Source organism: Microbacterium sp. A93 (genome assembly GCF_051842835.1).
This window is the reverse complement of sequence record NZ_JBPXMT010000005.1, coordinates 55,549-169,553: the sequence shown is the minus strand read 5'-3', so window position 1 is coordinate 169,553 and position 114,005 is coordinate 55,549. Positions and strand designations below refer to the sequence as shown.

The window sequence follows — 114,005 nt, the reverse complement described above, 5'->3', positions numbered from 1 at the left end:
GGCCGGGAGGTGCGTCGCTCAACGGGCACATGGACGCCCAACATTCATGCGCTTCTTGGTGAACTTCATCAAGCGGGCATTGACGGCGTCCCGCAAGTGCTGGGGATGACTGCTGACGGACGCGAGCGCCTGTCCTTCGTGGAAGGTTCCGTCGCGCACTATCCGCTCCCGGAGTGGCTCTGGGAAGACAGCATCCTGGTGAGCGCCGCGAGGCTGATGCGACGGATTCATGACGCGAGTGTTGAGAGCGCACGCACCACGACGGGGTGGCGGATGCCTGCGCGAGAACCGATCGAAGTCGTGTGTCACAACGACTTCGCGCCCTACAACCTCGTCTTCGAAGATCGGGCGCTCGTCGGTGTGATCGATTTCGACATGGCGGCACCTGGACCGCGTCTGTGGGACCTTGCGTACCTCGCCTATCGGCTGATCCCCTACGTAGAGGACGCTGAGGCACCGATCGATGTGCAAACAGCCGAACCTGCGCGTCTGGCGACGTTGTTATCGGCATACGGCACGGATGCTTCAGCGGAATCCTTATGGGCGATGATCGCGCTTCGACTCGACGCACTCGCACGTCACTCGCGGGCGGAATCAGACAACAGGCCAGAGCTCTTGACGCACGCCGCCATGTACGAGCGCGACGCGGCGCGGATGCGTGCTCGCGCTGGTGGCCGGCAAGTTCCTGCAGCGTAACGAAAATACTTTGAAAAAGTCTGCTGATCAGCCATAAAACAGGGCAGTAATGTCGGTGGCCCCCTGTTGGATAGAGGTATGAACAGCATCGTCGCTCGACTTCGAGGTCTCGAGGAGACCCTCGATTCGGTGGCGCGTGATGCGTTCGATGCGGAGGAGATCCCGCGCCTTTCTGATCAGGATGCCGCGGAGCTTCTCGCCCTGACCGGTCGGATTCAGCGCCGGCTGGAAGGGGTGCAGATCGATGCGACAGTCCTGGTGCGGGACCGGTCGGAGGGTCTCAGAGACGAGCGGATGACGACCAAGTTCGGGTGCTCCCGCCCTGCTGATCTGGTGCGCACGCTGACCGGCAGCGACACCCGCGGCGCGACCAGGCTCGTGAAGGCTGCGGGACTGGTGCGCAGAGATCTCGGCTTCAGCGACGGCGCCTTCTTGCCCGCCCGCTATCAGGCGCTGCGCGAGGTCATGGTCAGCGGGGTGCTCGGGGTGGCAGGGCTTCTGGCCGCGACTGATCCGCTTGAGCAGTCAGCGCGTCGTATCAGCGATGAGGATCGCATCGAGGCAGATCGGCAGCTCGCCGACTTCGCTCGGGGAGCCGATCCTGACGGCGATCCTGGCTGCGACGAGGCCGCGCCGCGGCCCCTCCCGCTCCCGGAAGACCTGAGTGTGTTGGCCAAGGTGATGGTGGCATATCTCGACCCCGACGGCGCGGAGCCAGCGGAGGAAGCGGCGTTGCGCGGCCGGTACTTCTCGATCGGCAAGGTCCGGGACGGGGCGATCCCAGTGCGAGGCAATCTGCTTCCCGAAGTGGCCGGACAACTGGGCCTGCTCATGGACAGCCTTCTGAACCCCCGGGTGAATGGCGCCGAGGCACCTGAGGAGGCGCCCGCCGACAAGGCCGAACGCGGCGGGGTGCATTTCGAACCGTCTGCGGAGGAAGAAGCCGGAGTCGAAGAAGACCTGGCTGCCGCAGACACCCGAACCCCTGGCCAGAAGCGGCATGACGCGCTGGCCGCGATCCTGACCACTGCGGCTGGATCAGATCTGTTCCCGCATCTGGGTGGCGCAGCGCCCACACTTGTCGTGGCTGCGACGGCTGCCGACCTCGCGGCGGGCCACGGATGGGGGAGCGTCGCGCACACCGGTGACCTGGTCCCGATTTCAGCCGCGCTGCAAGCCGGGTGTGCAGGCGGAATCCAGCGCATCCTGTTCGACGAGAACGGCTGCATCGTCTCGATCGGCACCAGCTCCCGCATCTTCAACGTGCTGCAACGTCGCGCGATCATGGCCCGCGACGGCGGATGCATCATCCCAGGCTGCACGATCCCGGCGACCTGGTGCGAAGTGCATCACGTGCAGGAGCATGCCGTCGGTGGCCCGACGCATACTGACAATGGCGTTCTGCTCTGCTGGTTTCACCATCGAACGCTGCATCTGACCGAGTGGGTGATCCGCCTGAATCGGGGCGTTCCCGAGGTGCGCGGACCCGCCTGGTGGGATCCTCATCAGCACTGGCATCGGGCTCGAAGCCCGCACCGGCGAGAACCCGTTCCCGGGTGATGGTCGCCAGCTACACCCAAGTCGGCAGCCAGTTGTGCACGAGCCAGAAGTCGTATGGCACGTTCATGCCGGTCCACACCGGGTAGAAGAACGCAGAGACGAGCACGGTGATGACGAGGAAGACGATGACCGTGCGCTCGCCGGACTGCCGTCGATGCAGCGGATCCCCGCGTCGCCCCGCAATCTCGCGCAGCGCCAGTACCAGCGCGAGTACGAGGAACGGCATCATCACCACCGTGTAGAACTGGAAGATCGTACGTTCGGGGTACAGCAGCCACGGCACATAGGTGACGGCCAGTCCGACGAGAGGCATCGCGTAGGTCCACGGCATCGGCTGCCGCCGGATGAGCCCGCGCACGAGCCGGTACAGCAGGAAGATCGCTGCGGCGACGCCTGCGTACCAGATCAGCGGATTCGGGATCGTCGAGACCACCGAGATGCAATGGTCGGTGCCGCAGCTCTGGTCGTCTCCCACCCACACCGCCGTGGGGCGGATGAGGAAGGGCCACTGCCATGCCGCGCTGGCATAGGGATGCCCGGTGCTGAGGCCGACGTGGAAACCGTAGATCGACTCGTGGTACTTCCACAGGGCGATGAACGGGTTGTCTGAGCTTTGTCTGTCGTAGCCGCCTGCCGTCACGAGCCAGCCGGTCCAAGAGACCAGGTAGGTGAGAAATGCCGCGGGCACCAGCAGCAGGAACGAGACCGGACCCTGTCGGATCACGGCATCCATCGGCCAGTAGAGCACTCCGGCGCGGCGACGGGCCAGTGCATCGGCGATCACGAGGTACAGGCCGAAGCCGGCGAGTGCGTACAGTCCCGACCACTTCACAGCAGACGCTGCGCCCAGCGCGACGCCGGCGGCAATCACCCACGGCCGCCGCCAGATGATGCGGCCCCACAGCGGTTCCGATCCATCAGTGGCGGCATATTCCACCAGCGAAATACTTCGCCTGCGGTCGTAGAGGATGAACAGGAACCCGAGCAGGATGAAGAACGTTAGCGTGCCATCGAGCAGGGCGATGCGGCTCATGACGATGCTGAGCCCGTCGATCGCCAGCAGGAGCCCGGCGACAGTGGCTGCGACGGTCGAGCGGGTCAGCTCTTTGGCAACGATGTAGACCAGCAGCACGGTCATGGTGCCGATGAGTGCGGTGGTCAGCCGCCAGGCCGCGCTGTTGCCTGCTCCGAACATGCCCATGCCGAGCGCGATGATCCACTTGCCGAGCGGTGGATGCACGACGTAGCTGCCGGTCTGACCGAGCGTGCTCGTGTCTCCGGTGAGGAAGTCTTCGTTCGCGCCATCACCCCAGGTGCCCTCGAACCCGAGCGTCCACAACGACCACGCATCCTTCACGTAGTAGGTCTCGTCGAATGCGAGCACGTTCGGATGCGCGAGGTTCGACAGCCGCAGCACAGCGGCGAGCGCCGTGACGACGAGCGGTGCGAACCAGCGGATGACGCCGCGCCACTCCGGGTCGCGCAGCAAACGATCACGCAACTGGCCCCAGCGCGTCAGACGATCCGCAGGCGGCGGGAGCAGAGGAACGGGCGCGGTCACGGCACAAGCCTAGGACTTCCCGCTTAGGCTGAATGCGTGATCATCCTCGCTGCGACTCCGATCGGAAATCTCGGCGACGCCTCCCGCCGCCTCATCGAGGTGCTCGAGAATGCCGAGATTGTCGCGGCAGAAGACACCCGGACGACCGCTCACCTGCTTCGTGCGCTGCAGATCGAGAATCGTCCGCGACTGATCGCGCTGCACGATCACAACGAGAAGCACAAGGCGGCGGAGCTTGCGGCGCTTGCCGCGGACCAAGACATCGTCGTCGTCAGCGACGCCGGGATGCCAGCGGTCAGTGACCCAGGATATGGACTGGTCGCAGAGGCAGTTGCGCAGGGCGTCACCGTCACCGCGATCCCCGGACCCAGTGCGGTGCTCATGGCGCTCGCGATCTCAGGTTTGCCGACGGATCGATTCACCTTCGAAGGTTTCCTGCCGCGGAAGCCGGGGGATCGGCGCACCGCACTCAAGAAGCTCGCGACCGAGCAGCGAACGATGATCTTCTTCGAGTCCGCGGCACGACTGACCTCCTCGCTCACAGACATGGGCACGGCCTTCGGCGAGACCCGGCGCATCGCCGTCTGTCGCGAGCTGACCAAGTTCTACGAAGAGGTTCGCCGTGGCACGGCATCCGAACTCGTCGAGTGGGCAGCGAACGGCGTCAAAGGTGAGATCGTCGTCGTCGTCGAAGGCGCGGCCCCCGTCGCGATATCCGCGGAAGACGCCGTCGCCCAGGTGCAGTCACTCGTCGAATCAGGCATGCGTCTGAAGGAAGCCTGCGCCGAGGTCGCCGCCGCGACCGGCCTGAGCTCTCGCGACCTCTACCAGCAGGCGCTGGCTGCCCGGAAGCAGTGACTGACGACGCGGCCCTCGCAGTACCGCATCAATCTCGCAGAGTTTCCGAGAATTCCGGCGAGATAGGTGTCGTTCTGCGAAATTCATGCGACGCAGACGCCGCCGCTGAGCATCCAACGAGCGCCCTGCTCGGAGATGTGCGCTTCGCTCGGAGGAATCCTCGGAATTTCTCCGAAGATCGCGTACATCTCCGAGGAAACAGCACGTGCCGCAGCCCGTGATCACCGGGGCGTAACCACCCCGCGCATCCGGCCTAGAATTGACCGCATGCCCGCAGGCGAATCTTTCTACATCACCACGCCCATCTACTACCCCTCTGATGTCCCGCACATCGGACACGGGTACACGTCAGTGGCGGTCGACACGCTCGCGCGTTGGCACCGCCAGGGCGGCGATGACACCTGGATGCTCACCGGCACCGATGAGCACGGTCAGAAGATGCTCCGCGCTGCTGCGGCGAACAACGTCACCCCGCAGGAATGGGTCGACAAGCTCGTCACCGAGGCGTGGTTCCCGCTGCTGGAGACTCTCAACGTCGCTAACGACGACTTCATCCGCACCACGCAGGAGCGTCACGAGACGAACGTGCAGGTGTTCTTCCAGCGACTGTACGACGCCGGATACATCTACGCGGGCGAGTACGAAGCGCTCTACTGCGTGGGCTGTGAGGAGTTCAAGCCGGATTCCGAGATCGTCGATGGCACCGGGCCCTTCGAGGGCCTGAAAGTCTGCGCGATCCACTCCAAGCCGCTTGAGCTGCTGCAGGAGAAGAACTACTTCTTCAAGCTCAGCGAGTTCCAGGACCGCCTGCTGGAGCTCTACAAGACCGAGCCCGACTTCGTGCGCCCGCACTCCGCCCGCAACGAGGTCGTTTCTTTCGTGTCGCAGGGCCTGAAGGACCTCTCGATCTCGCGCTCGACCTTCGACTGGGGCATCCCGTTGCCGTGGGACGAGTCGCACGTCATCTATGTGTGGGTCGACGCGCTGCTCAACTACGCCACCGCTGTCGGCTACGGCTCCGATGAGGAGTTGTTCGCCACGCGCTGGCCGGCCTACCACGTGGTGGGCAAGGATATTCTGCGCTTCCACGCCGTTATCTGGCCGGCACTGCTGATGGCCGCAGGCCTCGAGGTGCCCAAGGGTGTCTTCGCGCACGGCTGGCTGCTTGTCGGCGGCGAAAAGATGTCGAAGTCGAAGCTCACCGGCATCGCGCCGACCGAGATCACCGATGTCTTCGGCTCTGACGCGTACCGTTACTACTTCCTCTCTGCGATCGCGTTCGGCCAGGACGGCTCGTTCAGCTGGGAAGACCTCTCGGCCCGCTACCAGGCTGAGCTCGCGAACGGCTTCGGTAACCTCGCCTCGCGCACGATCGCGATGATCGAGAAGTACTTCGACGGCGTCGTTCCGGAGGCTGCCGAGTACACCGAGCAGGACCTCGTGATTCAGAAGATCGTGGCGGATGCTGCGACTGCGGCCGATGGATGGATCGACCAGTTCCGCATCGATGAGGCCATCTCGTCGATCTGGACGATCGTCGATGCCTTGAACGGCTACATCACCGAGAACGAGCCGTGGGCGCTTGCCCGCGACGAGGACAAGCGTGCGCGCCTGGGCACAGTGCTCTACACGTGCGCCGAGGGCCTCCGTGCGCTCAGCGTGCTGCTGTCGCCGGTCATGCCGCAGTCGACCGAGAAGCTCTGGTCGGCGCTCGGCGCTGCCGAGGCTCTCGGCGTGCTGCAGGCACAGCCCGTCCGCGAGGCCGGCACCTGGGGCATCCTCCCCGCCGGCACGAAGGTCGCAGCCCTCGCGCCCTTGTTCCCGCGCGTAGAGTCCCAGCCCTGATCGCGAGACTTCACGTATGACCTCTGAACAGCCCGAAACGGTGACATACGTGAAGGCTCGCAGCCAGGACGGGCGCAAGGAACTCAGGTACCCGGCGGCGCCGGAACCACTCACAGTGCCGATGTACGACAACCATGCCCACCTCGAGATCACCGACGGGGTCGAGCCGCTCAGCCTCTCCGAGCAGCTCGATCGTGCGCAGGCCGTCGGCGTGATCGGTGTTGTGCAGGCATCCGGTGACATCGAATCGTCGCGATGGGCGGTGGATGCCGCGGCATCCGATCTGCGCGTGCTCGCCGCCGTCGCGATCCATCCGAACGACGCCCCGACATACGCCGAAGCCGGTCAGCTCGACCACGCGATCAGTGTGATCGACGAGCTGGCGGCGCATCCCAGGGCGCGCGCGATCGGCGAGACCGGGCTGGACTTCTTCCGTACTGAGGAGCACCGGCGCGGCCCGCAGTTCGAGAGCTTCGAGGCGCACATCGCACTCGCGAAGAAGCACGGCATCGCGATGCAGATCCACGATCGTGACGCGCACGATGCAGTGCTCGAGACCCTGACTCGCGTCGGCGCCCCGGAGACGACCGTGTTCCACTGCTTCTCCGGTGATGACGCGATGGCGAAGATCTGCGCGGATGCCGGGTACTACCTGTCGTTCGCCGGCAATGTCACGTTCAAGAACGCGCAGAACCTGCGTGATGCGTTGAAGGTCACCCCGCTCAATCGCATCCTCGTCGAGACGGATGCCCCGTTCCTGACGCCGGTGCCGCTGCGCGGTCGTCCGAACGCGCCCTACCTGATCCCGCACACCCTGCGATTCATGGCCGCGGAGTTGGAGCTCGACGTCGACGAGCTTGCCACCCAGATCGCTCGGAACACCCTCGAGGTCTACGGCTCCTTCTCTGATTGAGCATTCTTTCGGATGTGGTCTCGGGCGCGTGTACTGGTGAGTACATCGATGGGAGTGCATCATTACGCGAATCGGCGCTCAGCTCGTTCCCGCTGAAGGCGAAGCCGCGCTGCAGCGCCTCATTGATGAAGGCGTCGAGATGCCGCCTGCCGCTGGTGATCGCCGAACCAGGATCGCCGGTTGAGCCTCAGCTGACGACATCCTCGTCGAGCACGGGTTTGGCGTTCACGATGTGCGAGATCGGCTTCCAGACGATGAGTAGCGTGATCGCCGAGCCCACGAAGGCGAACCACCACGGGGCGGTGAGCCCCCACACCTGCGCGATCACCCCGCCGAGTGCCTGCCCGATCACCATGCCGCCGAACACACCGACCATGTTCACCGAGGCCACCCGGCCCTGCAGCGCGTGCGGCACGAGCCGCTGGCGCACGGTCGTGGAGATCGTGCCCCAGACGAACGCATAACTGCCGAACACGAACATGATCACGAGCGCCACCCACGCGTGCGTGGTCAGCGCGAATGCGAGATGCATGAGCACCTCCAGCGACAGTGCGACCCGCATGAGCGTGGCGAAAGAGACGTGCCGCTCCAGCCATCCGAATGTCAGCGTGGCGAGGATGCCGCCGGCTGCGGATGCTGTGGTGAGGGTGCCGTATCCGACGGCGCCCATGTGCAGATGCTCGGTCGCGTAGAGGACGAGTACGCCCCAGGGCGCGGCCCACGTGATGTTGAAGGTGAGGATGATCAGCACGAGCATCCGCACGGGCGGGTTCCGCCACATCCATCGCACGCCCTCGGCGATGTCGGTATGCACCGGCGACGGCTTGTCCACATCGCGCGGCGGCACCGGCGTATGCGCCATCCGCGAGATCAGCACGATCGCCAGTGAGACGCACACGACCTCGACGAGGAACGGCCATGCGGATCCGGCGGCGAACAGGAAGGCTCCGATCGGTGGACCGGCGAACTGGTTGGCGACCAGGTATCCGGCCTGCAGTCGCGCGTTGCCGATGCCGAGGTCAGCGGGTTTCACGAGCATGGGCAGCAGTGTGCTGCCCGCGGTATCGACGAATACCTCTGCCGTGCCATAGAGGAACGCGACGGCGAGCACGATCCAGATGTTCGCCGTGTCGGTGAAAAGGAACGCGCACAGCGCGACCAGCACGATCGCACGCGCAGCGTTCGTGAACATCACCATCCGGCGCCTGTCGAACCGGTCGGCGATGGCGCCGGCGTGAAGTCCGAAGATCAGCCACGGCAGGAACTGCAGCACGGCTCCTGAGGCGACCAGGATCGGAGACGATGTCATCGAGGCGATCAGCAGGGGAGCGGCTGCCAGGGCGATCCCGTCGCCGACATTGCTCGTCCACGACGATGCGAGCAACCACCGGAAATCACGACCCATGCGACGGGGTGCGATGAGCTCTCCGAGAGTGGGCATTCGAACAGAGTACTCGCGTGGGGGACAATGGCAGGATGACTGTCACGCTGCTCGGCGCCACCGAGATTCGCCGCCTTGCTGCCGAACTCGATGTCACCCCTACTAAGAAGCTCGGCCAGAACTTCGTCGTCGACGCCAACTCGGTGCGCAAGATCGTTCAGGTGGGTGCGGTCAAGGCGGGTGAGCGCGTCGTCGAAGTGGGCCCTGGGCTCGGTTCCCTCACGCTTGCGATTCTGGAGACCGGAGCATCCGTCACCGCCGTCGAGATCGATCATCGGCTCGCCGCACGCCTGCCGGAGACGGCCGTGGCGCACGGAGTGCCCGCGGATGCACTGACCGTGGTGGATGCGGACGCGCTGCGCATCACCGAGCTCCCCGGAGACCCGACCGTACTGATCGCGAATCTGCCGTACAACGTCTCGGTGCCGGTATTGCTGCACTTCATGGAGACCTTCCCGAATTTGCAGCGCGGCGTCGTGATGGTGCAGGCAGAGGTCGGCGAACGGCTCGCAGCCCCTTCCGGAAGTAAGATCTACGGCACACCGAGCGTGAAGGCTGCCTGGTACGGCAAATGGCGACTCGCCGGCACCGTTTCTCGGCAGGTGTTCTGGCCGGTGCCGAACGTCGACAGCGTGCTGGTCGCGTTCCAACGATCTGACGAAGTGCGCGGCGATGAGGAGCTACGCAAAAAGACCTTCCGCATCGTCGACGCGGCCTTCCAACAGCGCCGCAAGATGCTGCGGCAGGCGCTCTCCGCCGTCCTCGGCGGCACCGCTGCCGAGGCATCCGCAATTCTGGAGAAAGCAGGCGTCGCACCGACCGCCCGCGGTGAGCAGTTGACCATTGATGACTTCGTGCGCATCGCTGAGGCGCTGGACGGCTAACCTGGAGGCGTGACTGAAACGCCGCGCTTCCCCACCAACATCGCCGAACTCCACCGCCCGTACGTGGCGAAGGAGGATCGCTATCAGCAGTTCGAGTACCGCCAGGTCGGTACGTCCGGGCTCTACCTGCCGCCGATCTCACTCGGGCTGTGGTGGAACTTCGGAGATAACATCCCGATGGACAACCAGCGCGCACTGCTGCGCCACGCGTTCGATCGCGGCATCACGCACTTCGACCTCGCCAACAACTACGGCCCGCCCTACGGCTCGGCCGAGAAGAACTTCGGTCGTGTCTTCGCCGAGGACTTCCGTCCGTACCGCGACGAGCTGATCATCTCGTCGAAGGCCGGCTATGACATGTGGCCCGGTCCCTACGGCAACTTCGGGAGCCGCAAGTACCTCCTCGCGAGCGCCGAGAAGTCGCTGACGTCGATGAACCTCGACTACGTCGACATCTTCTACTCGCACCGTGTCGACCCCGTCACGCCGATTGAGGAGACCGTCGGGGCGCTCGACACCCTGGTACGCCAGGGCAAGGCGCTCTACGTCGGAATCTCCTCGTACAGCGCTGAGCGCACCGCGAAGGCCGCAGCCGTCGCGAAGGAACTCGGCACCCCGCTGGTGATCCACCAGCCCTCGTACTCGATCCTCAACCGCTGGACCGAGGCCGAGCTCAACGACACACTCCGTACCGAGGGTCTCGGGGCCATCGCCTTCACGCCGCTCGCACAGGGACTGCTCACCGACAAGTACCTCGGGGACGGCACGGCGGATCGGGCCCAGAAGCGCCGATCGATCTCTGAGAAGCCCCTTTCGGCTGAGGGCCTCACCATCCTCCGCGGACTGAACGAGATCGCCAAGGAACGCGGGCAGACGCTTGCACAGATGTCGCTGCAGTGGACGCTGCGCGATCCGGTGGTCGTCTCGGCCCTGATCGGTGCTTCGCGCCCCGAACAGATCGATGAGAACATCGCAGCGATCAACGGCCCGGCGTTCTCGGACGACGAGCTGGCACGCATCGACGCGCTCTCCAACGGCATCGACGTCGACCTTTGGGCTTCTTCGTCCACTCTGTGAGACATCCATGAGCCTTGCCGCGGTTCCCGAAGCAGTGCACGTGCGTGCGCCGGGGAAGATCAACGTGTACTTGGGGGTGGGTGGCCGTCATGACGACGGCTACCACTCGCTGGCGACGGTGTTCCAGGCGGTGTCGCTCTACGAGGACGTCATCGCCTATCCTGACGACGGCTTCTCGTTGAGTGTGTCTGGAATCGACGATCCCAGCACCGTACCGGTGGATGACCGGAACCTCGCGATGCGCGCGGCGAAGATGCTCGCAGCGGCGACCGGATACACCGGTGGTGTGCACCTCGAACTGCGAAAGAGCGTGCCGGTCGCCGGCGGAATGGGCGGCGGTTCAGCGGATGCTGCGGCCGCTCTCGTCGCGTGCGATGCGCTGTGGAACACCGGGCTCTCGCCCCAGCGTCTGCACGAGCTTGCCGCTCGACTGGGGGCCGACGTGCCCTTCGCGTTGCACGGCGGCACTGCGGTGGGCACCGGGCGTGGAGACCAGCTGAACCCTGCCCTCGCGCGAGGGCGGTTCGACTGGGTGCTCGTGACCAGCGAGGCGGGGCTGTCGACACCCGCGATCTACGCGCGCCTCGATGAGCACCGTGCCCAAAACGGCGCCCTCGCCGATGACCCGCCGCTGTCACTCGATGTGCCGATTCCGGTGTTGCAGGCGTTGCGTGCGGGAGATCCGCACTCGCTGGCCGCGTGCATGTACAACGACCTTGAGGTTCCAGCACTGCTCGAGCGACCCAGTCTCGATGAGGTCATCAAGGCAGGGCTCGAGGCCGGCGCGCTCAGCGGCATCGTCTCCGGCTCCGGCCCGACGATCGCCTTCCTCTGTGAGTCGCCGGAGAGCGCACGATACGTGCAGGGTGAGTTACAGGCCTCCGGCCGTGTGGCTCTGCACGTGCACGGACCGGTGGCTGGCGCACGCATCATCTCGGCCTGAGGCCACTTCGGCCTGAATTCGAACATCGTGCTCACGCTCGACCTTGCCGGTCGGCCGGTGGCGCTGGCGACGCCGGAGGCCGGAGCGCATACGACGCTCCGGCCTCCGGGTACTACGCTCTACGATCTGCGCTCAGCGCACTGTTCCCGCGCGGCGCTTGTTGTAGATGTCGAAGGCGACCGCCAGTAGCAGGACGAGACCCTTCACGATCTGCTGGCTGGACTGCGGGACACCCATTAGCTGCATGCCGTTCGTCATGACAGCCATGACTAGGCCGCCGACGAGCGCTCCTCCGACGCGTCCGACGCCGCCCATCGTGGAGGCACCGCCGATGAAGCATGCCGCGATCACGTCGAGCTCGAACATGTTCCCCATACCGGGCTGCGCGCCGTTCGATCGCGATGAGAACACCGCTGCCGCGATGCCGGTCAAGAAGCCCATGTTGACGAAGATCCAGAAGTTCACGCTTCGCACATTGACACCCGAGAGGCGGGCAGCCGACAGGTTGCCACCCACTGCGTAAACGTGACGGCCGAACACCGTGCGGTTCGCGATCACCTGATACACCAGGATGAGCACGGCGACGATGATCAGGACGATCGGGAAGCCACGGTTGTATGCGAGGGCCCACGCTAGGGCCAGCAGCACGGCGGAGATCACGACGAGCTTCAGCACGAAGAGTGGCATCGACTCCACGGTCTGGTTATACCCCTGACGCGTGCGACGGTTGCGCAGCGAGGAGACAACGATACCGATCACAGCAAGGACACCGATGACGAGAGTGAAAATGTCTACGGTCAGGGGCACGGCCTTCAGGCCCTCGCCCTGGCCCACCGTAATTGACCCGAAGGTGCCGTCCAAGAATCCGCTGGCGACGTCACGGTAGGCAGTCGGGAACGGCGACAGCGACACATTATCGAGTACCAGCCAGGTGAGACCCCGGAACAGCAGCATGCCAGCCAAGGTGACGATGAACGCCGGAATTCCGGCGTACGCGACCCAGAATCCCTGCCATACGCCCACCAAGATACCCGTGACGATGGCTGCGATCACGCCGACCCACCACGGCATGCCCATGCGGATGACGAGAACGGCCGAGACGGCGGACGCGAACGCGAGGACCGAACCGACCGAGAGGTCGATATGACCGCCGACGATCACCAGGATCATGCCCAGCGCCATAATCAGGATGTGCGCGTTCTGCAGCACTATGTTCGTGACGTTTTCCGGGCTGAGCAGCGTTCCTCCGGTGAGGATCGTGAACAGCAGGATGATCGCGACGAATGCGATATAGATGCCGGACGTGCGCAAGTTGTGGGTCAGTAGGTCTTTGACCTCGGTGAAGACGTTATTCATGCCGCGGCCTCCTTCGTGGCAGAGTTTTCAATTGTCATCAGGGACATGAGCGCTTCCTGCGTCGCATCGGCGACGGGAAGCTGCCCGGTGATTCGCCCGTAGGCGAGGGTATAGATGCGGTCGGACAGCCCGAGCAGTTCGGGCAGTTCGCTGGACACCAGGATGACCGCCTTGCCCGCAGCCGCGAGCGCACCGATGATCTCGTAGATCTCGTACTTGGCACCGACGTCGATGCCTCGGGTCGGCTCGTCGAGGATCAAGACTTCAGGGTCCGTGTACAGCCATTTCGCCAGCACGACTTTCTGCTGGTTGCCGCCGGAGAGATTTCCGACGGTCTGAGCGACGGTTCGCGACTTGATGTTGAGATCTTTGCGGTACTTTTCCGCGACTTCCACCTCGCGGTTTCGGTCGATGAACGGCCCCGCGGATGTCAGCTTGCCCAGGGCAGCGGCGGAGATGTTCGTCTTGATGTCGGTGATCAGGTTGAGGCCGTATTCCTTCCGGTCCTCCGACACATACGCGATCCGATTGGCGATCGCATCTTTCACCGTACGCGTGGAAATTTCCTCGCCATGCAGGAAGACCTTGCCTGAGGCATCTCGTCCGTAGCTGCGTCCGAAGACGCTCATCATGAACTCGGTGCGGCCAGCGCCCATGAGCCCGGCGATGCCGATGATCTCTCCGGCGCGCACAGAGAGCGAGGCATCGTCCACGACGACGCGGCCCTGCTGCGTCGGGTGCAGCACGCGCCAGTTCTCGATACGGAAGATCTCCGCGCCGATGTTCGGCGTGCGTTCGGGGAACCGGCGATCCAGCGATCGGCCGACCATGCCCCGGATGATGCGATCCTGGGTGGCGTCGGGGCCGTGCATGTCGACGACTTCAATTGCCTGCCCGTCGCGGATGATCGTCGTCGAATCGGCGATATCGACGATCTCGCCGAGTTTGTGACTGATGATGATGCAGGTGATGCCCTGCTCACGAAGGCCACGGAGCAGGTTGAGTAGGTGCTCGGAATCGGAGTCGTTGAGTGCGGCGGTCGGCTCGTCGAGGATGAGCAGGCGGACGTTCTTCGTCAGCGCCTTGGCGATCTCGACGAGCTGCTGCTTGCCGACGCCGAGCTGGCCGACCGGCGTCGTCGGATTTTCGTGGAGTCCGACGCGCGCCATGAGGGTTGTTGCTCGCGCGTTGGCCTCGTGCCAGTCGATGAGCCCGCGCTGGACGATCTCGTTGCCGAGGAAGATGTTCTCGGCGATCGAGAGGTACGGAACAAGGGCGAGCTCTTGGTGGATGATGACGATGCCGGTGTGCTCGGAGTCCTTGATCGCGTTGAACCGCTGCGGTTCCCCGTCGAAGATGATCGAGCCGTCGAATGAACTGTGCGGGTACACGCCGGACAGCACTTTCATGAGGGTGGATTTTCCGGCGCCGTTCTCGCCGCAGATCGCATGGATCTCGCCGCGGGCGACGGTGAGCGTGACATCGTCGAGCACCTTGACGCCGGGGAAATTTTTGGTGATGTTGCGCATCTCGAGGATAGCGTCGGACATCGCAGCTCCTGTCTGTGAGTGGGTGACAGCAGTTGTGACGTCCGTCTGCCGAGCCGGGCTCGGCAGACGGACGTCACAATGCGGATCAGTCGGCGACGCCTGCGGCGATCTCTTCCGCGGTCCAGTACTCGGAGTCGACTAGCAGCGAGGTGATGTTGTCCGCCACGACGATGTCCGATTCGAGCAGGTAGGCCGGGACGACCTTCACTCCGTTGTCGTACGTCTCAGTGTCGTTCGCCTCCGGGGTCTCGTTCTTCGCGAACGCGTCGGCGGCCGCCACTGCCTGAGTGGCGAGTTTGCGCGTGTCCTTGAAAATGGTCGCGTACTGCACGCCGTCGGCGATCATCTTCACCGACGCGATCTCGGCGTCCTGACCGGAGACGATCGGCAGGCCGTCTTCGATGGTCGAGCCGTAGCCGGCGTTCTCAAGAGCCGTGATGATGCCGCGCGAGATGCCGTCGTATGGAGCCAGCACGCCGTCGAGCGGCTTGGCGCCACCGTCATACGTGCTGGTGAGAAGGTCCTCCATGCGCCTCTGCGCGGTGGCCTGGTCCCAGCGCAGCGTCGAGACGGTATCCATCTCGATCTGCCCGGACGTGACGGTGATCCGGCCGTCATCGAAGTACGGCTGCAGCGTGTCGATCGCACCCTGGTAGAAGAACTTCGTGTTGTTGTCGTCGGGCGATCCGGCGAATAGCTCAACGGCCTTGGGGTCGGTCGCGCCGGTCTCCTCGTTGTTCTCGTCAAGGAACCCGAGTCCGCGCAGCAGTGACTGCGCCTGCTGCACTCCGACGGTGTAGTTGTCGAATGTGACGTAGTAGTCGACGTCTTCGGTGCCGTTGATCAGTCGGTCGTATGCGATGACCGGAATGCCCTTGCTGGCAGCGTTCTCAAGCTGAGTCGCCAGAGCGGTCCCGTCGATGGACGCGACGATGAGGATGTCGGCGCCGTTCGTGATCATCTGGTCAAGTTGCTGCTGCTGACGCGGGATGTCGTCGTTCGCGAACTGGAGGTCGACGTCGTAGCCGGCCTCTTCGAGCTGCGACTTGACAGCATCGCCGTCGGCGATCCAGCGTTCCGAGGTTTCGGTTGGCATGGCGACGCCGACCGTGATGTCACTTTCCTCGGCGCTACCTTCTGACTCGGAAGCAGGGCTGCTTGCGCAGGCTGCGAGTCCGAAGGCGAGGGCGAAAGCACCGGTAGTTGCTACTGCACGCAGGACGCTTTTTCTCATTGCAATCTCTCTTCCTTGAAAGGTTGGTGGTCCGTGCTGCCGGACCACCTTGTCGGCTGCGGTGAGGCGCTCATGCGCTTTCCGCTCCCGAAGCATTGCATATTGACGTGCCTGTGGACAAATTATTTTTTTCGATACCATGGGAGAACCCGATCGACGCGGAGAGGTGGTGCGATGCCCGAAACAGTGCTGCGCATGGCGAGAGTCACGAAGCGCTTTCGAGGAGTTGTGGCGCTGAACGACGTGTCCCTCGAAGTGCGCCGCGGCGAAGTCCACGCGATCTGCGGCGAGAACGGCGCGGGAAAATCGACGCTCATGGAGATCCTCAGCGGGGTGCATCCGCACGGAACGTTCGAGGGGACGATCAGGTTCGAGGGACGCGACATGCGGTTCCGTTCCCTCGCAGACAGCGAGGACGAGGGCATCGTCATCGTGCACCAGGAACTGGCGGTCGTTCCACAACTCTCCATCGCCGAGAACATCTTCCTCGGGCACGAGGTCGCCCGGTTCGGCCTTGTCGATGAGGCAACCACCTATATTCGCGCGGCTGAGCTCATGGCCAGGGTTGGGCTCCACGAGAGCCCGGCGACGCGGATATCCGAACTGGGGATAGGCAAGCAGCAGCTGGTCGAGATCGCGAAAGCGCTGGCCAAGGATGTCAAACTGTTGATCCTCGACGAACCGACCGCTGCGCTCGGACGCGACGATTCCGATCGGCTGATGGCGCTGATCGACCGGATCCGCTCACAGGGGATCACCTGCGTGCTGATCTCGCACAAACTGAGTGAGGTCTTGGCAATCGCCGATCGGATCACAGTGCTTCGCGACGGCGCGACGATCGAGACGATGCGTAGCGATGACCCGGACACCGACGAGGGCCGGATCATTCGAGCGATGGTCGGTCGCCCACTCGACGATCTCTTCCCGCCGCGCGAACCGGACATCGGCAATGAGCTGTTCCGCGTCGAGAACTGGACAGTTCACCACCCCGGCGATGCCCAGCGTGTCGTGATCGACGATGTGAGCTTCCACGTGATGGCGGGTGAGATCGTGGGAATCGCCGGTCTCATGGGTGCCGGGCGGACCGAGCTTGCGAGGAGCATCTTCGGTCGGTCGTACGGCTCTGTGATTACCGGGTCGGCATTCAAACACGGTGAGGAGATCGAGCTGCGGACGATCCGGGAGGCGATCGGTCACGGCATCGCCTACGCGCCGGAGGATCGCCGACATGACGGACTCAACCTGCTCGCCTCGGTGCAGACGAACATCTCATCGGTGGCACTGGGGCGCCTCGCTCACCGGGGGCTGGTCGATGGCGTCCGCGATCGCAAGGTGGCAGAGGCGTATCGCTACAAGATGAACATCAAGACGCCGAGCGTGAGCGCACCAGCCGCGACGCTCTCCGGTGGTAATCAGCAGAAGACCGTGCTGTCGAAATGGATCTTCAGCAACCCCGAGGTGCTCATCCTCGATGAGCCCACCCGGGGCATCGATGTCGGTGCCAGGTATGAGATCTACGGGCTGATCAACGAGCTCGCGGCCCAGGGTAAGGCGATCATCGTGATCTCCTCTGAGCTTCCGGAGGTGATCGGGCTCTCCGACCGGGTTTACACCCTCGCGCACGGGCGCATCACCGCCGAAGTGGCCAGAGCGGATGCCACACAGGAGCTGCTCATGCGACACATGATGGTCAAGTTCTGATGGCTCCGAGGCAACACATGGTAGAGCGTGACTTTTCCGTACCTTCCGCAGTCGCCCGTCCGGCCGCGCGCACGACGAATGAGGACGTGCGACAGCAGAACCTGTCCTCGGTGCTGCAGCTGGTGCACGGGTCCGGCGCCATGTCTCGATCGGAGATCGGCGCGCTGACAGGGCTGAATCGTTCGACGGTGACGGGTCTGGTCCAGGAGCTCCTCGATCTGCAGGTCGTGTGCGAAACATCGGTGAAGCCCACCGGCCGCGCCGGCCGTCCGTCACTGGGTGTCGCGGCCGACGACCGCGTCGTCGCGCTGAGCGTGACTGCCGACCCACACGCCGTTTCCGTGGCTTTGGTCGGCCTGGGCGGGACCGTGCACTCGCGGGTCCGCCACGACCTCGCCAAGCCCCCGAGCCCGAGGCGTTTCGCGCAGCTCGCTTCGTCGCTGATCGACGGTATGCGCGCAGACATCGATCGCCACTACCGACTCGTTGGAGCGGGTGTCGCAGTTCCCGGCCTCGTCGACCACAGGGGTGCGGTGCTGCTGTCGCCCTCGCTCGGCTGGCGCCGGGAGAACCTGGCGCATCGTCTCGCGGATGCACTCGGGATGGAGGTGACCGTCGGCAACGATACAAGCGTCGGCGCGATGGCGGAGACGAGGTTCGGCGTCGGGCGCGACGTCGACAACGTTCTCTACCTGAGCGGTTCCATGAACGGCATCGGTGGCGCTCTGGTCCTCGATGGCGCTCTGGTGCGCGGCACCTCCGGGTTCGCAGGAGAGTTTGGCCACACGGTCATCAACACGTCCGGAGCGCTCTGCTCCTGCGGCCGCCGCGGGTGTCTCCAGATCGAAGTGCATCCGGTGAAGGTGCTTGCACTGCTGGGCAGACGAGGCCTAGACGAGGACGAACTCGACATCGAACTCGGACTCGTGCGCGACCCCGTGATCCTCGCCGAGGTGGCCAGACAGGTCGATGTGCTTTCGGTCGCGCTGACCAACTTCGTCAACGCATTCGCGCCCCAGATGGTTGTGCTGTCCGGCTACCTCGGCGTGCTGCTGGCGACGAGCCGTGAACGCCTGTCGGCCGCTGTGCGGCTCCATCCCGTGGGCGCGGAGGGTCGCACCGTCCGTCTCGAGCGCGCGCGCATGAGGTCGCACCTGATGCAGATCGCACCGGCTGAGCTCGCCTTCGAATCGCTGCTCAACGATCCGGTGTCCAAGGGCTTCGAGGATATGACCCCGCTGGAGTGACGCCGTACCCGCTCGAGCCTTGTGCTTGGGCGGCTTCTCCCATGTATGACGACTACCCTTGAGACGACATGGCACATCTTCTCGGGGCCGAGGCCCTCCACCTGGAATACCCGACCAAGGTCGTTTTCGACTCCATCACCCTCGGGATCGAGGAGGGGGATCGGATCGGCATCGTCGGACGCAACGGCGACGGCAAATCCAGCCTGCTGGCAATGCTCGCTGGCCGCAAGGAGCCGGACGGCGGACGCGTGACAATGCGCGCGGGCACCACCGTCGGCGTGCTGGATCAGGCAGACACACTCGATGACTCCCTCACGATCGCCCAGAGCGTCGTTGGCGACGTTCCGGAGTACGAATGGGCTGGTGACTCGCGCGTGCGCGACGTCATTCAAGGGTTGCTCGCCGACCTCGACTGGAACGCGCCTGTGCTGGGTCTTAGCGGTGGCCAGCGTCGCCGCGTCGCCCTCGCCACCCTCCTCGTCAAGGACTGGGACATCATCGCGCTCGACGAGCCGACCAACCACCTCGACGTCGAGGCGATCACCTGGCTCGCAGGACATCTGAATAAGCGCTGGGCAGTGAACTCTGGCGCCTTCCTCGTCGTCACACACGACCGGTGGTTCCTCGATGAGGTGTGCACCGAGACGTGGGAGGTGCACGACCGTATCGTCGAGCCTTTCGAGGGCGGCTACGCCGCGTACATCCTGCAGCGCGTCGAGCGTGACCGGATGTCGTCGGTTGTTGAAGCCAAGCGTCAGAACCTCGCCCGCAAGGAGCTCGCGTGGCTGCGCCGGGGCGCACCCGCACGTACAGCCAAGCCCAAGTTCCGCATCGATGCCGCGAACTCGCTCATCGAGGACGTCCCCGAGATCCGCGATGCCGTCTCGCTGCAGTCGCTCGCCGTCTCGCGGCTGGGCAAGGATGTCGTCGACCTGTTGGATGCCGGTGTCACCTACCCCTCGACAGGCTCGGGGATCGGCGAGGGCGAGCGTGAGGTGCTCCGCGATGTGGAGTGGCGGATCGCTCCGGGAGAGCGCACCGGGATTCTGGGCGTCAACGGCGCCGGAAAGTCGACGCTCCTCGGACTCGTCGCCGGCACTATTGAGCCCACCAGCGGTCGAGTGAAGCGAGGCACGACCGTCAAGGTGAAGACGCTGACTCAGCGAACCGATGAACTGACCGCGGTCTGGAACGACCCGGTGCGCAAGGTCGTCGCGAGCCTGCGCACGGAATACACGTTCGGCGCAGGCTCCAAGTCGCAGTCACTCACTCCCAGCCAACTGCTGGAGCGTCTCGGCTTTTCGTCCGCTCAGCTCTCGACTCCGGTGAAGGATCTCTCCGGTGGCCAGCAACGCCGACTGCAATTGCTGCTCGTGCTGCTCGAGCAGCCGAACGTGCTGATTCTCGATGAGCCGACCAACGACATGGACACTGACATGCTCGCTGCGATCGAGGACCTCCTCGATTCATGGCCGGGCACGCTCCTCGTGGTGAGCCACGACCGGTACTTCATCGAGCGGGTCACCGACCAGCAGTTCGCCGTCATAGGCGGAAAGCTCCGTCACCTGCCAGGGGGAGTGGACGAGTACCTTCGCCTGCGCACCGCCGAGCAGAATTCCCCGAAGTCGGCATCTGCCTCGGCATCCACCCGGGCATCCGGTCTGGAAGGCGCAGCCCTCCGCACTGCTCAGAAAGAGGTCGCGGCCGCCGAGCGGAAGATCCAGAAGCTGACGCAGCAGATCGACAAGGCCAAGCATGCTCTCGTCGAGCACGATCAGTCCGACTACGAGGGTCTCGCCGACAAGATGAAGCGAATCAGCACGCTGGAGGCAGAGGTCGAGACGTACGAGGCGCGCTGGTTGGAGCTCAGCGACCAGCTCGGCTGAGCTCGCGCGGAATCGCAGCGGTGATGAGGGCTGCGACGATCGCACTCACGCAGCCGATGAGCAGCGAAACCACGAATCCTGCGTGTGCGGGGAGCGCGTGCTCGCCGTAGGAAAAAACCATCGACGCCAGGACGACGCCGATGACGGCGGATGAAACAGACGTGCCGAGCGACCGCATGAGTGAGTTGAAGCCGTTGGCGGCCGCCTTGTCACTGGCGGGCACCGAGCCCATGATGAGGGCAGGCATCGCGCCGTACGCGAAGCCGATGCCGCATCCGGTGATCGTGCTGCTAGAGGCCATCAGAATGAGCGTCCACAAGATTGTTGTGCTGTTGGCCGGGCCAGGCTCACGAGCACCGATCGTGGCGAGAACGAGAGTCGCCAGGCCGTAGCCGGCAGCAATCACGATGCACGCCATGATGAGGGTGGTCCGCGGTCCGCGAGTGCGACTGATCGAGGCGCCGAGCTTGGACACAGCCATCATGCCGAGGCCCATCGGTGCGAGCCAGAGGCCCATCTGCACCATATTCTGCCCGAGGCCGTAGCCGATCTCGGTGGGCAACTGCATCACCTGAGGCACGATCAGGTTCATGGCGTACATCGCGAAGCCGATGAGGATCGACGCCATGTTCGTCAGCAGCACGACGGGCGCGACGGTGGTGCGAAGATTCACCAGCGGTGCGCGTCGACCGAGTTCGTATTTGCCCCACAGCATCAGTACGACGATGGCGACGACGAAGCAACCGAGAGTCAGACCGCTCGTCCAGCCCCACTCCGAACCCTTGGAGATGGCCAGCAGCAGCGCTGTGAGTCCAATCGCAAGACCGATTGCACCGACGTAGTCGAACCTGCTCTCGTTTCGAATCGCATTGCGGGCGGGAACCACTTTGATGAGAGCGACCGCCACGAGGACCGCCGCGAGACCCGTCGCCCAAAAGAGCACTCGCCAGCTCGCGAACTGGCTCACTCCCGCGGCGATCGGCAGACCGAGGGCACCGCCGATGCCCATCGAGGAGCTCATCAGAGCGATCGCGGCCCCGACCTTCTCCTTCGGGAGGATGTCATGCAGGAGAGAGATGCCGAGCGGAATGAGACCGCTGGCGAGACCCTGCAGCCCGCGCCCCACGATCATCGTCACGACGTCGCCCGCGATCGCGCAAATGACCGATCCGATGATGAACGGGATGATGGCGATCAGCATCATCCGCTTCTTGCCGTACATGTCGGCGAGACGCCCGGCGATCGGCGTCGAGATCGCGCCGGTCAACAGCGTGATGGTGATGATCCAGGAAGTGTTCGTTGCATTCGTGGCGAAGATTTGGGGCAGAGTGCCGAGGATTGGTATCACCAGGGTCTGCGCGAGCGACACCACGATGCCGGCCGCGGCGAGCACCGCGATGACAAGGCCGGGGCGAACGAGTGGAGCGCCCTGCGTGGGCGTGCTGTCGGTGCGGGGAATCGTGGTCACTTATGTATCTTACACATGTTGTGCATGTGGCATATTCATGTGGCATGATGGCGAAATGACCGCGGATCCGATCAATGTCATCGAGTACGAGTCGATGGTTTTCGAACGTCACCTCTCCTCCTTGCCGGGGCGCACCCGCCGCAGTGGAGGCGTGCTCGATCAAAGCGCATACACTCTGCTCAATCTGTTGCAGGCTGGTGGGCCGCAGAGTATCGGCGAACTCAGCGCGGTGACTGGGCTGGATGCCTCGACCCTCAACCGCCAGACGGCCGCACTGCTGCGAGACGATCTCGCGGAGCGCATCGCCGACCCGGATGGCGGGCTCGCGAGGAAGTTCCGGGCCACGGCGCACGGCGAGCTGTCAGCTCAGGAGGAACGCGCCGCCAGCCGCGCGGGCCTGGGCCGTCTGATGGAGGACTGGGCCAGCGAGGATCGTGAGGCCTTCGCCGAACTGCTTGGGCGTTTCAATCGTTCGATCGAGGAGCGGACCGGCCGCGACTGGCCTCGGCCGACGGCCAGCGACTGACTCCGCGCCCTCGTCGCCCACGTCAGGGCCTGATGATGACGCCGGTGCCCTCCGGCAGTTCGGAGAGCCTCGTGATGGCCGTCTCGTCGAGGCGGATGCATCCGTTCGAGATGGCCCCGGTGCGGTTGTCGTGATAATGAAACGCGGTCACTGCGACGTTCTCGCCGCCGAACCCATCGAGAACGGGCGACTGCAGGGACAGATAGACGATCGGGTGACCACGCGTGTAGCCGAATGAGGTGACCTCGGTCAGGTGGATGAACGCACGCCCGAGCGGCGTGGGGGAGACATCGGCGCCGAACGCGAAGTCTGTCGCGATACGTTCGGGAACGCCTGCGCGGACGATATCGACCGTGCGTGCGGACAGGCTGACCTCGACCGTTGTGTCCGTGGCCACCAGTTCGACGTCGGCGGTGCGCAGCCATCCGGTCAGCTGTGCCGGATTTCCCTGGGACGGGATGCTCTGGCGCCCGGTCAGGAGCACGCGTACCCAGTTCTCCTCGTGCTCCACCACGGCGACCGTTGTGCCGCCGTATCGGTGCTCGCGCGGTAGCGCTGCCACCGGCTCTCCGAGTGGATCGGCCCAGACGGGCGCGGCGTCGGTGATGGCGCGGGCGGTGTATCCGGAGAACGGCGCATCCGGGTCGGCGTCGACCGGGAGCTGCGGCAGCACGGCGAACACATTCGCCTCTGGGAGTGTGAGCGCGTCGTAGACGCCGGTGTTCGCCGGGAAGCCGGTGGGGGTCGGAGTGGGAGTGGGTGTGGGCGTTGGATCCGGGGTGGCGCTCGGCGCGCTGGTCACGGCAGGCGCGGCATCGGCGCGAGGCCAGACCACTGCGAGGACCACGACCAGCGCGACGATCAGCGCTCCGATGACGCCAACGAGGGCCCACTCACGCGGCCCGAGCCGCCTCACGGTGCGTACTTCAGCGTGCGTCGGCTCAGGAACTCGCGCTGCTTGCCCGTCAGCGGATCGATGAAACGCAGCTCTCTGGCGAGCAGCTGGAGCGGCCGCTCGTGGTCGTCTGGCTTCTCATCGGTGAGTATCGGGTAGAGGTTGTCGTGCAGAATACCGGCGCCCACCGAGGCGAGATGCACGCGCAACTGGTGCATCTTGCCGGTGTGCGGTCGCAACAGTGTGTGGATGACCTGATCGTCGGCGTCGATCAGCTCGATGAGCGTCTCGGAGTTCGGCTCTCGTGACGGGTCGACCTCGACGCAGAGCTGACCGCGCAACTTCTCGATATGGGTGCGCACGGTCAAGGGGAACGGGTTCTCCCAATGTTCGGGCCGTGTGGACACTGCCTCGTAGACCTTCGTAATCTGCCGCTTCTGGAACATCACCTGGTAAGCACCGCGCGTCTGCACGCGGGCCGAGAACATCAGCAGCCCGGCGGTGGCGCGGTCAAGCCGATGGATCGGCGCGAGATCTGAGTTGTCGAGTTGTCTCCGCAGGCGCACGAGCGCTGAGTTCTGCACATACTTCCCGGCGGGGGTGCTCGGCAGAAAATGTGGTTTGTCGATGACAACGAGGTCATCGTCCTGGTACAGGATCTCGGAGTAGAACGGGATCTCGGTCTCGGCCGGCGGCTCCCGGTAATACCAAACGAACTCTTCAGCCTCCAGCGGTGTGTATCGGGTCAGGGCCGAGCCGTCAGCGGCGACAATTTCACCGCGATCGAAGCGTTCGCGTAGCCATTCCGGATCGAGATGGAAGAAGCGTTCGACCATGTAGGCGCTCGCTGTCGGCCAGGGGCCAGTGCGCGGCAGATGCAGTCGAGTGGCGCCGACGCCGTCGCGGACGGGAAGCGGGGAGGCCATCGCCATCAGGAGTGCACCGCCATCAGGAGTCGTAGCTCAGGCTGAGTTTGCGCAGCAGAGTCGCCATGCGGTCTCGATCGGTGCGCGACAGTGCCTGCAGCAGTTCGGCCTCGACGTCGACAAGGCGGGTGATCGCGGCATCGACCCGAATGCGGCCATCGTCGGTCAGCGTGACCTGAACGCTGCGGCCATCTCCTGGATCGGCCTCTCGGCGCACGAAGCGGCGTCCCACCAGCCGATCAATCCGGTTGGTCATGGTGCCGCTGGAGACGAGAGTCTGCTGCAGAAGCTGCTTGGGGGAGAGCTGGAACGGAGTGCCCGCCCGGCGAAGAGCAGAAAGTACATCCCATTCCCAGGTCTCGATGTCACTGCGCCGGAAGACATCACGTCGTGCGCGGTCGAGATGCTTGGAAAGGCGATCCATCCGGGAGAGCACCTCGAGCGGGGAGAAATCAAGGTCGGGGCGCTGGGTATTCCACGCGCCGACGATCCGGTCGACTTCATCTGCCTCGCTCATCTGTCCATTATCGCCTCAGACGAACATCACTCGTGGCGACGGTGGACCCCTCAGGCATGGCAGAATTGTCTCGCGGCCTCATCGCCGCGGTCCGCCGTAGTGTAATGGCAGCACGACAGCCTTTGGAGCTGTTAAGTCTAGGTTCGAATCCTGGCGGCGGAGCATGACGGAGAACAAGCTCGCGATCATCGTGCTCGCCGCGGGGCAGGGCACCCGCATGAAGTCGCGATTGCCGAAGGTGCTCCACTCGATCAGCGGACGTTCGCTTGTCGGACATGTGCTGACTACGGCATCCCGTCTCGGCGCGGAGCGCATCGAGGTCGTGGTCCGTCATGAGCGTGACCGTGTCGTTGCAGTGCTCGCCGAGCACTACCCGGACGCCATCATTGTCGACCAGGACGAGATTCCTGGTACCGGGCGCGCAGTGCAGATCGCTGTCGACGCGCTGCCAGCGGACTTCACCGGCGACGTGCTCGTGCTCTCCGGCGATGTGCCGCTGCTGGAAGCAGAGACTCTGCAGGCGCTGGTCGACGCGCACCGAGGAGCCTCCGCTGCGGCCACAGTGCTCAGCGCGCTGTTGGACGATCCGACCGGCTACGGCCGCATCATCCGCGACGCCGGCGGCACCGTGGCGCGCATCGTGGAACAGAAGGATGCCACAGCAGAAGAGGCCGCAGTCTCCGAGATCAACTCCGGCGTCTATGTGTTCCGAGCCTCCGCACTGCGCACCTTCCTGGCGAAGGTCGACCAGAACAACGCGCAGGGCGAGATGTACCTCACCGACGTGATCGGGCTGCTGCGCCAAGCGCAGGAGATCGTCGCGGCCGAGGTCGCCGGGGACTCCGCCGCGACCTTCGGCGTCAACGATCGGATCCAGTTGGCCGAGGCAGGCCGCGTGCTCAACAATCGCATCGTGCGCCACTGGCAGCGCGAGGGTGTCACCATCATCGACCCCGCGACCACCTGGATCGATGACGACGCGAAGCTCGCGGCTGACGTCACCATCCTGCCGAACACGATCATCTCCGGCGCAACCGTCATCGACTCCGGCGCCGTGATCGGTCCAGACACATCGTTGGTCGACTGCGAGGTCGGTGCGGATGCCGTCATCCGTCGTACCGATGCGACGCTCGCCGTCATCGGCGCCGGTGCGAGTGTCGGTCCCTTCGCTTACATCCGCCCTGGCACGGTACTGGGCGCGAACGGCAAGATCGGCACCTTCGTAGAGACGAAGAATTCGCAGATCGGTGAGGGCAGCAAGGTTCCGCACCTTTCCTACGTTGGCGACACCACGATCGGTGATCGCGTCAATCTCGGCGCCGGTGCCATCACCGCCAACTATGACGACATCGTCAAGCACCGCACCGAGATCGGTGACGAGGTGCACACGGGCTCGCATAACGTCTTCGTCGCGCCCGTTAGGATTGGTGCTGGTGCGAAGACCGGAGCGGGAGCGGTCGTCCGAAAGGACGTCCCTGCTGGTGCCCTGGCCTTGAGCGTGGCCCCTCAACGCAATGTCGAGGGGTGGGTCGAGAAGAATCGTGCCGGGACCGGCGCTGCACACGCGGCATCCCGAGCGAATAAAACCGCAGAGTAAGGCAGGTCATGGGGCACAAGAAGAAGACCGTTGCATTAGATCGAGACAACGGTGTGGCCCCCGGGCTCATCTCGAAGACCAAGAAGCGGCTCGTCGTCGCAGGCGGTCGTTCACACCCAGAGCTGACTGCAGCGGTCGCCGAGGGACTCGGCATCCAGCCGGTACCCGTCGAACACCGCACATTCGCGTCTGGCGAGATCTATGCCCGCTTCGAAGTCTCGATCCGCGGATGCGACCTGTTCCTGATTCAGACCTTCGGTACGCCGGTCAATGAGTGGCTCATGGAGACGCTCATCATGATCGATGCCGCCAAGCGTGCATCGGCGAAGCGCATCACGGTCGTCGCCCCGTACTACCCGTACTCGCGCCAGGACAAGAAGGGTCGCGGCCGTGAGCCGATCAGCGCCCGCCTCGTCTCGGACCTGCTCAAGACGGCTGGCGCCGACCGCATCATGAGCGTCGACCTGCACGCCGCGCAGATCCAGGGCTTCTTCGATGGCCCCGTCGACCACCTGTTCGCAAAGCCGGTGCTGTTGGAGTACTTCAAGACGAACCTCACTGCAGAAGACCGTGAGACCCTCACGATCGTCTCGCCCGACATGGGGCGCGTACGCGTGGCTGACACCTGGTCGGACAGTCTGGGTGCCCCGCTGGCGATCATTCACAAGCGCCGCGACCCGAAGGTCGCCAACCAGGTCTCCGTACACGAGATCGTCGGTGCCGTCGAAGGCCGCACCTGCCTGCTTGTTGACGACATGATCGACACCGGTGGCACCATCGTCAAGGCTGCGCAGGCATTGAAGTCCGCAGGCGCGCGCCGCGTGATCGTCGCTGCCACACACGCGATCTTCAGCGACCCGGCAAGTGAGCGTCTTCAGGATATTTCGATCGACGAGGTCGTCGTCACCGACACGATCCCGCTGAGCGAATCACGTCGCTGGGATGGGCTCACTGTTTTGCCGATCGCCCCGCTGCTGGCACGCGCTGTCCACGAGGTGTTCCAGGACGGTTCAGTCACCAGCATGTTCGGTGGCGACGCGTAACGCACGACCACAGCAAGCGCATAGCGGGTCGTCCTACTCTCGAATTCATGATCAGCTCGACCGTCCCGTCATCCGTTCGCAAGGGCGCCGCCGTCGCAGGTGTCGCCGGGCTTCTGGTGTTGGCCGGATGCTCTGGTACTGCTGACGCAGACGTGAAGGGCACGGCTGAGGCTCAGGGCGCGACGGCGACCGAGGCGGATTCCGGCGCGCAGGAATCGTCCGGCTCCGGTGAGTACGTCGATGGCACGTACACCGCCAAAGGCGCGTACCAGACGCCCGAGACGGTGGAGCAGATCTCGGTCATGCTGCGCCTCGAAGACGGCGTGATCACCGATGTCACGGTGACCGGTGACCCGCAGGCCCGCGAGAGCGAGCAGTATCAGGGCGTCTTCATCACCGGGATCGCCGAGGAAGTAGTCGGGGTTGCGATCCACGAGCTGAATGTCAGTCGCGTCGCGGGTTCATCGCTCACCAGCGGTGGGTTCAACTCTGCGGTGGACGACATCAAAGAGCAGGCCGCGGTCTAGTCCACGATGTCCGTCTGGAGCTTCGACGCAATCGGTACGAGGTGGGAGATCGAGACCGAGAACCCGCTGCCCAAGGCGCAGCGCACGAAGATCGACGCCCTCATCGACGACTTCGACCTGACCTGGTCCCGTTTTCGTGAAGACTCGCTGGTGACACGGCTCTCTGAAGCGGGCGGTATCGCTGCGGTGACGACGGATGCTGCGGCAATGCTTGACGTGTACCGCGAGCTGTCCGAAGCCACCGATGGAGCCGTGAATCCGCTGGTCGGGGAGAGCCTCAACGCGCTCGGCTACGACGCCGGATACTCCCTCGCCGCCGGTGCTCCGCGAGCGGCGCCATCCGATTGGCAGAGCATCCTCACCTGGACCCCATCGGAGCTGTCCCTGGCATCCGCTGGCGTGATCGACGTGGGCGCACTCGGAAAGGGGCGACTCGTTGATCTCGTGATCGATGCGCTCTCCGAGATCGAAGGTGACCTCATCGTCGACGCCGGTGGCGATCTGGCCGTGCGGGGCGCCGAGGTGCGGATTGGCCTGGAGCATCCGTTCGATGTGACCAAAGCCATCGGCATCGCGGCGATTCGCGATCGGGCGCTGTCCGCATCCGCCATCAATCGGCGCGCGTGGGGCGACGGCCTGCACCACGTGCTGGATGCGCGAACCGGACTGCCAGTGCGAACATGGGCGGCGACCTGGGCTATTGCCACCAACGCGATGCGAGCGGATGCCGCAGCCACAGCGCTGTTCTTCGCTGGGGGCGCAGAACTTGCCGATCGCTGGGGCGTGGAGTGGGTGCGAATGAGTACCGACGGACGCGCAGAACGCTCTGTGAATGCCCCGGTTGAGCTGTTCACGGCCTCAGCGGGCCACAGATAGGGAAGAGTTAATCTGTGACGTCTTCATTCACTGCCATCCGTCAACGGGTGCTCGCAGTTCTCGGCGCTGTGTCAATGTACCGGCTGGTCTTCTTCGCTCTGACGGCGCTGGCGCTCATCGCGCTGGTGCTCTCCGTGTTCGGCGTGATCGTGTCGCCCACGCCCCTGGAACTCGTCGTCTCGTTCGTCGTGCTCGCCGTCGTCATCTCGGCCGTCGATGCGGGCGCGCAGCGGATTCTGCACTTGCCATGGCGGGTGGAGTCTTCGCTGGTCACCGCGCTGATTCTGCTGTTCGTGATGAGGCCGGGGGTCGAGCCGGCGAGCATCCTCGGCCTTGCGCTAGCGGGTGCTCTCGCGAGCCTGTCCAAGTACGTCATTGCCTGGCGAGGCCGGCACATCCTGAATCCGGCGGCGTTCGGCGCAGCCGTGGTCACTATCGTCGGCTCGTTCGGTGCATTCGAATGGCTCGGCACCTCCGCATCCTGGTGGGTCGGAAACGGCGCCCTCGCGATCCCGGTCGCCGTCTTCGGGCTGGTCCTGCTGTGGCGCACCGAGAAGGTGCGTGTGGTGCTGGTCTTCCTGCTGATCGCGGTCGGCACTGCGGTCGTGCGTCAAGCGGTGCAGGCAGAGCAGTTCGGGATCGACTTCGATCTCGCATCCGCGATTGGGTTCGCCGTGCTGCAGTCGCCGTACCTCTTCCTCGGCGTGTTCATGGTTTCTGAGCCGCTGACGAGTCCGCCCCGGCGCTGGCAGCAGTTCTCGGTCGCGGCGCTGGTCGGCGTGCTCGCCGGCTGGCCGATCCTCGTCGGAGGGCTCTTCACTCTGGGACAGGAGCGGGCGCTGCTGATCGGAAACCTGCTCGCTGTCGCGTTCGCTCTACGCGGTTCGGTGCGACTCACTCTTCACAAGCGTGAGTTCATCACCCCGACGGCGCAGGAGCTGACGTTCCGGGCCAAGGGGAAGCTGAAGTTCGTGCCGGGGCAGTACCTCGAGCTCGATGTGCCGCACCGCCATCCGGATGCACGTGGCACACGCCGCGAGTTCAGCATCGTCTCCGCGCCGGCCGACCTCCCGACGCTGCGGATCGCGTACAAAAGCGGCGATCAGAAGCATCCGTCGTCGTATAAGAGGGCGCTGGCGAGTGCCGAGCCGGGTGCCACCCTTGCCGTCACCGGAACGTGGGGCGATTTCGTGTTGCCGCACAGCGATGTGCCGGTGCTCATGGTCGCCGCGGGCATAGGCGTCACACCATTCGTCTCGCAGTTGCGGCAAATGCAGGCCGATGGCGTGCAGCGTGATGTCGTGCTCGTCTATGTCGCAGCCGAGGCCGCAGAGCTCGCGTTCCGCGCAGAACTCGAGGCGACCGGCGTGCCTGTTGTCATATTCACGAGGGATGCTCCGGCTGATCTTCCCGCGCACTGGACCTGGGCGCAGGGAGTGCGCCTGGACGCGGAGGGACTGGAGCGGGTGGTTCCGGATATCTCGACTCGGCACACCTTCATCTCGGGCCCGCCGCGGCTACTCGCCGATCTCGCCCCGGCGCTGAAGAAAGCACGCACCCTGACGACGGACGCCTTCGCCGGGTACTGACCGGTGCCCCGGCGGACGCTCGCCCCGGCACACTTGCAGGGCGATCGAACGGATGTATGGCGAAACGCCGACGGATGCCTCGACATCCGTGCCTCGGCCCTGCAAGTGTGCACGGCGACTTGTCCTGCACATCTGCGAGACCTCGCGATTTCATCCACAATCGCCGTCGGGGCAAGTTCTCGAGCCTCGGGATGGGACAGGATCGGCGGATGCTGCAACCATCCCAACTCATCACACACGCGGGCGGAATCGCCCGAGGAACTCGTCTTCAGGAGTTCGGATTCTCCCGAAGGATGCTGTCGAACTCAGTGAAGGACGGAAGCATCCTGCGGGTGCGTCCAGGCGTCTTCGCCGTGCCCTCCACCGATGCGGAACTGATCGATGCTGCCGCGCACGGCGGCGCCGTGACCTGTGCGCGCGCACTGCGCCGGCATAGCATTTGGACGTTGAATGACGATGCCACCGTGCACGTCTGGTTGGGCGGCACCGGAAGAGTCCATCATCCGAGGAGCTGCTCATACGTCGGACACTTCTTCGCTGGGAGGATGAGCCTCGGGCTGGCGCCGCTGGAGGTCGTGCTCGTGCATGTCTATCACTGTCATGGTGACGAGGCGTTCTTCGCGGCGCTCGAATCGGCGCTTCGGCCGCGGAAGATCACCTCTTCTGCGAGGACCCGTGTGCGCGCGCGACTACCGGTGAACGCGCGCTGGCTTGTCGATCTTGCCCGCAGCGACGCGGACAGCGGTCTCGAATCACTTCTGCGGCTGCGCCTCCATCTGCTTGGCATCCTTCTTGACTGTCAAGTCGTGATTCCCACGGTCGGCACGGTCGACTTCGTCATCGGCGAGCACCTGATTTTGGAGACCGACGGCAAAGAGAACCATGACGACGAGTCACACCGACACAAGGATCTTGTGAGGGATGCCGCGGCATCCCTTCTCGGATATGAGACGCTCCGTTTCGACTACGCGCTCGTCGTCTACGACTGGCCCATGGTCGAGGCTGCAATCATCGCGGCGCTAGCGCGGATGGCATGGCGCGTCTGAGCTGCACACCTGCAGGGCGATCGAACGGATGTATGGCGAAACGCCGACGGATGCCACTGCATCCGTGCCTCGGCCCTGCAAGTGTGAGCCGGGATGGGTCACACCACGGGCGTCCGGGGGAACCTGACCGCGAATGTCGTATTGCCGGGCTCTGACTCCACCGAGATCTCTCCGTCGTGACCTTCGACGATGGCCTTGACGATCGCAAGCCCCAGACCGGTGCCACCGGTCTGGCGGGCGCGTGAACTGTCTCCTCGCGCGAAGCGAGCGAACATTTCATCACGCACCTGCGGGTCGATGCCTGGACCATCATCATGCACGCGGATCACGGCCTGATCATTCTCCACAGCGACGCCCAGGGTGATCTGGGTGCCTGCCGGTGTGTGAGTGCGTGCGTTCGCGAGCAGGTTCGCGACCACCTGATGCAGTCGCCCCGCATCGCCGAGCATGGTCACCGGCTCCTCTGGAACATCGATGCTCCAGTGATGCTCTGGAGCAGTGGGGCGCGCGTCGGCCAGCCCCTCCAGTGCCAGTTGGGTGAGATCGACTGTGCCGTGCACGAGTTCCTGACCCTCATCCAGGCGAGCCAGCAACAGCAGATCCTCGACCAGTCGGGTCATCCGCAGTGACTGTGCCTGGATGCGCTCCAGCGCCGTCTGAGCTGTGTCCGGCAGTGTCCGATCCCGCAGCGAGAGCTCGGAATACCCGCGAATGGACGCCAGGGGAGTACGTAGCTCATGGCTGGCATCCGCGACGAACCGTCGCATCCGCTCCTCGTTGTTCTGCCGCGATGCGAGGGAATCGTTGACGTGATCGAGCAGCTTGTTCAACGATGCGCCTACGAGGCCGGTCTCGGTTCGGGGATCGGCCTCGTAGGTCGGTACGCGCTCGGTAATGGTGACCTCGCCACGATCCAATGGCTGATTGGCCACGCGCATTGCCGTCGCCGCCACCGCTCGCAGGGGTCGCAGACTCATCCGAATCGTGATCGTTGTGGTGAGCGCAAGCAGGATGAGTCCGCCGAGGGTGGCGAGCGTGATGACGGTGAGCAACTGCGCCATGGTGCTCTGTACCTCATCGCGAGGCAGGCCGGTGACGATTCCGATGCCGCCTGATTCTCTGACGGTGACGGAGAAGGAACCGAGACCGTCCAACATCACAGAGGTGTTCGGCGATGTCTTGACAGCGTCGGTGAGGGCTTCGAACTGGGCGTCCGAGAGAACGGTCGTCCCTTCGGACGTGACCAGAGCGCCGCTGGCGCCGTCCTCAAATGCGATTGCCAGGAGTAGGCCGGGATAGTGCTGACCGGCGAGCACATTCTGTGCGGTGAGCGGCCGGCCGGCGACAGTCAAGATTTGCGCCTGTTTGACGAGAACTGTTGTCTGGCTCGCAATCCGATTCAGTTGATCCTGCAGCCGCCCTTCCAGTGCCTGGCCGAGCGTCGCGCTCGTGATCACCGCGACGATGATGAGGATGAGCGACACGAATCCGATGACGGCGGCCATCAGCCGCGTCTGCAGGGTCAGCGGGTGCCGCGTCATCCCCGTTGAGCTCACTGCGGGGCCTTGATCATGTACCCGACGCCGCGAACAGTGTGCAGCAGCGGCGTGCGCCCGGCATCGATCTTCTTACGGAGGTAGGAGATATACAGCTCCACGACCGAGGACTTGCCACCGAAGTCGTAGCTCCACACCCGGTCGAGAATCTGCGCCTTCGAGAGCACTCGGCGCTCATTGCGCATGAGATAGCGGAGCAGTTCGAACTCGGTGGCGGTCAGTTCGATCTCGGTGCCGTCGCGCTCGACTTCGTGGCTGTCCTCATTCAGTGTGAGATCGCCGACGCGAAGAATCGACTGGCCCTCGTCGCTCGTCGCAAGCCCGGTGCGACGGATGATCGCACGCAGACGCGCGATGACCTCCTCCAGGCTGAACGGCTTCGTCACATAGTCGTCACCACCGGCGGTGAGGCCCGCGATGCGGTCACCGACGGCATCCTTCGCGGTGAGGAACAGGACGGGTACGAAGTTGCCCGTTTCGCGCAGGCGTCGCAGGACACTCATGCCGTCGAGGTCGGGCATCATGATGTCGAGCACCAGCGCGTCAGGCTCGAATTCGCGTGCGACCTGGAGTGCCTCCAGACCGGAGGATGCCGTGCGCACTTCCCAGCCCTCCATGCGCAACGCCATGGCGAGCAGATCGGTGAGCATCTGCTCATCGTCCACGGCGAGGATACGCAGAGGAGAACCATCGGGACGGCGCAGTTCGGGCTGGTCGTTGCTCATGGAACCATTCTGGGCAATCTCCTATGTGATTGCTATGGAAACGGCTATGCGTGATCTGTGAGTTTCGCGGTCAGTGACAGTCAGCCGATGATCGGGACCTCGTTGTCCCAGATCGAGCTCATCTCGGCGAGCGTGCGATCCATGATGGCGACCATCGACGAGGCAGCCTTGTCGGCGTTTCCGGTTTGGATGGCGGTGGCGATGTCCACATGCATCTGCAGTGCTTCGGATGCCGGGAACTGTGGCATCAGGCTGTACTGGGAGCGACCGGTGAGTACCTCGGCGACGAGATGATGCAGCTGAGCGAACATCTCGTTGCCGCTCATCGTGAGAATGAGGGAGTGAAACTCCTTGTCGAGGGTCAAGAACGCGGGCGCATCGCCAGCCTTCCCGGCAGCCCAGAGCCTTCCGGCGAGGCCCACGAGATCGCTGGCCTGATTCAGTGGGGCGCGCATCGCTGCCATTCGGGCGGCGGCAGGTTCGATCGCTCCACGTAGTTCAGTGAGCGATCGCAGCTGCGCGACACGACTGGGGCTCGCGAGTCGCCAGCGGATGACCTGCAGGTCGTACACGTTCCATCGGGTCAGTGGCAGCACCCGCACGCCCACCCGCCGCTTCGGTGTCGTCAGACCCAGCGCCTCGAGCGCCCGCAGTGCCTCGCGAACCACAGAGCGAGAGACCTGGAAGCGGGCCTCGATCGACTCGGTCGTGAATGTCGTCTCCGGCCCGATCGCACCCGCGCAGATTTCGCGCCCGAGGGTGTCAAGTACGAGATTGCGGAGGTCACCCTTCACCACTGAAGGTGCGGCGTCGGTGGTGAGTACGATTTCGGTGTTCATGACTAGAGCATATCTTTTTGGTTACACGGGTTGATAGGTATGACTTGTGAGGGTTATCTTGACCACTAAGCAGATGTAACGGAACACCTGCACCAGGAGCAGTCGCGATGACGCGCGGCTCAGGATGGAGTCACAGTGAAGTACGGATCCAAGACCGCCCGCTTCCTCGCGGCGGCAACAACAGCAGTGGTCGCTGGCGCACTTGTCAGCTGCAGCTCAGGGCCGGAGACCGACGAGACCGCCGGCATCGAGGGCGAGACCATTCGGGTCACCCTCGCCAACCACGTCTGGACCGAGACCATCAAGGAACTCATTCCGGAGTTCGAGGAGGAGACCGGCGCCACCGTCGAAATCTCGCAGCTCGCAGAAGACCAGCTCTCTGACCAGTACAACGTCAAGCTCAATGCCGGCACGGATGAGATCGACGTGCTCATGTACCGCCCGCTGCAAGAGAACAAGCTGTTCGCCAGCAACGGCTACCTTGCCGACCTCACCGAGCGGGCCGAGGCCGACACGGAGTGGGATTGGTCTGACTTCCAGTCTGGGCCGGCGTCGCTGACCACCTACGAGGACGTGATTGTCGGCGTCCCGATCATCACCGAGCGCACCGTGCTCTACTACCGCAAGGACCTCCTCGAAGAGGCAGGCCTTGAAGTGCCGGCCACGCTCGAGGATCTCGATGCTGCGGCAGCGGCGATCCATGCGCTGCATCCAGACGTTGCCGGCTACATCGGTCGTACCGGCAAGTCCGCGGCCGTGACTCAGTTCAGTGCGTTCCTGTTCAGCTCGGGTGGTCAGTGGATCAATGACGACGGCACCTCTGCGATCGGCAGTGATGAGGCTCGTGGCGCGTACCAGTACTACGGCGACCTCATCCGCAATCACACGGATGCCACGATCAACCCTGAGATGAGCTGGCCCGAGGCATTCGCCGTGTTCCAGCAGGGTCAGGCCGCATTCATCGCAGACGCTGACAGCCTGTACAAGAACATGACCGACCCGACGCAGTCGACGGTCTCTGAGCAGGTCGGCTTTGCGGCCTTCCCCGAGGGCGAAGCCGGTTCCAAGCCGTATAACGTCGCGGCGTGGGCACTCGCCATCAACGAGACCTCTGCGAACCAGGACGCCGCATGGCAGTTCGTCCAGTGGGCGACGTCAAAGGAGATCACGCTGGAGATGGCCAAGCTCGGTGTCTCCGGTGCACGCACCTCGGTGTGGGACAACCCCGAGGCGACCGCCGAGTACCCGGCCGAGCTCGTCGAGGCGATCAAAATCAACGGCGCGAACGGCGTCGGCCAGGATCGTCCTCTCGTAATCCAGGTGTCACTGGCCCGCGAGCTCGTGGGCGGTCCGATCGTCGAGGCCATCGCCGGCGGCGACGTGGATGCGGCGGTTGACTCCGCGAACACGGCGTTCGACGAATTCCTTCTCGAGGACGCCGAGTAACCATTCCGCCAGTCCGTCGTCGCCCCGGTGAAGCACCGGGGCGACGACGGCCGACCCTCACGGAAGCACTCATGACTGCACTACAGACACCCGAGAACGTCGGGGCGTTGGAGCGCTTCAGCCGCTGGGCCAATCGGCACCGAAAGTGGCTGTTCGCTGGTCCCTCTATCGCCTTCACCGCTCTGCTGCTTGCCATCCCGCTGGGCTGGACGGTCTTTCTCAGCTTTACCGATTCGAAGCGTTCCGTTCGTCGGGCCTTCGATTTCATCGGCGCGGAGAACTACATCGAAGCGCTCACCGACACCGAACGGTTCTGGCCCGCCGTCTGGCGCACGTTCGCCTTCACCGGTGGCGCACTCTTCTTCGAGTTGATTCTCGGCATGATCATCGCCCTCCTGCTGTGGAAGCCGTTCCGAGGCCAAGGCGTCGTCCGAACGATCATCCTGCTCCCGCTGGTGGCGACACCGGTCGCGGTCGGCATGATGTGGCGACTGCTTTTCGAGCCGAACATCGGCTTCATCAATGAGATGCTCAGCTGGGTCGGCATCCCCCCTCAGCCGTGGTTGGCGGATCCTGCCACGTCGCTGGCTACGCTGACGTTCGTCGACATCTGGCAGTGGACGCCGATGGTCACGCTCATCCTGCTCGCTGGGCTCACCGGCCTCTCCGACGAGCCCCAGGAAGCCGCAAAGGTCGACGGTGCGAACGGCTGGCAGCGCTTCTGGTACGTCATCGTCCCGCTGATGCGCCCGGTGATCGTCGCGGCGGTTCTCCTGCGCGGCATCGATGCGCTGAAGACCTTCGACATCCTCTACGCCACCAAGGGCAAGGGTGGCGGGGCATTCCACGACGTGGAGACGCTCAACGTGTATGCCTATGGCCTGAGCTTCGACTACAACGAGTACGGACTGGCGTCGGCGGTGTTGATCCTGTTCTTCCTCCTCATCTTGGCCGTGATCTGGGTTCTCCAGATGCAGAGAAAGGGCAAGGAGTCATGACCTCGATGACTGATACCCGCACCCTCGTTACCGGCGGCGCAAAGCCGCCGATCATGCGACGACGGAAGTTCCGATGGGGGACTGTAGGACGGTTCGTCGGGCTCGCCCTCATCGTGCTCGCGTTCCTCGGCCCGATTGTATGGATGGTGCTCGCCAGCCTCAAGCTGAATGTGCAGATCTACGACCCCACCAAGGCGTTCATCTTCGACCCGACGTTGGAGAACTACGGCACGGTGTTCGATCCGCGTCGTGGCAACTACCTTGTCTACATCTGGAACTCGTTCTTCGTCGCTTTCATGGCGACGGCACTCTCTCTCGTGCTCGCGGTTCCTGCCGCCTACGCGATGAGCCGATTCATCATGAATAAATCGGCGATGGTGGTGCTGCTGGCGCGCATCATTCCCGGCGTCAGCCTGCTGGTGCCGTGGTACTTCATCTTCGCCCAGTTGAAGCTGACCGGCGGCTATACGCCGTTGATTCTCTCGCACATGTTCGTGTCGCTGCCGTTGATTCTCTACATCATGATGTCGTTCTTCGATCAGCTTCCGCTGGAGCTGGAGGAGTCGGCGCAGGTGGACGGACTTACTGCGATCGGCGCGTTCTTCCGGATCACGCTGCCGCTGTCGGTGCCAGGTATCGCGACGGCGACGATCCTGTCGTTCATCTTCTCGTGGAACAACTTTATGTTCGCCCTCGTGCTCTCCGGCAACTCCACCAAGACGCTGCCGGTGGCGATCTTCGACTTCATCGGCTACGCCTCGATCGACTGGGGTGCGCTCATGGCGGCATCCGTCGTGGTGACGACGCCGATCATGCTGATCGCCCTGTTCACGCAGCGCTATATCGTCAGTGGGCTCACCGCCGGCGCCACAAAGGGTTGAGCATGTCTGCAGCACGGACCGTATCCATCGTGGTGATGGGAGTGCAGGGAATCGGCAAATCCACCATCGGCAGTCTGCTCGCAGAGCGACTGGGCGTCCCCTTCATCGACGGGGACGACCTGCACTCCGAGCAGAATATCGAGCTCATGGCAGCCGGGACAGCGCTCACGGATGACAATCGCGAGCCATGGCTGCATGCGGTGGGCGCTGCGCTGGTTGAGCGAGCCCCCTCGGGTGGCGTCGTGGTGGCCTGCTCCGCACTGCGCCGCAGCTACCGTGATCTCATCCGCGAGCACGATCCAGAGGCGTACTTCGTTGACCCGTGGGGAGCGGTCGAATTGGTGCGTGAGCGCGTGAGCGGCAGGACGCACGAGTACATGCCGCCAGCCCTGCTGCAGTCGCAGTACGACACACTTGAGCCGCTTGCCGCCGATGAGCACGGAATCAGAGTCAGTGTGATCGCCACACCGCAGGCGATTGTCGCCCAGGTTGCCGCCGACTATCTCTCGCAGGCAGGAGGTGCGCCATGACTGTCACCATTGCCCGCATCGAGTCATTCCCCGTCGCGCCGCGCTGGCTGTTCGTGCGCATCGAGACGAGCGACGGCCTCGTCGGTTGGGGTGAGGCGTCGCTGGAGGGCTATGCCGATGTCGTGCGCGCGGCTGTCGACCAGTTCGCCGGCTATCTCATGGGACGCGACCCCGGCCTGATCGAGGATCACTGGCAGGTACTCACCAAAAGTCAGTTCTATCGCGGTGGCGCGGTGCTTGCCAGTGCCGTCGCCGGCGTCGATCAGGCGCTGTGGGACCTCAAGGGCAAGAGGCTCGGCGTCCCGGTACACGATCTGCTCGGCGGTGCTGTTCGCGACCGCATCCGCGCCTACGGCTGGGTTGGCGGTGACGACCCGGCCGAAGTGGCCGACCACATCGCTGAGCAGCTCGAGGTCGGACTCACCGCAGTGAAGATGAACGCCTCCGGCAAGATGAGTCGAAACGGCTCGGTCGCGGAGCTGGACGGCGTCGTCTCGCGGGTCGCCATGGCCAGGGACGTACTCGGTCCCGATCGCGATGTCGCGGTCGATCTGCACGGGCGATTCACGCTCGCCACCGCTCGCCGCTTGGCGCCGTTGTTGGAGCCGCTGCATCCGTTCTTCCTTGAGGAGCCGGTCGTTCCGGAGAACTCGCACGCGATAGACCGGATCGTGGATGCGACGACGATTCCGATCGCCACGGGGGAGCGGCTGTACAACAGGCAGGAGTTCCTTCCGGTGCTGCAGGCCGGAATTGCCATCGCCCAGCCTGACCTCTCCCACGCCGGAGGGATCTCCGAGGTACGCCGAATCGCTGCTCTCGCGGAGACGTTCGACGTCTTGCTTGCCCCGCACTGCCCGCTGGGGCCGCTCGCGCTTGCCGCATGCTTGCAGGTGGGTTTCGCGACGCCGAACTACCTCATTCAGGAGCAGTCGATCGGCATCCATTACAACCAGGGTGCTGAGGTGCTCGACTATGTCGTCGACACGGCGCCGCTGAAGTTCGTCGATGGCGGGTTTGAGCGGTTGACTGGTGCTGGTCTCGGAATCGAGATCGACGAGAAGGCCGTACGGGATGCCGCGTCTCGCTGGGAGACATGGCAGAACCCGATTTGGCGGCACGCAGACGGATCGGTGGCGGAATGGTGAACAGCACCGTGGACAACGCGCAGTTGCGCGATCGAATCGCTTCTGATCGTCTGGTGGCGATTCTGCGGGGCACCGATGTGGATGCGACCGTCGCCGCGGCGCGCACACTCATCGACGCCGGTGTCACGACGCTGGAGATCACACTCACTCTGGCGGATGCCGAGGAGGCGATCTCTCAGATCGTGGCGGATGCCCCGACCGAGGCACTCATCGGCGCGGGAACCGTCCTCACTGAGTCAGACACCGACCGTGCGCTCGCCGCAGGTGCGCAGTTCATCGTCACTCCGACGCTCACGGCATCCGTCGAATACGCGATCAGTCAGGGTGTCGGTGTGCTTCCCGGCGTCTACACGCCCACCGAGATTCAGCGGGGGATGGATCTCGGCGCGGCAGCGGTGAAACTTTTCCCCGCAGCCACGCTCGGGGCTGGATTCATCAAGGCAGTGCGTGATCCATTCCCGGATGCCAGGATCATCCCCGTCGGGGGTGTGTACGTCGAGACGATCGGCTCATTCCTCGCGGCGGGTGCCTTCGGGTTTGGCGTGGGGGGACCGCTGGTGGGGGATGCTGCCCGCCCCGGCGGCGACCTGATAGCCCTCGCCGCGCGCGCCGCCGCATTCCGCACGGCCATCGTGAAAAGCCGTGACCGATGAGCACCATGCCCGCCGTGATCAAGCGTGGCCCCGGCGTCGAGGGCATCGAGCTCGGCGAGGTCGACGTTCCGATCGCTGGGGCAGGGCAGGTCGTCATCGACGTCCTCGCGACCGGCATCTGCGGCACCGACGTGCATGTCGCCCATGACGAGTATGACCACGAGCGGCCGGTCGTGATGGGCCACGAAGTTCTCGGCGTCGTCTCCTCGGTCGGATCTGAACAAGACGCGGCCTGGGTCGGTGTCAAGGTGGCAGCCGAGACCTACTTCGCCGCCTGCGAGAGGTGCGACATGTGTCGCGCAGGGCGCCGCAATCTGTGCGCGGACCGCCGCTCGATCGGATCATTCCGAAACGGCGGGTTCGCCACCCAGATGCTGCTGCCGGTCATCAACCTGCACCGGATGCCAGCAACGCCAGGGGAACTCGACGGAGTGCTCAGCGAACCACTCGCCTGCGTCGCCCAGTGCCTGCTCGATCCGCCGGTCGTGCAACCGGGGGACCGCGTGCTCGTCACCGGGCCCGGAGCGATGGGACAGCTGGCAGCACAGGTCGCGAAGGCATCCGGGGGTATCGTCACCCTCGCCGGGCTCCCCGCCGATGCCGCACGTCTGGCGGTTGCCGCAGACCTCGGTATCGGGACGACCGCGCAGACACCGGAGGCTGACTCTTTCGACGTCGTCATCGAATGCTCCGGCTCCGCTCCGGGTGCGGCAGGCGCACTGCGTGCGGCGCGCCGAGGTGCACGCTATGTGCAGGTGGGGATATTTGGACGCGAGGTCACGCTGCCGTTCGACATCGTCTTATACAAGGAGCTCACCGTCACCAGTGGCTTCGCATCCACGCCGGCCTCCTGGCGCGCGGCGATGCGGCTGATCGCGGCGGGCGACGTTGTGCTGACACCGCTGATCACGAAACAGGTGCCACTGGCTGGCTTCTTCGATGCCCTTGACGCCGCGGCGCGCGGCGAGGGTCTGAAGACCGTCGTGGTACCCGGAAGCTCGTCGGTTCGCTGACGGCGCATGGCCGATTCTCGCGATTTGGCCGTAAACGTCGGTGCCCGTCGCTAGCGTGAGCGCATGACAAATAGTCCACTCACAGTAGTTCCGGCGACACCGGAGGATGTCGCCGCCCTGGTGCGACGCGCGCAGCAGGAAGCTCTCACCATCACCGTCGTATCCGGCGGCCATGGGCCCTGGTCGCGAGACGTGCCGGACGGCATGCGGATCGATCTCACCGAACTCGCGGACATCCGCGTCGAAGGCGCCACCGTGCATATCGGCGGCGGGGCGACATGGGGCGCGGTCGCCACCGCGCTCACGGATGCGGGGCTGGCGATCAGCTCGGGTGACACCGCCAGCGTCGGCGTCGGCGGGTTGACGCTCGGCGGCGGAATCGGCTGGATGGTGCGCAGTTGGGGGCTCGCAGCCGATCAGTTGATCGGCGTACAACTCGTGACCGCAGCCGGCGAGATCGTCGAGGCCACAGCAGATGAGAACGCCGAGTTGTTGTGGGCGCTGAAGGGCGGAGGCGGTAACTTTGGCATCGTGACACGCTTTGATTTCGCGGCCCATCACCTCTCCGGCATCGCGTACGGCGAGTATGTGATCGGTGGGGATGCCGCTGCTGTGCTGCGCACGACCCGTGATCTGATGCGCACGGCCCCGCGCGAGCTGACGGTCACCTACATGGATGTTCCGGCAATGGACCCGAGCGCACCGGCCGGGGCGCGTCTGGCCGCGGTCTGGGCAGGGGACGACGCGGATGCGCTGCGAACTTCCCTCGCGCCGGTGGCAGCATTGGAGGGCACCGAAGCCGCGGTGACGACTCCGGCATACCGGGAGATCCTGCTCGAGATGCCCGTGCCTGAGGCGGGGGAGGACGCGGCTGCCCCGCCCGGGTTCCTGGGCGGCAATGGCCTCTTTGCGGAGCTCGACGATGACCTCATCGATCGGCTGGTGGCGTTTCGCGGCGCGTATCCGGCATCGGTCGTGTTCCTGCGCTCACTCGGGGGAGCGTTCGCCGACGTGCCTCAAGAGACGACACCCTTCCCGGCAAGGTCGGCGACGTGGTTCGTGATGGCGGGTGGGTTTGACATCCCCGGCATGATCGATGACGACACACGGGCAGCGATCCTCGCCCACTGGCGAGAGATCGAATCCGGTCGCCTGGCCGAATATGGAAACTTCGCGGACACGGAACGTCCGGCAGCAGTGCCGGGAATGTTCTCGACCGAGGCACTTAAGCGGTTGCGTGCGGTGAAAGCGGAGTGGGATCCGCACAACGTGTTCCGGCGAAACCACAACATCGTCGCGTGAGGCGGGTCTTTACCGAATGACGAAGGGCCGGCAACCTCGCGGTTACCGGCCCTTCGAAATGAAAGCGATCAGTGCGTGTCTTCCGCCTCGATCTCGGTGCGGTCGCCAGACCACAGCGTGTGGAACGTGCCCGGCTTGTCGATGCGCTTGTAGGTGTGCGCGCCGAAGAAGTCACGCTGTCCCTGGATGAGGGCTGCGGGGAGTCGGTCGGCGCGGATGCCGTCGTAGTACGCCAGTGATGACGAGAATGCCGGCGACGGGATGCCCGCCTCGGTCGCGGCGATGACAACACGACGCCATGAGGCCTGGCCGCGAGTCAGTGCGTCGGCGAAGTACGGCGCAGCCGCGAGCACCGGAAGATCCGGAGTCTCGGCGTATGCGTCAGCGATGCGGTTGAGGAACTGGGCGCGGATGATGCAGCCGGCGCGCCAGATCTTGCTGATCGCGCCGAGGTCGATCGTCCAGTCGTATTCGACCGCGCCCGCGCGGATCTCATCGAAGCCCTGCGAGTAGGCGATGATCTTCGAGGCGAACAGCGCCAGGCGCACGTCCTCGATGAATGACTCGGTGTCCTCGACCTCGAACTCGTCCTCCGGGCCGGGCAGAGCTGCGGCAACCGCGCGCTGCTCGGGGTGTGAGGACAGCGAACGAGCAAACGTCGCCTCGGCGATGCCGGAGACGGGAACGCCGAGGGAGAGTGCGGTCTGCACTGTCCACGCGCCGGTTCCCTTGGCGCCTGCCTGGTCGACAATCACATCGACGAGTGGCTTGCCTGTGGATGCATCCACCTGACGGAGCACCTCGGCGGTGATCTCGATCAGGTACGACTCCAGCTCGCCCTTGTTCCACTCGGCGAAGATGTCGGCGATCTCCGCCGGCGTCTTTCCGGTGCCGCGGCGGATGAGGTCGTAGGCCTCAGCGATGAGCTGCATGTCGGCGTACTCGATGCCGTTGTGCACCATCTTCACGAAGTGCCCGGCGCCGTCGTGGCCGACGTGCGTGACGCACGGCTCGCCCTCGGCGACTGCCGCGATCGACTTCAGGATCGGGCCGAGCGTGGTCCACGACTCATCAGATCCGCCCGGCATGATGCTCGGGCCGAGCAGTGCGCCCTCTTCACCGCCGGAGATGCCGGCGCCGACGAAGTTGATGCCCGTCTCGCGGACGGCCTTCTCCCGGCGGATGGTGTCGGGGAAGAACGCGTTTCCGCCGTCGACGATGATATCGCCAGGCTCGAAGACCGAGGCGAGCGAGTTGATGACCGCATCGGTGGGTCCGCCGGCCTTGACCATGATGATCGCGGTGCGCGGCTTCTGCAGAGAGTCGGCGAACTCCTGGTAGGTGGATGCCGGAACGAAGCCGGCTTCCGGGTGTTCATCGAGAACGGTCTGCGTCTTCTCGTAGCTGCGGTTGAAGATCGCCACAGTGTTGCCCTCGCGGCTGGCGAGGTTGCGGGCGAGATTCGAACCCATGACGGCGAGTCCGACGACTCCGATGTTCGCTGATGCTTCGGGCACAGACTGCTCCTCGGTCGTGAAGTTAGGGATGCTCTCAGATTATCCCTGTGGACGACGTCCGAGCGCGCGTGTGTCACGAGATGCCATTTGTTGGCGTGACACACAGGCGTGGCGCCGCTGTGGCGGTCAGTCCTTGCGGTAGCTGGTGCGCCCCATCGAGAACAGTGCGCCGAACGTCAAGACGGTGGCACCCAGCGCCATGACGCCGATGAGCCAGAGGAGGGCGTGTGAAAGGAAAGCGCCGTCGAGCATGCCGGACTCCAAGTTCTGCGTGGGGAAAAGACCTGAGTTTCAGCCTACCCGGTCATCCGGTACGATAGAGGAGTTCCTCGGCGAGGGATGCTTCGCGTGCGTGGCATCCGTGATCGACGCGGCGAACCAAGCCTCGTGGCTTCTTCGTGCGTCTGCGGTCGAGAATCTGACAATTAGACCACCACGTGACGAGTAGTTCGTCGCGTGCCCCGAAGGAGAATTCATGTCTAAGGACACCAAGGTCCACGCCGAGGTTCGTGAGCAGTTCGGCAAGGGCTTCGCCCGCCGCCTGCGCGCTGCCGGCAAGATCCCCGCCGTCATCTACGGTCACGGCACCGATCCCGTGCACGTTGCACTGCCCGGCCACCAGGTCTCGCTCATCATTCGTCGCGCGAACGCGCTGCTTGAGCTCGACATCGATGGCAAGGAGCAGCTCGCACTCGTCAAGGATGTGCAGCGTGACCCGGTGCGCCAGATCATCGAGCACATCGACCTCCTCGTCGTGAAGAAGGGCGAGAAGGTTCAGGTTGAGGTTCCGATCTTCACCAGCGGTGAGTCTTTCGCTGGCACGAGCGTGACCCTCGAGGTCACCACGATCAAGCTCGAGGTCGAGGCGACCCACATCCCTCAGAACCTCGAGGTCTCGGTCGAAGGCCTTGAAGAGGGTGCGCACATCACTGCAAGTCAGGTCGTGCTGCCCAAGGGTGCGACTCTGCTGGATGACCCGGAGCTGCTGCTCGTCGCGGTCTACGTCCCCGCAGCTGAGACGTCCGCGGACGACGCCGCTGAGGCTGCTGCTGCAGCACCTGCTGCTGAGGCTGCTGCGGAGTAATTCACCCGCACTTCGTGCACAGAGGGGACGCGAGCACATCGCGTCCCCTCTGTCGTATCCTGACGGCGTTCGAAAGGCGGCAGACGTATGGCTGAGACCTGGTTGATCGTGGGGCTGGGTAATCCCGGCCCTCGCTACGAGAGCACCCGGCACAATATCGGCCAACTCGTTGTGGATGAGCTTGCGGCACGTCGCAGCGAGAGCTTCCGTGAGCACAAAGCTGGTGCGCGCGTCATCGAGACCTGGTTGCGGCCAGGGGGAGACAAGCTCGTGCTCGCGAAGCCGAACTCTTTCATGAACGTCGCCGGTACTCCGGTGGCAGCCCTCGCGCGCTTCTACTCGGTGCCTCCGGAGCGCACGGTACTCGTCCACGACGAACTGGACATCCCGTTCGACAGCGTGAAGCTGAAGATCGGCGGAGGGCATGGCGGACACAACGGTGTGCGAGATGTTGCCCGCGCAATCAGCACGGCAGACTTTCCGCGTGTGCGCGTGGGCATCGGGCGCCCGCCTGGGCGTCAAGACCCGGCCGATTGGGTGTTGTCGCCGTTCGGAAAGATTGAGCGCGAGACCCTGGGGATTCTCGTCTCAGACGCAGCGGATGCCGTTGAACTACTCGTTGCTGAGGGACTGCTGGCTGCTCAGCAGAAGCATCACGCCCCGCGCTGAGCGCGAGGCGTGATGGCGGGATCGATCAGGAACCGAAGGCGGCGAACGCACCCGCGCTTGCGCCGGCGGCGAGCGTGACGAACAGCACGATGAAGAAAATAATCGGTGCAAGGACGGCCAGGATCAGCGCAGCGATACCTGTTCCTCGACCCTGCCGCTTCGCGATGGCCATGATGGCGAGTACGATCGCGGCGATACCGGCGAGCGTGCCGACCCAGAATCCGATCTCGCCCAGCAGCACCTGCTCGCGCACCGGGGCAAGGAACGAGAGGTCGCTGGCATCGGCATCGACGTACTGCATGACCGACGGCAGTGTGTAGCCGATCTGATAGCCCGAGATGCCGGCGACGATCGGCGTGACCACTGCCGCGACCAGTGACAGCACCAGCGCAATGATCCCGAGGAGGCTCGACTTTGGCTGCGTGGCCTCCGGTGCCTGGTAATCGCCCACAGGAGCGCCGTAGCCGCCCACAGGAGCGGCGTACGCGCCAGGAGGCATCTGCGGCGCGGGTGCAGCAGGCGTCTGGTAGCCCGGCGCGATTGGCAGCTGGTGGTAACCGGGCGCTGCGGGTGCCTCCGGGTAGCCGGGCGCTGCGGGGGGCGTCTGGTAACCGGGCGCTACCGGTACTGGCGGTACTACTGGCATTGGCGGTACCGGCGGTACGGAGCCGTAAGGTGCGGACGGCGGAAGTTGCGGATCAGTCACGCACTCATCCTATGGTGCCTGACTGATCCAACTGTCAGACGCGACGGAGCAGGCCGACCTTGTCATAGACATCAGCGAGCGTCGCATCGGCGACGGCATCCGCCTTGGCCGCGTTGATCGCAAGGATGCGGTCGAGCTCTGCAGGGTCATCGAGCAGCTCAAGAGCGCGGGCGCGCACCGGCTCGAATTCTGAGACGACGACCTCGGCAAGACCCTTCTTGAAATCACCGTAGCCACGGCCTGCGTACTCGTCTTCAATCGAGGCCACCTGGCGGCCGCTGAGGGCGGCGTAGATCGTCAGCAGGTTCGAGACGCCAGGCTTGTTCTCGCGGTCGAAGCGGACGCTGCCCTCGTTATCGGTGACCGCGCGCATGATCTTCTTTGCTGACTTCGCCGGGTCGTCCAGCATCCACAGCACGCCTGCTTCGCTGTCTGCCGACTTCGACATCTTCGACGTCGGATTCTGCAGGTCGTAGATGCGGGCGGTGTCTTTCTGGATGACCGGCAGCGGAACGACGAACGTCTCACCGAAGCGCGAATTGAAGCGCTCCGCGATATCGCGAGTGAGCTCGACGTGCTGCTTCTGGTCGTCACCGACCGGCACGATGTCGGTCTGGTACAGCAGGATGTCGGCTGCCATCAGCACCGGATAGGTGAACAGGCCAACGCTCGTGGCGTCCGCGCCGTAGCGTGCGGACTTGTCCTTGAACTGGGTCATCCTGCCGGCTTCACCGAAACCGGTGAACGTGCTGAGGATCCATGCCAGCTCGGCGTGAGCGCGCACGTGTGACTGTACGTACAGCGTTGACTTCGAAGGCTCGATGCCTGCGGCGATGTATTGTGCGGCCGTTCGGCGCGTCTTCTCGCGGAGTTCTTTCGGGTCCTGCGCGACGGTGAGCGCGTGCAGATCGACGACCGAGAAATAGGCGTCGTACGACGTCTGCAGATCCCGCCACTGCAGGAGCGCCCCGATGTAGTTGCCGATCTGGAGAGAGTCGGCGGAGGGCTGCATTCCTGAGTAAAGGCGAGGTTTCGTCACGGGACCAATCTTACGCGGCTGTCGGCGGTCGCTCGGATCAGATCCGGTAGTCGACGATCACCGGCGCGTGATCACTCCAGCGCTCTGCGTAGGAAGCTGCGCGGGCGACGCTGTATGCCTGCACGCGCTCGGCGAGCGTCGGGGTGGCGAGGTGGTAGTCGATCCGCCAGCCGGTGTCGTTGTCGAACGCCTGGCCGCGTGCCGACCACCAGGTGTACGGCCCTTCGACCTCACCGTGGACGCGGCGGCCGACATCAACCCATCCGAGTCCGGTGCCAACGGTGCCATCGACGCCGGTGATCTCGGCGCCCGCTTCACCAAGGAAACGATCGAAGTATGCGCGCTCCCGTGGAAGGAACCCCGCCTTCTTGCGGTTGCCCCGCCAGTTCTTGATGTCGAGTTCGCGGTGACCGACGTTAAGGTCGCCGGTGACGACAGCGAGCGCGTCGCCCTGCCCGAGCTCGCCCTGCCCGAGCGCGCTCAGCCGGGGCCCAAAGGCGTCGAGGAACTTCCACTTCTCGTCCTGCTTCGGCGTGTCAGCTTCGCCCGAGTGCACGTACGCACTGACAACGGTCAGCACGCGGTCGCCGAAGGTGAAGTCACCTTCGATCCAGCGGCCTTTCGAGTCGAAGTCATCGGCGCCGAAGGTCGTGCGGCTTGCCAGCGCTGGCAAGCGGCTCGCAATGGCGACGCCTGCGCGGCCTTTTGCCGTGGCCTCATCGTGGATGATGTGCCAGCCGGGAAGCGCCGCCTCGAGGTGTTCATCTTGCCCACGTACCTCTTGCAGAGTGAGGATGTCGACATCGGCCGTGTCGAGCCATGTGCTCATTCCGTTGCGAGCCGACGCCCGAATTCCGTTGACATTGACCGAAGCTACGCGCAGATGAGGCATGTAACCAGCCTATCGAGAGCGTCGGACATCACCTTCCGAGCGGGTGAGCGCTGTGAGCAGCCGATGGGCGGCTGGAGCATCCGCAGTCGTGGTCTCTGGCGGATTGGCGACGAGATCTGCGAGCTCGGCCGTTGCCGCATTCACTGCTCTTTTCGCTCCCCAGACGCGATACCAGGGTGCGGTGCCCTGCGCCGCGCGAGCATCACGAAGGCGGATGCGTGCGGCCACCACCAGAGCGTGATATTCGGCCGCGATGCGTTCCGCCTCGCTCTGTTGCAGCAGAGGCAGATCACGATCCTGTGCGGAGACGGCGATCCACGCCGAAGCCACCAGCATGACCACGCCGTTGACCCGGAACCAGAGCAGCAGACCGATGAAGATCGCGAACGTGGCAAGGAGCGGATTGGTCGGCGTGTAGCTCAGCAGGAAACCCACACCGAACTGCAGCACGGTCATGGCGCCGCCGCCGAGGAGTGCGCCGGGCCAGATCGTGCGCCAGCGCAGCGAGGTGCCGGTGAGGAAACGCACCATCGTGGCAAGCGCACCCGAGAGCAGGACGAACGAGATGAGGATGGTGCCGATGCGGATGAGCAGGTTCACCGCACTGGAGCCTGCGTCCCAGCCCAGCAGCGTGAGGAGCCAGCTCAGTGTGGCCGCACTGGCATAGCTGAGCACTGACCCCACGACCAACGACGCCCCGAAGATGAGCGCGGCGAGCAGATCACGCGCCTTGAGCAGCACGTAACTGCGCCGGTCAGGGGGAAGTCCGAACATGTCGCGCACGGCGCGTCGAGAGAATGTCACCCAGCCGATGGCTGTCCAGATGACCGCAACCAGCGCGATCAGACCGGTGATGCTGAGCACTCCAGTGGTGTTCTTGGCGATTTCGTGGGCCTGCGCCGGAGTGACCACGCCGTATGGCGGGTCGCTGATCAGATTGGGGATGTAGCTGTTGATCATCGCGATCAAGGCGTCGACGGCCTCGGCGCTGCCGCCCAGCCACAGACCGGCGACCGCGAACGCGAGGTAGATCGCCGCGAAGATGGCGAACAGTGCCTGATAGCTGACTCCCGCTGCGAGCAGGAAACCGTTGTTCTGCAGGAAATGACGCCATACCCGCACCGGAAACAGCCCGAGAGTGCGTTTGGTCAGTGTGGTGGCGCGCTCGACCGCAACGCCCAGGCGACCGGCTTCAGGTTCATCGGCCTCAGAAACAGACACGCCCCCACCCTATCCAGGGTGGGGGCGTGTCGATGACAGAAATCTGCTTCTGTCGAAGGGTCAGCGACCTCCGCGCAGAATAGCCTGCTTGACCTCGGCGATCGCCTTGGTGACCTCGATGCCTCGCGGGCAGGCCTCCGAGCAGTTGAAGGTCGTGCGGCAGCGCCAGACGCCTTCCTTGTCGTTGAGGATGTCTAGACGCACATCCGCGTTGTCGTCACGCGAATCGAAGATGAAGCGATGCGCATTGACAATCGCGGCCGGGCCGAAGTACTGGCCGTCGGTCCAGAACACCGGGCACGACGAGGTGCACGCAGCGCACAGGATGCACTTGGTCGTGTCGTCGAAGATCGCGCGGTCAGCAATCGACTGCACGCGCTCCTTGCCCTTCTCGGGTGCGGAGCCGGAAATAAGGAACGGCTGCACCTCGCGGAAGGAGGCGAAGAACGGCTCCATGTCGACGATGAGGTCCTTTTCCAGGGGCAGACCCTTGATGGCCTCGACATAGATCGGCTTCGAGATGTCGAGATCCTTGATCAGCGTCTTGCAGGCCAGGCGGTTGCGGCCGTTGATGCGCATGGCATCCGAACCGCAGATGCCGTGCGCGCAGGAACGGCGGAAGGACAGCGAACCGTCGACCTCCCACTTGATCTTGTGCAGCGCGTCGAGTACCCGGTCGGTCGCGTAGAGCTCGACGTCGTAGTCGACCCAGCGCGGCTCGGAATCCTTTTCGGGGTCGAACCGGCGCACGATGAACGTGACCAGGAATGACTGGACGGCCGACTCCACGGCAGGTGTCTCTGCAACAGCGTTCGACATGCTCAGTACTTCCTCTCCATCGGCTGGTAGCGGGTCATGACGACGGGCTTCCAATCGAGTTTGATGTGGTCGGCCGGTGTCGACGAGTGCGGGTCGCCGGTCAGATAGGCCATCGTGTGCTTCATGTATTTCTCGTCGTCGCGGTGGGGGAAGTCGTCGCGCATGTGACCGCCACGGCTCTCTTCGCGGTTCTGCGCGGCGTAGACGACGACCTCAGCGATGTCGAGCAGGAAGCCCAGCTCGATCGCCTCGAGCAGGTCGGTGTTGAACCGCTTGCCCTTGTCATCGACGTAGACGTTCTTGTAACGCTCGCGCAGTTCCTTGATGACGCCGAGCACGTGCTCGAGCGAATCATGGGTGCGGAAGACCTGAGCGCCGAGATCCATCTCGTCCTGCAGCTTCTTACGCAGGACCGCCACCCGCTCGGTGCCGTTGCTGGTGCGCACGTTCTCGAGCAGCCCGGAAACGAAGGCAGCCGGGTTCTCGGGGAGAGGGACGAACTCTGCAGTCTTGGCATACGCGACGGCGTTGTTACCGGCACGCTTTCCGAAGACGTTGATATCGAGCAGCGAGTTCGTGCCCAGCCGGTTCGAGCCGTGCACCGAGACGCAGGCGCACTCGCCGGCGGCGTACAGGCCAGGAACGACGGTGTCGTTATCGGCCAGCACCTCAGCGTTGTTGTTGGTGGGGATACCGCCCATGGCGTAGTGCGCGGTCGGCATCACTGGCACCGGCTCGGTAACAGGGTCGACACCCAGGTAGGTGCGTGCGAACTCGGTGATGTCGGGAAGCTTGGTCTCCAGCACCTCCGCACCGAGGTGGGTGCAGTCCAGGTACACGTAGTCCTTGTTCGGACCGGCACCGCGGCCGTCGAGAACCTCCTGCACCATGGACCTGGCCACGATGTCACGCGGAGCGAGGTCCTTGATGGTGGGGGCATAGCGCTCCATGAAGCGCTCACCGGATGCGTTGCGCAGAATCGCGCCCTCACCGCGGGCGCCCTCGGTGAGGAGGATGCCGAGACCGGCGAGGCCGGTCGGATGGAACTGGAAGAACTCCATGTCCTCGAGCGGGAGGTTCTTGCGCCAGATGATGCCGACGCCGTCACCGGTGAGGGTGTGGGCGTTGGAGGTGGTCTTGTAGATCTTGCCGAAGCCGCCGGTCGCGAAGATCACGGCCTTCGCCTGGAAGACATGCAGCTCGCCGGTGGAGAGGTCGTATGCGACGACGCCTGCAACCTGCGTGCTGCCGTCCTCGGCCTTGACCGTGATCAGGTCGAGAACGTAGAACTCGTTGAAGAAGTTGATGCCGAGGCGAACGCAGTTCTGGAACAGCGTCTGCAGAATCATGTGGCCGGTGCGGTCTGCCGCGTAGCAGGCGCGGCGCACGGGCGCCTTTCCGTGCTCAGACGTGTGACCGCCGAAACGACGCTGATCGATCTTGCCCTCTGGCGTGCGGTTGAAGGGCAGGCCCATGTTCTCGAGGTCGATGACCGCGTCGATGGCTTCCTTGGCGAGGATCTCGGCCGCATCCTGATCGACGAGATAATCGCCACCCTTGACGGTGTCGAAGGTGTGCCACTCCCAGTTGTCTTCCTCGACGTTCGCGAGGGCCGCAGCCATGCCGCCCTGCGCCGCACCGGTGTGCGAGCGAGTCGGATAGAGCTTGGAGATCACGGCCGTCTTCGCCCCGGGACCTGCTTCGATGGCTGCCCGCATACCGGCGCCACCGGCGCCGACGATGACGACGTCGAACTGGTGGTAGTGCACGCCGTCACGGACGACGGAATCCTGCGTCTCAGTAGTCACTTCTCGTAGCTCTCTTCTCAGTTCGGGAACACGCCCATGGCGGCGCACTCTTTCACCAGCGTGCTGCCCTCGGTGAGACCGAGGCAGGGGTCAAATGTGAATACGACCAGGGTGCCCAGCACGATCAGCAGTGCCGCGGCCAGGCCGATCGCCCAGACGAGGGCCGTGCGAACCTTGGGCGTGGTCACGTAGTCGTTGACGATCGTGCGCATGCCGTTGCCACCATGCAGGAGCGCGAGCCACAGCATCAACACGTCCCACCACTGCCAGAACGGCGTGGCGAACTTGCCGGCGATGAAGGCGAAGTCGAGGGCATGGATACCATCGCCGACCATCAGGTTGACGAACAAGTGTCCGAAGATCAGAACGATCAGGACGACGCCGGATGCTCGCATGAACACCCAGCCCCACTTCTCGAGGTTGATCCCACGGCGGCGGCGCGCCGGTGCGGCGACAGTCTGAGCGGACATCAGTGGCCCCCTCCGAATCCTGCGAAAGCGAGCATGAGGTGACGGCCGGAGAAGCCGGCCATCAGGACGAGCCACACGGCGATGACGCCCCAGAACAGCTGCCTATGGAAACGCGCACCCTTGGACCAGAAGTCGACAAGGATGATGCGCAGCCCGTTCATCGCGTGGAAGACGATGGCCGCGACCAACACGACCTCGCCCAGCGCCATGATCGGGGTCTGGTACGCGCCGATCACTGCGTTGTACGCCTCGGGGGAGACGCGGACCAGTGCTGTGTCGAGCACATGCACCAGTAAGAAGAAGAAGATGGCGACTCCGGTGATGCGATGAAGCACCCACGACCACATGCCTTCGCGTCCCCGGTAAAGGGTGCCGCGTGGCGCTTTGGACGTGGTTTCCGAAATCGACGGTGTCAAGCGAGTGCCTGCGGACACGGTCGTCCTCCCTGGTCGATGCGACGTCGGCAGCGGCTCCTGAGTCCGAACTGACCACAGGGCTGCCCGATCGTGTCCCATCCTATTCCTGTTCAAACGCTGGGAGCGAGGAAGGCTCGCCTAACTATCTCGATATCAAGATTCTTCGCGCGGGTTACGCTGGGGGTATGACCGAGCCGTTCGACGACTTTTACGCAGTGATTCCCGCCGGTGGCATCGGGAGCAGGCTGTGGCCGCTTTCCCGAGCGGATGCGCCGAAGTTCCTGCATGACCTCACCGGGTCCGGAAACTCGCTGCTTCGCGACACCTGGGATCGGCTCGAGCCGATGACGGGGCCAGACCGTATCGCGGTCGTGACCGGGCGTGCGCACCGCGCCGCCGTCGAGGCAGAGCTCCCGGGCATCGCCGATATGAACGTGTTCCTCGAGTCCGAGCCGCGGGACTCCGCCGCAGCCATCGGCCTCGCCGCCGCGATTCTGCATCGCCGCAACCCAGACGTCATCATCGGCTCGTTCGCCGCAGACCACGTGATTCGAGGCACCCGCACCTTCGAATTCGCGGTCGAGCAGGCCGTTGCGGTCGCTCGAGACGGTTATATCTGCACGATCGGCATTCAGCCGTCGGAGCCGTCCGTCGGCTTCGGCTATATCGAAAAGGGCGATGAGCTCATCATCGACAGGGCCCCGGAAGCGGCCACGGTCGTCCGCTTCGTGGAAAAGCCCGATCTCGAGACCGCCACGCAGTACTTCGCTGACCGCTCCTTCCTGTGGAACGCCGGCATGTTCATCGCCAAGGCAAGTGTGCTGCTGGAAGAACTCGCCGCGAACGAGCCCGAGATGCATGCGGGCCTGCTCGAACTCGCCGAAGCATGGGACGATCGCGAGCGACGCGGTCCGGTCGTCGATCGCGTCTGGCCGAAGATCAAGAAGGTCGCTATTGACTACGCAGTGGCCGAGCCTGCTGCCGAGAAGGGGCGCCTTGCGGTGATCCCCGGGCACTTCGATTGGGACGACGTGGGAGATTTCGCATCCCTCACCAAACTCATCAGCAACGGGCGCAAGAACGACCTCGCCGTGCTCGGACCGAACGCTCGAGTGCTCTCGGATGCAGCGACCGGAATCCTCGTCAGCCAGACCTCACGAGTGATCAGTCTCATCGGCGTGAAGGACATCGTGGTCGTCGATACTCCCGACGCGCTGCTGGTCACCACGACCGAGCATGCGCAGCGGGTGAAGGGTGTCGTCGAGTCACTGAAGCTCACCGGTCAAGGAGACGTGCTCTGAGAGGTGCTCTCAGACGCACATCCGATCTGTTTCGAGTTTGTAACCATTAACGCAGTCACTCTCAATAGCGGCGTCATAGTAGGTAACTTAGGCATTGGGACCCTGCGATTGGCGCAGGCCAGTAGTCGTGGAGGCTTACGTGACCATTAGCACCAAGAAGCGCGCACTCGCCGCGCTCGTGGCGACCGGCGTCGCCGTTGCACTGGCAGGCTGCGGCGCAGCTCCGGAAGAGACCGGCGGCGGCACCGCCGGCGGTGCCGAGACTATCGACTTCCTTCCCTGCATCGTCTCTGACCAGGGTGGCTTTGACGACAAGTCGTTCAACCAGCTTTCCTTCGAAGGCATGAAGCAGGCCGCTGACGAACTTGGCGTCGGGTTCAAGAACCCTGAATCCAACAGCGAGACCGACTTCGCCCCCAACCTGGAGAGCCTCGTCTCGGAGGGTTGCAACGCAATCATCTCCGTCGGCTTCGCGCTTTCGGCTGCGACCGTCGACAGCGCACTGGCCAACGAAGACATCGACTACATCCTCGTCGACGACGCTGCCGACAACGACTTCGACGGCGAGAAGGATGCCGACAACGTCAAGCCGCTGCTCTACAACACGGCTGAGGCCGCATTCCTCGCTGGCTACCTGTCTGCCGGGTACTCCGAAGCAGGCAAGGTCGGCACCTACGGCGGCATGGAGTTCCCGACCGTGACGATCTTCATGGACGGCTTCTACCAGGGCGTCAACTACTACAACGAGCAGAACGGCACAGCCGTCGAGGTCGTCGGCTGGGACGGCACGACCGGGACCTTCACCGGCGGATTCGAGGCTGGTCCCGAGGCCAAGACGGTCGCGCAGAACATCATCGACCAGGGTGTCGACGTGCTGCTGCCGGTCGGCGGTCCGATCTACCAGTCCGGTCTGCAGGCCATCAAGGAGTCCGGCCGGGACATCGCACTGATCGGCGCAGATGCCGACTTGTTCGTCACCGACCCGACCACCGCGGACTTCGTGATGACCTCGATTCTCAAGGACATGAAGCTCTCCACCTACGAGGCCACGATGAGCAGCGCGAACGGCGAGTTCGACGCGACTGCCTACATCGGCACGCTCGAGAACGAGGGCGTCGGCATTGCCGAACTGCACAACTTCGAAGACAAGGTCGACCCCGAGCTGTGGGCGGCTGTCGAGGCACTGCAGGAGCAGATCATCAGCGGTGACATCACCGTCACCTCGTACCTCGACTGATCGAGGACGACCCACTAAAGGGGAGGTCGGCCAACCGCCGGCCTCCCCTTGTCGATGCCCGGCGCCCACAGGAGCTTGGGACGAAGCACTCTTTGCTGGTTAGGATCTGACACATGAAGCTTGAACTGCGCGGCATTACAAAGAGGTTCGGCGCGCTGACGGCCAACGACCACATCGATCTCACGATCGAGTCGGGGGAGATCCACTGTCTCCTCGGCGAGAACGGTGCGGGCAAGTCGACGCTGATGAACGTGCTCTACGGCCTGTACCAGGCCGACGAGGGTGAGATCCTGCTGGACGGTGTCGAACAGCACTTCGCAGGACCGGGTGATGCGATGGCCGCCGGTATCGGCATGGTGCATCAGCACTTCATGCTGATCCCCGTGTTCACCGTCGCTGAGAACGTCATGCTGGGGCACGAGAAGACACGCTTCGGCGGACGACTGGACCTCTCGGCTGCGCGAGCGATGGTGCGCGAGATCTCCGATCGCTTCGGATTCAATGTCGACCCTGACGCGATCATCGAAGACCTGCCCGTCGGTGTACAGCAGCGAGTGGAGATCATCAAGGCGCTCTCGCGTGATGCGAAGGTGCTCGTTTTCGATGAGCCCACTGCAGTGCTCACCCCTCAAGAGACCGACGAGCTCATGGCGACGATGCGCACGCTCCAGGAATCCGGAACGTCGATCGTCTTCATCACCCACAAACTCCGTGAGGTCCGCGAAGTCGCGGATCGCATCACGGTCATCCGGCTGGGAAAGGTCGTCGGCGAAGCGTCGCCGACCGCCAGTAACCAGGAACTCGCCGCACTCATGGTGGGGCGTGCCGTCGAGCTCACCGTGCACAAGGACGCACCGAAGCTCGGCGAAGAGGCACTCGTCGTGAAGGAGCTCACGGTCACCGATCCGTTCGGCACCGTGCTCGTGGACGACGTGTCATTCTCGGTGCGAGCCGGCGAGGTGCTCGTGATCGCGGGTGTACAGGGCAACGGCCAGACCGAGCTCACCGAGGCCATCGTCGGCCTGCAGCCGCGGACCGAGGGCAGCATCCGTCTGAACGGAGCTGAACTGATCGGACGTTCCGTCCGCGAGATCCTCGATGCTGGCGTCGGCTTCGTCCCAGAGGACCGCAGCGTCGACGGTCTCGTCAAGGAATTCTCCATCGCGGAGAACCTCATGCTGGACCGCTCGGTCGGTGCCCCATTCGTGAAGGCCGGCACTCTGCAGTTGCAGGCACTGGACACCTTTGCCAAGGAGAAGATCGCCGAGTTCGACATCCGCACCCAGGGGTCGACGCAGCAAGCGGGGCGACTGTCGGGCGGAAACCAGCAGAAGGTCGTGCTGGCGCGCGAGCTCAGCCGCGACCTCTCGCTGTTCGTCGCGGCGCAGCCGACTCGCGGCGTCGATGTCGGCTCAATCGAATTCATTCACACGCGCATCGTCGAGACACGAGACTCCGGCATCCCCGTCGTCGTCATCTCCACTGAACTCGATGAAGCGGCGGCCCTTGCCGATCGCATCATGGTGATGTACCGAGGCAAGGTCGTCGGCATCGTGCCGGGTGATACCTCGCGCGCGCAGCTCGGCCTCATGATGGCGGGCATGGTCGAGACCGACACGACCGTTGCCGTCGATCCCATCACACCGTCCGAGGAGGCAGGCGCATGAGTGCTCCCACACCGGCTCCGATCAAGTCCCCACCGGCAGACTTCGGCACTGAGCCATCACGGTGGACCAGCGCGTTGCAGCGTGTCTCCACCGGCAACGGCATGATCTCCGTGCTCTCGGTGATCCTTGCACTGATCGCCGGTGCGATCATGATCGCGTTCACGGATCCCGATGTGCAGCGCACAGCCGGCTACTTCTTCTCACGTCCGCAGGACATGCTCGCCGCGGTGTGGGCTGCCGTCTCAGGAGCATACGTCGCGCTCTTCCAAGGCGCGGTCTACAACTTCCGCGTCGACGGGTTCGCCGCCGGAATCAAGCCGCTCACTGAGACGCTGAAGTTCGCAACTCCGCTGATCGCCGCCGGTCTCGGCGTCGGTCTCGCGTTCCGCGCCGGTCTTTTCAACATCGGCGGTCAGGGCCAGATGCTCATGGCCGCTGCAGCCGCGGGCTGGGTGGGTACGAGCCTGAACCTGCCGTGGCCGCTGCACATGCTCGTCGCCATCATCGCGGGAGTCATCGCCGGTGCTCTTTGGGCCGGCATCGCCGGGCTCCTGAAGGCGCGCACCGGTGCGCACGAGGTGATCGTGACGATCATGCTCAATCACATCGCCTTCTACCTGTTGGCGTGGATGCTCGCCACCCCCGGCATTCTGCAGGCTCCAGGCTCCAGCAACCCGAAGACCGCTGCGATGGCGGAGTCGGCGCTGCTGCCCGGCATCCTCGGTTCGCAGTACAAGCTGCACGCGGGTTTCATCCTTGCGTTGATCGCCGTCGCATTCACGTGGTGGCTCCTGGAGCGCTCCAGCCTCGGGTTCCGATTCCGGGCGGTGGGGGAGAACCCCGCAGCGGCGAAGGTCGCCGGCATCAGCGTCGGCAAGATGTACTTCCTGGTGATGGTGATCGCCGGCGGGCTGATCGGCATTGCCGGTGTCAGCCAGATGCTCGGCACCGTCACCAGCGGGTTCGGCGGTGACATCGATGCCGGCATCGGCTTCGACGCCATCACGGTCGCGCTGCTCGGTCGATCCACGCCGCTGGGCATCCTCGCCGCCGGCATCCTGTTCGGTGCATTCAAGGCCGGCGGATTCGCGATGCAGGCTTCGGAGAACGTGCCGATCGAGATCGTGCTCGTCGTGCAGTCGCTGATCGTGCTGTTCATTGCCGCACCGCCGCTCGTTCGTGCGATCTTCGGTCTGCCACAGCCCGGCGCACGCAAGAAGCCGAAGAAACCGAAGACGCCGAAGAAGAACGCCGCGCAGATCGCCGAGGAGGTGTCCGCATGACCATCAGTGCTGAAGTGGTCGTCAGTGACGAGCAGCGTCGCGTCACCGTCACCTCGTGGAAGACACCGATCATCTTCGGTCTGTTCACTGTTCTGTTCGCGCTGCTACCGTTGCTCGTTCCGCGGGAGGGCGTAAGCACGTTCCGTCTGGTTCGCTCCGCGAGCGCGGCGATCCAGCTCCCAGAGCTCGTGCTTCCGGCTAACGCGACAGCGTGGGTGTGCGTGGCTCTCCTCGCCGCGACCACGGTGCTCTCTGTCGTATGGACGCGTGCGCGCCGCAAGCTCCCGCTTTGGCTGACCGTCGTCTACGTCGCGATCCTGATGATCGGGTTCCTCGCCTGGGCATCGGCGGGCGGAACACTTCCCATGATCGGTTTGCTGGGCGGCGCCCTGGCGCTCGCCACGCCCCTGATCTTCGGAGCGCTCGGAGGCGTGATCGGTGAGCGGGTCGGTGTCGTCAATATCGCGATCGAAGCGCAGCTGCTCGCCGGTGCCTTCTTGGCCGCGGTCGTTGGCTCGGCGACAGGTAGCCCATGGGCAGGCCTCATCGCTGCGATGTTCGCCGGTGCGCTGGTCGCGCTCGTACTCGCGGTGTTCGCGATCACCTATTACGTCAATCAGGTCATCGTGGGTGTCGTGCTCAATGTGCTCGTCGCTGGGCTCACGACGTTCCTCTACCGCCAGGTGCTGAACCCGAATGCCGCCGAGCTTAACTCTCCGGAGCTTTTCCCGGTGATCTCCATCCCCGTGCTCAGTGAAATTCCGGTTCTCGGACCGGTGCTGTTCCGTCAGACGATCATCGTGTATCTGATGTATGTCACGGTGTTCCTGGTCTGGTTCGGGCTGTACCGCACGCGCTGGGGCCTACGCCTGCGCGCGGTCGGCGAACACCCTCAGGCCGCTGACACAGTGGGCATCAAGGTGGTTCCCACGAGGTACTGGAACATGATGCTCGCCGGCGCCATTGCTGGCATGGGCGGAGCGTTCTACACACTGGTCAGCAACCCGCAGTTCGGTCGTGAGATGACCGCGGGCGCCGGTTACATCGCACTTGCCGCCGTCATCTTCGGTAAGTGGGACCCGATCCGCGCGACGCTTGCGGCGCTGCTGTTCGGCTTCGCCACCAACCTTCAGGGCGTGCTCAGCGTCATCGGTTCGCCGGTGCCGAGCCAGTTCATGCTGATGCTGCCGTATGTCGTGACGATCTTCGCCGTCGCAGGTCTCGTCGGACGATCTCGTCCGCCGGCTGCGTCGGGCGAGCCGTATATCAAGAGCTAGAGGAACAATGACTGACATCGACTGGGACGAGCTGCGTCAGGTCGCAAGCGACGCCATGCGCAAGGCGTATGCGCCGTACTCGCGATACAAGGTGGGCGCCGCCGCTCTCGTGGCGGACGGCCGGATCGTCGCCGGATGCAACGTGGAGAACGCCTCTTACGGGGTCACCCTGTGCGCCGAGTGCGCACTGGTCGGCGATCTGCACATGTCTGGCGGCGGGAAGCTCGTCGCGTTCGTGTGTGTGAACGGCGACGGCGAGACCATCATGCCGTGCGGCCGCTGCCGGCAGCTTCTCTTCGAACACTCAATGCCGGAGATGCTGCTGGAGACCGTGAGTGGCATCCGCACCATTGATGAAGTTCTGCCGGATGCGTTCGGCCCCCGCGATTTGGAGAATGCCCGATGACTGTAGAAGCTTTTGACGCGATCGACGTCATCCGCGCCAAGCGCGATGGGGGTGCGGTGCCGGAGCCGGCGCTGCGGTGGATGGTCGACGCGTACACGCGCGGCTTCGTGTCAGATGCGCAGATGGCGTCCTTCGCGATGGCGATCTTCCAGCGCGGGATGCACCGGGACGAGATCCGGGTGCTCACCGACGCGATGATCGCCTCGGGAGAGCGGATGAGTTTCGCCGCCCTTGGCAAGAAAACGGTCGACAAGCACTCCACGGGCGGCGTCGGTGACAAGATCACGTTGCCGCTGGCTCCTCTCGTGGCATCGTTCGGTGTCGCGGTGCCGCAGCTGAGTGGTCGAGGCCTGGGGCACACTGGCGGCACGCTCGACAAGCTCGAGTCGATCCCTGGCTGGCGCGCTGCGCTGAGTAACGAGGAGATGTTCGTCCAGATGCAGGGCGATGTCGGCGCCGTGATCTGCGCTGCCGGGTCTGGACTCGCGCCCGCTGACAAGAAGTTGTACGCGCTGCGTGATGTCACTGGCACCGTCGAGGCCATTCCGCTGATCGCGTCCAGCATCATGTCGAAGAAGATCGCCGAAGGCACCGATGCACTGGTGCTGGACGTCAAGTTCGGATCCGGCGCCTTCATGCAGGACATCGATCGCGCCCGGGAGCTCGCGCAGACGATGGTCGCGCTCGGCACCGATTCCGGTGTTGCCACCACCGCACTGCTGACCGACATGAACGTGCCGCTCGGCTTCGCGATCGGCAACGCGAACGAGGTGCGCGAATCGGTGGAGATCCTCGCTGGTGGCGGACCGGCCGATGTGCGTGAGCTCACGATCGCGCTGGCGCGCGAGATGCTCGCCCTCGCAGGACTCCCGGATGCGGATGTCGAAGCAGCACTCGATGACGGCCGCGCCATGGACACCTGGAACGCGATGATCCGTGCGCAGGACGGCGATCCGGATGCGGCGTTGCCGACCGCACGCGAGACACATGTCGTGACGGCTCCCACCGACGGCATCGTGACGCGGATGGATGCACTGCCCTTCGGTATCTCAGCGTGGCGCCTGGGGGCCGGACGAGCCCGTGCAGAAGACCAGGTCGTGCATGCGGCCGGTATCGATCTGCACGCCAAGCCGGGCGACCGTGTCGCTGCCGGCCAGCCGCTGTTCACGCTTTCGGCGCAAGACGAGGCGCGCTTCCCGCGTGCGCTGGAAGCGCTGGAAGGCGCATGGGCGCTCGGGGAGTCGGCACCGGAGATCGGGCCGCTCGTTCGCGAGCACATCACCGCGTAGGCTGGAGTATTCGCCGCTCGCTTTCCCCATCGACGCGGCGGTCTCTGAGAGGAAAACCCCATGTCGATCGCTTCCGACGGTGACATCAAGATCCAGGGCGTCTCGCTGCGCTCACTGCCGAAGGTCTCGCTGCACGATCACCTCGATGGGGCCGTGCGCCCTGCGACGATCGTGGAGTTGGCTGCGGAGATCGGGCTTGATCTGCCAGCCAGCGATGCGCGTGGTCTCGGCGACTGGTTCTCGAAGCAGAGTGACTCGGGCTCCCTCGTGGAGTACCTGAGGGCCTTCGAATTCACCATCGGCGTGATGCAGACGGCCGAGGCCCTCACCCGCGTTGCGCGGGAGTTCGTTGAGGACTTGGTCGAAGACGGCGTGATCTACGGTGAGATGCGCTGGGCGCCGGAGCAGCATCTGACCCGCGGCCTTTCCCTGGATGACGCGGTCGATGCCGTGCAACAGGGCATTGAAGAGGGCGAGGATGCCGCCGACAGTGCCGGTCACAGCATCCGGGTCGGTCAGATCCTCAGCGCCATGCGACACAGCGACCACTCGCTCGAGATCGCAGAGCTCGCAATCGCCCACCGCGATCGTGGCGTGGTCGGCTTCGACATCGCCGGTCCGGAAGAGGGTTATCCCGCCTCTCAGCACCGTGCGGCGTTCGACCTGCTGGCAGAGAACTTCATGCCCGTCACCGTGCATGCCGGTGAGGCCGCAGGACTCGCATCCATCCGCAGTGCGCTCCTTGACGGACGGGCCGTGCGCCTGGGGCACGGTGTGCGTCTTGTCTCTGACCTCGATGTCATCACCCGTGAGGGCGATGAGGTGCAGGTAGAGTTCGGCGACCTTGCCCGGTGGGTGCGCGACCGAGAGATTCCTCTGGAACTGTCGCCGTCCTCGAACGTGCACACCGCGGCGATCGAAGCGTGGGGCACAGAGATCGCGGATCACCCCTTCGACCTGCTGTACCAGCTCGGCTTCGCCGTCACCGTCAACGTCGACAACCGCACGATGAGCCGCACTTCGCTGACTCGTGAGCTTGCTCTGCTGGTGGATGCTTTCGGCTACGACCTCGAAGACCTCGAGGCTTTTCAGTTCAATGCCGCATCCGCAGCTTTCCTGCCCGTCGAGGCGCGCGAAGAACTCGTCGAGATGATCGCGCAAGGGTTCCAGAGCACGTGATGAAGTGCCCATAGGATTCTGTCTATGGGTAATGAACGGCACCGAAGTGAGCGCACCGCGAGGCGTGCGCGCATCCGTCGAAACCGACGGGTCTGGCTTGTCAGCACCGTTGCCGTGATCGTCGTGCTCGGCGTGAGCTTGTCGATCGTGCTCGCGAGCCTGCAGGCACCGGCCGAGGCCGAGACAGCGCCAGAAGCGGCGTCAGGAACCCAGACACCGACTCCGGAGCACACACCACTCACCCCGGTCGAGCAGCTGCTCGCCGATGCAGACGATGATCTCGCCTGCGCGGTGACGTTCGCCGGTGACGGGATCGCCGACGCACCGATGCTGCAGGTGCAGGGCACGCTGTATGCGGCGCTGCCGATTCCCGCGCAGGACGGAATGGCCTTCGGCGGCTGGTACACGAGTGCGGAGACGGCGGCTGCGTTCCAGGCCGACGCCCGAGTCAACGGCGCGGACGCCGTGACCTGCGACAACCAGCAGCGCGAACTGCACGGCTCGTGGATGCCGGCCGAGCAGAACGCGGCGGCGGGCACCGAAGTACCGATCCTGATGTACCACCAGTTCACCACCAGGCCCGAGGGTGAGGATGGCTGGTTGCGCGGGAACTACGCGTACATCGGTGACTTCGAGGCGCACATGACTCACATCGCCTCCACCGGCTTCTACCTGCCGACCTGGGACGAGCTGAGCGCGTTCATCGACGGGCGTTTGTACCTTCCGCCGCGATCGGTGATCGTGACGGACGATGACGCCGACCAGACCTGGTTCGATCTGGCGGTACCGATCGTGGAGCAGCAGAAGGTACTGGCCACGTCGTTCATGGTCACGGCATACCGCTCTGACCCGGCGCCGTCACCGTACGTGCTGCGGCGCTCGCACACCCACGACATGCACGAAGCAGGAGCCAATGGCGACGGCCGGATGGTGAACTGGACGGCCGACGAGATCGCGGCAGATCTGAACACCTCCGGTGATCTGCTGGGAGCGCGCGAAGTGATCGCCTACCCGTATGGCCACTACAACGACACCGCAAAACAGGGTGTTGCGCAGGCGGGCTACGAGATGGCGCGCACGATCGAACCAGGCAAGGTCGTCATCGGCACCGACAAGTACGCACTGCCGGTTGTACGAATCGACTACGGGATGGGCCTGGACTCGCTCATCTCGCGCATCGGCTGAGGGCCTGTTCGGGTTGAACGACCCTGAGCTCAGCTAGCGGCTCAGGAATGTCCCGACCAGGTCGGTGACGGTCGCGTGCATTTGCTCGTCGGAGATCGTCGGGATGCCATCGCCGCTCTGTGAGCCGTAGTCGCCAAAGGATGCGTGAGACGCGCCAGCGATCTCGATGAGCTCGGCACTGTCGGGGAGCAGAGGCCGAGCATCGGCGATCTTCGCGGGCGTGGACAGCTTGTCTTCGCTGCCGGCGAGGCTCAGCACGTCGAGATCGGTGCCAGAGAGGTCGGTCGCGCAGTAAGAGCCGAAGAGTACGAGCGCATCGGCATCCGTCGCCAACTGGCAGGCGCGCACCCCGCCGAGAGAGTGTCCGCCAACACCCCAGGAGTCGATCTCCGGCGCAGCGGAGGTGAAGGCATCCAGCCCTCGTAGATCGAAGAACGCCAGGTTCAGCCAGGGCCGAGTGATCACTACGGTGGTGCCCTCCTCAGCGATGCCCTGCAGAATCGCGACGTACGCCCACGGATCGACCTTGGCTCCGGGAATGAACACCAGGCCGATCTCCGAATCGCCGTCGGCCGGGGCAAGCACGATGCCTTCCGGAGCATCCTCGATCGTGATGTTCGGGTTGGCTTGTGCGCTTGCGAGCGGAGCCTTCTCCGCCGCCATCACGCCGATCTGAGTCCACGCGAGGACTCCCGCGATAAGCAGAACGAGGAGGATGAGGATGCCCCACCCCACTCTGGCGATGATCCGGCGGCGGCGTTTGTTGTGCACAGATCCAAGAGTATCTGGCGGTGAGAGTGACTAGATATCTCGCAAATGGCGTCCCCCGGCCGACAAGAGCATTGAACTCGACTGCTTCTGGATCGCACGGCGAAGGGCAACCACGATAGCGCGGGAGGATGCGGCGACGCGTGTCACATGAGGGTAGGCGTCCAGCTCTGGCATCATCTCACCGACGACGATCGCTCGGTCGGCGGTGAGCAGCAGCTCACGGTCATTGACGTCGTTGCCGAGCGCGAGCAACGATTCCCCGCTACGGCGCAGCCGTCGAATACCATCGGCCTTGTTCGCACCGCGCGCCACGACATCGGCGTCACCGGTCGTATGCGGATACACCTCACCCGCCGCTCCGGCGAGGAGGGCGAGCTCCTCGGCCCACCCAGCGCCTGTGGCGATACTCACCTTGACGACGTCGTCGAGCAACGGCGAGGCCTGCGCGAGCGTGATGCGAGCCTTCGTCCCCATCCATGGAAGCGCTTCAGGGTGGCTCGCGGCAAATCGATCTCCGTACTCCACGCAGAACCGCTCGCCGCGCTCCCTGAGCCGCAGCACGAGTTCTCGTACCAACCAGGGATCAAGGCTGCGTCGATGCACCTCCGTCGTCGGCGTCGCGACGATCGCGCCGTTGCAGCACACCCGTCCGAGCCTGCTGGCGATGTCTCCGAACCACTCACTGATCACGCGGGGTGAGCGTGCGGTCGCGACGGAGAGCGCGACATCGTCGCGTGCCACGATCCGGGTCAATGCCGCACGGATGAGCGGATGCGGCGGTTGCCCGGCGAACGCGATCGTGCCGTCCAGGTCGGTGGCAACGTGAAGATTCATCGTGCTGTCGTAGCCTTCATCGTTGCCGTCGCAGCAGCGGCGGCATCCGTGCGCAATCGTGCACGAAGCAGCACGATCGCCGCGGCGAGAAGTCCGGTGGCAGCGAACCCCGCAGACCAGAACATTGCCGTAGCGATACTCAGCCCGGATGCCGCGGTTGGCACGACGCTGAGGGCTGTGAGTGTGGCGATCCCCATTGCGCCTCCGATGTTCTGTGCTGTGGTGAGCAGGCCCGCCGTCGTCGCTCTCGTTTCAGGAGGAGTGGCATCCACGGCTCCGACGGAGGCGGCAGGGAAGCACAGGCCGAGTGAGATACCGACACCGGCCATCGAAGGGAGGATCCCCACCCACACCGGAGCGCCGTGCGCGGACCCCAGCCAGAGGAGGCTGAGGATGAACACGCCCGCTCCCAGAGCGAACACCCGCGGAGCGCCCCACATGGTGACCAGGCGTGCGCCGACGCCGGCGGAGAGACTGAACAGGATGGGTTGCGGCACGATTAGCAGTGCGACCGCCAGCGCCGACGCACCCTGCCCATCGCTGAGTCCGAGGCTGAGCGCATACATTGATCCGACGACGCCGGCGAAGAGGCCACCCAGCCCAAGGCAGGCGGCACGCACGCGGGGAGACGACACGACCGACCTCGGGATGTCACGGACGCCGCGCCTGGCGATCAGCCACGTCGCGAGCAGAATGATGAGGATCCCCTCGATCGCGAGTGCGAGCGGCGCAAGAGCGGTGAGGGCACCGACGAGGTGCACGGTGAGCATCAGGCAGATGGTGAGCAGCACCGCACCGATGATGTCGGGGCGCCCCTGTGCGCGGATACTGGCCGAACGGATGCCGTAGGTGGCAGCGAAGACCAGCACAACGGCCGGGACGGAGATGAGGAAACTCCAGCGCCATCCGAACCACGTCACCGCAGCACCGGGAACGACCAGGCCGAGCGAGAAGCCGACCGCTCCCATCGCACCGTAGATAGCTACGGCGCGGTTGCGGCTTGCCCCCTCAGGCAGCCCGGCGGTGATCAGTGCGAGTGCGGCGGGAGCGCTGAGCGCAGCGCCGGCGCCCTGGATGACGCGGCCCACAATCAAGAGGGCAGATGAGGGCGCCACGGCACACACCACACAGCCGAGGCCGAACAGGGCGATGCCCGCGAGGAACACCCGCCGCCGGTCGAGCCGGTCGGCGAGTGCTCCTGCGATCGGAAGGAGGCCTGCATAGGCGATGAGAAACGCACTCGCGACGAGCTGAAGCTCGCCGTCCGAGAGCGAGAGTTCCGTGCGCAGAGCCCCCAGCTGCACATTGATTCCCGACGTGCTCATACCCTCCAGCAACAGCGCCAGACAGATGATGATCATCCTGAATCGACCCATACCGGCCATCCCCAACCCCCTCCGGAACCGGAATCTCCGGTCCGAGAGGAAGTGTGCGTGACATGACTTTCTTCAGTCTTTCATCGAGACGATGGATTAAGTGCGGGAGGGTGCGGCGACGTGCGGGTGCGTCGTCAGGTACTCCTCGAAAGCCTCGCGGCTGGTTCGGGTCGGGGTGAATCCGAAATCGTCCTTCAGCCGGTCGTTCGCCAGCACCGGACGGTAACGCAGAAACGGCACTTTCTCCGGTCCGTGGGGTGTCAGCCGCAGCGTCCGTCCGACGCCGAGCGCGGCGGACAGCGCCCACGCCGGGATCGTCAGCAGCGGCTTACCCAGCCGTGCCGCGATCTCGGACACTGTGAGGCGTCCGTCGCCGGCGACGTTGAAGATACCGGCTGGGCCGTCCGTCGCCGCGCGCACCATGGCCGCGGCGACATCGTCGACCCAGATGAACACGAAGGGGGAGTCGGAGCCGGTGATGCTCAGGATGCGCCGCCCATCCCAGAGCGCGGTGATTTGATTACGCACGTCTGGGCCGAGGATGGTGCCGATGCGGAAGATCACCTGTTCCAGTTCCGGATGCGTACGGCGGTACTCGGCGAGCATCTCCTCGACCAGCCTCTTGTGCCGTGAATAGGGGAAGGCGTCATTGCCGCGTACCGGCTGTGACTCGTCGATCCACTCCGGGTTGTCGGCGTGATAACCGTAGGCGGCCCCGGAACTCGACACGACGATGCGCGACACCCCGGTCTCGACGCACGCCGCCAGCACATTCGCAGTGCCGGTCACGTCGACGCGATATTCGAGGTCGACATCGGCGCCGGGATTGACGATGGCGGCGAGGTGCACGACGGTGTCGATGTGGTGTTCACGCAGCACGGGAGCGATGCTCGCGGCATCCGTCACGTCCAGCACCACGTGCGTGATGCCGTCATGCGCGTGGCCGTGATGTGCACTGCCGGTGTGCAGATCCGCCGCGATGACGATCTCTACGTTCTCGCGCACCGTGAGCATCGAGGCCACATGCGTGCCGAGAAAACCGCTGCCTCCGGTGATGAGAACCCGGCTCATGTGCTGGCCGCCGTGCGGTGGCTGGTCGCATCACCCGACGCGGATCCGGTGCGCCTCTTGGTGTGCCATGCCCACAGCCCGGCAACCACGAGCCCAGCGATGATGTCCCAGATGCCCCACCATCCGGCCACGATCGCCATGCCACCGAGGCCATCGAAGAACACGAACACCAGGCCGAGCCCGAGACCCGCGTTGCGGATACCGACCTCGAAGGTGATCGCCTTGCGCTCACGGGTGCCGAGGCCGCCCAGAACCGCTGTGCTGTAGCCGAGAAGCAGCGCGACGGCATCGTGGATCGTGACGACGAGAAGGATAATTCCCAGCACCTGTACGAATACGGACCAATTGCCGATCAGTGCCACGACGATGAAGCCAACGAGAGCGATCAGGCTGAACCACTTCACGAACGGATGCACCTTCGCAGCCAGCCGAGGAAGCTTCGCGCGCACCAACAGGCCGACCGCGAAAGGCAATCCGATGATGAGGACGATCTCCAGCAGCATCTTTACCGGGTCCAATGCGACCTGACGCAGCACGGCGCTCGCCGTCGGATGCAGAGAACCCCAGAAGGCGATGCTCAGCGGCATGGCGATGATGTACAGCAGGTTGCCGACGGCTGTCATCGATACCGACAGTGCGACATTGCCTCCGGAGCGGTGCGTGAGCACCTGCGAAATATTGCCGGGCGGGCAGCAGGCCACCAGGATCATTCCCATGGCCATGGACGCAGTCACCGGCAGCACGAGCGTCAGCAGGAAGGTGACGGCGGGCAGCAGCAGAAGCTGAGCGAGGATCGCGATGATGAACGGCTTGGGATGCTTCGTCACTACTCGGAAATCGCTCGGTGCGGTGTCCAATGCGATGCCGAGCATGATCAATCCGAGGACGATGTTCAGGATCGTGAGCGAACCGGGGGCGAAGCTGAGGACGACGTCATCGACGTTCATATCGACCCCAATGACATGCGCTCGGTGCGCATGGCCGCGCGATAGGCATCCTTGTTGACGTAGTACGACATCCGCTCCAGCCCCAGGTAGTGGTAGCCACCGGTGAGATCTGGCCATGGTGCGCCGGTGACTCGCTGCCGGAAACGCGCTGCGCTGTCGGGGGCGTTCTCGACCGCGGCGAGATACGCGGCGAGCAGCTCTGCCTGCTCGAAACGGCCCTGCCATCCGATGCCGGATGCCTCGATCATGCCCATCACATACAGCCCGTTGAAGGCGGCGGGGAAGATGTTCAGGAACAGCCGTGGTGCGGCTCCACGCCAGGAGAGATGCTCGCGATCCACGAAGGGATAGTCCAGGTGGTATCCGGTCGCCAGCAGCACGGCGTCGTAGTCGTCCCTGCTGCCATCGCGGAAACGCACGGTGTGCCCGTCGAAGCGGGCGATGTCTGCTCGTACGCGCAGGTCGCCCTGGCCGAGGTGGTTCAGCACCATGGTGTTCACGATCGGATGCGACTCGTAGATGCGGTAGTCGGGCTTGGGGAAACCGAACCGCACCGGGTCCCCGGTGAACATCTTCAGCACGCGGGAGTCGACGGCCTGCTTGATGCGCGCCGGTAACGGCCGGCCCTGGTTCAACGTGTCGCTGGGCCGGCCGAACAGATAGCGCGGCACGAAGTAGTAGCCGCGCCGCACACTCATGTCGATGGATGCCGCGTGGTGCACGGCATCCACGGCGATGTCACAGCCGGAGTTACCCGCGCCGATGATCAGTACGCGCTTGCCATCGAGTTGCCTGGCATCCTTATATGCACTTGTGTGCATGAGTTCGCCGCTGAAGTCGCCGGCGAAGGTGGGGATGTTCGGCTCGGCGAGTGTGCCGTTCGCGAGGATGACACCCGCGTACCAGCGGGTGGTCTCGCCTTCAGAGGACGCGGCGGTGAGATCCCACCCGGCACCCCGGGGTTCGAGACGGGTGACGCGGCTATCGAAGCGGAACAGCGCGGTCAACCCGAAATGATCTGCGTAGGACTGGAAGTACTCGCGCAGCACACGGTGATTCGGATAGTCGACGGGGGTGGCCATCGGGAACTCGGTGAACTCGGTTGTCGTGCGCGATGAGATCAGGTGCGCTGACTCGTACATCGTGCTGCGAGGATTATCGATGTCCCACAGTCCGCCGACGCCGTGGGAGGCCTCGTAGCCATCGATCTCGATGCCCTGCTTCTGCAAGGCTCGCGCTGCGGCCAACCCTGACGGGCCCGCGCCGATAACGGCGTATCTGCTCATTCTGCTCCCCGCACGACGGTGTGCTCGATCTGTGTCCCCGAGTTGATCGTAGCGCCGCCGCCGAGCGGGTGCCCGGTTCAGCTCAGAACGTGTGCAGTTCCTGTTGACGTTTTGCGAACACCTCGTGCACGGCGGTGAAGAGCGGATGCTCCGGCTCCAGACCCGTGACGGTCGAGGTGAGTACATCGGCGTCTTCGCTGCGCAGCATCCGTTGCATCTCGACGGACTGCTCGTCAGAGGGATCATCGAAGGCAACGGCAGCCGCGACAGCCTCCACCAGTGCGGTGGTGGACAGGCCGCGCTCTGCTGCCTGGACGGCGGGCCCGATGAACCGCTCGTGGCGCGAGAGCTTGCGCAGTGGCTGGCGTCCGACCCGCTGAACAGTGTCGACGAGGGAAGGATTGCGGAACCGTTCCAAGATTTTCGCCCGGTACTCCGCCAGTTCGGCAGGGTCCAACCCATGCACGGCGACGAGGACGGCCGAAGTCTCCTCGAGTGCGGCGCCGACCTTGTCAGCGATCGTCGGGTCCGCGAGTGCGTCAGAGATACGCTCATGCCCTGCCTGCGCACCGAAGTACGCAGTGGCCGCATGCCCGGTGTTCACCGTGAACAGCTTGCGCTCGATATACGGGCCGAGGTCGTCGACGAAATGTGCGCCGGGAATGCTCGGCAGGTCACCGTTGAAGGGCCCCGCCTCGATCGCCCACTCGAAGTACGGCTCGACGGTGACATTGACCCCGCCGCCCTCCGGCTGTGCGGGAACGATGCGATCGACCGCGGTGTTGGCGAACACCGCGCGCGCTAGCAGCGACGGGTCTTCGGCGATCTTCTCGATCTCGGCACGCAGCTGATCGGTCGCGCCGATCGCGTTCTCGCACGCCATGATCGTCAGCGGGGCGAGATCGGGGGAGCGACGCGCGAGTCCGGCGACGATCGCCGGCGCGATGAAGCGCAGCACGGTCGGCCCGACGGCGCAGGTGACGACGTCGGCCGTCGCGACTTCCGCGGCGACCTCATCCGGATCGTTCTTGCTGTTCACCGCGCGAAAGCCGGTGACAACGCGATCGATACCGCCGGGGCCCGCCTCGTGCACGGTGTAGGAGCCGACGTTGTTGATCGCGTCCACCAGGGCATCGGCGACGTCCGAGAAGACGAGCTCGTAGCCGCCCTCATGCAGCAGCAGACCGACGAAGCCCCGGCCGATGTTGCCCGCACCGAAATGGACGGCCTTCATTGCGCGTTCACCGCTCATGATTCATTGACGTCAGAGAGCAGCGCATACAGCTCGTCAGGTGTCTGTGCAGCGTTGAGCTTCGCGACGTCATCTTCCTCGGAGAACAGGATCGCGATCTGGGAGAGGATCTCGAGATGCTCGTCTCCGCGACCGGCGATGCCGATGACGAACGTGGCCTGATCGCCTGCCCAGTCCACGCCGCCGTCATATCGCACGACAGAGAGCCCAGAATCGAGGATCGACGCCTTCGTCTCATTCGTGCCGTGCGGGATAGCGAGACCGTTGCCCATGAAGGTCGATACGGTCTCCTCGCGCTGACGCATCGCGTCGACGTAGTCAGCGGTGACAGCACCTGCCGCGACCAAGATGTCGGTGGCTTCTTGCAGCGCCTCATCCTGGGTGGCAGAGCCTGAGTGGATGCGGACCTGGCCGAGTGTCAGAACGCCCATGATGTCTCCTTCTTTCGGTGGTGGGGCGGATGCGATGGCATCCGCCCCACCAAATGGGATTACTCGCCGGATTCCCTCTGCTCTCGCACCATCTCGACGACCTCTTCATACTTCGGGGAGTTCATGAAATTGTCCACCGAAACGTGAATCGAGTTCGGAGACTTTTCCTTCGCGCGATCGGTCAGCTGCTGCTGGGTGATCACCAGGTCAGCAGTGCCATCCAGGTTTGCGATCGCCTGGTTGGTGACCGTGATGCCCTCGATGCCCGCCTTCTTCAGCTTGTTGCGCAGCACGCTCGCACCCATGGCGGATGAGCCCATGCCGGCGTCGCACGCGAACACGATGTTCTGGAGCGGGGCGGTGAGAAGCGCGGTCGCTGCACCTGTCGTAGTGGTGGCCGATGCTGCCAGGTTCGACAGCGTGCTGGAGGCCTTGCCCTTGTTTGCCTCGGTCTTCGCAATCGCGGCAGCGAGCGGGTCACCGCTGGCCGCTTCAGCCGCGATGTCACGCCTGCGCGATGCAAGCAGGATCGGGGCGCAGATCGCGAACGTGACTGCTGCGGAGAAGACCACAGAGCAGATCACGCCGAGGTGGCTACCGGGTGCGGTCTGAATGAGCACCGCGAAGATCGACCCCGGCGCCGCGGGTGCGACGAGTCCGGACTGGAAGATCATGTTCGTTGCCACACCGGTTGCACCACCGGCGATCAGACCCAGGATGAGGGCCGGCTTCGCGAGTACGTACGGGAAGTACACCTCGTGGATACCACCGAGGAACTGGATGATGAATGCACCAGGTGCCGTCGCGCGTGCGACGCCGACACCGAAGACGGTGATCGCGAGCAGCATGCCCGCACCGGGGCCGGGGTTGGCCTCGATGAGGAACAGCAGGCTGCGGCCGACCTCCTGCACCTGCTCGGTACCGAGCGGGGTGAACACGCCGTGGTTGATGGCGTTGTTCAGGAACAGCACCTTCGCCGGCTCCACGATGATGCTTGCCAGGGGCAGCAGGCCGGTCTCCACCAGCCAGGCGACCGCACCACCGAGGATCTCGGTGATCCACTTCATCACCGGTGCCAGCCAGAAGAATGATGCCAGCGCCATAAAGAAGGCGACGAAGCCGGCGGAGAAGTTGTCGATCAGCATCTCGAAGCCGGGTTTGATCTTTCCTTCCCACGGCTTCTCGATCCACTTCAGCACGAGCGCGGCGAGCGGGCCGACGATCATCGCGCCGAGGAACATGACCGTTCCCGTGGCGCCGATGATGACGCCCATTGCGGCGACCGCACCGACAACACCGCCGCGGTGGCCGTTCACGACCCGTCCGCCGGTGAAGGCGATGAGCAGTGGCAGCAGGTAGTTGATCATCGGGCCGACCAGGCCGGGGTAGTCCACTCCGCCGACCTCACCGCCGCCGAGGATTGCGGAGTCAGCCCACTGCCAGGACTCGACCGGGCTGTTGCTGCCGAGCCAGCCGTCCGGGATGAACAGCGCGGTAATGAAGCCCCAGGCGATGAATGCCGCGATATTCGGCATGACCATGCCGGAGAGGAACGTGCCAAACTTCTGCACGCCTACTCGGAGGCCGCCCTTCTTCGGCGCCTCTGTTGACGTCGTCGTCATGATGTCGTCTCTTTCTGATGTGAGGGGAGGGCCGCGGCTGCGTCAGCCACGGCGTTGCGGGCACTCGCGGCGTCGTCCGTCGCCAGTGCCAACTCGGCGAGGCTGCGTGCCTCATCGAGGGTGCGCTCAGAGAGCGCGAGTCGAACATCTGCGAGGGCAGCAGGAGCCATCGACAGGCTCGTGGCGCCCAAACCCACCAGTACAACCGCGAGCAGCGGGTCAGCCGCAGCCTCGCCGCAGATGCCGACGGGCTTGCCGGTTCTGATGCCGGCCGCGCCGACCTCGCCGACCAGGCGCAGCACAGCGGGATGCCACGGGTCCTGGAAACTCGCGACGGAGCCAAGCATCCGGTCAGCGGCCATCGTGTACTGGGTCAGGTCGTTCGTGCCGATCGAGGCGAAGTCCGTGTGCGCGAGCACTCGGTCTGCCAGAAGTGCGCTTGCCGGCACCTCGATCATGACGCCCGCCGTCTTCAGTCCGAACTCGCGAGCAAGGCTCGTGAAGTACACGGTCTCCTCGACCGTCGTCACCATTGGCGCCATGACCCACAGATCGGCGTCGGTGTGGGCATCCGCTTCGGCGAGCGCGGTGAGCTGCTCGCGCAGGATGTCTTCACTCGCGCGCAATGAGCGAAGACCACGCATACCCAGTGCCGGGTTCTCCTCGTGCGCATCGTTGAGAAAAGCGAGGGGCTTGTCGGCGCCGGCATCGAGCATGCGCACGACGACCTTCTTGCCGGGGAAAGCCGCGAGCAGCGCTCGATATGACTCGCGCTGCTCCGCGACTGTCGGGGCCTGCGCGGCGGAGAGGAACAGGAACTCGGTGCGGAAGAGTCCAACGCCCTCGGCGCCGCGTGCCACCGCATCGGCAGCATCGGCCGGCTTGCCGAGGTTCGCCAGCAGTGCGATCGCAGTGCCATCGGCGAGCGCACCGGGAGTGGGCGGTGCCGACTGGGCTGCGCCCAGTGCAGCGGCCCGCTGTGTGGCGCGGTCAAGCTGTTCGGCGCTGGGATCGGTGGTGACTGTGCCCGCCGCCGCATCCACGATCACGGTCGTGCCGTTCTCCAGAGAGGTCGCATCCGCGGCGCCGACGATGGCGACGATGCCCTTCTCCCTCGCGAGGATCGCCGTGTGCGAGGTGGGGCCACCATCGCTGGTGATGAGAGCCAGCACCTGGTCGAGGTTCAACAGCGCAGTGTCTGCCGGTGCGAGATCGCGCGCCACCAGGACGAATGGATGCCCAGGGTCGGGCACGCCGGGCGCTGCGACGCCGCGCAGCTCGGCGAGGATGCGCTGGGCGATGTCGTCGAGGTCGGCTGCGCGCTCGCCGAGGTATCCGCCTACTGCTTCCAGCGTGGCGCGAAAGCCTGCGAACGCGTCGTGCACGGCCCATTCCGCGGTGCCGCCACTGTCGATGCGCGCATCGACCTCGTCCTGGAGCGTCGGGTCCTCGGCGATCATCGCCTGGGCCTCGAGCACCTCCTGAGCAGATCCGCCTGCGGCATCAGCGCGCTGCTGAAGCTCAGCGGCGACTGCGGCCACCGCGTCACGGGCACGGGTGCGCTCGGCGTCGGCGCCGAGCGTGCTGGGTGTGTTCTCGGGTGCGGGCAGCGCTTCGGCCATGCGGACCACAGGGCCCTGCGCGACGCCACGGCCGATGCCGACTCCTCGTAGCTCGGTCATCCCGCTGACTCCTGATCGTGGTCAGTGGTCAGCAGTTCGGTCAGCGTGTCGATGATGCCTTCGGCGCCGTCTCCATCGGCCGAAAGCGTCACGTAGTCACCGTGATCGAGGCCGAGGGCGATGATGCCCAGGATGCTGGCCGCATTGACCGGCTTGCCCGAGTCCTTGGCGATCGTCACTGCGATGCCGGACTCCTTGGCCGCCTGAGCAAACAGTTTCGCCGGTCGGGCGTGCAGCCCGTGGGAGGAGCCGATCCGGACGGTTCGTGAGACAGCAGTCATGATGTTCCTTTCGCAGTGGAAGTCGCAGTGGAAGTCGCGGTCGAGGTCGCAGTCGACTTCGCAGTCGATGAAGAATCTGAGATCGCGGTCTGGGCGATCGTGAGTGTGCGGGTGCCGTCGCGGTCGCTGAACACATCGGCCGGGAGCACGGCTACCGGTCCGTGCGCTGCGGCGTGGATCGCGTCAAGATGGCCGGAGAGGTGAGGGCCGACGAGCACGAGATCCGCGAAAGCGGTGGAGATGGTCTGCTCGGTGCCGGCTGCGGTCTCCCAATCGAGGCCGGCGGCGGATGCTGCACGCCGAAGTCGCTGGGCGACGAAGGTGCTGGACGCGCCCGCGCCGCACACCACCAGAATCCTCATTGATGCCACCTCTTTCTGTTCTCTATTCTGGGAAAAGACTGAGAGGGATGCCACCACGTTCCTTTCCGCCCCTGCGGAACCTTCCGCTGTGGCCCATGGCGGCCGCAGTACTGACATCATGGGAAGGCAACGGACCGAGCTCTGGGGAGGATCATGTCGCGCCAGCGTCAAGACCAGCTTCTGCAGGCTCTGCTTCGTCAGGACGAATGGGCGACAGCGGCGAGCCTTGCCGATGCGCTCGGTGTGACACCGCGCAGCATCCGCTCGTATGTCGCCGCGCTGAACGTGCGCACCGCCGACGGCGACGCGGTCGAATCCGGCCCAGCCGGCTACCGACCGGGCCCCGGCGCTCACGCCGCGCTGCGCACCCGCGTGACGGGGGAATCCGCCCCGCGTGACCGGCTGCATGCGCTGGTGCGGATGCTGCTCGACGCGTCTGACGGTATCGATATCTACGAAACCGCAGAGCGGATGCATGTCAGTGAGGCGACCGTGGAGTCGGACCTCGCTCGGGTGCGTGGCCTGCTGGGCGCGGAGCTGCGGGGCACTGATCTGCGGATCGAACGCGACCGGGAGGTCGTTCGGCTCCAGGGCACCGAGGTCGCGCAGCGGCGCCTGCTGAGCAGGTTGGCGCATGACGAGATGGATGCCGGATCGTTTCATCCGGAGAGCATCCGCCGCGCTCTGACGGGAACGACTGTCGCCGCGCACGCAGTGGGGCCATTCAAGACCGCCTTCGTGCGCGAGCTCGGCGAGCTCGGATATTACGTGAACGAACTTGCGATCTCTGACGTGCTGTTGCACATCGCGATCGCCGCCGACCGCGTCTCGGCCGGTCGCGCCCTCGAAACGCCGATCTCCGGCACCTGGGAGGAGATTCCCAAGCTGGGCACGGTGATCAGCAGGCTTGCGGGGGAGCACTTCGGCGTTGCGCTCGGCGACGGCGACAGTGCGCATCTGGCGACGCTGGTGCTGACCCGGGCGATCGCGCCGGGGCAGAATGCGGCATCCGAAGCAGTGCGTAGCGGTGTCGATCCTGCAATCGATGCCGCTGTCCGCGCCGAGATCGTGCAGGCGGCCGCTGACTATCAGGTCGACCTGGTCGACGAGGCTTTCATCCTGCGACTCGCGCTGCACGTGCAGAATCTGCTGCGCCGTGCGCAAGAGCAGGCATGGACCCGTAATCCGCTGACCCGTTCGCTGAAGTCGTCGTATCCGATGATCTTCGAGGTGGCGGTGTCGATCGCCAGCGGCCTGCACGACCGCCTGGGTGCGCCGATTCATGACGATGAGATCGCGTACATCGCCATGCATATCGGCGGCAGGCTCGAACGCAGTCGCAAGGCCGAGACGATCCTCACCGCGACGATCGTCTGCCCCGGTTACTACGAGCTGCATGAACTGCTGCGCTCGAGCGTCGACAGGTCGCTGGGTTCTTCGGTCGAGGTCACCAGTGTCGTGACGACCGTCGACCCGGATTGGGCGAGCATCGACACCGATCTGGTACTCACCACGATCGATCCGGGTACCAGCGGCGATCGCTACGTGCGTATCCAGCCGTTCCTCACCGATGCCGATGTCGAGCGGGTGTCGCAGACTGCGGCACGTATACGTCGCGGACGACGGCTGATGCGCCTGCGCGAAGAGCTGTCACGCTATTTCGTTGCTGACGCCTACATCTACCCGCTACCGGATGAGGGCGACGAAGCCATCATTCGCCGACTGGGCGGGTTGCTCGTGGATACCGGGCTCATCGGCGACGACTACGTCGAGAACACGATCATCAGAGAACGGATGTCGTCAACGGCATTCACGGATGCACTGGCTGTGCCGCACGCGCTGCAGATGACCGCTCAGCGCACGGCCATCGCGATCGGCGTGGCTGACGGGTCGGTCGCCTGGGGAGAGGGACGCGTGCAGGTTGTCGCGCTCGCCGCGTTCAGCGAGAGTGATCGCACCGCATTCCAGACGATCTTCGAGCAACTGGTCGAAGTGTTCAGCGAACGCGACAGCGTGCAAAGGATCGTTCGCCGCGGCATCACGTTCGAGGCGCTGCTCGATGAGCTCGTTGCAGTTATCGACGGCTGATTCCACCTCAGCCGTTCGGATCCAAGACGGCAGCCATGGCGTCGAGCACCCCGTGGGCATCGGCAGACGATGACGTGTCGAGGACGACCTCGTCTCCCTGGTTGAGCGCCAGGTCCATGACGGCGAGGACGCTGGACAGATCGACCTTCGATCCGTCCAGCGTCGTGAGCGTCACCGGCGCGGAATGCTCGAGCGCCAGCCGTGCGAGCTCGGCTACGGGGCGAGCGTGCGCTCCGTGAGGGGCAGTGATTTTCACACGTCGGGTGGCCATATATGTCAGGCGCTCAGGAGCGCTCCTCCAACAGTGCACGCACGCCACGCTCCAGGGCCGCGACGATGGCCTTTGCCTCGTCATCCGATCCGCCCTGCACGTCGAGGTAGACCTTGAGCTTCGGCTCGGTGCCACTGGGACGCACGACGACGCGTGAGCCTCCGTCGAGGCGATAGCGCAGCACATCGCCCGACGGTGTGCCCGCCGCTGCCTGCAGCAGGTCTTCCGCCGACGTGATGGCGGTGTCTCCGATGCGTGCAGGCGGCAGTGTGCGCAGAGAAAGCATGACCTTGTCGATGATCGACAGGTCATTGACCCGCACCGAGACCTGGCTGCTGGCGAAGTGTCCGTAGGTCTCACCGAGTTCTGCGAGCAGCGTGGCCAGCGTCTCACCACGCTCGTGTGCCTCAGCCGCAAGGCCGAGCACAGCGATCGCGGCGGAGATGCCGTCCTTGTCGCGGACTGTGCCGGGATTCACGAGATAACCGAGGGCCTCCTCGAATCCGAACACCGAGCCAGGGGCGCGCGAGATCCACTTGAAGCCGGTGAGGGTCTCGTGAAAGTCGAGCCCATGGTGCGCGGCAATCGCGCCGAGCCCAGGGGAAGAGACCAACGAGCAGGCCAGAGACGCGCCAGGCTGTCCCTCAGCGGCGCGTGCCGCACGAGCACCGAGCAGAAGCCCGACCTCGTTGCCGCTGAGCCTGCGCCAACCACCGTTCGCAGACCTATCCGGGATCGCGACGCCCAGACGATCAGCATCCGGGTCATTGGCGATGATGAAGTCGGCCTTGGTACGGCGTGCCGCAGCGAACGCGAGATCCATGGCGCCGGGTTCTTCCGGATTCGGGAACGCGACTGTGCGGAACGTCGGATCAGGATGCAGCTGTTCACCGACCGTCTTCGGGTGCGGGTAGCCGGCAGTGCGGAGGATCCGCGAGAACGTCTCCCAACCGACACCGTGCATGGCCGTGTAGACCCAGGTGAGATTCCGCGCGGATGCGGGTGCGGGCGACACAGCGGCCGTCGCAGCGACGTAGGCATCGATGACGTCTTCACCAGCGACCTCGTAGCCGATCGATCGGGGAAGAGCTGAGATGGTGCCGGCATCCGCCATGCGTTGGATGTGCGCCTCGATCTCGGCGTCACCGGGTGACACGATCTGCGCGCCATTCTCGGCGCCACCGAGGTACACCTTGTAGCCGTTGTCATTCGGCGGGTTGTGGCTTGCGGTGACCATGACGCCAGCATCCGCCCCGAGATGACGCACCGCGAAGGCGAGCACGGGGGTCGGCAGCAAGCGGGGCAGCAAGATCGCCCGCAGACCAGCGCCGGCGAAGATCTCGGCGGAGTCGAGCGCGAACCGGCGAGAGTTACGTCGACCGTCGTAGCCGACGACGACGGTGGGCACGGCGCCGTTCGCACGGCCGAGCAGATACGACGCGAAACCGGCGGCTGCCTGCGTGATGAGTACGCGGTTCATTCGATTGCTGCCGGCGCCGATCGCACCGCGGAGCCCGGCGGTGCCGAAGGCGAGACGGGTGGCGAAGCGGTCATCGAGGTCGGCGACGGCCGCTGCGTCTCCGGAAGAGGCACGGGTGATGATTCCTGCCAGCTCGTCGCGGGTCTCGGCATCCGGATCCTGGCGCAACCACGCACGTGCCTGCGTGAGACGGGTTTCGGTCTGCTCGCTGATGTCGCTCATAGCGCCTCGACCACCCGGGCCAGCAGGGCCGAGATCACCGGCTCCGCTTCCTTGCCTGCCTCGATCACCTCGGTATGACTGAGCGGCGTCTTCTGGATGCCGGCGGCGAGGTTCGTGATCAGCGAAAAGCCGAGGATCTCCATGCCGGCCTCGCGGGCGGCAATCGCTTCGAGCGCGGTGGACATACCGACGATGTGGCCACCGATGGCCTTGGCCATCTGCACTTCTGCCGGGGTCTCGTAGTGCGGCCCGCGGAACTGCGTGTAGATTCCCTCGTCCAAGGTGGAGTCGACGGAGCGCGCGATGTCGCGCAGGCGCTGCGAATAGAGGTCGGTCAGATCGACGAAGTTTGCGCCCTCGAGCGGGGAATCTGCGGTGAGGTTGATGTGGTCGCTGATGAGTACTGGTTGCCCAGGCGTCCAGGATTCGCGGATGCCTCCGGCGCCGTTGGTGAGCACCATGATCTTTGCCCCTGTGGCGGCGGCGGTGCGGACGCTATGGACGACGCGGCGGACGCCATGGCCTTCGTAGTAGTGCGTGCGTGCGCCGATTACCAGGACGTTCTTGCCGTTGGGTGTGCGGATGCTGCGCAGCGTGCCGACGTGCCCCTCCAGTGCGGGCTTCGAGAAGCCGGTCACCTCGGCCGCGGGGATCGTGGCGACGGTCTCGCCGATGAGCTCTGCAGCTTTGCCCCAGCCGCTGCCGAGAGTGAGGGCGATGTCATGCTTCTCGATGCCGCTCAGCCGTGCGATGTCTGCCGCGGCGAGGGCTGCGACCTCGAACGGATCAGCGTTCGGGGCGTCGAGAGGATTGTCGTGAGAGTCGGTCATGGCTCCACTCTAAGGAAGGTGACGGCAAGTCAGGAAGATTACGGGAGAATGGAGTACATGTCTTCCACTCCTTTCGAGCGCACTCAGCGCGTCGCCGTCCTTGGTGGCGGTCCCGGCGGTTATGAAGCGGCGCTCGCCGCGGCCCAGCTCGGTGCGGAGGTAACGCTCGTCGAACGAGTGGGAGTGGGCGGATCGGCTGTGCTCACTGACGTCGTGCCGTCGAAGAGCCTCATCGCCACGGCCGATGCTGCTGTCGCGATTTCCGAGGCGAGTGATCTGGGCGTGCAGTTCTACGCGAAGGGCGGTAATGGCAAGCCGTTGAAGCCGGAGATCGCGATCAACCTCGCCGCGGTCAACAAGCGTCTGCTGGCACTTGCCGGGCAGCAGTCCGAAGACATGCGCTCGACTCTGCTGGAATCGGGCGTGCGTATCCTCTCCGGGCACGGCCGGCTGGAGGGACCGAATGCGATCACCGTGTCGACGGGTCCTGGCGGCACCGATTTCGACCGCATCGAGGCAGACACGATCGTCGTCTCTGTCGGTGCATCCCCGCGTGAGCTGGACAGCGCCAAGCCCGACGGCGAGCGCATCCTCACCTGGACGCAGCTCTACGACATGAAGGCGCTTCCCGAGCACCTGATCGTCGTCGGCTCTGGCGTCACGGGGGCCGAGTTCGCTTCGGCGTACATGAACCTCGGTGCGAAGGTGACGCTCATTTCCAGCCGGGATCAGGTGCTTCCCGGTGAAGACAAGGATGCCGCGCACGTGCTCGAGAAGGTCTTCAAGCGCGGTGGCATGAACGTGCTGTCGAAGTGTCGTGCCGATACGGTCGAGCGCACCGTTGACGGTGTGAAGGTCACGCTCTCCGACGGCCGCACGGTCGAGGGCAGCCACTGCCTGATGGCGGTCGGCTCGATTCCGAACACTGCGGACATCGGACTGGAAGCTGCCGGTATCGAACTTGCTGAGTCCGGCCATGTGCGGGTGAACAGGGTGGCGCGTACGTCGGTGCCGAACATCTACGCGGTCGGTGACTGCACGAACTTCTTCCCGCTGGCATCCGTCGCCTCGATGCAGGGCCGCACCGCCGTGTTTCACGCGCTCGGTGACATCGTCATCCCGCTGGAGAAGATCAAGATCACCTCGAACATTTTCACCGCTCCCGAGATCGCGACGGTCGGCTGGGGCGAGAAGGATGTTGAGGACGGCGTCGCCGACGGCCTCGTCTACAAGCTGCCGCTCGCCGCGAACCCGCGCGCGAAGATGATGGGCATCAAGGACGGTTTCGTGAAGATCATCGCCCGCAAGGGCTCCGGCACGGTGATCGGCGGTGTGATCGTGGCGCCGAAGGCGTCCGAACTGATCTACCCGATCGCCGTTGCGGTCGAGCGCCGGATGACGGTGGATCAGCTGTCACGTGTGTTCGCCGCGTACCCGTCGCTGTCCAGCAGCATCACAGATGCATCCCGCGCGATGCACCTGGTGAACATCTCCTGACCATCCCGCGAGACTTCGCGTACGTCACCGCGCAAGCGCCTTTAGGTGGCATACGCGAAGTCTCGCGAACGGGGGGTCAGCGCGAGGTGTAGACGTCGACGCTTCGGGGAGTTTTCCGCGCGTCGAGGACGAGCGCGAGGATGCCGAGACCCAGCGTTCCTGCGAGGGACGTGAGCGCTCCGAGCATGAAGAACATGTCGGCGAAGGCCTGGATGCTCTCCGACCGCACGGTGACGAAGATGATCTGCGAGATCGCCCACGTCACGGCGTACGCGCCCAGCACCCATAGTGGCGCCAGGCGCCATGGTGAGGGGACGGCGTCCGCACGGGCGATCTGCACAGCCGCAAGCAGCCCGGCAGCGGCAGGAATCAACAGGCTGAGATAGCCGTAGACCGTCCACGCCGATCCACCGCTGGGCTCCACCAACGCGAGTAGCCGTGTGAGAATGAAGCCCGCCAGCGGCCAGAGTCCGACGATGGCCATGGCGGTCACCCCGAGCGGCCTACGCTCCACAATGCTGGCTTCGCGGGAGAATCCGATCGCGAACAGCAGCACCGACGCCGCGTAGATCACGTCACCGATCACTGTGATGACTGCGGATCCGGTGAGGCCGAGAACGCTGGGCTGCAGCATACCGATCACGCCGCAGATGATGAGGCCGGAGCCTGCCACCATCCAGGTCTTCCGCAAGCTCAACATGAAGTCAGACTACAAGCCCCGCGGCCACGGGCGGAAGTCGGTCAGGAGATCGTCAGCAGCTGGTGGCCCGAGGAAACCGTGGCACCGGCAGTGGCGTTGATGTTGCCGATCACGCCGTCCTTGTGCGCCTGCAGCGGCTGCTCCATCTTCATCGCCTCGAGAACGACGACCAGATCGCCCTTGACGACCTCTTGACCCTCTTCGACAGCGATCTTGATGACAGTGGCCTGCATCGGCGACTTGACAGCATCACCCGATGCGCCAGTGGAGACCGACGTGGAGTGGCTGCGACGCGACGGCGGGACAGCTGCGGGTCGACCGGAGGTACCGGCAGCGACCGTGACGCGGTCGGGCAGGCTCACCTCGAGACGCTTACCAGCGACCTCGACGACCACCGTGTGGCGGCTCGCAGCGGCAACAGGCTCGTCCATCTCGCCGTCCCAGGCGGGGATGTCGTTGTCGAATTCCGTCTCGATCCAGCGCGTGAAGATGCCGAACTTGCCGTTTTCCGCCGTGAAAGCGGGGTCGCGGACGACCTTGCGATGGAACGGGAGGACTGTGGGCAGACCTGCGACCTCGAACTCGTCCAGGGCGCGTCGAGCGCGTTCGAGCGCCTCCTCGCGGGTGCGTCCGGTCACGATGATCTTCGCCAGCAGCGAGTCGAATGCGCCGGAGACGGCGTCGCCAGCGGTCACACCCGAGTCGAGGCGGATGCCGGGGCCACCGAACGTCTTGAACACGTGAATGGGGCCGGGCTGGGGAAGGAACCCGCGACCCGGGTCTTCACCGTTGATGCGGAACTCGAAGGAGTGTCCCTGCGGCGTCGGGTCGTCGTAGTCGATGGTGCCGCCGGCCGCGATGCGGAACTGTTCGCGCACCAGGTCGATGCCGGTGACCTCTTCGGAGACCGGATGCTCGACCTGCAGACGTGTGTTCACCTCGAGGAAAGACACGGTGCCGTCGGCGCCGATCAGGAACTCGCAGGTGCCCGCTCCGACGTAGCCGACCTCGCGGAGGATGGCCTTCGAGGATTCGTACAGCTGGCGGTTCTGCTCTTCGGTCAGGAAGGGGGCAGGTGCCTCTTCGACGAGCTTCTGGTGCCGGCGCTGCAGCGAGCAGTCGCGCGTGGAGATGACGACGACATTGCCTGCGGCATCCGCCAAGCACTGCGTCTCGACGTGACGGGGCTTGTCGAGGTACTTCTCCACGAAGCACTCGCCGCGTCCGAAGGCAGCGACGGCTTCACGGGTGGCGGATTCGAAGGCCTCGGCGACCTCGTCCAGCTCGCGGGCGACCTTGAGGCCGCGTCCGCCGCCACCGTACGCCGCCTTGATGGCGATCGGTAGGCCGAACTCCTTCGCGAAGGCGATGACCTCGTCAGCGGTTTCTACCGGACCGGGGGTTCCGGGGGCAAGCGGAGCGCCGACCCTCTCTGCGACGTGTCGCGCGGTGACCTTGTCGCCGAGAGATTCGATGGCTTCGGGGGAGGGTCCGATCCAGATCATGCCTGCGCCGATCACGGCGCGAGCGAACTCGGCGTTCTCGGCGAGGAAGCCGTAGCCGGGGTGCACTGCGTCAGCACCTGCGCGGCGAGCGATCGAGAGGATCTTGTCGATCTGCAGGTAGGTGGCGGCGCTTGTCTCTCCGTCCAGGGCATAGGCCTCGTCTGCAAGCCGCGAGTGCAATGCATCACGATCCTGGTCTGCGTAGACGGCGACCGAGGATATCCCGGAATCGCGAGCGGCGCGGATGATGCGTACGGCGATCTCACCGCGGTTAGCGATGAGCACCTTCTCGATTGGCATGAGTGCCAGCCTAGCGAGATTGAGGCCGATCCCTTTGACAACTCTCCACAAGAAATTCGTGAAAACGTGGCGGGATGTCTACGACCACAGGTCCGTCCACGAGACGCCGAGCTCGATCGTGAGCTGGCGGATGGTCGACAGCGACATGCCGACCACGGTGGATGGGTCGCCATCGACCCGGGTGATGAATGCGCCGCCGAGGCTGTCGACGGTGAAGGCGCCCGCAACGTGAAGCGGCTCGCCGGTGGCGACATATGCGGCGATCTCCTGATCGGTCACGTCCGCGAATGTGACGGATGATTCGGCGACGGCGGTCGCTTCTACGGGAGCAACACCGGGTTTCAGCCGGAGCACCGAGTGACCGGAGTGCAGGATGCCGGTCTTGCCGCGCATCTCCTGCCAGCGCCGTGTGGCTTCCGCCGCCGTGTACGGCTTGCCGTAGACGCGCCCCCCGAGGGCGAACATCGAGTCGCCGCCGATCACCAGGCCGTCGAAGGTCGGGTCTTCTTCAGCGAGCCGGTTCGCGACATCCGCGGCTTTGGCTCTCGCCAGCAGCAGCACGAGCTCTGCCGGCGGCAAATCCGCGCCGCGTTCGGCCGCTGCGCGCGCGGCCACGGCATCCTCGTCGGTTTCCGGCGCACGCGTGATCGGCTCGATGCCGACCTGGCGAAGCAACATGAGGCGAGCGGGGGAGGTGGAGGCCAGGCAAACACGCATGACTTCAGCGTAGAGCCGGTCGTCGTGTGGTGTCGGTCACTGAGCCGGCTGGCGGTGGCCGAGCTGTTCGGAGAGAATCTCCGCTCCGGAGCGGACGAGCGAGATCCAATGCCCATCGCCGTGCTGGTCCCAACGGGCCAGTGGCACCGAGATGCTGATCGCTGCGGCTACTGCGCCGGTCGCGTCGTAGACGGGTGCTGCGGCGCAGCGCAGGTTGGGGGTAGATTCCTCGGACTCGAACGCGATCCCTTCGCGCCCACGTACCTCGGCGAGGTCGGCTTCGAGCGCGTCGAGGGTGCGGATGCTGTGGGCGGTGAGTACGGGCAGATCGTTTGGATTGGGGTACAGGGCGCGCAGCGCTTTAATCGGCAGAGGAGCCAACAGCGCCTTGCCGAGACCGGTCAGATGTGCGGGCAGGCGCTGTCCGATGCTCGACGGCATACGCAGGGTGTCATGGCCTTCCACCTTGGCGAGGTAGAACACCTGCGAGCCCTCACGCACGGCGACGCTCACGGTCTCGCCGCTGCGATCGACAAGTTCACGGGCGACGGAATTCGCGGCGGTAAGCAGATCGAAGCGCGAGGAGTACGCGTTGCCGAGGTGCAGCACGCGCACGCCCAGACGATGAAGGCCGGTGCGTTCGTCGCGTTGCAGGTACTCCCGAGCGACGAGGGTGGCGAGTAGCTCATGCACCGTGGTTCGGGGGAATTCCGTGCGCTGCAGGATGTCCGCGACGGTGAGCTCGGGGCCGCCCTCGACGAACAGCTCGAGGATGTCGAGCGTGCGCATCACTGCGGGGGTGAGTCTGGCCATGGCTCCATCCTTACCGGGTTTCCGTGATCCGGGCAAAACCGTCGCCTTGACATCACGCGCCCAGGCGTGTTCAATATATCGAATCAAGGTCGAAATATCGAACAGGGTTCGACTAAACGCACACAGAGAGGTGGAGTCGCAGTGCCACGCACGGTAAAAGCCGCCATCATCGGTTCAGGAAATATCGGCACGGATCTGTTGATCAAGATCATTCGCGGGTCGAGCGTCCTCGAAGCTTCGGCCATGGTCGGGATCGATCCGGCCTCCGACGGCCTCGCTCGCGCCGGTCGCCTCGGCGCCATTCCCATCGACAGCGGCGTGGACGGTCTCATCGCCCACGACATCTTCGCTGACATCGAGATCGTCTTCGACGCCACTTCGGCCTCCGCGCATGTGGTGAATGCGGCGAAGCTCACCGCGGCCAAGCCCGGCATCCGCCTCATCGATCTGACACCGGCTGCGATCGGGCCGTACTGCGTCCCGGTCGTGAATCTTGAGGAGCACCTTGATGCTCCCAACGTGAACATGGTCACCTGCGGCGGTCAGGCCACCATCCCGATCGTCTCGGCTGTCTCAGCGGTCACCAAGGTGCACTACGCCGAGATCGTGGCATCCATCTCCTCGAAGTCCGCCGGACCGGGCACACGGGCGAACATCGACGAGTTCACCGAGACGACCTCCGCGGCGATCCGCGAGGTCGGCGGTGCCGAGTACGGCAAGGCGATCATCATCCTGAACCCCGCTGAGCCCCCCGTGCTCATGCGCGACACCGTCTTCGTGCTGTCGGATATCGCGGATGAGGCCGAGATCACCGCATCCATCGCGTCGATGGTCGACAAGGTCAACCAGTACGTCCCCGGGTACCGCCTCAAACAGGAGGTGCAGTTCGACCGCATCGAGGTGCCGGTCAACGTGCCGGGGTACGGCGAGTTCACGGGCCTCAAGACTTCGGTGTTCCTTGAGGTCGAGGGTGCGGCGCACTACCTGCCCGCGTACGCAGGAAATCTCGACATCATGACCTCGGCGGCGCTGCGCACCGCCGAGACGATCGCGACCCGCTCTCTGCAGGTCCAGGAAGTGGCATGACCATGTTCGACCCCACGAAGGACAAGCTGTTCATCTCCGACGTCACCCTGCGTGACGGCAGCCATGCGGTCGGCCACCAGTACACGGTGGAAAACGTTCGAGATGTCGTAACCGCGCTCGATAGCGCCGGTGTTGATTCCGTAGAGGTTGCCCACGGCGATGGGCTGAACGGATCCAGCGTCAACTACGGTTTCGCGCGTCACTCGGACACCGAACTCATCGAGGCTGCCGCCGAGGTCGCGAACGACATCGCCATCGCGACGCTGCTGCTCCCCGGCGTCGGCACGATCGACGACCTCAAGCGCGCGGCATCGGCCGGTGTCAGCTACGTCCGCGTCGCGACACACTGCACTGAGGCCGACGTCTCGGCACAGCACATCGCCAAGGCGCGCGAGATGGGGCTCAACACCACCGGCTTCCTGATGATGAGCGCTATGGCGACCCCGGCGAAGCTCGCCGAGCAGGCCAAGCTCATGGAGGGCTACGGCGCTCAGTGCATCTACGTCGTCGACTCGTCCGGTGCACAGAACATGGATGACATCACCGACCGGGTCACGGCGCTGCGCGACGTGCTCGATGCCTCCACAGAGATCGGCGTTCATGCACACCACAACCTGTCGCTCGGCGTCGCGAACTCGATCGCCGCAGTGCGTGCAGGGGCGAACCGTGTCGATGCGAGCCTGACCGGGATGGGAGCGGGCGCGGGCAACGCGCCGCTCGAGGTGTTCATCGCGGCCGCGGACAAGATCGGCTGGAATCACGGCACCGACCTGTTCGCTCTGATGGATGCCGCGGATGACATCGTGCGTCCTCTGCAGGTGCGTCCCGTCCAAGTCGATCGCGAGACGCTCACACTCGGCTACGCCGGCGTCTACTCGTCCTTCCTGCTGCACGCCGAGCGTGCGGGCGCGAAGTACGGCGTCCCCGCACACGAGATCCTCCTCGAGGTTGGCCGTCGCCGACTGGTGGGCGGTCAGGAAGACCTGATCGTCGACGTCGCCCTCGACATCCTCGCCGGCCGCAAGGCCGCCTGACGTTCATCGCAGCCGATGACGTGTTCAATGATGAAAGGCATCCAAGAGAAATGACTGAAGTGCAGGAAAAGATCCCCGAGAAGGCAGACCAGATCTCATCGTCTGAGCGTCGTCGCGCCCTTGCGGGCTCAGCGGTGGGATCCGCGATCGAGTGGTACGACTTCTTCCTCTACGGAACCATGTCGGCGCTCGTGTTCGGACCGTTGTTCTTCACGTCCGACGATGTTGGTCTGAGTAACATGCTGGCGCTCGCCGCATTCGCGCTGTCGTTCCTGGTGCGCCCGATCGGGGGCATCCTGTTCAGCCACATGGGCGATCGGATCGGGCGCAAGAAGACGCTGGTCGTGACGCTCACGATCATGGGCATCTCGACGCTGCTGATGGGCCTGCTGCCCACCTACGCAATGATCGGCGTCTGGGCTCCGATCCTGTTGACCACGCTGCGACTGCTACAGGGCCTGGCGCTCGGCGGCGAATGGGGCGGCGGATTGCTGCTCGCCGTCGAATACTCGCCGCGCAAACGTCGCGGCATGTGGGGCGCGGTCCCGCAGACCGGTGCTCTTCTCGGCCTTGCTCTTGGAAACCTCGCGGCCACCGGCGCCATGGCCATCTTCCCTGAAGAGGCGTTCCTCTCGATCGGATGGCGCATCCCGTTCATCCTTTCCGTCGTGCTGGTCGCCGTGGGGCTCTGGATCCGCCATTCAGTCGGTGAGACGCCGTCGTTCCGCAAGGTGGTCTCTGAGCGCAAGACAGCCAAGCTCCCGATCGCTCTGATCCTGCGCCGTAACTGGCGTGAGGTGATCATCGTGATCCTCGCGAAGTTCATCGAGACGGCGACCTTCTTCCTGTTCGCGACGTTCTCGGTCTCTTACGCCGTGACTCTCGGATTCACGCAGACCGAGGCGCTCAATGCCGTGCTCGTCGCCGCGGTGGTCGCCATTCCGGTGATGCTGTTCTGGGGACGGGTGTCTGACAGGATCGGACGAAAGAAGGTGTTCATCGGCGGAGCGATTGCGGTGGCGCTGTACACCGTGCCATTCCTGTGGATGATGAACCAGCAGAACTTCTGGTTGCTGCTCCTCGCGCTTGTCATCGGCTTCGGCGTCATCTGGGCCAGCTACGGCGCCGTGCTCGGCACGTTCTTCGCCGAGTCGTTCCCGCCGGACGTCCGCTACACCGGGGCTTCGCTGGGGTACCAGGTCGGCGCGGCCATCGCTGGAGGCCCTGTGCCGCTCATCGCCACCGCGATCGTGGCAGGTGCCAACAACTACGGTGGCATCGGCATTCTGATCGGCATCTGCGCCATCATCTCGGTCGTCGCCGTACTGTTCGCGCGCGACCGGACGGGTCAGCCGTTGGACGATTGAGCAGATAAACCTCAAATCGGCCCCCACGCGTACGCGTCGGGGCCGATTTGTGTTCGATATGCCGCGTCAGACGTGGGATCCTGGAGGGATGACTTCCTCTGCGGGCCAGCTGCTCGACCTTGACATCACCGGCATCGCTCACGGCGGCACCTTCATCGCCCGTCACGAGGGGCGTGTCGTGTTCGTTTCCGACGCGATCCCAGGGGAGCGCGTGCGCGTGCGCATCACGGAGTCCACCAAGTCGTCGTTCTGGCGCGGCGAGACCGTCGAGGTGCTGGAATCGTCACCGCACCGCCAGCCGCATGTATGGCCAGAGGCCGATGTGTCGCGTGACCCCGCAGAACGAGCGGGCGGCGCCGACCTCGGACACATCAAGCTGGCGCACCAGCGCACGCTGAAGCGCCAGGTGCTGCAGGAGGCATTCGACAAGTTCGCCGGTCCTGGCCTGGTTGCTCCCGAAATTGCACCCGTTGACGACGGAAATGGCACCGGCTGGCGTACGCGCGTCTCGCTGCACGTGGACGACGACGGAATCGTCGGCCCGTATGCGGCGCGCAGCCACCGGGTGATCCCGGTGCAGTCGCACCCCCTCGCGCGCCGCCGGGTAGCGGCAGAGGCGCTCTCGCAGAAGAACGCTAAGCCTGGACGCATTGACCTTGTTGAGTCCGCAGACGGTCAGGTGCACGTCATCCGTCGCCCGGCGAAGGGCAAGCGCCCAGCCGCACAGGTCATCCGCGAACAGGTGGGCGAGCGCAAATTCCAGGTGGATGCTGATGGCTTCTGGCAAGTGCATCCTCGTGCGGCCGATACTCTCGACACCGCCGTGCGCTCGGCGCTCGCCGGACGGGTCGACCCGGAGAAGACGCATCTTGACCTGTATGGCGGCGTCGGTCTGTTCGGAGCCTCATTGGGAGAGCTCGGCGCGACCAACATCGTGACGGTGGAATCGAGCAGGCGTGCCACCGAGCTCGCGCAGCAGAACCTCGAGGACTTCGACGTGCACGCGGTCACCGGGCGCGTAGACAAGTACCTCGAAGGCTTCCCCAACGGCGAACGAGTCGGTGCTGTCGTGCTGGATCCGCCTCGCGCCGGCGCCGGCCGTGCCGTGGTCGAAGGGCTGCATGCGCTGAGCCCTGACGCGATCGTCTACGTGGCGTGCGACCCGGTCGCGCTCGCTCGCGACCTCGGCACATTCCGCGAACTCGGCTGGGAGACGGCATCGCTCGCGGCCTTCGACCTGTTCCCGCACTCGCATCATTTCGAGGTCGTCGCCCTCCTCACGAGGTGAGTGCTCAGCAGATCGGTAGGCTGGGTGCATGAGCAGGGTCGCACTCATCGACGATCACGAGTCCGTTCGCCTCGGGCTCGAATTGGCGTGCGAGCGAGACGGGGCGCAGTCCGTGGTCTTCTCCGGCAGCACAGTCGGGTCGTATCTCGACTGGCGACGGTCCACTGGCGCTGCTCCCGCTGATGTCGTTGTTCTCGATCTCACGCTCGGCGACGGCACCACCGTGACCGAGAACGTGGCGACTCTGGTGGCCGATGGCGCCAGTGTCGTCATCCACAGCGTTGCCGACCGACCAGCGGCTGTGCGTGAATCGCTCGCTGCCGGAGCCGCAGGCATCGTGAGCAAGTCATCCGCCCTTGATGATGTGCTTGATGCCATCCGTACGGTCGCTCGTGGTGACGCGCTCAACAATGTGGAGTGGGCCAGCGCCGTCGAGGGGGATCGCGAGTTCGCCGATGCGCTGCTGTCGACACGTGAACGCGAGGTGCTGCGGCTGTACGCCACCGGACTGCCGTTGAAGGTTGTCGCTGAACGGCTGGGCGTTGCCTATTCGACGGCCAAGGAGAACATCACGCGCGTGCGTGTGAAGTACGTCGATGTCGGTCGACCTGCGCGAACCAAGATCGACCTGCTTCGGCGCGCGATGGAAGACGGCATCGTCGCTGGCGACGGAGCCGCGAGTGTCGGCTGATACCGCTCTTCGCGACGCCTGGAGTCAGATTCCGTCCCCAGGCACTGCGGAAACCGAGTTCGAACGCTTCACCGGTAAACGGATGGAGCGCATCCTCGCCACAGTCGTGGCGATCGGATCGACGCTGCTGGGTGCCCAGGCGCTGGTCGCTGCCCTCGGCGGCGTTTCGCAGGGTGCGTCCGCTGGTTACATCGCGCTCATCGTCATCGTGTACGTGCCGTTGCTCGCCATGCTGCTCGCATGTGTGACCGGTCGCGGAGTGCGCCTCGCGTCTGCCTGCTTCGCCAGCGTCTACGTTGTCGCCCTCGCGGCATGGCCGCTGGTCATGGACTCCAACCGTGCGCCGGGACAGCCATGGATCTTCTTCCTGGTCAATGTCGGCGTCGTCGCCGCGATGCTCGCTTTCCCGATGAAGCTCCAGCTGGTCTGGGCATTCGGGGTCCCGCTCGTCTATGGCTACGTTCGCCTCGTCGAGGGTGAGTTCACGAGCAGATTCTGGACGAGCGCCGCCTTTGACGTATCGTTTACGATCATTCTCGGAATCGTCATCCTGTCGCTCGGATGGATGTTCCGCGCTGTCGCCGCTGGTGTCGATAATGCCCGTGGCCAGACGGTCGCCTCGTACGCTGCTGCGGCCGCGGCGGCCGCCGCAGAGGAAGAGCGCGTGTCGATCGCCGCGCTGATGCACGACAGCGTGCTCGCGGCGCTGATCGCCGCAGAGCGCGCGGACACCGATCGCGCGCGTGACCTGGCTGTCTCAATGGCCAGAGAAGCGCTCACTCGGCTTGCGAACACCGACGCCGGTATTGCGCAGGAAGGCAGCGACGCGCCGGTCGCGACCGCGCAGATCGTCATCGAGCTGCGCCGAGCGCTGTCTGAGATCGGCGCGGATGCCGTCGTCGAAGAACGTGGCAGTGCCGGGTCCGTCCCTGGCCGGGTGGCACGTGCGCTCGTCCTTGCCGCGCGGCAAGCGATCGGCAACGCCGTCACCCATGCGCATGGCCGTGGTCTTCACCTCGTCGTCGATGAAAAGGGCGATGATGAGGTCTCCGTCACCGTTGCTGACACCGGTCCCGGATTCGATGTGGATGCCATCGGCGAGGACCGCCTGGGAATCCGGGCATCCATCATCGCGCGAATGGCGGGAGTGGCCGGGACAGCGACGATCGTATCTGGCTCTGCGGGCACTACCGTGACGCTCGGATGGGAGCGGGCATGAACCGCTCAGTACGCAGCGTTGCCACGGCGCTCGCTGTCGGATTCGCGGTCTATTTCGCGGCGCGTGCCGTGTGGTGGATCGTGCAGCCGACGGTCCCGCTGCTCATGGTGGCGGCGATTCTGCTCTACCTGATAGTGATGATGGCCACCGTGCTCGTCGAAGCGCCCGGTGGGATGCAGATGCCGCTGTGGTGGGGAGTGGTCGCCGTCGTGGCGAGCGCCGCGATCCCTCCAATGGTGAGCGCGTCGCTGCTGCCGATTCACCGGACAGCCCCGTTTGCGACCTGGTACATTGGCGCGCTGGGCCTGCTCGCAGTGGTCTGCATCGTCAGGCGTCGAGCAATCGCTGGGTGGCTGGTGTTGCTGGTGTTGACGACCTCATCCACCGTGTATCTCGGGGTGCTTGTCGCCCTGGAGCTGGGGCTGGTCGGCTCAATCATGTGGACGATCGTGGCGCAGCTGCTGGTGGTTTTCTGGGATCGTGCGGTGCGGGACACAGAACATCTTGCCGACATTCAGCAGGCAGTCTCTGCCTGGCATGCGACCCAGCTGGTCCGCCAGCGAGAACGGCGGGTTCGCGTGCAGTACGCGCTGGGAACTGCAGGACCGGTGCTTACGCGCACGGTCGCATCTCACGGGCACCTCACCGAAGAAGAGCGTCTGGAGGCACGGCTTGCCGAGGGGCGGCTGCGCGATGAGCTGCGTGGTGCGAGCCTGCTGAATGATGCCGTTCGGGACGCGATTCAGCATGCTCGACTGCGAGGTGCAGCGGTGACGGTGTTCGACGAAGGCGGTCTGGAGGAGCTCGACGAGCAACGTCGTGCGGAGATTCGCGATGAGCTTGCCGATGTTCTCGCTCGCGCCGACACCGGTCGATTGATTATTCGCGCGGCGCGCGACTCGAAAACGGCCGTGACCGTGGTGGGGCGCTCGAGTGCGGGCGATTCCTCTGATGAGGATTCCGTCGGCCTGTGGCACGAGATTCCGCGCGAACGTTGAGATGGGCGAGGGGCGGCGTTGCCGCCTGCCCCTCGCCAGGTGCGGTGCAGTTACCCGAAAACTGACCGCGGTGGTCGATCTACGTCTGCCTACCCTGGGGCAGAGAGACCGAACGAACGCTAAGCGTTGGAACCAGTCTGCGGGAACGCAAGCATCTTGTCTGTAGGTATTTTGGGGGACAAGAAGTCAGCCTCATGCGACATGATGGAGCCGTGAGCGTACGCCGTCGTGGAACGAATCTGCCGAAGATGGGCGACTTCAATCAGTCCGTCATCCTGGAGACCATCCGACGCTCAGGCGAGGGCCTGAGCCGGATCGAACTGGTGGATGCGACCGGACTCTCGGCGCAGACGGTGACGAACATCACCCGGAGACTGCTGGATGACGGGATCATCGAAGAGGCTGGCCGCACCATCACGGGGCCGGGGAAACCTCGCACCACTCTGCGGCTGAACGCAGACAGTCGGCTCTCGATCGGCGTGCATCTTGACCCGGCGGTCATGACGTTCGTGCTGTTGGACCTCTCTGGTTCTGTGATCGAGCGCACCACGAAGCGCACGCCCGCAAACGATCCGCGGCGCATTATCAAGGCGATGTCCAAGGCGATTGATGAACTGATCGTCCGCTCCGGAGCCGATCGCGAGCGCATCGCTGGGATTGGCGTCGCGACACCCGGGCCGCTTGATTCCGCCCGAGGCACCGTGATCGACCCGCCCAAGCTGCACACGTGGCATCGCGTGCCACTGCGAGACTCTCTTGCCGAGGCGACCGGATTCCCCGTCACATTGGAGAAGGACACGACGGCTGCCGCTGTCGCTGAACTGTGGACGGGTTCCAGCCCGACGCACGGCTCTTTCCTGTTCGTCTACCTCGGTATTGGCATCGGTACGGCGCTGGTGCTTAACGGTGAGGCTGTGCAAGGTTCATCGCGCAACGTCGGTGAGGTCGGTCACATCATCGTCGACCCCGATGGTCCGCTGTGCGGGTGCGGGAAGCGTGGCTGTGTTGAGGTCGTGTGCACGCCGCAGGCGATTGTGGAGCGCGCCGAGCGCGCGGGTATCTTCGCTGACGATCGCGAGAGCAGCGATGCCGCATCGGTTGACGAGCGCTTCACTCAGCTGTGCGCGCGTGTCGCCGCGGGAGATGCGGACGCGGCAGCGGTGCTGGATCAGGCCGCGCAGCACCTCTCGGTGTTGATCTCAGGAATGACGAACATGCTCGATGTCGATCGCGTCGTGCTGGGTGGACCGTTCTGGTCGCGTGTCGAAGAGCTGTACCTGCGGCGTCTGCCCGAGCTGCTTGATCATCAGAGCGCCACGCGTGCCGTGCGAGAGTTGCCGGTGTCCGGCACTGTCGTCGGAGACGACGTCGGCGCGGTGGGCGCGGGCTGCGTGGTGCTGGACGAGGTACTCTCGCCCCGCGCATCTGCGCTGTTCCTGGGTCACTGAGCGCTCCGCCAGGCTCACTGTTTGGGTGGGACCCCTTGACAGGAGTAAATCTAATCGATTTACTATCTAGTATCCCACTGCCCTGGAGTCGGTTGCCGAATGCATGACACATCCGCGCTGATTGAAGCGAGAGTTCGTCGCTTTGTCGATGAACGTTTGCGTACGAATGTGTACCTGGATCTCGAGCCGTTGACATTGGCACGTTGGGAAGTGCCGGGGGAGCCGGTACCGTTCGCTGAAGCTGTTGGCCAGGTTTATGAACCGTTCGTCGTTGGGACGCGCTGGGGGCGCCCGTGGGGTACGACGTGGCTGAGAGTGACCGGAACGGTACCGGGCACTACCGGAGCCGAGCTGCTCTTCGACCTCGGATTCAACGCCGCAGAACCCGGATTTCAGGCTGAGGGCACCGTCTATCGCCTGGACGGTTCGATCCTGAAGGCGGTGGAGCCGCGCAACGCCTACGTGCCGTTGGAGGGCGACGCAGGCGACACATTCGAGCTGTATCTGGAGGCTGCGGCCAACCCCGACGTCGCGGACGGGTTCCGTGATTTTCGACCGACGCCGCTGGGAGAGCTGGAGACGGCGGGGGACGATCCGCTGTACGTGTTCCGTCAGGCGGATATCGCAGTGCGCGATGTCGTCGTCTGGGAGTTGTTGCAGGATGCCACGGTGCTGCTGCAACTGATGGCGGAGCTTTCGGACACACCGCGTCGAGCAGAGATCCTGCGGGCGCTGGAGCGCATGGTCGATGCTGCTGATCCGGATGACATCGCGGGAACGGCGGCGGACGCGCGGGCCGCGTTGGCCGAGGTGCTCTCTCGACCCGCATCCGCCTCTGCGCATCGCGTGCACGCGATCGGGCATGCGCATATCGACTCCGCATGGCTGTGGCCAGTGCGCGAGACCCAGCGCAAGGTCGCGCGAACATTCTCGAACGTGCTGTCGCTGCAGGAGGAGAGCGACTTCACTTTCGCGGCCTCCTCGGCGCAGCAGTACGCGTGGATGAAGCAGTTCCAGCCGGAGCTGTTCTCACGGATGCGGGACGCTGTGGCATCCGGTCGTTTCGTGCCTGCCGGGGGCATGTGGGTCGAATCCGATACGAATCTGCCCGGCGGTGAGGCGCTGGCGCGTCAATTCGTGCGTGGCAAGCGATTCTTCATGGACGAGTTGGGTGTCGAGCCACTGGATGTCTGGCTGCCGGACTCGTTCGGCTACTCTGCCGCGCTGCCGCAGATTGCCCGCGCAGCGGGTTCGCGGTGGATGCTGACGCAGAAGATGTCGTGGAACGAGACGAACGCGATGCCGCACCATACTTTCCTCTGGGAAGGGCTGGACGGAACGCGCATCTTCACGCACTTCCCGCCGGTGGACACGTACAGCGCGCAGCTGACCGGTGCGGAGTTGGCCAGGGCTGAGCGCAAGTACGCCGAGAAGGGTGTCGCGAACACGTCGCTCGTGCCGTTCGGATACGGCGATGGTGGCGGTGGCCCGAACCGCGAGATGGTGGCGGCTGCGGCGCGACTGCGATCACTGGAAGGTTCGCCCACGGTCACGTTGTCATCGCCGGCACAGTTCTTCGAGACGGCAGAGGCAGAGTATCCGAATCCGCCGGTGTGGTCGGGGGAAATGTACCTCGAGTTCCACCGTGGCACCTACACGTCACAGGCGCGCACGAAGCGCGGCAATCGTCGCAGCGAGCATGCACTGCGTGAAGCGGAGCTGTGGGCGACGGCTGCGGCCTTACGCGGCGCGGAGTATCCCTATGGCGAGTTGGGCGGTTTATGGGAGACCGTGTTGCTGCAGCAGTTCCATGACATTCTTCCCGGCACCTCGATTGGCTGGGTGCACCGGGAAGCAGAACGTCGCTACGCCGAGGTCTTGGCGTCGACGGAGCGCATCACCGTGCAGGCTCTGCGAGCGGTTGCCGGGGAGGGCACGACGGAGCTTGTTGCGAACGCGGGACCCTATGCATGGGAGGGGGCAGCAGCGATGGGGATCGCTGTCGTTTCCCCCATCGAGGCGCCACCCGCGACAGTTGCGCGGACGATGGGCGGATTCGATCTGTCGAATGAGCACCTTGCCGTGCACATCGACGAGTCGGGTCTCATAACGTCGCTCATCGTCCGCGCGACGGGGCGTGAAACGATTGCGCCGGGGGAGCGGGGAAATCTTCTGCAGTTGCATCGCGATACGCCTACGCAGTGGGATGCCTGGGACATCGATGAGCACTACCGTCGTCACGTCATCGACCTGACTGACGTGGTGTCGATTGATCTGGTTCCGCATCCGACTACGGCAATCGTCTGCGTGGTCCGTAGCCGGGGGGCTACTCGGATCACGCAGACTCTCTCCTTGGCGGCGGATTCTCATGCGCTGGAGATCGAGACGACGGTGGATTGGCATGAGCGGCAGAAGCTGCTCAAGCTCGCATTCCCCTTCGATGTCCATGCTGATCGCGCAAGTTCGGAGATCCAGTTCGGGCACGTGCAGCGGCCGACGCACACGAACACGTCGTGGGACATGGCGCGGTTCGAGACGGTGGCCCATCGCTGGGTGCATGTCGGTGAGAATGGCTTCGGCGTGGCTGTTGCGAACGATTCCACCTATGGGCATGACATCACGCGTGCGACCCGTTCCGGTGGCGGAACGATCACGAACGTTCGAGTGTCGTTACTGCGGGCGCCGTTGTACCCCGACCCGGAGGCGGATCAGGGCGAGCACACGTTCAGGGTGAGCATTCGACCGGATGCCGAGATCGCGGATGCTGTGCGCGAGGGGTATCGGCTCAATCTGCCGACGCGCACTGTCGCGGGGGCGGGGCCGGTTGAGTCATTGGTCGCGGTGTCGTCGGACGCAGTGGTGGTGGAAGCGGTGAAGCTCGCTGAGGATCGCAGCGGTGACGTGATCGTGCGGCTGTATGAGGCGCATGGTGGGCGTGCTTCGGCGATGCTGACGACGGCTTTCGATTTCGACAGCGTGATCGAGACGGATCTGTTGGAGCGCGAGGTGGATGCTGCGGCCGTGACCGCGGCGGCGCTTGATGGGACCGAGGTGACGTTGCGGCCGTTCCAGTTGGTGACGTTGCGCTTCGCGAACCCGGTGCTGCGCGCCTCGTCTGGTCTCTGAGCGTCTGTCGGCCTCGTCCGGTCTCTGAGCCTGTCGGCCTCACCTGAGCCTGTCGAAGGTGCGGCTCAGGGCATCCGCGACGTCAGCCCGAGAAGCGTCCCCACGGGATGTCGCGACGCAGTGGCGCGCGTAGCGAACGCTGGGTGCGCTGCCATGCTGACACGGACGACTCTTCGGCGACTGCATCCGCGGCTTCTCGCTCATACGCGTCAGTGACGACGGCGATGAGCGCGGCAAGTTCCTCTTCGTTCGCGGTGCCGCGGACGAAGTGGAGGTCTGCTGCCCGGTTGGAGTTGGCGTCGGTGTCTGTCACAGCGGAATGTTCCCGTGCTTCTTCGGCGGCAGTTCGCTGCGCTTGCCGCGGAGGGATCGCAGTGCCTTGGCGATCGCGACGCGGGTGTTCGCGGGTTCGATGATGCCATCGATTTCGCCGCGCTCCGCGGCCAGGAACGGCGACGTGACGCTGTAGGTGTACTCGTTGGCGAGGCGGGTGCGGACGGCCGCGACGTCTTCGCCGGCGTCCTCTGCCTTCTTGATCTCACCGCGGTAGAGGATGTTGACGGCGCCCTGGCCGCCCATGACTGCGATTTCTGCGGTGGGCCATGCGAGGTTGACGTCAGCGCCAAGCTGCTTGGAGCCCATCACGATGTAGGCGCCGCCATAGGCCTTGCGCAGGATCACGGTGACCATCGGCACCGTGGCTTCGGCGTAGGCGTAGATGAGCTTCGCGCCGCGGCGGATGACGCCAGTCCATTCCTGGTCGGTGCCGGGCAGGTAGCCGGGAACGTCGACGAGGGTGACGATCGGAACCGAGAAGGCGTCGCAGAAGCGCACGAAACGGCTGGCTTTCTCGCCGGCTTCGATGTTCAGCGTTCCGGCCATCTGGGAGGGCTGGTTCGCGATGATTCCGACCGAGCGGCCTTCGATGCGGCCGAAGCCGATAACGATGTTCGGCGCGAACAGCGGCTGCACCTCGAGGAAGTCGTCGTCGATCACGTGGTCGATGACGGTGTGGATGTCGTAGGGCTGGTTCGCGGAGTCGGGGATGATCGTGTTCAGCGTGCGATCGGCATCCGTCGTCTCGAACTCGAAGGCGCTCTCATAGGCGGGGATCTCCGCCATGTTGTTGTCGGGAAGGAATCCGAGGAGCGTGCGCGCGTAGTCAAGGGCGTCGTCTTCGTCCTCTGCGAGGTAGTGCGCGACGCCGGAGCGGGTGTTGTGCGTGTATGCGCCGCCGAGCTCTTCCATGCCGACGTCTTCGCCGGTGACGGTCTTGATGACGTCGGGGCCGGTGACGAACATTTGGCTGGTCTTGTCAACCATGATGACGAAGTCGGTGAGTGCGGGGCCGTAGACGGCGCCGCCAGCTGCGGGGCCCATGATGATCGAGATCTGCGGGATGACGCCGGAGGAACGAGTGTTCAGGCGGAAGATCTCGCCGTACTTGCTGAGGGCGAGCACGCCTTCCTGGATGCGGGCGCCGCCGGAGTCGAGGATGCCGATGATGGGCATGCCGCCGGTGAGGGCGTATTCCATGATCTTGATGATCTTGTCACCGGATACTTCACCGAGCGATCCGCCGAACGTGGTGAAGTCCTGCGAGTAGACAGCGATGGTGCGGCCGTGGATGGTGCCGAAACCGGTGACGACGGAGTCGCCGTACGGGCGGTTGCGGTCCATGCCGAAGGCTGTGGAGCGGTGGCGCACATATTCGTCGAACTCGACGAAGCTGCCGGCGTCGACGAGAAGCTCGATGCGCTCGCGGGCGGTCATCTTGCCCTTGGCGTGCTGCTTCTCCTTCGCCTTTGTCTCGGCGTCGAGCACCGCGTCGCTGTAGCGCGCGCGGAGGTCGGCGATCTTGCCGGCGGTCGTAGAAAGGTCAGGGGTGTCCGTCACGGATTCCACACTAGCGCCGGGATGCGCAGTGACGTTGGATGCTCGCCACAACGGGTTGGCGAATCCTTTGGTGGATTGCTGTGTCGACTGGTGGATTGCTGTGTCGAGATGCGCAGCATTCATGACGCTGGCCGGAATCGTCGTGGCGATAGATCGATGTCTTCGAACGCGTATCGCAGAGCGAGTCTTCGCACGAGGAGGACACCGTCGCCCGACGGGTGGCGCAGCATGAATTCGCCGCCCGGATCTCGCGATATGGACCACCCACCGTTGTGGAGCTGTAGATGATGGAATCTGCACAGCAGAATCCCGCGGTCGAGGTCGGTGCATCCGCCGTCGACCCAGTGGTCGATGTGATGCGATTCGCAGTATGACGCTGGTCGATCACATCCTTTCCACCGGCATCCACCATCGCGAACGGCGAGCGCGATGCGTTGTTTCGTCGTGAACAGCCGCTGTTCTCGGCCGACATCGAGCGGATTTCCGCAGGAGTCGACGATGACGGGAATGGTGCCCGTGTTGCACGCATGCTGGTCGGCGACCGAAGACGGGATGAACGCCAGCCCGTCTTCGGTGTGCGCAGGCCCGTGTGCGCCGTTCGTTTCGACGGTCTGCACGAGTCGCACGCCGGCCTGGCGCGTTCCGAACACGGTCTTCGCATCGGCGAGAGCTCCCGCGCGCAGCACGTCGGTCATGAGGTCGTGCGCAAGCTGCTCGTTGGTGCGCGGATCGTCGCTGAGGTCCTTCGCGGCCGCCCGCTCGTCGGAATCGACGAATCGCGGCCCGCCGCGTCGTGGACGAAGGGCGGCATCATGAATCGTTTGGACCAGTGCGCCCGACTCCTCGTCAAAGATGAAGCTGCCGTGGCGTACGCCGTCTGCGTCGGTCTACATGCGGAAAGAACGTCGTGCATAGCGTTGTTCGAACCGGGCGGCTGCGCCGTCGGGGTCGAGCCGGTCGCGAATTGTTCGTGCGGCCGATCCGAGCTCTTCGACCGTGCGCTCTGCGGATTCGATGATGAGTTGCTCTGCAGCCAGTTGCCACGCTTCGCGCCAGATCTGCGCGAGCTGCGCGGCGTCGGCCTCCGAGCTGAAGCTGTTGGAATCGATCGTCGGCGGCTCGCCGAGCCCTCGCCGAATCGCGTCATGCTGGGCCGCGGTGATCGTTCCATTGATCAGTGCATGACTCAGCGGTGCATGCCAGTTCCGTGGTGCCGCTGCCGGCTGTGCATCTTCTCGGCCGGAGCCGAAATCGGTCTCGTGGTCGGGGCCGGCCTGGTCGCCGGAATCGGCCTCGTTCTCGGAATCAACGCCTGCGTCAGAACCTGAGTCAAAACTTGCGCCGGAACCCGCGCCTGTCGTTTCAGCGTCGTCATCAACCGGAGCCGACCCGTCATCAAGCAGGGCCGATCCCACGCGTGCCGCGCGCGCAGCCTCAGCGCGGGTCGAGCCGGTGATGCCCTGAATCAATGATTCGGCGCTGCGATGACCGCGTGATTGTGCAAGGCCGGAGTGCCCGGCCCCTCGAGTTGAACGGAGTGCCACCACGCCGGCGGCCGTGAGGATGACGTGTTCGACCTGCTTCGCGAGCTCGGCGGCCTGTGTGAGTACGGCCACGACCGTGTCGTCATCGAGCGTGCGGAGCGTCGATGGCAGTGCGAAGGCAGCTTCGTCGCACCTGCCGCGCAATGCGGGGATCAGGTCAACTAAATCGGTGAAAGCTGCCATCATTCATAATGACGCGAGCCACGGACATTAGAAGATAAATACGAGCAAAATGAAGCCAGGCCGAATAACGAACAGGTAACGCTTATTCTGCGGCCCACTGCGCAGCAAACTCTTCGTAGGCGAGCGCCCCCAGTGGCCGGATAAATCGGACAGGCATGAAAGCCCATGCTTGCATGCGCGTGGTGACCGAGCGGTTCGCTTGGATGCTGGAGGAATGAAGGAACCGCGATCTCGAGCATCCGAGCAAGTCGGGCTGCGGGTCGCGGAACTGCGGAGCAAGACGACGATGAGCCGCGCCAAACTCGCCGAGCGCGCGGACATGGATGTGTCTCACTTGGCGCGCATCGAGAAGGGGGTCGGGAACCCGACCCTGTTCGTCCTCATCCAGCTCGCCACAGCACTGCAGGTGAAACCGTCGGTATTCCTCGACGGATTGACCGCTGCTGACCTGCCCGAAAACCTCAAGCCGTATTCAGAGGCCGACTTCCGTCGCGAGCTCCGCCGCCGCGAGGGCGCCTGAGCGTCAGGCCACTTCGCGCTCGACCTGCCTGACCCGGCTGAGATCGACAGTCTGCCGGGCGACCCACAGATCGTGTGAAGTCTGCAGTGCCAGCCAGCTCTCGACGGTGCGGCCAAGTGCCTTAGAAAGACGCAAAGACATCTCGGGAGTCACACGGCTTGTGCCGTTGAGTACTCGGCTGAGCGTTGAGGGGGAGACGTCGAGCTCGGCCGCCAGCTCCCGGGCGCTCATATCGAAAGGCGTCAGATACAGCTCGGTGATGAATTCGCCGGGTAGCGTGTTGCGCAACGCGCATCAAGCCACAAACCTCCACACGTATTCCAGCCCGTCACTCGGCCGGAACCACGCGATCGTGACGACGACCTCATTGAGATCTGCCGCACACAGGCACAGTTCGATGTCCTCCGAGGGAAGCACCTGCCCCCACAATTGTGTGCGCTCACGCCCGGCGTCATCGTCGCGGAACACCCGCACGAAATCGACGGCTTCGCGGCCCTGATTGATCACCACAGGGTGCGCCGGATCGTCGCGGCGGATGAGCCACGGCACCCGGTAAGCAGGAGCAGGCGGTCGTTCGGTCGGCTCGATAGGTCTCAACATGCGGGCCACGCTAGAAGTGGCCGCCGACGCGCGAGCGCTCCCAGAAGCGTGCGGAGAATGAACCGGGGAGAACCCCTAAGAATCCAGTTCTGTGGAGAGCGAGTCGTCAGCCTCCGAAGCATCTGCATCCAAGTCGCGCCGCTTGCGCTTGCTGCGAGTCACATCATTGACCTTGTGACCGACCCAGCCCGCGCCTCGCACCACGGTTCCCGCAGCACCGGCAACGGCTGATCCGGCGTAGCGCACTCCGCGCAGCATCCGCAGTTCGAGTTTCTCGGCGCCGGTGACGGGCTCCAACTCGGCCGGCAGCATGGCGGGCGCAGCCCCGAACGCGCGACGTGATGTCGTCAGCACGCGTCTGCCGAGCAGATGGTTCCCCGCTCCGCCGACCGCAGCCCCGATACCGAACGGCAAAGCCTTGCCAAGGAAAGACGCACCTCCGGCCGCAGCGAAGTGCCGCACGAATACCGTCTTGAGCTGGTCAACGACCGGACCGACCGCCGCACGGGGGAGCGACTTCGTCACAAGCTCACCCCAGTAGGACGAACGAACGCCCCCGCGCCCAGTCGCCTGCTTCGCGAGTTGTCCGACTAGATCCACGCCCTCTTTGCCGAGCATCAGCGTCATCACCAGCGCTCGCGCCCGATCAGGGTTCTCGATCGCGATGCCGTGGATCTCCGCAACAGACTGCGCGAACAGGGCCGTCGATTCGACGAACCCGACCGTCTCCACGCCCGACAGCGCCAGCGTGATTCCGGTGCCGATACCAGGAACGACCGCCGTTGCGCCTACGGCCGCGCCTCCAGTAGTCACCGCCGCAAGATAGCGGCGCTCAAGAATACGCACGAGCTGATCCGGCGTCGCATCCGCATTACGCAGACGGATGCTGCGGATATGAGCCAGCACGAGCGGACGCTGAATAGCCAGCACGCGATCGAGCCCGCGCACGGCGAACGGATGCTCAGTCGAACCCACGGGAGCAACTTCCCTGTCCCACGGAGCATCGTCCGGGAGGGTGTGGATCTTGTGCACCTTCTTAGCCATCACGATGATCCTAGAATCTCTCCCCGAGAGAAAGCAGAAAGCCGCCCCGTCGACATGCGAGGGGCGGCTTTCGGATGCTGATGGTCAGACGTACTGGTTCGCGCGCTCGAGGTCTTCTGCGAAGTCGACCTCGACGGCGTACAGGTCAGAGACATCCATCGGCTCGAGGAGCAGAGCATCCTCGGCGATAGCGAGCTCAAGACCGCGCTCGAAGTAGTCCTGGTCCTCAACGCGCTGCAGCTGACGCATGAACGCCTTCTTGTGCGTCGAGGAGATGTAGTTGATGCCGACTGCTTCGCCGAGCCCGCCCTTGACGGTCTTCGACAGTTCGTTGATGAAGCCCTCGGCCGTGACCGTGTACTTCACCTCTTCATCGCTCACCCTGGAGGTGTTGACAGTGACGAACGACTGGTCGCGCTCAATGAACTCGATCGCACGGCCGAGGATCAGCGGGTCGAAGACGACGTCACCATTCATCCAGAGCACGCCGCCCTTGCCGGTCGCAGCGAGGGCACGCAGCAGGCTCTTAGAGGTGTTGGTCTCGTCGTAACGCTCGTTGTGAACGTAATTGACGTGAGGGAACGCCTCGATGATCGTCTCGGCCCGGTAGCCAACAACTGCCGTGATGCGGGCATCGCTGCCGAAGGCTGCACGGATGTTCTCGTGCTGCTGCTGCATGATCGAGCGGCCATCGCTGAGCTCGGTCAGCGGCTTGGGCAGGGCGCGCCCGAGGCGCGAGCCCATACCAGCGGCAAGAATGACGGTTTGAAGAGTCACGGATACTCCTAAAAATAATCTGTGTTCACGGCCGGTTCATCGGCCAGACACCCCTTCGTGCCGCCTTCATGCTAGCGACGCCCCCTGGGAAGCCTCGGGTTATGCCGCCTCCGTTGCCATTTCGTAATCAGCTACACACCGGACGCACAGGTGACAATTGTTTCGCTCGACCCGGAGAAAGTCCATCGCCGTTGATAGCGTAAGACAGTGACTTCTCCTCTTGATGACCGTGCCGATCAGCCGGAAGACGTAAAGGCCGCGTCGGCCGACGCCTCCGTACCGCGCGCCACGCGTCCTGCAGCGAAGAAGACGCCTGCGCGCACGACGAAATCTGCGGCGGTGAAGACAACGGCCGCGCGCTCCACGACTGCTGCGAAGAAGCCGACTGCCAAGACTGCAACCGCCAATAGTGCCTCCGCCAAGACTGTGGCGGCGAAGACTGTGGCGGCGAAGACTGCGGCTGACAAGACTGCGGCGGCCACGACGGCTGCAAAGAAGAGCAGTGCAGCCCAGACCGTGGCTGTGAAGGATGCCACTGCGCGTGCTGCAGCGACCAAGGCCGAGGTAAAGAAGACGGCAGCCAAGACCGCCTCCGCGAAGACGGCGGCCGCCCAAACCGCTGCCGCGAAGAAGGCGGCGGCCGCGAAGCGGGCCGCTGCCACGAAGCGTGCCGCCGCGGCGAAGGATGCTGCGGCGAAGGATGCCGCGGCGACAGATGCTGCGGCGACAGAGGAATCCAACAGTGTCGAGATCACCCCGCCGCTGGTAAAGCGCAAGCCGCGGCCCAAGACGGCTGTCGCCGCAGACGCTGCAGCACCGACGGCCGAGGCCGTCAGCGCGCCGGCGGCGCCGGCGACCGAGCAAGCATCTCCGGTCGAGCCCGAGCCTGTAACCCCCGAACCCGTAGCGCCCGAGCCTGAGCCCGTAGAGCCCGAGCCCGAACCCCTCGCCGAGCCCGACGCCCCATCTCCAGTGGCGGATGCGGTCATCCCGATTGCCGACGCCGCTGCTGCCCCACCTGCAGCCGACGCGGTCGTGATCCGCGGGCTTATCAAAGACTTCGGCGACCACCGAGCGGTGAACGGCATCGACCTGACGATTCCTGCCGGATCCTTTTACGGCATCGTCGGACCGAACGGCGCAGGAAAGACGACGACGCTTTCGATCCTCGCGGGGCTTCTTCGCGCCGACGCCGGTCAGGTGGTCGTCTGTGGCATCGATCAGGCCACCGATTCCCTCGCTGCCAAGCGCGTCATGGGTGTGCTGCCCGACCGCCTGCGCACCTTTGATCGGCTGACCGGCCGGCAACTGCTGCACTATTACGGGCTTCTGCGGGGACTCTCTGCTGACGTGATTGAGAAGCGGTCTGCAGATCTGGTCCGTGCCTTCGACCTCGCTGATTCTGTCAGTCGTGTCGTCTCCGACTACTCGGCCGGCATGACCAAGAAGATCATGCTCGCCGGGGCCATGATCCATTCACCGCGCGTGCTGGTGCTCGATGAGCCGTTCGAGGCTGTCGATCCGGTGTCATCAGCGGTGATCCTCGACATCCTCCGTGCCTATGTCGCCCACGGCGGCACTGTCATCCTGTCCAGCCACGGAATGGATCTCGTCGAACGAGTCTGCTCTCGCGTGGCGATCATCGTCGGTGGCGATGTGCTGGCTGAGGGAACCATCGACGAAGTGCGTGCCGGTCAAACGTTGGAGTCTCGTTTCGTCGAACTCTCCGGCGGCATCGGCGAGGTGGAGGGGCTCGAGTGGCTGCACACATTCTCCGACTGAGGTTTGCGCTGATGCTCGGCGCCCTCCGGGGCGGACGAACAGCGCGTTCACTGGTGGGCCTCGCCGTGCTCGTGATTATCACGGGCGCGGTCTGCGTCGCGATATTGAGCCTTGCGGATGCTCCGCTGCCCGTTGCGCGTACGGTGCTCGTGCTGGGAGGCGCTGCAACTTTCCTCGGTTTCCTGCTCGGGCCGATTTTCACCGGCGCGACAGATCAACTCGATCCGCGGCGGTTCGGGGTCTTCGGCGTCGACGAGCGACAGATGCCTTGGATCCTCGCCCTCGCCTCGATGATCAGTGTGCCGTCATTCGCGCTGCTGGCGATCATTGTCTGCTCAACGATCGTCGCCATCGAATTCGGTACACCGTGGCTCGCCGCCGTTCTGGGGGCGTTCCTCCGTCTGCTGGCAGCGACTGTCGCGGCACGCATCGGGATGGCGCTCAGCGCACTGTTGCTCCCAGAACGCCGCTCTCGAGAGCTGACCGCGTTGTTCGGGCTGGCTGTCGTTGTCGTGGCGTTCCCGGTTGCCGTCTTCTTCGCATCGCTGGAATGGGACGGGCGGGTGCCAGACGCCGTCGCGGTGGTAGCAACAGTGGCCGGGTTCACCCCGTTCGCCGCAGGCTCTGCCTTCCCGCTGGCAATCGCCGCCGGAGACGTCGCTGGCACCTGGCTCACCGGCATCATCGCGTTCGCGACTTTGTTCTCCCTGTGGATGCTGTGGTCCTGGCTGGTCCGCCGACTGCTCACGACGACCGAGCGACCGGCGACATCTCGCGAACGATCCGGCCTCGGCTGGTTCGGGCTGCTGCCGGCAAACGCATTCGGCGCGATCGCGGCTCGCAGCCTCGTCTACTGGCTGCGTGATCGCCGTTACATCGTGAACTTCGTCATCGTGCCCATCGCCGGCGTGCTGACGGTCTTCCCGCTTCTCGTTGCAGGCGTACCGCTGTACATCGCCGCGCTCGTACCCGTCCCACTCATGGCGCTGTTCTTCGGCTGGCTGCCGCACAACGACGTCGCGTATGACTCCACAGCACTGTGGATTCACGTCGCCAGCGGGGTGCGCGGGTTGCCGGATCGCCTGGGCAGACTCATCCCGGTCGCCCTGGTGGCGATTCCTGCCCTTGCTGTCGCGATCTCACTGACTTTGGCCATGGTCGAGAGCTGGTACCTGCTGTTGCCGATGATCGGGCTCGCGTCGAGCCTGTTCCTTTCCGGCCTGGGGCTCTCCAGTATCTCTTCGGCGGTCTCGCCTTACGCGGTTTCGCGCCCCGGCGACAGTCCTTTCCAACAGCCTCAGCGATCGGCATCCCGTGGCGGGTTCGGGCCTGCCGTCGCTTTCATCGGCGCCATCATCGTGAGCGCGCCCACGATCGGGCTGTTCATCATGACGGTGATCTCGGACGGCGTCTACAACCCGATGACCTTCTGGATTGGTCTCGGGACCGGACTGGTCATCCTGGCGCTCGGGGCGGTTGTCGGCGGTCGGATCTACGATCGTGGCGGCGAACGGCTGATGGAGTTCGTTGAGACGGCATGAGCGGCCGTTTTGCGCCCGCCATGTCGCCAGGGCAGTTAGAATCGGCGATATGAGTACTCCGCTTGACAGCCCCGATCAAGGTGGCGTGGCCACGCTTGATCGCGAACTGGAAGAACTTCTCAAGGAAGAGAACCTCGAGCCGGGCGACCACGAGCGCTTCTCGCACTACGTCAAGAAAGACAAGATCCTTGAGTCTGCGCTCTCCGGCAAGCCGGTGCGTGCGCTGTGCGGCAAGAAATGGACGCCGGGTCGCGACCCGGAGAAGTTTCCGATCTGCCCGACGTGCAAAGAGATCTACGAAACGATGGTCGGCTAGTCAGCGTCGACGAACACCGTCGGGATCGCAGGATCTGACTTGCTGAGCGCCAGCGCGCGAACGGGCAGTTCCTCGCGAACGCGCATGTGATGCTCTCTGGCGGATGCCGTGCCTGCAACGCCTTCGTACGCGCTGTCGATCTCGCCAGCATCGACGAACGTAACCTGCAGCGGGCGCGAGTCCGGATACTCTGCGGGGGTCGCGAGCGCTTCGAATCCGTCGGATACGATCACGGTTTCGGCCACTGCCACGCCGTCGCGTAGTGTGCGAAACGCAATCTTGCGACCGCCCTTCGAACCCTTGTCGGTTGAGGCCTTTGCCACTGAGACCCAGCCCTGGGACGGATCCTCTCGCGCGACAAGTTTGTAGACCATGCTTGCTGTCGGATACCCGGATCCGGTGACGACCGAGGTACCGACACCGTAGAAATCAACGGGGGATGCCGCGAGTGCGGCTATCGCGTACTCATCGAGATCGCTGGTCACGGTGATCTTCGTTTCCGTCGCTCCGAGCTCGTCGAGCTGCGCGCGCACGACAGCGGCGACGGTCGGCAGATCGCCGGAGTCAAGTCGCACACCGCCGAGCGCGGTGCCAGCCACGCGGATGGCGGTCTCTACACCCTTTCGAATGTCATAGGTGTCGACGAGCAACGTCGTATCGACACCCAGGCTCTCGATCTGGGCGCGGAAAGCATCCTCCTCCGTGTCATGCAGAAGCGTCCACGAGTGTGCTGCCGTACCCATGGTCGGGATGCCCCATGTGCGACCTGCTTCGAGATTGCTGGTAGCTGCGAAACCGGCGATGTAAGCGGCACGCGCCGCGGACACTGCCGACATCTCAGCCGCACGACGTGACCCCATCTCCGACATTGGCCGCTCGCCGGCGGCAATGCTCATGCGCGAGGCCGCAGTTGCGACAGCGGAGTCATGGTTGAGAACGCTCAGCGCGAGCGTCTCCAGCACGACAGCATCCGCAAAAGTGCCCTCGACAGTGAGAATGGGAGAGCCGGGGAAGTAAAGCTCGCCCTCGCGGTATCCGTGGATGGACCCGGTGAACCGGTAGTTCTCCAGGTATTTCAGGGCCGCGGCATCCACCACGTCGCCGTCGCGCAGGAAACGCAATTCGTCATCACCGAACCGGAAATCTCTGAGCAGCGAAAGCAGGCGCCCTGTGCCCGCGACGACACCGAAACGGCGCCCACCGGAGAGTCGCCTGGAGAACAGCTCGAACACGCTGGCGCGCGCGGCCGTGCCGTCACGCAGCGCGGCGCCGAGCATCGTGAGTTCATATCTGTCCGTCAGCAGAGCCGTCGACGAGTTCATGCGCTCAGTTTAGTGAGCGTGGCGGCACGCCTGTGACTTCAGCGCGCGGGTAGGCTGGGGAGTCATGAACGACGCGCCGATCGGAATCTTCGACTCCGGTGTCGGCGGGCTTACTGTGGCCCGCGCGATCCGGGCTCAATTGCCTCGTGAATCATTCGTTTACATCGGCGACACCGCACATTCACCTTATGGGCCGAAGCCCATCGCTGATGTGCGACGCTACGCGCTCGAAGTGTTGGACACGCTGGTTGATCAGGGTGTGAAGATGCTCGTGATCGCGTGCAATACGGCATCTGCCGCGATGCTCCGCGACGCAAGAGAGCGCTACGACGTTCCCGTCGTCGAGGTCATCGGCCCCGCCGTGCGCCGCGCCGTCTCCACGACCCGGAACAACCGGATCGGTGTCATCGGCACGGTCGGCACGATCGGATCTCGCGCCTACCAGGACATGCTCGAGGTCGACGAGCGCCTGCAGGTGTTCACCGCAGCCTGCCCGCAGTTCGTTGAGTTCGTCGAGGCTGGCATCATTGGCACACCTGAGGTGCTGGCAGTCGCCGAGGAGTATCTGGCTCCGCTGCGTGACGCCGACGTCGACACCCTCGTGCTCGGATGCACGCATTACCCCTTCCTGCGTGGCGCGATCAGCTACGTGATGGGCGAGGGCGTCTCCCTCGTCTCCAGTGATGATGAGACCGCCGGCGATGTGTATCGGCAGCTCACTCGTCGCGATCTTCTCGCTTCACCGAATGCCGTGTCGAGCTATACCTACGAGGCGACCGGCGAATCCACTGAGGAATTCACCGCTCTCGCCAACCGTCTGATGGGCGCCGAAGTGCGCAACGTGCAGCACGTGCAGACCGGCGTCATCACACTTCCCGACCTCTCCGAGCTGGCCGAGGCCGGCATCCAACCAGAAGGAACTTCATGACTGACATCGTCCGCGTCGACGGCCGCTCCGTAGACCAGCTCCGCGAGATCACGATCGAGCGCGGGTGGAGCGCTCAGGCCGAGGGATCGGCACTGATCAGCTTCGGTGGCACGAAGGTGCTGTGCACGGCTTCGTTCACGAACGGCGTACCGCGCTGGCTGGCAGGCAAGGGTAAGGGCTGGGTGACTGCGGAGTACGCGATGCTGCCCCGCGCGACGAACAGCCGCAATGACCGTGAGAGCGTCAGGGGCAAGATCGGTGGTCGTACACACGAGATCTCGCGCCTGATCGGCCGGGCCCTTCGCGCGGTCGTTGACACCAAGGCGCTGGGCGAGAACACCATCGTCATCGACTGCGACGTGCTGCAGGCCGACGGTGGCACCCGCACTGCCGCAATCACCGGCGCCTACGTCGCACTGGCTGACGCCATCGAATGGGGTCGCGAGAAGAAGTTCATCGGCAAGAATGCCACGCCGCTGCTGGATTCTGTTGCCGCAGTCTCGGTCGGGATCATCGATGGTGAGCCCATGCTCGATTTGGCATACACCGAAGACGTGCGGGCCGAGACCGACATGAACATTGTCGTCACCGGCCGCGGACTGTTCGTCGAGGTGCAGGGAACTGCCGAGGGCGCACCATTCGACAAGCGCGAGCTCGACGCATTGCTCGAGCTCGGCGTCAACGGCTGCGCAGACCTGAAGGCACGGCAGCTCGCTGCCCTCGCAGGGGAGTGACGGCATGACCAGAGTCGTTCTCGCTACGCACAACCCGCACAAGATCGCCGAGTTTCAGCAGATCATCGCGATGACGAGACCCGACCTCGAGGTCATCGGCTACGACGGTCCTGAACCGGTCGAAGACGGTGTGACGTTCGCGGAGAACGCGCTGCTCAAGGCACGCGCCGCGGCGGAACTCACTGGGCTCACTGCGTTCGCTGACGACTCTGGTATCTGCGTGGATGTGCTGGGCGGATCGCCCGGCATCTTCTCCGCCTATTGGGCGGGGCAGAAGAAAGACGCGCGGTCGAACCTCGAGTTACTGCTTGACCAACTCACAGATATCGCTGATCCACACCGCACTGCGCAGTTCATCTCCACGATTGCGCTCGTGACCCCGGACGGCACGGAACACACGGTGGCAGGCGTCTGGCCGGGGCGTCTCGCGCACGAACCCTCCGGCGCGAACGGCTTCGGCTACGACCCGATCTTCATCCCCGACGGTCAGCCTGCTGGCGCCGAGCGCACCACGGCAGATTTCAGCAGTGAAGAGAAGCAATCGCAGTCACACCGGGCGCGCGCTTTCGAAGCGTTCGTTCCGCTGCTGAAGACTCTCTGACGCGCACCCGTTGCAAGAAGACCGTCAGACGCGCTCTCGTACCGCTCGGGCAGTCGCGCTCGGGTCAGGGCGGTGCATGACTGATTCAGGGACGATCACGAGTTCTGCGCCCGGCATCTCCTGCGCTAGTCGATCTGCTGCTGTGATGAGGATGGGGAAGGTCTGCTCTCCTCGCAGAATGGTGACGGGTTGCGACACCGACAACATTTCCGGCGTGGGCGTTGAGACCTGCGCGGTCAGCGCCGCGTCGTAGACCGTCGACTGCGCGAGCAACACCAATGCCGGGAACTGTTCGCTCTGCCGGATCGATTCCACCATCTCCGGTGGCAGCCCCACTCCCTCCAGCTGAAATGTGACTACTGCTTCGGCACTTTTGCCATCGTCGACGAGTTTCTGCAGGCGCTGGGCAAGATCCGAGGCGGGCTCGTCCGTTCCGAATCGGAACGGCGGCTCAGAGAGAAAGAGCGAGCCGATCGGAACCCCGCGGCCTGCGGCGAAAAGAGCGAGGACGGCGCCAGAAGAATGTCCGAGCACGAACGCGTCGCCGCCGACCGCGTCGATCACAGCGGCCAGATCATGTGCTTCATCCTCGGGCAACGACCCGCGCCTGTCGCCGCTTGAACCTCGCGCGCGCCTGTCAAACGTGACAGCTCGAAAGCCCACATCCACAAGGGCGCTCGCGAGCGCTCCGCCATCGGCAGCCACGGAGAAAGCGCCGCCGACAATAACGATGGTCGGTCCTTCGCCCACTTGATCAAAGCCGATCGTGATCCCGTCGGCGGAGGTTGCGGTATCCATGCCACTAAGAAACCACGATCCACTGACACCGGCAAGACCAATGCGGCACGAGCCCGGTCGTAGCGTGGTGAGACTGGTTCTCGTTACCTTTCCCGACTAGGGGAAACGGACTTCCGACAGTGTCGTCCGGGCTAGCCTGGTGGCATGCATGATCACGCACACGGGGGAGGGCTCCGCGGCTCCAGCAACCGTCGACTGCTGACGATCTCGCTGTGCCTGACTGCAACGGTGATGCTCGTGCAGGTTGTCGGCGCGATCCTCACCGGATCGCTCGCGCTGCTGGCGGATGCTGCCCACATGTTCACGGATGCGTCGGCATTGGTGATCGCGCTGATCGCCAGCGCCGTGGCAGCGCGCCCCGCAGATGATCGACGAACGTTCGGCTATCAGCGCGCGGAGGTCTTCGGCGCGCTGATCAATGCCATCATTCTCATCGTGCTGTCGGTGTCGATCGGGATCGAGGGCGTCAGACGCCTGCTGGAGCCTGCCGAGACGGAAATCGCCGG

General features: G+C 64.6%; 107 protein-coding genes and 1 tRNA gene (2 of these 108 only partly in view). 57 read left to right on the top strand and 51 right to left on the bottom strand.

All coding sequences use genetic code 11. From position 1 onward, the window contains the following. A protein-coding gene (locus ACSU1G_RS14230; RefSeq protein WP_439280609.1) for a phosphotransferase enzyme family protein crosses the window boundary here: on the top strand, nt 1-696 show its 3' portion. Its footprint begins 63 nt before the window's first position; 696 of the gene's 759 nt are visible here — the last part of the coding sequence; its start codon lies beyond the left edge, outside the window; its stop codon occupies nt 694-696. A gap of 78 nt (nt 697-774) precedes the next feature. Beyond that, nucleotides 775-2,256, top strand: coding sequence for a DUF222 domain-containing protein (locus tag ACSU1G_RS14225; RefSeq protein WP_439280608.1), 1,482 nt, complete (start codon nt 775-777; stop codon nt 2,254-2,256). 10 nt (nt 2,257-2,266) lie between these two features. On the opposite strand, the gene ACSU1G_RS14220 is transcribed toward ACSU1G_RS14225, so the two are convergent. After that, nucleotides 2,267-3,817 (bottom strand): dolichyl-phosphate-mannose--protein mannosyltransferase, encoded by a 1,551-nt coding sequence (locus ACSU1G_RS14220; protein ID WP_439280607.1) that lies wholly within the window; start codon nt 3,815-3,817, stop codon nt 2,267-2,269. A 36-nt stretch (nt 3,818-3,853) separates the two neighbouring features. Here ACSU1G_RS14220 and rsmI point away from each other — a divergent pair, with 36 nt between their 5' ends. The 3 genes from rsmI to ACSU1G_RS14205 all read left to right on the top strand — a co-directional run bounded on the left by rsmI (nt 3,854) and on the right by ACSU1G_RS14205 (nt 7,433). Further along, a complete protein-coding gene (rsmI, locus tag ACSU1G_RS14215; protein ID WP_439280606.1) occupies nt 3,854-4,675 on the top strand; it encodes a 16S rRNA (cytidine(1402)-2'-O)-methyltransferase in 822 nt (273 codons plus the stop codon). A 267-nt stretch (nt 4,676-4,942) separates the two neighbouring features. Next, a complete protein-coding gene (gene metG / locus ACSU1G_RS14210) occupies nt 4,943-6,520 on the top strand; it encodes a methionine--tRNA ligase (RefSeq protein WP_439280605.1) in 1,578 nt (525 codons plus the stop codon). Nucleotides 6,521-6,536: 16 nt separating this feature from the next. Then, nucleotides 6,537-7,433, top strand: a complete 897-nt coding sequence (locus tag ACSU1G_RS14205) for a TatD family hydrolase (protein WP_439280604.1) — start codon at nt 6,537-6,539, stop codon at nt 7,431-7,433. Between the two features lie 187 nt (nt 7,434-7,620). On the opposite strand, the gene ACSU1G_RS14200 is transcribed toward ACSU1G_RS14205, so the two are convergent. After that, nucleotides 7,621-8,874, bottom strand: a complete 1,254-nt coding sequence (locus ACSU1G_RS14200) for an MFS transporter (RefSeq protein ID WP_439280603.1) — start codon at nt 8,872-8,874, stop codon at nt 7,621-7,623. A 35-nt stretch (nt 8,875-8,909) separates the two neighbouring features. Here ACSU1G_RS14200 and rsmA point away from each other — a divergent pair, with 35 nt between their 5' ends. From rsmA to ACSU1G_RS14185, 3 genes are read left to right on the top strand one after another with little or no spacing between them, the layout of a single operon-like run. Continuing rightward, the gene (gene rsmA / locus ACSU1G_RS14195; RefSeq protein WP_439280602.1) at nt 8,910-9,758 is read left to right on the top strand and encodes a 16S rRNA (adenine(1518)-N(6)/adenine(1519)-N(6))-dimethyltransferase RsmA; all 849 of its coding nucleotides are present in this window, start codon (nt 8,910-8,912) and stop codon (nt 9,756-9,758) included. Nucleotides 9,759-9,767: 9 nt separating this feature from the next. Continuing rightward, nucleotides 9,768-10,835, top strand: coding sequence for an L-glyceraldehyde 3-phosphate reductase (gene mgrA, locus ACSU1G_RS14190; protein WP_439280601.1), 1,068 nt, complete (start codon nt 9,768-9,770; stop codon nt 10,833-10,835). 7 nt (nt 10,836-10,842) lie between these two features. Further along, complete coding sequence (locus ACSU1G_RS14185; RefSeq protein ID WP_439280600.1) at nt 10,843-11,778, top strand: 4-(cytidine 5'-diphospho)-2-C-methyl-D-erythritol kinase; 936 nt, start codon at nt 10,843-10,845, stop codon at nt 11,776-11,778. Between the two features lie 132 nt (nt 11,779-11,910). Here the strand turns inward: ACSU1G_RS14185 and mmsB are convergent, their stop codons facing one another. The 3 genes from mmsB to chvE form a co-directional block, all read right to left on the bottom strand. Then, entirely contained in the window at nt 11,911-13,134 is a 1,224-nt protein-coding gene (mmsB, locus tag ACSU1G_RS14180; RefSeq protein WP_439280599.1) for a multiple monosaccharide ABC transporter permease, read from the bottom strand. Further along, on the bottom strand, nt 13,131-14,684 hold the full coding sequence (mmsA, locus tag ACSU1G_RS14175) for a multiple monosaccharide ABC transporter ATP-binding protein (protein ID WP_439280598.1): 1,554 nt from the start codon (nt 14,682-14,684) through the stop codon (nt 13,131-13,133). The genes mmsB and mmsA overlap by 4 nt, the downstream gene beginning before the upstream one ends. 85 nt (nt 14,685-14,769) lie before the next feature. After that, a complete protein-coding gene (chvE, locus tag ACSU1G_RS14170) occupies nt 14,770-15,918 on the bottom strand; it encodes a multiple monosaccharide ABC transporter substrate-binding protein (protein WP_439280597.1) in 1,149 nt (382 codons plus the stop codon). Between the two features lie 174 nt (nt 15,919-16,092). Between chvE and ACSU1G_RS14165 the strand changes: the two genes are divergently transcribed. From ACSU1G_RS14165 to ACSU1G_RS14155, 3 genes are all read left to right on the top strand, one after another. Then, nucleotides 16,093-17,619 (top strand): ATP-binding cassette domain-containing protein, encoded by a 1,527-nt coding sequence (locus ACSU1G_RS14165; protein ID WP_439280596.1) that lies wholly within the window; start codon nt 16,093-16,095, stop codon nt 17,617-17,619. Between the two features lie 86 nt (nt 17,620-17,705). Beyond that, nucleotides 17,706-18,866, top strand: coding sequence for an ROK family protein (locus ACSU1G_RS14160; protein WP_439280595.1), 1,161 nt, complete (start codon nt 17,706-17,708; stop codon nt 18,864-18,866). A gap of 68 nt (nt 18,867-18,934) precedes the next feature. Then, entirely contained in the window at nt 18,935-20,752 is a 1,818-nt protein-coding gene (locus tag ACSU1G_RS14155) for an ABC-F family ATP-binding cassette domain-containing protein (protein ID WP_439280594.1), read from the top strand. On the opposite strand, the gene ACSU1G_RS14150 is transcribed toward ACSU1G_RS14155, so the two are convergent. Continuing rightward, nucleotides 20,733-22,220, bottom strand: coding sequence for an MFS transporter (locus tag ACSU1G_RS14150; protein WP_439280593.1), 1,488 nt, complete (start codon nt 22,218-22,220; stop codon nt 20,733-20,735). The two genes, ACSU1G_RS14155 and ACSU1G_RS14150, sit on opposite strands and share 20 nt — an antisense overlap. Nucleotides 22,221-22,275: 55 nt before the next feature. On the opposite strand from ACSU1G_RS14150, the gene ACSU1G_RS14145 reads away from it, so the two are divergent. Further along, the gene (locus ACSU1G_RS14145; RefSeq protein ID WP_439280592.1) at nt 22,276-22,746 is read left to right on the top strand and encodes a MarR family winged helix-turn-helix transcriptional regulator; all 471 of its coding nucleotides are present in this window, start codon (nt 22,276-22,278) and stop codon (nt 22,744-22,746) included. 22 nt (nt 22,747-22,768) lie between these two features. On the opposite strand, the gene ACSU1G_RS14140 is transcribed toward ACSU1G_RS14145, so the two are convergent. From ACSU1G_RS14140 to ACSU1G_RS14130, 3 genes are read right to left on the bottom strand one after another with little or no spacing between them, the layout of a single operon-like run. Further along, a complete protein-coding gene (locus tag ACSU1G_RS14140) occupies nt 22,769-23,662 on the bottom strand; it encodes a L,D-transpeptidase (protein ID WP_439280591.1) in 894 nt (297 codons plus the stop codon). Then, nucleotides 23,659-24,567, bottom strand: a complete 909-nt coding sequence (locus tag ACSU1G_RS14135) for a pseudouridine synthase (protein WP_439280889.1) — start codon at nt 24,565-24,567, stop codon at nt 23,659-23,661. Before ACSU1G_RS14135 ends, ACSU1G_RS14140 begins: the two co-directional genes overlap by 4 nt. Before the next feature lie 22 nt (nt 24,568-24,589). Further along, nucleotides 24,590-25,084, bottom strand: a complete 495-nt coding sequence (locus ACSU1G_RS14130; protein ID WP_439280590.1) for a MarR family winged helix-turn-helix transcriptional regulator — start codon at nt 25,082-25,084, stop codon at nt 24,590-24,592. Between the two features lie 90 nt (nt 25,085-25,174). On the opposite strand from ACSU1G_RS14130, the gene ACSU1G_RS14125 reads away from it, so the two are divergent. The 7 genes from ACSU1G_RS14125 (at nt 25,175) to ACSU1G_RS14095 (ending at nt 31,762) form a co-directional block, all read left to right on the top strand. Beyond that, a tRNA-Gln gene (locus ACSU1G_RS14125) sits at nt 25,175-25,246 on the top strand. Between the two features lies 1 nt (nt 25,247). Next, on the top strand, nt 25,248-26,681 hold the full coding sequence (gene glmU / locus ACSU1G_RS14120) for a bifunctional UDP-N-acetylglucosamine diphosphorylase/glucosamine-1-phosphate N-acetyltransferase GlmU (protein WP_439280589.1): 1,434 nt from the start codon (nt 25,248-25,250) through the stop codon (nt 26,679-26,681). Between the two features lie 8 nt (nt 26,682-26,689). Beyond that, the gene (locus ACSU1G_RS14115) at nt 26,690-27,724 is read left to right on the top strand and encodes a ribose-phosphate diphosphokinase (protein ID WP_439280588.1); all 1,035 of its coding nucleotides are present in this window, start codon (nt 26,690-26,692) and stop codon (nt 27,722-27,724) included. A gap of 47 nt (nt 27,725-27,771) precedes the next feature. Continuing rightward, nucleotides 27,772-28,251, top strand: a complete 480-nt coding sequence (locus tag ACSU1G_RS14110; protein ID WP_439280587.1) for an FMN-binding protein — start codon at nt 27,772-27,774, stop codon at nt 28,249-28,251. 6 nt (nt 28,252-28,257) lie between these two features. Next, entirely contained in the window at nt 28,258-29,127 is an 870-nt protein-coding gene (locus ACSU1G_RS14105; protein ID WP_439280586.1) for an FAD:protein FMN transferase, read from the top strand. A 14-nt stretch (nt 29,128-29,141) separates the two neighbouring features. Further along, complete coding sequence (locus tag ACSU1G_RS14100; protein ID WP_439280585.1) at nt 29,142-30,716, top strand: FAD-dependent oxidoreductase; 1,575 nt, start codon at nt 29,142-29,144, stop codon at nt 30,714-30,716. Nucleotides 30,717-30,925: 209 nt separating this feature from the next. Continuing rightward, nucleotides 30,926-31,762 carry a DUF559 domain-containing protein gene (locus ACSU1G_RS14095; protein WP_439280584.1) on the top strand — a complete coding sequence of 279 codons (837 nt, stop codon included), beginning with the start codon at nt 30,926-30,928 and terminating at the stop codon, nt 31,760-31,762. Between the two features lie 98 nt (nt 31,763-31,860). Here ACSU1G_RS14095 and ACSU1G_RS14090 read toward each other — a convergent pair whose 3' ends face one another. The 3 genes from ACSU1G_RS14090 to ACSU1G_RS14080 form a co-directional block, all read right to left on the bottom strand. After that, entirely contained in the window at nt 31,861-33,288 is a 1,428-nt protein-coding gene (locus ACSU1G_RS14090) for a sensor histidine kinase (protein ID WP_439280888.1), read from the bottom strand. A 26-nt stretch (nt 33,289-33,314) separates the two neighbouring features. Then, nucleotides 33,315-34,043 carry a response regulator transcription factor gene (locus ACSU1G_RS14085; protein WP_439280583.1) on the bottom strand — a complete coding sequence of 243 codons (729 nt, stop codon included), beginning with the start codon at nt 34,041-34,043 and terminating at the stop codon, nt 33,315-33,317. A gap of 80 nt (nt 34,044-34,123) precedes the next feature. Next, complete coding sequence (locus ACSU1G_RS14080; protein ID WP_439280582.1) at nt 34,124-34,882, bottom strand: FadR/GntR family transcriptional regulator; 759 nt, start codon at nt 34,880-34,882, stop codon at nt 34,124-34,126. A 135-nt stretch (nt 34,883-35,017) separates the two neighbouring features. Between ACSU1G_RS14080 and ACSU1G_RS14075 the strand changes: the two genes are divergently transcribed. The 8 genes from ACSU1G_RS14075 to ACSU1G_RS14040 all read left to right on the top strand — a co-directional run bounded on the left by ACSU1G_RS14075 (nt 35,018) and on the right by ACSU1G_RS14040 (nt 42,853). Continuing rightward, nucleotides 35,018-36,328 carry an ABC transporter substrate-binding protein gene (locus ACSU1G_RS14075; protein WP_439280581.1) on the top strand — a complete coding sequence of 437 codons (1,311 nt, stop codon included), beginning with the start codon at nt 35,018-35,020 and terminating at the stop codon, nt 36,326-36,328. A gap of 71 nt (nt 36,329-36,399) precedes the next feature. Next, nucleotides 36,400-37,326, top strand: a complete 927-nt coding sequence (locus ACSU1G_RS14070; RefSeq protein WP_439280580.1) for a carbohydrate ABC transporter permease — start codon at nt 36,400-36,402, stop codon at nt 37,324-37,326. Between the two features lie 5 nt (nt 37,327-37,331). Continuing rightward, nucleotides 37,332-38,207, top strand: a complete 876-nt coding sequence (locus tag ACSU1G_RS14065; RefSeq protein ID WP_439280579.1) for a carbohydrate ABC transporter permease — start codon at nt 37,332-37,334, stop codon at nt 38,205-38,207. Nucleotides 38,208-38,209: 2 nt separating this feature from the next. Next, nucleotides 38,210-38,737, top strand: coding sequence for a gluconokinase (locus ACSU1G_RS14060; RefSeq protein WP_439280578.1), 528 nt, complete (start codon nt 38,210-38,212; stop codon nt 38,735-38,737). After that, nucleotides 38,734-39,885, top strand: a complete 1,152-nt coding sequence (gene dgoD, locus ACSU1G_RS14055; RefSeq protein WP_439280577.1) for a galactonate dehydratase — start codon at nt 38,734-38,736, stop codon at nt 39,883-39,885. Before ACSU1G_RS14060 ends, dgoD begins: the two co-directional genes overlap by 4 nt. Continuing rightward, complete coding sequence (locus ACSU1G_RS14050) at nt 39,834-40,538, top strand: bifunctional 4-hydroxy-2-oxoglutarate aldolase/2-dehydro-3-deoxy-phosphogluconate aldolase (protein ID WP_439280576.1); 705 nt, start codon at nt 39,834-39,836, stop codon at nt 40,536-40,538. Before dgoD ends, ACSU1G_RS14050 begins: the two co-directional genes overlap by 52 nt. Further along, nucleotides 40,535-41,551 carry an alcohol dehydrogenase catalytic domain-containing protein gene (locus ACSU1G_RS14045; protein WP_439280575.1) on the top strand — a complete coding sequence of 339 codons (1,017 nt, stop codon included), beginning with the start codon at nt 40,535-40,537 and terminating at the stop codon, nt 41,549-41,551. Before ACSU1G_RS14050 ends, ACSU1G_RS14045 begins: the two co-directional genes overlap by 4 nt. Before the next feature lie 63 nt (nt 41,552-41,614). Then, a complete protein-coding gene (locus tag ACSU1G_RS14040) occupies nt 41,615-42,853 on the top strand; it encodes an FAD-binding oxidoreductase (RefSeq protein ID WP_439280574.1) in 1,239 nt (412 codons plus the stop codon). Between the two features lie 68 nt (nt 42,854-42,921). On the opposite strand, the gene gndA is transcribed toward ACSU1G_RS14040, so the two are convergent. Both gndA and ACSU1G_RS14030 read right to left on the bottom strand, forming a co-directional pair. Then, nucleotides 42,922-44,370, bottom strand: a complete 1,449-nt coding sequence (gene gndA / locus ACSU1G_RS14035) for an NADP-dependent phosphogluconate dehydrogenase (protein ID WP_439280573.1) — start codon at nt 44,368-44,370, stop codon at nt 42,922-42,924. Nucleotides 44,371-44,496: 126 nt separating this feature from the next. Next, the gene (locus ACSU1G_RS14030; protein ID WP_439280572.1) at nt 44,497-44,622 is read right to left on the bottom strand and encodes a hypothetical protein; all 126 of its coding nucleotides are present in this window, start codon (nt 44,620-44,622) and stop codon (nt 44,497-44,499) included. Nucleotides 44,623-44,845: 223 nt separating this feature from the next. Between ACSU1G_RS14030 and ACSU1G_RS14025 the strand changes: the two genes are divergently transcribed. Further along, nucleotides 44,846-45,454, top strand: coding sequence for a 50S ribosomal protein L25/general stress protein Ctc (locus tag ACSU1G_RS14025; RefSeq protein WP_439280571.1), 609 nt, complete (start codon nt 44,846-44,848; stop codon nt 45,452-45,454). An 87-nt stretch (nt 45,455-45,541) separates the two neighbouring features. Continuing rightward, complete coding sequence (gene pth / locus ACSU1G_RS14020; protein WP_439280570.1) at nt 45,542-46,123, top strand: aminoacyl-tRNA hydrolase; 582 nt, start codon at nt 45,542-45,544, stop codon at nt 46,121-46,123. Nucleotides 46,124-46,148: 25 nt separating this feature from the next. Here pth and ACSU1G_RS14015 read toward each other — a convergent pair whose 3' ends face one another. Genes ACSU1G_RS14015 through sdhC form a run of 8 tightly spaced genes read right to left on the bottom strand, consistent with a single transcriptional unit; the run spans nt 46,149 to nt 53,512 of the window. Then, the gene (locus tag ACSU1G_RS14015) at nt 46,149-46,829 is read right to left on the bottom strand and encodes a hypothetical protein (RefSeq protein ID WP_439280569.1); all 681 of its coding nucleotides are present in this window, start codon (nt 46,827-46,829) and stop codon (nt 46,149-46,151) included. Between the two features lie 34 nt (nt 46,830-46,863). Beyond that, nucleotides 46,864-47,868, bottom strand: coding sequence for a tryptophan--tRNA ligase (gene trpS / locus ACSU1G_RS14010; RefSeq protein WP_439280568.1), 1,005 nt, complete (start codon nt 47,866-47,868; stop codon nt 46,864-46,866). A gap of 37 nt (nt 47,869-47,905) precedes the next feature. Continuing rightward, nucleotides 47,906-48,760, bottom strand: coding sequence for an exodeoxyribonuclease III (locus ACSU1G_RS14005; protein WP_439280567.1), 855 nt, complete (start codon nt 48,758-48,760; stop codon nt 47,906-47,908). Between the two features lie 9 nt (nt 48,761-48,769). Then, nucleotides 48,770-49,981 (bottom strand): YihY/virulence factor BrkB family protein, encoded by a 1,212-nt coding sequence (locus ACSU1G_RS14000; protein WP_439280566.1) that lies wholly within the window; start codon nt 49,979-49,981, stop codon nt 48,770-48,772. 60 nt (nt 49,982-50,041) lie between these two features. Further along, complete coding sequence (locus ACSU1G_RS13995; RefSeq protein WP_439280565.1) at nt 50,042-50,800, bottom strand: succinate dehydrogenase iron-sulfur subunit; 759 nt, start codon at nt 50,798-50,800, stop codon at nt 50,042-50,044. 2 nt (nt 50,801-50,802) lie between these two features. Continuing rightward, nucleotides 50,803-52,608, bottom strand: coding sequence for a succinate dehydrogenase flavoprotein subunit (gene sdhA / locus ACSU1G_RS13990; RefSeq protein WP_439280564.1), 1,806 nt, complete (start codon nt 52,606-52,608; stop codon nt 50,803-50,805). 17 nt (nt 52,609-52,625) lie between these two features. After that, complete coding sequence (locus ACSU1G_RS13985) at nt 52,626-53,078, bottom strand: succinate dehydrogenase hydrophobic membrane anchor subunit (protein WP_439280563.1); 453 nt, start codon at nt 53,076-53,078, stop codon at nt 52,626-52,628. Further along, nucleotides 53,078-53,512 (bottom strand): succinate dehydrogenase, cytochrome b556 subunit, encoded by a 435-nt coding sequence (gene sdhC, locus ACSU1G_RS13980; RefSeq protein WP_439280562.1) that lies wholly within the window; start codon nt 53,510-53,512, stop codon nt 53,078-53,080. The genes ACSU1G_RS13985 and sdhC overlap by 1 nt, the downstream gene beginning before the upstream one ends. Nucleotides 53,513-53,679: 167 nt before the next feature. On the opposite strand from sdhC, the gene ACSU1G_RS13975 reads away from it, so the two are divergent. From ACSU1G_RS13975 to ACSU1G_RS13935, 9 genes are all read left to right on the top strand, one after another. Then, the gene (locus tag ACSU1G_RS13975; protein ID WP_439280561.1) at nt 53,680-54,795 is read left to right on the top strand and encodes a mannose-1-phosphate guanylyltransferase; all 1,116 of its coding nucleotides are present in this window, start codon (nt 53,680-53,682) and stop codon (nt 54,793-54,795) included. A 139-nt stretch (nt 54,796-54,934) separates the two neighbouring features. Next, the gene (locus ACSU1G_RS13970; RefSeq protein ID WP_439280560.1) at nt 54,935-56,032 is read left to right on the top strand and encodes a BMP family lipoprotein; all 1,098 of its coding nucleotides are present in this window, start codon (nt 54,935-54,937) and stop codon (nt 56,030-56,032) included. A 113-nt stretch (nt 56,033-56,145) separates the two neighbouring features. Further along, nucleotides 56,146-57,699 carry an ABC transporter ATP-binding protein gene (locus tag ACSU1G_RS13965; protein WP_439280559.1) on the top strand — a complete coding sequence of 518 codons (1,554 nt, stop codon included), beginning with the start codon at nt 56,146-56,148 and terminating at the stop codon, nt 57,697-57,699. After that, nucleotides 57,696-58,982 (top strand): ABC transporter permease, encoded by a 1,287-nt coding sequence (locus ACSU1G_RS13960; RefSeq protein ID WP_439280558.1) that lies wholly within the window; start codon nt 57,696-57,698, stop codon nt 58,980-58,982. Before ACSU1G_RS13965 ends, ACSU1G_RS13960 begins: the two co-directional genes overlap by 4 nt. Next, a complete protein-coding gene (locus tag ACSU1G_RS13955) occupies nt 58,979-60,259 on the top strand; it encodes an ABC transporter permease (protein ID WP_439280557.1) in 1,281 nt (426 codons plus the stop codon). Before ACSU1G_RS13960 ends, ACSU1G_RS13955 begins: the two co-directional genes overlap by 4 nt. Before the next feature lie 7 nt (nt 60,260-60,266). Then, nucleotides 60,267-60,665: a cytidine deaminase gene (locus ACSU1G_RS13950; protein WP_439280556.1), complete on the top strand. Its 399-nt coding sequence runs from the start codon at nt 60,267-60,269 to the stop codon at nt 60,663-60,665. Beyond that, nucleotides 60,662-61,954 carry a thymidine phosphorylase gene (locus tag ACSU1G_RS13945; protein WP_439280555.1) on the top strand — a complete coding sequence of 431 codons (1,293 nt, stop codon included), beginning with the start codon at nt 60,662-60,664 and terminating at the stop codon, nt 61,952-61,954. Before ACSU1G_RS13950 ends, ACSU1G_RS13945 begins: the two co-directional genes overlap by 4 nt. 60 nt (nt 61,955-62,014) lie before the next feature. Then, complete coding sequence (locus ACSU1G_RS13940; RefSeq protein WP_439280554.1) at nt 62,015-63,133, top strand: adenosine deaminase; 1,119 nt, start codon at nt 62,015-62,017, stop codon at nt 63,131-63,133. Between the two features lie 24 nt (nt 63,134-63,157). After that, complete coding sequence (locus tag ACSU1G_RS13935) at nt 63,158-64,318, top strand: polysaccharide deacetylase family protein (RefSeq protein WP_439280553.1); 1,161 nt, start codon at nt 63,158-63,160, stop codon at nt 64,316-64,318. Between the two features lie 33 nt (nt 64,319-64,351). Here ACSU1G_RS13935 and ACSU1G_RS13930 read toward each other — a convergent pair whose 3' ends face one another. The 12 genes from ACSU1G_RS13930 to ACSU1G_RS13875 all read right to left on the bottom strand — a co-directional run bounded on the left by ACSU1G_RS13930 (nt 64,352) and on the right by ACSU1G_RS13875 (nt 76,233). Further along, nucleotides 64,352-65,089 (bottom strand): alpha/beta hydrolase, encoded by a 738-nt coding sequence (locus ACSU1G_RS13930; RefSeq protein ID WP_439280552.1) that lies wholly within the window; start codon nt 65,087-65,089, stop codon nt 64,352-64,354. A gap of 30 nt (nt 65,090-65,119) precedes the next feature. Beyond that, complete coding sequence (locus tag ACSU1G_RS13925; protein WP_439280551.1) at nt 65,120-65,923, bottom strand: HAD family hydrolase; 804 nt, start codon at nt 65,921-65,923, stop codon at nt 65,120-65,122. Then, nucleotides 65,920-67,284: an MFS transporter gene (locus ACSU1G_RS13920; protein WP_439280887.1), complete on the bottom strand. Its 1,365-nt coding sequence runs from the start codon at nt 67,282-67,284 to the stop codon at nt 65,920-65,922. The genes ACSU1G_RS13925 and ACSU1G_RS13920 overlap by 4 nt, the downstream gene beginning before the upstream one ends. 111 nt (nt 67,285-67,395) lie before the next feature. Further along, on the bottom strand, nt 67,396-68,370 hold the full coding sequence (locus tag ACSU1G_RS13915; RefSeq protein ID WP_439280550.1) for an SDR family oxidoreductase: 975 nt from the start codon (nt 68,368-68,370) through the stop codon (nt 67,396-67,398). Continuing rightward, on the bottom strand, nt 68,367-69,317 hold the full coding sequence (locus tag ACSU1G_RS13910; RefSeq protein WP_439280549.1) for a bile acid:sodium symporter family protein: 951 nt from the start codon (nt 69,315-69,317) through the stop codon (nt 68,367-68,369). The genes ACSU1G_RS13915 and ACSU1G_RS13910 overlap by 4 nt, the downstream gene beginning before the upstream one ends. Next, nucleotides 69,314-70,603 (bottom strand): flavin-containing monooxygenase, encoded by a 1,290-nt coding sequence (locus ACSU1G_RS13905; protein WP_439280548.1) that lies wholly within the window; start codon nt 70,601-70,603, stop codon nt 69,314-69,316. The genes ACSU1G_RS13910 and ACSU1G_RS13905 overlap by 4 nt, the downstream gene beginning before the upstream one ends. Nucleotides 70,604-70,685: 82 nt before the next feature. Further along, the gene (locus tag ACSU1G_RS13900; protein WP_439280886.1) at nt 70,686-71,837 is read right to left on the bottom strand and encodes a mannitol-1-phosphate 5-dehydrogenase; all 1,152 of its coding nucleotides are present in this window, start codon (nt 71,835-71,837) and stop codon (nt 70,686-70,688) included. A 14-nt stretch (nt 71,838-71,851) separates the two neighbouring features. Next, entirely contained in the window at nt 71,852-72,286 is a 435-nt protein-coding gene (locus ACSU1G_RS13895; protein WP_439280547.1) for a PTS sugar transporter subunit IIA, read from the bottom strand. A 59-nt stretch (nt 72,287-72,345) separates the two neighbouring features. Beyond that, complete coding sequence (locus tag ACSU1G_RS13890) at nt 72,346-73,908, bottom strand: PTS mannitol transporter subunit IICB (protein ID WP_439280546.1); 1,563 nt, start codon at nt 73,906-73,908, stop codon at nt 72,346-72,348. Next, the gene (gene ptsP, locus ACSU1G_RS13885) at nt 73,905-75,590 is read right to left on the bottom strand and encodes a phosphoenolpyruvate--protein phosphotransferase (RefSeq protein ID WP_439280545.1); all 1,686 of its coding nucleotides are present in this window, start codon (nt 75,588-75,590) and stop codon (nt 73,905-73,907) included. The genes ACSU1G_RS13890 and ptsP overlap by 4 nt, the downstream gene beginning before the upstream one ends. Beyond that, nucleotides 75,587-75,871, bottom strand: a complete 285-nt coding sequence (locus tag ACSU1G_RS13880) for an HPr family phosphocarrier protein (RefSeq protein WP_439280544.1) — start codon at nt 75,869-75,871, stop codon at nt 75,587-75,589. The genes ptsP and ACSU1G_RS13880 overlap by 4 nt, the downstream gene beginning before the upstream one ends. Next, nucleotides 75,868-76,233: a PTS sugar transporter subunit IIB gene (locus tag ACSU1G_RS13875; protein ID WP_439280543.1), complete on the bottom strand. Its 366-nt coding sequence runs from the start codon at nt 76,231-76,233 to the stop codon at nt 75,868-75,870. Before ACSU1G_RS13875 ends, ACSU1G_RS13880 begins: the two co-directional genes overlap by 4 nt. A gap of 153 nt (nt 76,234-76,386) precedes the next feature. On the opposite strand from ACSU1G_RS13875, the gene ACSU1G_RS13870 reads away from it, so the two are divergent. Then, nucleotides 76,387-78,321, top strand: a complete 1,935-nt coding sequence (locus ACSU1G_RS13870; protein WP_439280542.1) for a BglG family transcription antiterminator — start codon at nt 76,387-76,389, stop codon at nt 78,319-78,321. Nucleotides 78,322-78,328: 7 nt separating this feature from the next. On the opposite strand, the gene ACSU1G_RS13865 is transcribed toward ACSU1G_RS13870, so the two are convergent. The 3 genes from ACSU1G_RS13865 to ACSU1G_RS13855 are packed head-to-tail and all read right to left on the bottom strand — an operon-like array spanning nt 78,329 to nt 81,124. Further along, a complete protein-coding gene (locus tag ACSU1G_RS13865) occupies nt 78,329-78,592 on the bottom strand; it encodes an HPr family phosphocarrier protein (protein ID WP_439280541.1) in 264 nt (87 codons plus the stop codon). A gap of 13 nt (nt 78,593-78,605) precedes the next feature. After that, nucleotides 78,606-80,294, bottom strand: coding sequence for a phospho-sugar mutase (locus ACSU1G_RS13860; RefSeq protein ID WP_439280540.1), 1,689 nt, complete (start codon nt 80,292-80,294; stop codon nt 78,606-78,608). Beyond that, a complete protein-coding gene (locus ACSU1G_RS13855) occupies nt 80,291-81,124 on the bottom strand; it encodes a purine-nucleoside phosphorylase (RefSeq protein WP_439280539.1) in 834 nt (277 codons plus the stop codon). Before ACSU1G_RS13855 ends, ACSU1G_RS13860 begins: the two co-directional genes overlap by 4 nt. A gap of 48 nt (nt 81,125-81,172) precedes the next feature. Between ACSU1G_RS13855 and ACSU1G_RS13850 the strand changes: the two genes are divergently transcribed. After that, nucleotides 81,173-82,621 (top strand): NAD(P)H-quinone dehydrogenase, encoded by a 1,449-nt coding sequence (locus ACSU1G_RS13850; RefSeq protein WP_439280538.1) that lies wholly within the window; start codon nt 81,173-81,175, stop codon nt 82,619-82,621. A 76-nt stretch (nt 82,622-82,697) separates the two neighbouring features. Here ACSU1G_RS13850 and ACSU1G_RS13845 read toward each other — a convergent pair whose 3' ends face one another. The 4 genes from ACSU1G_RS13845 to ACSU1G_RS13830 form a co-directional block, all read right to left on the bottom strand. Then, on the bottom strand, nt 82,698-83,321 hold the full coding sequence (locus ACSU1G_RS13845) for a hypothetical protein (protein ID WP_439280537.1): 624 nt from the start codon (nt 83,319-83,321) through the stop codon (nt 82,698-82,700). A 41-nt stretch (nt 83,322-83,362) separates the two neighbouring features. Next, nucleotides 83,363-85,126: an acetyl/propionyl/methylcrotonyl-CoA carboxylase subunit alpha gene (locus ACSU1G_RS13840; protein ID WP_439280536.1), complete on the bottom strand. Its 1,764-nt coding sequence runs from the start codon at nt 85,124-85,126 to the stop codon at nt 83,363-83,365. Between the two features lie 78 nt (nt 85,127-85,204). After that, a complete protein-coding gene (locus tag ACSU1G_RS13835; protein ID WP_439280535.1) occupies nt 85,205-85,843 on the bottom strand; it encodes a Maf family protein in 639 nt (212 codons plus the stop codon). A gap of 36 nt (nt 85,844-85,879) precedes the next feature. After that, complete coding sequence (locus tag ACSU1G_RS13830) at nt 85,880-86,656, bottom strand: IclR family transcriptional regulator (RefSeq protein WP_439280534.1); 777 nt, start codon at nt 86,654-86,656, stop codon at nt 85,880-85,882. Nucleotides 86,657-86,797: 141 nt separating this feature from the next. Here ACSU1G_RS13830 and ACSU1G_RS13825 point away from each other — a divergent pair, with 141 nt between their 5' ends. The 9 genes from ACSU1G_RS13825 (at nt 86,798) to ACSU1G_RS13785 (ending at nt 98,913) form a co-directional block, all read left to right on the top strand. Beyond that, entirely contained in the window at nt 86,798-87,742 is a 945-nt protein-coding gene (locus ACSU1G_RS13825; protein WP_439280533.1) for an acetaldehyde dehydrogenase (acetylating), read from the top strand. Further along, nucleotides 87,739-88,776, top strand: coding sequence for a 4-hydroxy-2-oxovalerate aldolase (gene dmpG, locus ACSU1G_RS13820; RefSeq protein ID WP_439280532.1), 1,038 nt, complete (start codon nt 87,739-87,741; stop codon nt 88,774-88,776). Before ACSU1G_RS13825 ends, dmpG begins: the two co-directional genes overlap by 4 nt. 50 nt (nt 88,777-88,826) lie before the next feature. Then, the gene (locus ACSU1G_RS13815) at nt 88,827-90,143 is read left to right on the top strand and encodes an MFS transporter (protein ID WP_439280531.1); all 1,317 of its coding nucleotides are present in this window, start codon (nt 88,827-88,829) and stop codon (nt 90,141-90,143) included. An 88-nt stretch (nt 90,144-90,231) separates the two neighbouring features. Further along, entirely contained in the window at nt 90,232-91,431 is a 1,200-nt protein-coding gene (locus ACSU1G_RS13810) for a class I SAM-dependent RNA methyltransferase (protein ID WP_439280530.1), read from the top strand. 28 nt (nt 91,432-91,459) lie between these two features. Then, complete coding sequence (locus ACSU1G_RS13805) at nt 91,460-92,122, top strand: response regulator transcription factor (RefSeq protein ID WP_439280529.1); 663 nt, start codon at nt 91,460-91,462, stop codon at nt 92,120-92,122. Then, a complete protein-coding gene (locus ACSU1G_RS13800) occupies nt 92,112-93,341 on the top strand; it encodes a sensor histidine kinase (protein ID WP_439280528.1) in 1,230 nt (409 codons plus the stop codon). The genes ACSU1G_RS13805 and ACSU1G_RS13800 overlap by 11 nt, the downstream gene beginning before the upstream one ends. Continuing rightward, nucleotides 93,338-94,339 carry a hypothetical protein gene (locus ACSU1G_RS13795; protein ID WP_439280527.1) on the top strand — a complete coding sequence of 334 codons (1,002 nt, stop codon included), beginning with the start codon at nt 93,338-93,340 and terminating at the stop codon, nt 94,337-94,339. The genes ACSU1G_RS13800 and ACSU1G_RS13795 overlap by 4 nt, the downstream gene beginning before the upstream one ends. A gap of 248 nt (nt 94,340-94,587) precedes the next feature. Continuing rightward, a complete protein-coding gene (locus ACSU1G_RS13790; protein WP_439280885.1) occupies nt 94,588-95,787 on the top strand; it encodes an ROK family protein in 1,200 nt (399 codons plus the stop codon). A gap of 99 nt (nt 95,788-95,886) precedes the next feature. Beyond that, nucleotides 95,887-98,913 (top strand): alpha-mannosidase, encoded by a 3,027-nt coding sequence (locus ACSU1G_RS13785; RefSeq protein ID WP_439280526.1) that lies wholly within the window; start codon nt 95,887-95,889, stop codon nt 98,911-98,913. A gap of 82 nt (nt 98,914-98,995) precedes the next feature. Here ACSU1G_RS13785 and ACSU1G_RS13780 read toward each other — a convergent pair whose 3' ends face one another. The 4 genes from ACSU1G_RS13780 to ACSU1G_RS13765 form a co-directional block, all read right to left on the bottom strand. Further along, nucleotides 98,996-99,226: an acyl-CoA carboxylase subunit epsilon gene (locus ACSU1G_RS13780; RefSeq protein ID WP_439280525.1), complete on the bottom strand. Its 231-nt coding sequence runs from the start codon at nt 99,224-99,226 to the stop codon at nt 98,996-98,998. Further along, complete coding sequence (locus ACSU1G_RS13775) at nt 99,223-100,818, bottom strand: acyl-CoA carboxylase subunit beta (RefSeq protein WP_439280884.1); 1,596 nt, start codon at nt 100,816-100,818, stop codon at nt 99,223-99,225. The genes ACSU1G_RS13780 and ACSU1G_RS13775 overlap by 4 nt, the downstream gene beginning before the upstream one ends. Nucleotides 100,819-100,928: 110 nt before the next feature. Next, complete coding sequence (locus ACSU1G_RS13770) at nt 100,929-101,627, bottom strand: HNH endonuclease signature motif containing protein (RefSeq protein ID WP_439280883.1); 699 nt, start codon at nt 101,625-101,627, stop codon at nt 100,929-100,931. A gap of 69 nt (nt 101,628-101,696) precedes the next feature. Further along, entirely contained in the window at nt 101,697-102,536 is an 840-nt protein-coding gene (locus ACSU1G_RS13765; RefSeq protein WP_439280524.1) for a hypothetical protein, read from the bottom strand. A 214-nt stretch (nt 102,537-102,750) separates the two neighbouring features. Here ACSU1G_RS13765 and ACSU1G_RS13760 point away from each other — a divergent pair, with 214 nt between their 5' ends. Continuing rightward, nucleotides 102,751-103,056, top strand: coding sequence for a helix-turn-helix domain-containing protein (locus tag ACSU1G_RS13760; protein WP_439280523.1), 306 nt, complete (start codon nt 102,751-102,753; stop codon nt 103,054-103,056). A 3-nt stretch (nt 103,057-103,059) separates the two neighbouring features. Here the strand turns inward: ACSU1G_RS13760 and ACSU1G_RS13755 are convergent, their stop codons facing one another. The 4 genes from ACSU1G_RS13755 to ACSU1G_RS13740 all read right to left on the bottom strand — a co-directional run bounded on the left by ACSU1G_RS13755 (nt 103,060) and on the right by ACSU1G_RS13740 (nt 105,477). Then, nucleotides 103,060-103,344, bottom strand: coding sequence for a HigA family addiction module antitoxin (locus ACSU1G_RS13755; protein WP_439280522.1), 285 nt, complete (start codon nt 103,342-103,344; stop codon nt 103,060-103,062). A gap of 6 nt (nt 103,345-103,350) precedes the next feature. Next, nucleotides 103,351-103,656, bottom strand: a complete 306-nt coding sequence (locus tag ACSU1G_RS13750) for a hypothetical protein (protein WP_439280521.1) — start codon at nt 103,654-103,656, stop codon at nt 103,351-103,353. A gap of 75 nt (nt 103,657-103,731) precedes the next feature. Next, nucleotides 103,732-104,700: a hypothetical protein gene (locus tag ACSU1G_RS13745; RefSeq protein WP_439280520.1), complete on the bottom strand. Its 969-nt coding sequence runs from the start codon at nt 104,698-104,700 to the stop codon at nt 103,732-103,734. Between the two features lie 84 nt (nt 104,701-104,784). After that, a complete protein-coding gene (locus ACSU1G_RS13740; RefSeq protein WP_439280519.1) occupies nt 104,785-105,477 on the bottom strand; it encodes an NTP transferase domain-containing protein in 693 nt (230 codons plus the stop codon). 750 nt (nt 105,478-106,227) lie between these two features. Here ACSU1G_RS13740 and ACSU1G_RS13735 point away from each other — a divergent pair. From ACSU1G_RS13735 to ACSU1G_RS13725, 3 genes are read left to right on the top strand one after another with little or no spacing between them, the layout of a single operon-like run. Further along, nucleotides 106,228-107,259, top strand: coding sequence for an ABC transporter ATP-binding protein (locus ACSU1G_RS13735; protein ID WP_439280882.1), 1,032 nt, complete (start codon nt 106,228-106,230; stop codon nt 107,257-107,259). After that, nucleotides 107,235-108,800 carry a hypothetical protein gene (locus ACSU1G_RS13730; RefSeq protein ID WP_439280518.1) on the top strand — a complete coding sequence of 522 codons (1,566 nt, stop codon included), beginning with the start codon at nt 107,235-107,237 and terminating at the stop codon, nt 108,798-108,800. The genes ACSU1G_RS13735 and ACSU1G_RS13730 overlap by 25 nt, the downstream gene beginning before the upstream one ends. A 49-nt stretch (nt 108,801-108,849) precedes the next feature. Beyond that, on the top strand, nt 108,850-109,116 hold the full coding sequence (locus ACSU1G_RS13725; protein ID WP_439280517.1) for a DUF3039 domain-containing protein: 267 nt from the start codon (nt 108,850-108,852) through the stop codon (nt 109,114-109,116). Here the strand turns inward: ACSU1G_RS13725 and ACSU1G_RS13720 are convergent. Then, the gene (locus tag ACSU1G_RS13720; RefSeq protein WP_439280516.1) at nt 109,113-110,438 is read right to left on the bottom strand and encodes a nicotinate phosphoribosyltransferase; all 1,326 of its coding nucleotides are present in this window, start codon (nt 110,436-110,438) and stop codon (nt 109,113-109,115) included. The genes ACSU1G_RS13725 and ACSU1G_RS13720 overlap by 4 nt on opposite strands. 64 nt (nt 110,439-110,502) lie before the next feature. Between ACSU1G_RS13720 and murI the strand changes: the two genes are divergently transcribed. The 3 genes from murI to rdgB are packed head-to-tail and all read left to right on the top strand — an operon-like array spanning nt 110,503 to nt 112,701. Beyond that, a complete protein-coding gene (murI, locus tag ACSU1G_RS13715; RefSeq protein WP_439280515.1) occupies nt 110,503-111,366 on the top strand; it encodes a glutamate racemase in 864 nt (287 codons plus the stop codon). Then, on the top strand, nt 111,363-112,100 hold the full coding sequence (rph, locus tag ACSU1G_RS13710) for a ribonuclease PH (protein ID WP_439280514.1): 738 nt from the start codon (nt 111,363-111,365) through the stop codon (nt 112,098-112,100). Before murI ends, rph begins: the two co-directional genes overlap by 4 nt. Nucleotides 112,101-112,104: 4 nt before the next feature. Beyond that, nucleotides 112,105-112,701, top strand: coding sequence for an RdgB/HAM1 family non-canonical purine NTP pyrophosphatase (gene rdgB, locus ACSU1G_RS13705; protein WP_439280513.1), 597 nt, complete (start codon nt 112,105-112,107; stop codon nt 112,699-112,701). Between the two features lie 24 nt (nt 112,702-112,725). Here the strand turns inward: rdgB and ACSU1G_RS13700 are convergent, their stop codons facing one another. Next, nucleotides 112,726-113,499, bottom strand: coding sequence for an alpha/beta fold hydrolase (locus ACSU1G_RS13700; RefSeq protein WP_439280512.1), 774 nt, complete (start codon nt 113,497-113,499; stop codon nt 112,726-112,728). A gap of 144 nt (nt 113,500-113,643) precedes the next feature. On the opposite strand from ACSU1G_RS13700, the gene ACSU1G_RS13695 reads away from it, so the two are divergent. Next, nucleotides 113,644-114,005, top strand: partial view of a cation diffusion facilitator family transporter gene (locus ACSU1G_RS13695; protein WP_439280511.1) — the beginning only. Its footprint extends 556 nt past the window's final position; the window shows 362 of its 918 coding nt (coding positions 1-362); the start codon lies at nt 113,644-113,646; its stop codon lies beyond the right edge, outside the window.

What these genes read in the sequence shown, in the direction of transcription:
- ACSU1G_RS14060 (WP_439280578.1), top strand. Translation starts at nt 38,210, where the DNA reads ATGTCTGCAGCACGGACCGTATCCATCGTGGTGATGGGAGTGCAGGGA.
- ACSU1G_RS13805 (WP_439280529.1), top strand. Translation starts at nt 91,460, where the DNA reads ATGAGCAGGGTCGCACTCATCGACGATCACGAGTCCGTTCGCCTCGGG.
- ACSU1G_RS13940 (WP_439280554.1), top strand. Translation starts at nt 62,015, where the DNA reads ATGTCGATCGCTTCCGACGGTGACATCAAGATCCAGGGCGTCTCGCTG.
- ACSU1G_RS14130 (WP_439280590.1), bottom strand. Translation starts at nt 25,084, where the DNA reads ATGAGCGAGGCAGATGAAGTCGACCGGATCGTCGGCGCGTGGAATACC.
- ACSU1G_RS13960 (WP_439280558.1), top strand. Translation starts at nt 57,696, where the DNA reads ATGAGTGCTCCCACACCGGCTCCGATCAAGTCCCCACCGGCAGACTTC.
- ACSU1G_RS14030 (WP_439280572.1), bottom strand. Translation starts at nt 44,622, where the DNA reads ATGCTCGACGGCGCTTTCCTTTCACACGCCCTCCTCTGGCTCATCGGC.
- mmsA (WP_439280598.1), bottom strand. Translation starts at nt 14,684, where the DNA reads ATGTCCGACGCTATCCTCGAGATGCGCAACATCACCAAAAATTTCCCC.
- ptsP (WP_439280545.1), bottom strand. Translation starts at nt 75,590, where the DNA reads ATGACCGAGCTACGAGGAGTCGGCATCGGCCGTGGCGTCGCGCAGGGC.
- ACSU1G_RS13760 (WP_439280523.1), top strand. Translation starts at nt 102,751, where the DNA reads ATGAAGGAACCGCGATCTCGAGCATCCGAGCAAGTCGGGCTGCGGGTC.
- ACSU1G_RS13860 (WP_439280540.1), bottom strand. Translation starts at nt 80,294, where the DNA reads ATGAGCGACATCAGCGAGCAGACCGAAACCCGTCTCACGCAGGCACGT.
- ACSU1G_RS13845 (WP_439280537.1), bottom strand. Translation starts at nt 83,321, where the DNA reads ATGTTGAGCTTGCGGAAGACCTGGATGGTGGCAGGCTCCGGCCTCATC.
- ACSU1G_RS14205 (WP_439280604.1), top strand. Translation starts at nt 6,537, where the DNA reads ATGACCTCTGAACAGCCCGAAACGGTGACATACGTGAAGGCTCGCAGC.
- ACSU1G_RS14045 (WP_439280575.1), top strand. Translation starts at nt 40,535, where the DNA reads ATGAGCACCATGCCCGCCGTGATCAAGCGTGGCCCCGGCGTCGAGGGC.
- dmpG (WP_439280532.1), top strand. Translation starts at nt 87,739, where the DNA reads ATGACCATGTTCGACCCCACGAAGGACAAGCTGTTCATCTCCGACGTC.
- ACSU1G_RS13965 (WP_439280559.1), top strand. Translation starts at nt 56,146, where the DNA reads ATGAAGCTTGAACTGCGCGGCATTACAAAGAGGTTCGGCGCGCTGACG.
- ACSU1G_RS14070 (WP_439280580.1), top strand. Translation starts at nt 36,400, where the DNA reads ATGACTGCACTACAGACACCCGAGAACGTCGGGGCGTTGGAGCGCTTC.
- ACSU1G_RS13950 (WP_439280556.1), top strand. Translation starts at nt 60,267, where the DNA reads ATGACTGACATCGACTGGGACGAGCTGCGTCAGGTCGCAAGCGACGCC.
- ACSU1G_RS13700 (WP_439280512.1), bottom strand. Translation starts at nt 113,499, where the DNA reads ATGGATACCGCAACCTCCGCCGACGGGATCACGATCGGCTTTGATCAA.
- ACSU1G_RS13720 (WP_439280516.1), bottom strand. Translation starts at nt 110,438, where the DNA reads ATGAACTCGTCGACGGCTCTGCTGACGGACAGATATGAACTCACGATG.
- ACSU1G_RS13870 (WP_439280542.1), top strand. Translation starts at nt 76,387, where the DNA reads ATGTCGCGCCAGCGTCAAGACCAGCTTCTGCAGGCTCTGCTTCGTCAG.
- ACSU1G_RS13890 (WP_439280546.1), bottom strand. Translation starts at nt 73,908, where the DNA reads ATGACGACGACGTCAACAGAGGCGCCGAAGAAGGGCGGCCTCCGAGTA.
- ACSU1G_RS13985 (WP_439280563.1), bottom strand. Translation starts at nt 53,078, where the DNA reads ATGTCCGCTCAGACTGTCGCCGCACCGGCGCGCCGCCGCCGTGGGATC.
- ACSU1G_RS13750 (WP_439280521.1), bottom strand. Translation starts at nt 103,656, where the DNA reads ATGTTGAGACCTATCGAGCCGACCGAACGACCGCCTGCTCCTGCTTAC.
- metG (WP_439280605.1), top strand. Translation starts at nt 4,943, where the DNA reads ATGCCCGCAGGCGAATCTTTCTACATCACCACGCCCATCTACTACCCC.
- ACSU1G_RS13880 (WP_439280544.1), bottom strand. Translation starts at nt 75,871, where the DNA reads ATGACTGCTGTCTCACGAACCGTCCGGATCGGCTCCTCCCACGGGCTG.
- rsmA (WP_439280602.1), top strand. Translation starts at nt 8,910, where the DNA reads ATGACTGTCACGCTGCTCGGCGCCACCGAGATTCGCCGCCTTGCTGCC.
- dgoD (WP_439280577.1), top strand. Translation starts at nt 38,734, where the DNA reads ATGACTGTCACCATTGCCCGCATCGAGTCATTCCCCGTCGCGCCGCGC.
- ACSU1G_RS14005 (WP_439280567.1), bottom strand. Translation starts at nt 48,760, where the DNA reads ATGCCTCATCTGCGCGTAGCTTCGGTCAATGTCAACGGAATTCGGGCG.
- ACSU1G_RS13765 (WP_439280524.1), bottom strand. Translation starts at nt 102,536, where the DNA reads ATGGCAGCTTTCACCGATTTAGTTGACCTGATCCCCGCATTGCGCGGC.
- ACSU1G_RS13795 (WP_439280527.1), top strand. Translation starts at nt 93,338, where the DNA reads ATGAACCGCTCAGTACGCAGCGTTGCCACGGCGCTCGCTGTCGGATTC.
- ACSU1G_RS13830 (WP_439280534.1), bottom strand. Translation starts at nt 86,656, where the DNA reads ATGGCCAGACTCACCCCCGCAGTGATGCGCACGCTCGACATCCTCGAG.
- ACSU1G_RS13745 (WP_439280520.1), bottom strand. Translation starts at nt 104,700, where the DNA reads ATGGCTAAGAAGGTGCACAAGATCCACACCCTCCCGGACGATGCTCCG.
- ACSU1G_RS14050 (WP_439280576.1), top strand. Translation starts at nt 39,834, where the DNA reads ATGGCAGAACCCGATTTGGCGGCACGCAGACGGATCGGTGGCGGAATG.
- ACSU1G_RS14040 (WP_439280574.1), top strand. Translation starts at nt 41,615, where the DNA reads ATGACAAATAGTCCACTCACAGTAGTTCCGGCGACACCGGAGGATGTC.
- ACSU1G_RS14135 (WP_439280889.1), bottom strand. Translation starts at nt 24,567, where the DNA reads ATGGCCTCCCCGCTTCCCGTCCGCGACGGCGTCGGCGCCACTCGACTG.
- ACSU1G_RS14025 (WP_439280571.1), top strand. Translation starts at nt 44,846, where the DNA reads ATGTCTAAGGACACCAAGGTCCACGCCGAGGTTCGTGAGCAGTTCGGC.
- ACSU1G_RS13835 (WP_439280535.1), bottom strand. Translation starts at nt 85,843, where the DNA reads ATGCGTGTTTGCCTGGCCTCCACCTCCCCCGCTCGCCTCATGTTGCTT.
- ACSU1G_RS13810 (WP_439280530.1), top strand. Translation starts at nt 90,232, where the DNA reads ATGACTTCCTCTGCGGGCCAGCTGCTCGACCTTGACATCACCGGCATC.
- ACSU1G_RS13895 (WP_439280547.1), bottom strand. Translation starts at nt 72,286, where the DNA reads ATGGGCGTTCTGACACTCGGCCAGGTCCGCATCCACTCAGGCTCTGCC.
- ACSU1G_RS14185 (WP_439280600.1), top strand. Translation starts at nt 10,843, where the DNA reads ATGAGCCTTGCCGCGGTTCCCGAAGCAGTGCACGTGCGTGCGCCGGGG.
- ACSU1G_RS13850 (WP_439280538.1), top strand. Translation starts at nt 81,173, where the DNA reads ATGGAGTACATGTCTTCCACTCCTTTCGAGCGCACTCAGCGCGTCGCC.
- ACSU1G_RS14155 (WP_439280594.1), top strand. Translation starts at nt 18,935, where the DNA reads ATGGCACATCTTCTCGGGGCCGAGGCCCTCCACCTGGAATACCCGACC.
- ACSU1G_RS14080 (WP_439280582.1), bottom strand. Translation starts at nt 34,882, where the DNA reads ATGAACACCGAAATCGTACTCACCACCGACGCCGCACCTTCAGTGGTG.
- ACSU1G_RS13935 (WP_439280553.1), top strand. Translation starts at nt 63,158, where the DNA reads ATGGGTAATGAACGGCACCGAAGTGAGCGCACCGCGAGGCGTGCGCGC.
- ACSU1G_RS13910 (WP_439280549.1), bottom strand. Translation starts at nt 69,317, where the DNA reads ATGAACGTCGATGACGTCGTCCTCAGCTTCGCCCCCGGTTCGCTCACG.
- ACSU1G_RS14165 (WP_439280596.1), top strand. Translation starts at nt 16,093, where the DNA reads ATGCCCGAAACAGTGCTGCGCATGGCGAGAGTCACGAAGCGCTTTCGA.
- ACSU1G_RS13790 (WP_439280885.1), top strand. Translation starts at nt 94,588, where the DNA reads ATGGGCGACTTCAATCAGTCCGTCATCCTGGAGACCATCCGACGCTCA.
- ACSU1G_RS13855 (WP_439280539.1), bottom strand. Translation starts at nt 81,124, where the DNA reads ATGACCGACTCTCACGACAATCCTCTCGACGCCCCGAACGCTGATCCG.
- mmsB (WP_439280599.1), bottom strand. Translation starts at nt 13,134, where the DNA reads ATGAATAACGTCTTCACCGAGGTCAAAGACCTACTGACCCACAACTTG.
- ACSU1G_RS13915 (WP_439280550.1), bottom strand. Translation starts at nt 68,370, where the DNA reads ATGAGCCGGGTTCTCATCACCGGAGGCAGCGGTTTTCTCGGCACGCAT.
- ACSU1G_RS13995 (WP_439280565.1), bottom strand. Translation starts at nt 50,800, where the DNA reads ATGTCGAACGCTGTTGCAGAGACACCTGCCGTGGAGTCGGCCGTCCAG.
- ACSU1G_RS13975 (WP_439280561.1), top strand. Translation starts at nt 53,680, where the DNA reads ATGACCGAGCCGTTCGACGACTTTTACGCAGTGATTCCCGCCGGTGGC.
- ACSU1G_RS13945 (WP_439280555.1), top strand. Translation starts at nt 60,662, where the DNA reads ATGACTGTAGAAGCTTTTGACGCGATCGACGTCATCCGCGCCAAGCGC.
- ACSU1G_RS13925 (WP_439280551.1), bottom strand. Translation starts at nt 65,923, where the DNA reads ATGAATCTTCACGTTGCCACCGACCTGGACGGCACGATCGCGTTCGCC.
- ACSU1G_RS13785 (WP_439280526.1), top strand. Translation starts at nt 95,887, where the DNA reads ATGCATGACACATCCGCGCTGATTGAAGCGAGAGTTCGTCGCTTTGTC.
- ACSU1G_RS14225 (WP_439280608.1), top strand. Translation starts at nt 775, where the DNA reads ATGAACAGCATCGTCGCTCGACTTCGAGGTCTCGAGGAGACCCTCGAT.
- ACSU1G_RS13865 (WP_439280541.1), bottom strand. Translation starts at nt 78,592, where the DNA reads ATGGCCACCCGACGTGTGAAAATCACTGCCCCTCACGGAGCGCACGCT.
- glmU (WP_439280589.1), top strand. Translation starts at nt 25,248, where the DNA reads ATGACGGAGAACAAGCTCGCGATCATCGTGCTCGCCGCGGGGCAGGGC.
- rph (WP_439280514.1), top strand. Translation starts at nt 111,363, where the DNA reads ATGACTGACATCGTCCGCGTCGACGGCCGCTCCGTAGACCAGCTCCGC.
- ACSU1G_RS13875 (WP_439280543.1), bottom strand. Translation starts at nt 76,233, where the DNA reads ATGAGGATTCTGGTGGTGTGCGGCGCGGGCGCGTCCAGCACCTTCGTC.
- ACSU1G_RS13920 (WP_439280887.1), bottom strand. Translation starts at nt 67,284, where the DNA reads ATGATCATCATCTGTCTGGCGCTGTTGCTGGAGGGTATGAGCACGTCG.
- ACSU1G_RS14200 (WP_439280603.1), bottom strand. Translation starts at nt 8,874, where the DNA reads ATGCCCACTCTCGGAGAGCTCATCGCACCCCGTCGCATGGGTCGTGAT.
- ACSU1G_RS13905 (WP_439280548.1), bottom strand. Translation starts at nt 70,603, where the DNA reads ATGAGCAGATACGCCGTTATCGGCGCGGGCCCGTCAGGGTTGGCCGCA.
- ACSU1G_RS13900 (WP_439280886.1), bottom strand. Translation starts at nt 71,837, where the DNA reads ATGAAGGCCGTCCATTTCGGTGCGGGCAACATCGGCCGGGGCTTCGTC.
- pth (WP_439280570.1), top strand. Translation starts at nt 45,542, where the DNA reads ATGGCTGAGACCTGGTTGATCGTGGGGCTGGGTAATCCCGGCCCTCGC.
- ACSU1G_RS13725 (WP_439280517.1), top strand. Translation starts at nt 108,850, where the DNA reads ATGAGTACTCCGCTTGACAGCCCCGATCAAGGTGGCGTGGCCACGCTT.
- ACSU1G_RS13815 (WP_439280531.1), top strand. Translation starts at nt 88,827, where the DNA reads ATGACTGAAGTGCAGGAAAAGATCCCCGAGAAGGCAGACCAGATCTCA.
- ACSU1G_RS13955 (WP_439280557.1), top strand. Translation starts at nt 58,979, where the DNA reads ATGACCATCAGTGCTGAAGTGGTCGTCAGTGACGAGCAGCGTCGCGTC.
- chvE (WP_439280597.1), bottom strand. Translation starts at nt 15,918, where the DNA reads ATGAGAAAAAGCGTCCTGCGTGCAGTAGCAACTACCGGTGCTTTCGCC.
- ACSU1G_RS14105 (WP_439280586.1), top strand. Translation starts at nt 28,258, where the DNA reads ATGTCCGTCTGGAGCTTCGACGCAATCGGTACGAGGTGGGAGATCGAG.
- ACSU1G_RS14065 (WP_439280579.1), top strand. Translation starts at nt 37,332, where the DNA reads ATGACTGATACCCGCACCCTCGTTACCGGCGGCGCAAAGCCGCCGATC.
- rdgB (WP_439280513.1), top strand. Translation starts at nt 112,105, where the DNA reads ATGACCAGAGTCGTTCTCGCTACGCACAACCCGCACAAGATCGCCGAG.
- ACSU1G_RS14115 (WP_439280588.1), top strand. Translation starts at nt 26,690, where the DNA reads ATGGGGCACAAGAAGAAGACCGTTGCATTAGATCGAGACAACGGTGTG.
- ACSU1G_RS13840 (WP_439280536.1), bottom strand. Translation starts at nt 85,126, where the DNA reads ATGCCAATCGAGAAGGTGCTCATCGCTAACCGCGGTGAGATCGCCGTA.
- murI (WP_439280515.1), top strand. Translation starts at nt 110,503, where the DNA reads ATGAACGACGCGCCGATCGGAATCTTCGACTCCGGTGTCGGCGGGCTT.
- ACSU1G_RS14085 (WP_439280583.1), bottom strand. Translation starts at nt 34,043, where the DNA reads ATGAGCAACGACCAGCCCGAACTGCGCCGTCCCGATGGTTCTCCTCTG.
- ACSU1G_RS14110 (WP_439280587.1), top strand. Translation starts at nt 27,772, where the DNA reads ATGATCAGCTCGACCGTCCCGTCATCCGTTCGCAAGGGCGCCGCCGTC.
- ACSU1G_RS14095 (WP_439280584.1), top strand. Translation starts at nt 30,926, where the DNA reads ATGCTGCAACCATCCCAACTCATCACACACGCGGGCGGAATCGCCCGA.
- ACSU1G_RS14145 (WP_439280592.1), top strand. Translation starts at nt 22,276, where the DNA reads ATGACCGCGGATCCGATCAATGTCATCGAGTACGAGTCGATGGTTTTC.